The sequence below is a fragment of the Lysobacter stagni genome (assembly GCF_030053425.1).
Lineage (GTDB): Bacteria > Pseudomonadota > Gammaproteobacteria > Xanthomonadales > Xanthomonadaceae > Lysobacter_J > Lysobacter_J stagni.
The window spans coordinates 168127-277159 of sequence record NZ_JASGBI010000002.1; the positions used below are offsets into that span (position 1 = coordinate 168127).

Genomic DNA, 109033 nt, shown 5'->3' on the forward strand with positions numbered 1-109033 from the left:
TGGGATCAACCTTCAACAACTGATCTAGTAGCGCCCCGCAGAGGCGGGGCGCTTTTTACCTCAATGTTGGTGGGAGCCTATGGACCGACTGACGGAGGAAGCGCTTTGCGATTTGCAGGCTCAGGTTCTTGTCCTTCGCATGGCACTACGGGCTTTGATTCGTACGCATCCCGATCCGGACGCCTGCTTGGCTGCATGGCGCAGGACAGTTCCGGATATTGCGTCCGGTCCTGCGGTGTTGCCCGTGTACGCTCGTGGCAGCGAATACGTCACCGAGAGGTGCTTTGCGTTTGCTGAGGACTGGACAGCCGAGTTGGTCGAACACGCGGTTGCATGCAAGGGCAATTAGTGCATCTCCACGCGCCAGGAGAGACCGGATGACGGCGGGGATGACCGCTTCTGGCCGAAAGCGGTCGCCACGTTCGCGCGACGCGGGACTATAGTTCCCGCAGCCCATCAGGGACCGGCGCAATGTGCTACTCCGCCCAGATCTGGGCCGACTACAAGAAGTTCACCCGCCAGTTCGGTGCCATCCTGAGCGTCGGGGAGTTCACGCGGATCTACTGGGAGCGCCGGGAGGGCGGCAGCCCCAAGATTCCCAAGGCGATCGAGCTGGCGTTCACGGAGCCGCGGGACGAGTTGGAGGCCCAGGTGAAGCAGATGATCGACGAGGCCCGCGAGGCTGAGCTTGGGCGGATCGGGGCGCGCATCGCCATTCAGCAGGAAAAGATCGCCGAGGCTGAGGCAGCCCTCCAGAAGCGGGTCACCAAGAAGTCCCGGGAGATCATCCGAGTCGCGAACAACCGGATCGATGCCGAGCAGGCCAAGGCCGACAAACTCCAGCGCACCGAGCCCGCGGAAGACGACGATCGGATCTGGCCCGGCGACTACACGCTGGTCATGGTCAAGGAAGGCGACCGGAAGGTCGTTAAGCCCATGCGCTACCAATGCCGCCTGCCCGGCTGGACACTCGCGGACGAGAAGGCCAAGCCCGGCACGTACAACGCCCGCCGAGACAGCCTGCGCAGCGTGTGGAAGCGCCTCTACGGCTACAACCACGGAATCATGGCCGCGACGCATTTCTACGAGCGCGTGGCCCGCCACGACTACGAACAGCGCGCGCTGGCCGATGGGGAGCGTCCGAAGAGCATGGAGCTGGAGTTCACCCCGCAGACGGGCGAGCCCCTCTACATCCCCGTGCTCTGGTACGCCTGGACTGATGGCGTCGAGGAGCTACTGTCCTGCGCCGCGATCACGGACAACCCAGAGCCAGAGGTAGCCATGACTGGGCATGACCGGACAATCATCAACATCAAGCCTGAGCACGTGGATGCGTGGCTGAATCCGGACCCGAAGAACCTCGCCGCCATGGACGCGATTCTTGAGGACAAGCGGCACCCGTTCTACGAGCACCGCATCGCAGCTTAATGACGTTTTTTGCGGTTCCTCGACGTCGACTTAACGATCGTCGCGGCAAATTTTTGGCCCTAGCGAGGGGCTGGCCATGGCGACAACAAGCGAAGACCTAGAGGCCTTTGAGGCGATGATTCCTGTGATCGTGGAGGTAGTTCCACAGGAGGATGTTCTCACCGCGTTTAGCTGTTACATCGAGCCGGTGGTGGAGAGAGCAGCGAACCGCCTGATAGCGGAGGCGCAAGTCGAGAACATCCTCCATCGCCATGGCATCGCCACTCCGGGCCTTTGACCCGATTGCGCGGACAGACATAGCCATGACCGAACGCGACTGGACCGGTCCGACACGACCACCTTATTCGGCGCTGATTCGCACTATTGGCGAACAGACTCGGGAGCTCTACCCGGAGGCCGATTGGAACGACGTCTCCCGTAAGTTAGAGCGCTTGTGGGGAAGCTACGTAACAGGGCTGGCGTGGGGTGAGGTGTCCGAAAAGATTCGGGCGGCTTGGGAGGACGCCGGTCCTTTCACCGAGCGAGATTGAACCACTCGGGCTAATGCTGCCTATGCTCTTCGGGCACGTAGCCGAGACCGATCAGAATGTCCGTGATCCGAATGCTTGCATCCTCGATGCAGTCATCGTTCGCGACTTCCCGAACCTCGTCGGCTAGGTCTGCAAACCTAGGAAAGAAGTCACCTTCGTCCGGAAAGCGCTCCTTCAGGTCGTCCGCGAGCAGCCGCAGCTGCTTGAGGAGTGGTTCCAGTTCGGTCCAAGCGAGCTTCGGCGTCATCGGGCGATCCTCGTGGCGCGGCGCCCATGACGCCGGTGGATGTACGTGGTCGCAGGACGCTCGCCGCCAGGCAGGCTCAGATGCGCGAACGATCCAGAGCTGGCGCCGACGGCCTCGCGAATCTCGCGCTCCCACTTCCGTGCCCACTGCGCCAAGTACCGCTCGGCGCCAGTCTCGGTGCATGTGAAGACATAGCGCGGTAGCCCGGCGGGGCTCATGCACACCCGCCAGGGCGAGTCGGGATCGTGGTTCGCCGGGCACGCAGACGCAACGACGCGATCACCCAAGTACAAGCCCGGGCCGCCCACGTATCGCTCGAAGTGGAAGCCGTCAGGAAGCATGGCGCCATCCTACGAGCGCCTGTCTCACGGCCTGCGACCGTTAAGCGGACGACGGCCCAATGTCCGCCATCGGCCAGAAGCGGACGCTCGCAGGCGCCGGATAGTTGCTGCGCGTCCGAGCACGGGACTGCCCATCCACTAGGCATGCTCCTTGCCGTGCTACATGCGACGCCCCCTTCGCTGCGAGGAACGCAAGAGTTCGCGGCCGACTGGCAGGCGTTACGGGAGAAATACTGTGGCCACTACAAAGGCAGCGTCTGGTCGGGGCGCAGGCCCCGCTGCTTCACGACCGAACATCCTGGTGATCTGGGGCGACGACATCGGCATGTGGGATGTCGGAGCCTACACGCACGGCATGATGGGTCACACCCCCAACATCGACAGCATCGCTCGCGACGGCATGCTATTCACCGATCACTATGGGCAGCCGAGCTGCACTGCGGGTCGCGCGGCGTTCCTGATGGGGCAGTTGCCGATCCGAACGGGAATGACGACCGTCGGCATCCCCGGCTCCAAACGCGGTATCCAGGCGTCCGCCCCCCCATTCGACAACGGGCGTGGCGATCGATGCGTTTACCGGACCCAAGGGGCCGTCTAGTCAGTAGTTGGTCGCGCATGGCGTGCTCGGCGTTTGGCCAACAAGCCTCAGGTGCTTTGCAGCTCTAGCGCACGGTGGGATTGGACCTCGTCAAGCTCACTGGCATCTGACTCAATCGGCGATATAGCCGCACTTGCCCTTGGATAGGCCACCATTGGTAGAGGAATATCTCCAGTGGTCTCCATAGAGCCACCCACCCCCCGATGACGAAACTCTCCCTGACCAAGGTCGCATAGCTGTCTTTCAGGGCCCCTGCAACTAGCTCTCCTATGAATATGGCGGCGGTCAAGAACGCTAAACCGATCATCAAGCTAATTCGACCAGTTCGAAAGAGCGCTTTTAATTGCAGGCGAGAATGATCGGCGCGTCGAGAGAAGTATTCCTTGACCGCAGTTCTGAAGGCAGTCTCATCTCCACCTACTGCAACTTGGCTCCCTACCTGCACGTGCAGGGCCAATTCCTGCCTGGGCGGCAACTGGCTAGCCCACTCAACGATGTAGTTCACGGCAGCTGAGTCTAGATCACGTTCATTGAACGGAGCCGGATCCATCGAATTGAATAGTTGTCTGATGTCGGTGATGTGCAATGCCAGCGTCTGACTCTCTGGTCGTGACGGAGGTTTCGTAGAGCTCACCTCCCCGGATCCGGACAACCATTTCTTCATCGTGTTCCTCGCTCTGGCCAAGAGTGAAACCACACGCCCGGTACTAACGTGGCAAGCTGGGTCATCGCTCAGCCGACACGACTCGGGCTGTTAGGCGCTACAACCATCGCTCATCGGAGGTAACGCTCAGTGTAAGCCACAGGTGCGAGCCATCCTCGCCAATATCTGCGGCGATCTGGCTGCGCAATGCATCGAGTCGATCCACGGCGCCGCCTTCGTGGCCGCTCGGCGCCAGTAGATGGATCTCCACAAAGCGAGCCCGCCCCGACTTGGTCACGTAGCTGGTGACGTCGACGAAACCATGCGAGGCAATTGCATTTGCGATTGCTGCAGACACGCGCGTCTCCAGGGCCCGCGGAGCGATCTGACCGACCTCAGCCGCCGCATGCCATATCGAGCGGATCGGAATGGGCAGCAAGGCCAGGGATACAATGAGAAGGACAGTTCCGTCGGCGTATTTGACCGATGAGGAAAACTTGCCGTCGGCCATGGCCAAGGCTGCCAGGAAGCCGAGCAGCAGTCCAAGGCTCAAGCCTCCGCTGACCACCCAGCCCCTCGCGTCAAGCGCCACCAGTCCCGACCCCGTACGCTTTGCGGCCCGGTGCATCACGACGGCCATGGCGAAGGCCAGCACCGCCGTTAGCGCCGCCCAGATCGCACCTACTCCATATTCGACGTCCGTGGCGCCGCCGCTGCGCAAATCTGCGACTGCGGTCAGCGCTGCGTACACGCAGGACAAACTCAGCGCTACGCCCCCAAACAGTTCAATCAAGGGCTCAAGGTGCCAGAACCCAAACTGGAAGCGGCGCGTTCCATTTGTAGAGATCAAGCGGGCGACCATAAGCGACCCAATGGTGATTACAACGTCGACCAGGTTGTACATGCCATCGAAAAGAATGGCTCGCGAACGCGTAACCAAGCCGATAGTCATCCCAATAACACCCAGCACCACCGTGACGCCGATGGAACCGATCAAGTGTCGCTGTTCGGAGCGGTGATGCATGGGCAAGCTTCTCGACAAGTCTGCAGAGCACATGTACCCGGTCGGAGGGCATCGTTGAACTCAACTGGGCGGCTAGATTGCGCCCCGCCAGCAACGTGGCACGCCTTCAGGAGGCAACGGGATGGGGCCATTGCCTGGTGAGACAGACGCCGAATGCTAAACCCAGGTGGACCGGGGAACTGTTAAGGCCCGCCTGAGCTAGCTACAGTCGGCCATCTGACGACACGTGACGTGCATTGGAAGACCGGGCAGAGCTGTCGGATCGATGCTGGGACCATTGGCGTAGGGCGGAGGACACCTATGTTGGTTCCCATCGCCCCCCGTTCACGAGCGCTTGACTACTACGCAAGTCAAATTCCCTGTCTCCAGCGGGCTACCACCATGAATAGCGTGCATGGAAGTTGCGGCCAACATCGGTCGCGTCCGCGCGCGAGATGCTGTCTGACCTCAGGCGCAGCGCCCCTGCCCCGCGGCTCGCGCAGCAATCACCGACGCCCCAGAACCAGAGGTTGTCAAGGCCGGCCACGACCGCACGATCATCAACATCAAACCAGAACACGTTGAAGCCTGGCTCAATTCGGACCCGTCGAACGTGGCCGCGATGTATGCGAGCTTCGACGACAAGCGACCCCCTATTACGATGATCGCCCGACGTGAGGACTATAAATGTCAAAGCCAAAGATGATCAGCGTGGTGCTGCAAGACGGCGCCGAGACTGAGCTCAAGGGCATTCTCGGCCCTTGGCTCCGCAGCAACGAGTTCGCTTCTGCTTACGTGAACTGCTTGGCGATCGAGCCCAATGGCCCCTACTTCTTAATGAAGCTCCAAGTGCCAGACACAATGCTCGAGATGGAAGTACAAATTCCCCACCCCTACGTCAAGGGCACGCTCTGCGCAGCCGACTTGAGAAAGCTAGGCTTCGGTGAGTAGCCAAAGCTGCCGGTGTTCAGGCGGCACGCACCCGAGTTCAACCAGGATCGACGTGGCGCTTGCCCTGGGCAACGCTTCCGGCCACGCCGCGCTATTCCCGACCGGTCCAGTAGATGGCGACGCGGCATCGGGGCACCCCGTCCTTGCGGTCACAGACGCCGCGCAGATGTAGCGATCGCCCGGATAGCTGGCGCCGTCGGAGTCGACCCAGAAGAAGTTGGACGGGAGCATGCATTCATCTTAGTCCCGGCCATCTCAAGAGCCGAGGCCTTGATTCTGAACGGGCCACGATAACTGCAACTCCTTGTAGAGACGGAGATCAACTCGCGGTGGTCTGCTGTAGAGGACTTCCTGCATGGCGTCCACCTCATGCCCGTAGTGTTTCCGTTGAAGGGCCAGCGCGTCCTCACCTGCCTCGCCCTCGCGATTCTATTCACGCCGGCCGCCAAGGCGACCGTTACCTGCACAAGTGGACCTACGGCGGTCATCACGAAGGCGTGGGCACAAGAAGGCATTGACTGGACGGCCCCCAAGAACACCCCGGTCAACACGGCCACCGTCGAGTACACGTACACCCTCCAGAAGACGGGAAACACGTCGGAGGAAGTAGCGTTCGAGGCACACTGGGTCAACGGTACAGCGGGCAGTTGGTACGCAGAAGCGAATGCACGGGGCTTCTTCGGTGGGGCCCAGGGCTACGGTCTGTCGATGATGCTAGGCAACGGGAATTACGTTACCAACTCGGGGCCGGCGTACTCGACAATGACTTTGCCCACCGCGGGCACGTACACGTTAAAGACCACGGTGTACTACTCATTGAAGAAGGTATCGGACACAACGACCGACGGCCTGCTCCTCTCGTTCGCCTCCCCGCTATCCTGGTCGGCGCAAGTGAAGAGCAATGGCACCTGGACCAAACCCGCCAGCTGCCTGTCTGGTGGTGGGATCGACCTCCACACCCTTGCCCTTGGTATTGGCCTGCATCCTCCGGCGCCCAAGCCGTCCGCCGTCTGCACGGTCAACAGGGGCCAGCCGATCAACATCAAACTGCCGCCTGTCGAAGTTACCGAGTTGAATGGGCTCGGTACGCTGCCCCCCAATTATCAAAAGAACGAGTACCCGCTGCATTACGTGTGCACCGGCACGGGCGGCGTCGTTGATCCGAACTATCGGATCGGCCTCATAGGTACCAAGGCGGGCACCACCAAGGCGCTGCAGAGCACGAACCCGAACGTCGGCGTGATGGTCGAAGCGGTAGACAGTCGAGGGGGCGCGCCCCAGGCCCTCGTGCCAGGGACGGCCACCACCGCATCGCAGATTCGCCTGTATGACGCCGGCAAGAGCGGCGGCACCACGATGAAGCTCCTGAGTTATCCAGTGCGAAGCGGCGGAAAATCGGCAAGCGACGTGAAGCCTGGCGAGTTCAGTGCGAGCGGAACGTTGCGAGTGTTCACAGACTAGCGCGGGCTCAATTACCGGTGGGCTCCGCAGGCCAGAGGATCACTGCGGGAAAGCCCGATGTCGCTGGCAAATCTCGGAGCTGCTGTCGGTAACCCAGCCAGGCGGCACGCTGCGCTTCGCTCTGCGGATAATCCGGCATGGCCCGGTAGTCGCTCGCGGCCAGTAGCCGGTCACGCCGACGCCGCGCCAGCACCGTGACCTCCTCGACACCCGGTGCGGGTTCGTCTCCGAGTTTCGGGAAACCATCGTCGCCAGCGACGATGCGACGTCCCGCCGCCTGCCCTTCGAACAAGCTTGCGTGCCGCTCGGGCGTAATCTCAACGACGTCCTCTGGCATCTCGTCATGAAGGCCATTGAGGTAGAAGCCGCCGGTTGTCGCGCTGAAGAAGGTGTCCATCAAAAGCCTGTCGCCTCCCAGAAGAAGCCTTCGAAATAGTCCGCAACGCTGGCTGGGCTTTGCACATAGGTGCTGAAGCCAGTAAGGGAAGGATCACCCGTCACCTGGATGAAGCAGTCGATGTCCTCCCAATTGCCGTTTCCGCCGCCGCTTCGATTCCAATCGAACACGGCCACCGACAGGCAAGCATTGGGAAATGCCACCGGAAAGGTGATGGTCGGTCCCGTTCCTTCGCGTCGCACGCCGAGGTAGCGGCCCCACTGTGTGATCTTTCCGCTAGGATCACGATGCCACCCGTTCTGTGTGAACGAATGCGTGAAGCCGCCGAGCATCCCGGACTCTCCGAGGATCGCCGCAATCGCGGCGCGCACGAACGCGGTAGTGGCGACCAAAGTGCTGTTGTCGTTGGTGGCTTGGGTGGGCGCTCGCGGCGATCCGGTGAAGTCCGGACTCTCCCGCGGCGCAGCGCCCAACTGATCCAGCGTCACACCGTGCGGGTTCTCCCGGTCACGGATGTGCGCGAGCAAGGCGTCAGCCGACGCAAAGTGCTCCGCATGCTCAGAAACGGAGTGACTGATGTGCCACAAGATAGCGTCCAGAAGCAGGCCGTGATTCCCGCTTTCACCGCGCATCATCGCCGCCTCGATGACGCGCATCTGCGCTTCCTGAAAGTCGTTCATCCACGCCGCGCCGACCTCCGTGGCGGGCCTCCCCGTAAACACGTCGCCATCTTGAAAGCCATCCTTGCCGGGCCCGTGCAGGTCGCGGGCTCGGGCAGGCGTGCTAATTCTGTCCATCTTGGCAATCCACCATGGGTTGTTTCGTCGCGACCGCACAAACGTAAGCGCCGCGACCGAAGAGGCGCACCGCGCCGTATATGAGCCGACGGCGCCAGGTGGGCACGCGCAGCACCCCCATCGCCTCGAGGAAGATGCGATCCGCACCAGACTTCGTGCCGATCGCGTTCGCGTACAGGTAGTCGTGCACGATCGCGGCTTTCGCATAGCGACCATGGGGCGGAAATACCACCCACAGGAGCCGAGGCACGCTGGCCAAGTCGGTGACCGTGCCGGCGGGCACTCGGATCAACTCCTCGCTTGGGAAGCTGCCCACGTGGTACTCGAAGTCCGCGAGAAGCTCCCACCGGTATCGATCCAACAGGCGCAGATCCGCAGGCGTCGTGAATGAACTCAAAGCGGCACCTCCGGGTACAGCGGGCGCCACGCGTGCAGCGCCGCGGCGGCATCGCACTGCGCAATCCAGTCGCTGCACTCCCGGCGCCATGCGATCGCCCTGCCGCTGGCGACCTTGAAATCGTTGGCCAGGCTGACCACCGCTTCGCAGAACTGCTGCTTCCCCGCTTCGTCGAACGGACCGCCGATCTCATCGAGTAGGAGCGTCGGCACCGATCGGGATGGATCTGCCAGCCACGCTTGCGCTTCGGATAGTTGCGTCGGCCAGGTCATGGCCTCGGTTCCAGGGTAACGCGCGAGGATCGGCGCGAGTACCTGATCCACCATCGCGTGCAGGCGCTCCGTAGCCTCGATGCGCGCCATCTCAATCGCCTGCGTGCCTTCGTTGGGCGGGTTCTCCTCTGCCCATGCCTGGAAGCCGGGCCACCGTTCATCACCCGCGATGGTCACACCACTGCGGCCGGCGACGTCGAACCAAACCGCAGCGTCGTCGGTGCCTGAAATTCGTTCGTATCGCATCTCAACCTCAGAAGTGGGTGATGACGACGACGACGCCGGGCGCGCCGGCGCCGCCTTTGCCCGGGGTGTAGCCGGCGCGCGTACTGCCACCGCCGCCACCGCCCGCGCCGAACCCGCCCGCGCTGCCACCATCACCCCCATCGGTGTCCGCAGCGCCTGCGCCGCCGGCCCCGGCCAAGCCGGGCCGCAGGTACAACGAGAAGACCGGGTGCGTGCTCATGTCGATCGCGTCGCCACCCGGCGCGATGCCGTTCGACCCGGTTACGTAGGTGGTCATACGGTCTGTGTACTGCGGTGGATAGGGCGAGAGCCCACCGGAATAGGCGACATCCGTGGCGGAAACGCCGCCGCCTGCGCCGCCGCCCGGCGCGCCGCCACTGCCCTTGGCGCCTGCCGCACCTGCGGCGCCGGCCGCTCCGGAACCGCCTGCGCCTCCCGCCAGCACACCTGCGCCCGCGGGCCCGCCATTGGCATCGACCGTGCTGTCGCCGCCATTCGCGACGATGCGCGCGCTCCCATTGAAGTGGAAGGCCGAGGCTTTTCCGGCGGCGCCCTGGAGGTGATACGCCTGCCCAGGTGCTGCGAAGCCGCCGGTACTTGCGGCAGCCACGACCACCGCGCACGAGTCGGCCACCTCAGGCGCGAGCAGCTCAGCATGCGTAATTGCAGCCCCGCCGCCAGCTCCGCCTCCGGGCAGCGAACCGGTGCCGGTGCGGCCGCTGTTACCGCCGGAGCCGCTGCCGATGAGCAGCACCTCGATGCCCTTCGCGCCTGCGGGCTTGAAGTAGGTTGCCGACTGAAGGAACACTTCGACCGTGGACGGGCGAGCCGCGCCAACGTCCGCTGCTTCGAGTACCACCTTGCCAGTGTGTCCGTTGACGCTGCTGACCGGACTACGTTGCTGGGTGTCGACCCACGCGAGGGAGTTGCCATCCCACACCCAGACGGAGTCGGTGGTTCCGACGATCGCCCAGTACCCGTTGATTCCGAGCGGGTGCGCTTCCATTAGGTCCGCGGGTGTCGCGAACCATCCCTTGTCATTGGAGTTGATGACGCCTTCGGGAAGGAATTCCAATGGCACCCGTCTGTCATTAGCGAGCGGTGCGTATCCGCCGGCCACACCGCGCTCCGATCGCGATTGCTTACCGGCAAGCGTCTCCTCGATGGAGGCTAGCGACTCGGCCTGGTCGCCAATTGTTCCGCCGGCCGCGTCCACCGCCTCGCGCAGGCCCTCAAGGTGACGATCCTCCAGCTTCACCTTGTCCAGGTGATCGAAGTTGTCGTCCATCTCGTCATGCGAGAGCGGCGCCCCTTTTCCGCGACGTGTCGTTACCCCTGCCACCACTCACTCTCCCTCGATGTAGTTCGGATCGGTGTAATCCGGCAAGACAAACAACCGGACCGCATAGCGCACGATCAGGTGCGTGTGCGCTGGCTTGTAGCGGTTAAGCAGGCATTCCAATGTGCGGTCGCGGGCTTCGTTCCCCGGCGGCAACTTGGGCACCTCGATCAGCCACGCGAAGCGCCAAACGTGCGAATACAGCGGCTCGTTGCACCGACTGTTGCAGGTGAAGGGCTTGAACTCCTGCACGCGGGCGCCGGGGTAGCCCAGCGACTCGGCAAGCAGCAGGAAGTAGCCGGCGCTCTGTCCGCCTTGCGCGACCAGCTTGGCGAGCAGGGCCTTGCGTCGCGACTCAAGCGAGTCGTCGCGCGGCAAGCAACCATCGGGCAAGCCGAGCACGCGTTCCCAGTCGGGTAGCAGTTCCTCGGTCGTGTCGGGCATCGCCTCGACAATCAAGCGCATCGCTCTCGCATCGATTCGCGCGAACTCGGGTGCCAGGCCGTCGAGCAATGCATGTAGCTGGCTGTCGGACTCGGCCGGCAACGCACGCCCCGGCGGCAGCAGCGCCTTCAGGAGCTGCCGATAGTGATGGTGTGTGCGGATCACGGCAGGTCGTTGAACGTGAGCGTGCCCAGCACGCCGATATCGACCGGGCCGAAGGTGATGTTGTCGGCGGGCGCGTCGACCACGTGGTCCTGTTCGCCGGGGGCCGTGGCGATCGCCTCGCCGATCCGGCTGCGAAGCAGCGTTCCGCCCGGAGCGGCCTCGCGCGTGAGCAGGTCGCGCAGCTCGGCGGAGACGGCCTCTCTGACGGCCGCAGTGTTCGGCCGGATCCGGATCTCGATGTCGATCGGCACCGCGCGCGGCGCCAGTACGAACACCTCCGCCGTGACCGGGCGACGCTCCTCGATGTGTGCGGCGACCGCGGCGACCTCGATGGCGTCGGGAATATTCGACGGGTCGCCATCGCGTACGAAGATCACCCCGACCGTGCCCAGCCCCATCCATGCCGGCAGGACCCACGCGCGTGTGACGCCCGGAACTTCCAGCGCCCAGGCTTCGTAGTCGCCCTTGGCACCGCCGTGCGGCGGGTTGCGCAGGCGCGCGAGGAGGCGCTCGCGCAGCTGCGCATCGCTTTCCGGGTCGGACCCGTTGACGATGCCGCCGGCGGTGATCAGCGCGACGCTGGCGACGCCGCTGACGGGCCGCTGCAGGGTGAGCGAAATCCCAGCCGCCGTGTTGCTGTCCGCGCCGGCCTGAAGCGCTCGCACCGGAGCCAGCGCGACGCCTGCGACGATCAGCGCGTCGGCCAGCGTCTCGAACTCGGCGCCGTCCGGTCGCTGGAGCAGTGCCCCGGCGGGCACAACTGCGCCGTCGTTGCCGGTGAAGCGCACCTCGCCGCTCGCAAACTCTGCGCCGCGCCGTTGAATGCCCCAGATCTGCGTCCAGCGCAGCAGGTTCTCCGCGTCGGCGGTGTCGATGATGACCTGACGGGAGATCCAGTCCAGGTAGCCGTGAAGCTCGTGCGAGACGCCGGCCTCGGCCCGCGCCAGCACGCCCAGGACCGAGCGTCGCAAGACGGCCCCTTCGACGCCGATCATCCGGCCGGAGAGGTCGGCGGCAATGCGCTGGTCGATCTCCGTCAGGGTAGGACGCGTGAATGCCATTACCCTGCCCTCGCGGCTTGCCCCGCCCATTCGTAGTCAAAGCGGTATTGGATGCGAACGCCCTGCGGCCGCTCGATCTCGACGTCGATGCGCATCACGCCGCGCGCGACGTACTGAGTCGCCACGCTCACCTGTCCTGTCACCCGATCCTCCACCATCCAGGCGAGCGCCTGTTCCACGTAGCCCCTCGCCTTCGCGAGGGTCTCGGTCGTTTGCTTTTCGCGCGCGAGCGTCCACAGCAGCGAGCCGAACTGGTCGCCGGTCACCTCGGCGACGCTGTCGCCCCACCACCCGCGCAGATCGCGCAGGTCGAAGCCAGTCGGCAGTTGCTCAACCGTCGCCCGTCGATCCGTGAACAGCGAAAGCAGCGCGGCAGTTTCGAGCCCGTCGTCGCGCGCGAGGTCGCGGCCGTCCATTGCGAGATCGCCCGACCGCGCGCTCTCGAACCGCAATGCGATGTCAGCCACTTGCTGGAGTTCCGCTGATGCCGCTGCCGGGCTGGACCTGGCCGTGGCGGTGCGTGTCGTCGATCGCGACACCATTGGCGCTGACCTTGCCCTTGAATGCGGTGTCGCCTTCCACGGTTAGTTGCCCCTTGAGCGAGATCGCGTCGGCCTCCACGCGAACCTCCGGCGCGGCGACCTCGACGCCTTGCTGGCTCTCGATTCGGAGACCATCGCGGGTCAGGTGGACCAGGTTTCCGATGTCGTCATGAAGCGCCACCTCGCCCGGCTTAAGGCCGCTCAGCCGGTAGCGACGATCGTCGACCACCACCACCACGCTCTGCGCGCGGTGACCACCTACGGCCAGAACGATGGCGTCCGCGCCGACGTGTGGACAGGAGGTCAGGCCGTAGTTCTGCAGGCGCTCGACAGCGTCGAGAAGTTCGTCCCGCAGCACTTCCACCTGCAGGAGCTGGCGCGCGGATGTGTCGTCAACCATGCGTAGCACGGCCCGAGCCACGACCGCACCCAGGCGGCGTGCATTCCGGTCGAACGCGGCGCGCAGGCTCCGGTCTTGCGCACTACCCACGCCGCACCTCCTCCGGGATCACTGCGTGCCACGAGTTCGCCTTGCCCTTTCCCTTGACCTTGTCCTTCGTCTTCTCGCTCTTCGGCGGCTCGGGCGAGTAGGCCTGTGGACTGACCACTGCCAGTTCCGTCGTGGTGCCCTGCGGCCCCAGCTGGAATGTCACCTGCCGGATCAACATGTCACCGGCCAGGCGCAGCCACGGCGCGACAACCTGCACGAGCTGGTTCGGGGCCCACAACGCTCCGCCAGCGGACTGCCGCCAGCCCTGCACGACGATTCCAGCCTCGGCCGAGCGACCGATCCTCGAGTTCGCTTCCCATACCGCGCGATCGCGTGCGGCACCCGGCGTGACGTCCGCATCGGCCTGCAGGATGAGCGGGCGGTACCGGGTAACGAAACCGTCGCGCGCCTGCCCGCTGACATGGGCCTCGCGCTCGGCATCGCTGTCCTCTTCGCGGTATGTGCTCTGTCCCTTCACCAGGTATTCGCTGAAGCGCTCCGACCAGTCGAGCTTTCCGCTGGCCGACAGGATGTTCGTGCCCTGCACCAGCGCAACGGCCGCGCGGTGTTCGCCGGCGCGCGTCAGCAGCAGCCCGCCGCGCCCGTCGGGCATGACCAGCACTCCGCGCATGCGCGCGTGCCGCACGAGGGCCTCCATGGCCGTTTCGCCGTGGTCGAGCTTGACCTGCGCGAAGGCGGCGCCGACTGACACTTCGGCGCGCGCCGAGACACCGAAGGGCGCGCCGAGCACGGTCGCCAGCTGCAGTAGCGCGATGCCGCGCCACTGATCCGGCTTGTGCACGGCGCTGCAGTCGATCAGATCGGCGGAACGGTCGCGCCCTTGTACGTCGATGGCGCGCTGGCCCGCGTCGAACTGCAGATTGACGACATCCACGTAGCCGCTGATGACGGCCTCGCCACCGATCCGGACCTCGCACAGGTCGCCGGCATTGATCTCCCAGGCCTCTTCCTGGCCCACCCAGCGATCCGTCAAGTTCAGGCGAAAGGTTCCGGCCGCGGCGTCCATGGCGCGCGTGATCCCGACCTCCTTCCAGCCGCCGTACAGCAGCCCGCCGACGAGAAGCTCAACGGTGTCACCCATTGCCGAGGACCTGCAGCGCAACGCCGCCGGGTACGAACCCCGGGTGTGCGATGCGGTTGCGCGCGACGATCTCTATCGCTCGCTCGGCGGTGCCGTAGAGGCGGTGTGCCAGCACCAGCGTCGGCAGCGTCGACGGCGGAACGTACGCGACCAGCTGCGGAAGTCGCTGCCCCGGCGACGGGATGCCGCGTACCGCCTCCGCGCCCATCGTCGACAGGGCGACGAAGACCGGGTCGGCCAATCCAGGCGACTCCATTTCCTCGTCGATCGCGGCGGAGATCTCCGCGCGCTCGGTGACCGCATCCTCATGCGTCGCGAAACCGCCGCTGGCGGCCGTCACGACCGCATGGTGCGTTCGCTCGGCCAGTGCCGCGGCTCGTACCAGCGAGGCGAATGCCGCCGCGTTGCTCGCCTCCTGTTGCCGTGCCGCCGTGCTCGCACGCGAGTTTTGGAGTACCGGAAACGTGGCCTGCAGGTCGCGCAGGACCGTTCCCGCTTCCGCGCCGAAGATCGTGCGCGCCCGGGTGATCAGGGCGACCACCTTTGTGGCGAGCTCCAGCGGCTCATCGGCGAGCGAGAGTGCCTGGTCCGCAAGCTGCTGAACCTGGCGCGCGAAGCCCGCCACGTTCTGTACCGCGTCGAGCGGATTGGTGAGCACGCGCGCAAAGAAGGCCGAAAGCGACTGGGGATGTGCGGCGGCGGCGTTGGCCACGAACGACGGCATGCCCGCGGTCGACCAGCTGCGGCCGAACGCGCTCTGAGCCGCGTCGAGCACGCCTTGTGCCGCCGAGGAAACGCTGCTGACGCCGTCGACGCTGTCGGCGGGATACCGTGCCTCACCCGCTTCGACAAACGAGAACGACAGGTAGGCGATGCCGCCCTCGCTCTTGGACTCCTGCACCGAGAGGCCGGTGCACACCACATGGAGACTGCCGCGGTACGGATGGACCAGCTCGCCGGGGCCTCCCACTTCGCACGCGTCGATGATCCGATCGCGCTGCAGGTGGTAGTCGAGGCCAACGACGTACCCATCGACCGAGAACTCGCGTGGCTTGCGCCCGAGGTCCTCGGTGAAGGGCGTGTCGCGCTGCGCATACTCGTGGACTACCTGGCGCCGTCCGTAGCCTGCCTTGTGACCGTCCACGCGGAATTCCACACCGCGAAAGCTCGCGGTGCGGTAGTGGTCGCGCCAGCTCATCAGAAGCTCCGCGCGTAGCCTTGGTTCAGTTCGAACTCCATGGGCCCACGAGTTTCCGAACTCACGCGGGTGCCCGTCGGCATCCGCGTGAAGTCCACCTGGACTCGCGCCAAGCTATCGCGCACAGCAGCGGACCTTTCACCCACCGCCTCGGCGCCCACTGGCGGTCCCAGGCGCGCACCTGCACCCAGCCCCTTCGCGCCACCTCCCGCGCCGACCGTCTTGCCAGCCGACGACGGGATGCCGCCGATCAGGGCTTGCGCCCAATCGGGAAGCAGGCGGTCCAGTTTGTCGGTCACCCAGCGAATCGCGGGCTCGATCGCGCGCTTGAGGTTCGGCAGCAACTCAGTGAATGCCCGCGTGATCAGCGCAACCGGATTGAGCGTTTTCCAGAGCCCAATCAGCCCTTCAAGGAATCCGCCTTTGAATCCTGCCGTGATGTCGTCCCAGATTCCGCTGAGGAAGTCCCCCGCGACGCCGAAAATGCCTTTCACCGTTTCCCACCAGGCTTCGAATCCACTCGTGATCAGATCCCAGTTCTTGTAGAGCTTGTACGCAGCGACGCCGATCAGCAGCAGCGCTGCCAATATCCAACCCAACGGGGTGGTGAGAATGGCGACGCCGAGCGCATAGACCGACAGGGTCAACTGCGCAATGGCGGTGACGACGACGGTCGATATCACGGCCGCCGTGATGGCCAGAATGACGTTGGCGGTGCCGAACTCGGCGCAGAGCCCTTCCACGAAATCGGTCAGCGGCTTGACCTTCGCGCGCAGCTTGTCGAACTCCGCGCGGATCTCTTCAATCCGGTCTGGCAGCTTTTCCAGTTCGTCGCCCAAGCGCTCGAAGAACCCGCGAATCTCATCGCCATGCTTGCTGACGAAGTCCGTGAGCTGCTCAATCAGCTTCGTCATGACCGGCATCAGCGCCGAGCCGGCGACGTTGCGCAGCCCGGTGAACGCGCCTTTGAGGCTGTCCAGCTTGTCGCCGAAGTCGTCTGCTGCAGAGATGGAGTCGGTGCTGATGACCAGATTGAGCCGGCGCGCCTCCGCCGCGTAGCGGGCGAGGCCCTCGCTCCCTTCCATCATCAGCGGCAACAGGCGCACACCGGCCTTTCCGAACAGCTCAGCCGCCGCCGCCGCGCGCAAAGTCGGATCGCGAATCGCCTGCATCTTGTCCGCAAACTGCGGGAAGATCTGCTCGGCGGTCTTCAATCGACCACTCGTGGTCTTGAGTGAAATGCCCAAGGCTTTGAGCAGATCGGCCGGCCCCTTGCCTTTCGCGGCTTGACCGAGGTTCCGGGTGAGCGTCTGCAAAGCCTTGTCGAACGCTTCAGTCTCCACCCCGGTCTGCTTCGCGCCGAACCGCCACTCCTGCAGGGTTTCCGCATTGATGTCGATCGAGCGGGAGACGTCGTTGACCGCGCCCGCGGCATCGGCGAATGACTGCAGCAGGCTGTAGGCCGTTGCGCCTGCGGTGGTCGCAAGCGCTGCGATGGCGCCACCCACCATCGTGAGGCGGGCCACTAGGCCGCCGAGCGCGGTCTTCACTCCTCCGGCCGCGCGCGTCAGCTCCCCAAACCCCATCCGCTGGCCGAAACCGCGAAAGCGCGCCGTCACCTGGTTGTGGAAGCCGGCGATAGACCGCTGAATCCGCCCGACCGTGCCGGTGATGTTGTCGATCCCTCGGATGACTACCGAGAGGTCGAAGCGTTTGCCTGCCACTTTTGCAGCTCCCTCAAGCGATCCACCCAGAACCGCAGGGTGTCGTCCGTCATTTCATCGAACTCGCTGGGCGGCCACCCGAAGGTCGCCGCCAGCGCGGTTACGGCTTGCTGCCAGTCTCCGGGCCAGCCTGAAAGGACTCCCCCAACAGTTCGCACACGCCGGCGATGTCCTCCGCCTCCATCTCGTCCAGGAGAAGGCCCGACTCGCCCATGACCTTCGCGGCCAGGTCGAGCATGTCGCCCATGGTCGGGTTCGACGCAGGGAAGGCTCGCAGGTGCTTGCCCTTGACGCGGCCCAACGTCACCTTCGCGACTGTCTGGCCACCCAATTGGACAGGGTGCTTGAGGGTGTAGACCTTCTCGCTCGACATCACGCGATCTCCTCTGCGCTCATGCCTTCCAGGCGGAATCCGATGTTGCCCTCCTCGGTGTTGCCGGTGCCTTCGCTCGCGTACCAGGCGCCGCGCAGCACGATGGCCTTGCCGTTGGCCAGCCGCATGTACGCAGTGGCATCGGTCAAGTCGAGCAAGGCATCGAGGCTCATCTCACGGTGGTCGGTGATCTCGCCTTCGATGAAGCAGGCTTGCGGCACTTCCTTGTAGCCGTGGATGCCGTCAGCACCCAGAACGGCATCGCGCTTCCCGCGCCCGAGGTTGTAGGTGAAATTGCCTTTGGCCCGGTAGATCGTGCTGTCGACCTTCAGCTCGATCACGCCGCCGACGCGGTTGTTGCTCATGTGGTCCTTCCTTCGGCTTACAGCCGGAACTGAATCTGGGTGGCGAGGATGCGCAGGCCGTTGATCAGGTCAGGCGGCAGGAGCACGTCGATTCGGCTCGGGTCGGCGGCGTTGCGCTCGACAATCAGATCCGCGCGGAACTGGTCGAAGTTCTCGACGAGGCCGAGCTCCTCCCACTCGCGGAACTTCGACACCGCCTCGGCCTTGATCAGGCCCGGCGTCACGACGGCCTGCCCGGGCGCGAACCGCACGCCGTCGTTGCCGACCTTGTGCCGCGGGTACTTGGTGAGCAGGTAGTTTTTCCAGTCGTGCCGCAGCGTCGAGAGCGTGAACAGCGTCTCGACGTCCAGGTAGGCCGTGTCGACCGCGCCTGCGGCGTTCCGGCGGTACGTGGTGATCAGCCGTTCCGTCACCATCACCCCGCCCGCTTCCACAGTCGTCGTGGCGATGCCGTCGAACAGCAGCAGGTTGCGCTCCTGCAGCGTCTGGCGATCGATCTCCGCAGGAGGCAGGCAGTAGCGATAGGGCAGCGCCTTCAGCGGGCGCGCCGGATCGAGGCTGGCATACCGCGCGGCGATCGCCGCAGTTTCCGCCGCCTTCGCCCAGGGCGGCATCGGCTCACTGCCGGCCGCCACAATGGACACGTGCGGGCTGTTGCGGGAGGTGCCAAGTGCGCTCAGTTCGGCCAGGGTGCCGCGCGCCGCGGCGAACGCATGGCCTTCGATCTCGCGCATCGCGTCGAAGCGGTCCGCCAGTTCGTTTTCGACCTCCACCAGGTTCGCGGCGTTCGTGTACGGCAACGCCCAGACCTGGAACCAGTCATCACCCAGCGCCGCAATTGCAGGGCGCACGTCGGGGTTGCGCGCGCCACCGCTCATCGCGGTGATCGTGGTCGTGATGCCCGGCACGGCCGGCTCGCCATGAAGGTTCAGGCGAATGTCGATGTCGTCGCCGGCTTCGCCCCGGTGGCGCGCCTGCAGCTGCACGACGGTATCGCCCAGGGCATCCAAAGGCGCCGGCAAGCCGGTCACCACGACCGGAAGATCCGCAAGCTCGTCCAGCGCACCATGCAGCTTCGCGGCGAGCTCTTCGGCCGTGTCTCCGGCGGCCACGGCGACGTGGCAGGCCTTGCCGGCGATGTAGATCGAGAGTGTGCCTGCGGCGTTCGCCTGACCCGCGAGCGCGATCGCACCCTGCGACGCCACGGCCTCGTCCGCGTCCTGCAGCGGAAGCGCCCACAGCTCGTTCGTACCGCCCTGGGCGAGTGCGGCCTCGACCATCGTGGCGAGCATCGAGCCGGCACCGAACAGGCCGCGCGCGGTGTCCAGGTGCGTGACACGCACCGGCACCAGCGGCGACGCCGCGCCGTCCTGCAGCTTCTGGCCGATGAGCAGCACCCGGTACCGAAGCAGCTGCGCGCCACTGACTGCGCGGCTGCTGTTGATCTCGGTGTAGACGCCCGGCGTGCGCAGGTCGTTGGGGATCTGGTCGAACGAAATCATGGGGACTCCTTGCGTGCGCGAGGCTTGGGCGGGGCGGCGGGTGCGGGTTCCGGCACGATGTCGTGCGCGGATTCCGTGAGTTCGGGTGGGGCGACGTCGCGCACCTCCAAGATGGGCGGTGCGGCCGGCACTTCGACGACATCGCCGCATTCGAGTCGGCGCAGCCAGTACGGCGAGCGCGGCACGCGGTCACCGTCAGGCGCCAGTCGGCGCGTGTTCGGCCAGCGCACCAGGCGTCCCGGGGCGGGCTTCACGTGCAGGAGGTACGGGGTGCTCATGGCGTGGGTTCTTCCTCGGAGAATCGCAGCCGCGTGCGCGCACGATCGCGCGGGTCGGGCTGCTCGTTGGCAAGGCTGTAGTCGGTGGCGATCTCGGTCAGGTCGTCCGCTTCGAACACGTCCGGATCCGGCGCGTGGGTGAAGTATTCGACGGTGAACGTCAGGACGACGGCGCCGATCAGGCGGTCGCCGGCGTCCGATATCGTCAGCGTCGATCCGTTCATCTCGGTGTCGTTGGCGATCCCGCCCAATGTTTCGTCCAGCAGAACGCGCTGCTCGACGGAGAGCCCGAAGGCGTCGAGTTCATCGTCGAGCGAATTGAGGTCGCGGAGGTCCTGCGCCGCTTCGATCACCAGTTCGACGCGCCGGCGGTACCGGCGTGGCGACTCGTCGAAGATCTCCGAGCGCTCTGAGCGGGTGTAGATCAGAATCGCCGGCAGCTCCTGGTAGTCGTCGGCCAGCGCGGTCGGCTCTTGCGAGAGCGGGTTCGGGCGGTTCGCCCAGACGCGATTCATCGCTATCGTTCGATCGAGCAACGCTGCCCGCACGGCTTCGCGGATGCGCTGCCGCGGGTGAACGGAGGTCATGGTCAATCCAGGTGGAGGCGGAGGCTTGCGGTGCCCTGCCCGTCGAACTCGGGCTCGACGACGCGGTAGGTTCGCCCGCGGATCACGCATCGGTCACCGGACACCGGCACCTGCTGCAGTTCTGCGAGATCGACGTGCAGGTAGGGTCGATTGCTGAGGATGGCGGCGCCAGTCTCCGGGTCGACCTGCTCGGTCTGAGCTTCGAAGATGCCGTTGATGTCGTAGGCCAGGCCCGAGCGGTGCAAGTAGCGCACCCGCTTCGGGCCTTCGCCGAACACCGCGATGCACGAACGCATCGCGGTGCCGACCTGCGCTTCCCACGGCGTCTGTGGAATGGGCATACCCGCTTACTTCGCCGGGGCGCCCTTGCCGACCTGTTTGACCTGGACGCTCCCGGCCTGCGCCTTTTCCTTGGCAGCCTCTTGCGCCTTTGCAACTTCCACGCGCTTGGCATGGCCCTGCTTGATCAGCGACTTTGCGACGCTGTCGGGGAGGTCATGTTCGCCGGGCGCGAGAACTTCGACGTCCTTGTCGTCGGGCTTCTCGCGGTGGTGAAGCGTGACGGTGGTGACGACCTTCATGGTCAACCCTCCCCATCCGACACGGTGGCCGCGAACGTTGCATCCGGGCGGTACGGCACGACCAGCGGCGCACTCTGCATCATCAGGATGCGGCGACTGGGGTCCGGCTTCGTCCAGCTCTTGGAGAAGAACTCCAGCGGCTGCAGGCCTGCATCCAGATCCATGATGGCGCCATGGTGCTGCACGCCCTGCACGTCCGGGCTGGCCAGGATCACGGTGAACTCCGGAAGGATCGGCTTCTCATCGAGCTTGGGAATGCCGTTCTCGTCTTCCTCACCCGTCTCGTCGACGTACCAATCCTGGTAGATCCAGAAGCGCAGCCCGTTGAGTTCGCCCTTGAAGGTCAGTCCCAACTGGGCGAACTGCAGCGCGACGATCGCGTCGGTGGATGCGCTCAGGGGACGGGTATCGAGGTGCTTCTTGACCTCCTCGTCCTCACGGAACAGGCGCCATGCTTTGGTGTCCATGACAACATCGCGAATGGTCGCGCCGCTGTCCTGCAGGATGAGGGCGGTCCAGTCCTCGAGCATCTCGACCGGCTTCACGCCTTGCTGACCCCAACGGTTCGCACCGGTCAGCACCACGGTGTGCGATGCCTTGCGTCCGAAGTCGACCACGACGGTCGGGTAGCCGTCACCCTTCACGGTCACGCGGCCGGTAGCAAGCACTTCGCCCGCCATCACTTCCTTTCGACGAACCAGCATCTCGATCTGGTCTGCCGTGGAGATGGACAGGTTCGCCTGATGGCGATCCATCGGGGCGCTGTCGCCGCCGATGCGCTCACCCGCGCGACGCTTGAGCGCCTTGGCAGGGTCGTGGTAGCGCTTGTCCTTGGTGTACGCCGGGGTGAAGGAGTTGGTGACGTAACCCTCGTCCTCGACCAGGCGGCCTTCGCGCAACGGGTGCACGAACGGCGCGATCCGGCGGCGCTTGTTGGCAACATCGAACTTGATGTCTTCGGTATCGGAAGTTTCCAACTCCGGGAAGAACGCCGTGAGCAGGGCCGTCTGCGGTCGCTTCAGGCTCTGTACCAGGCGGTTCAGACGAGTGGTGCTGTAGATATCCATGGGGTCTCCTTCGCCTTACGCCTGGACCGGCGTGTGCAGGAAAATGCTCAGGTCGCGCAGCGGTTTCGCCACGGTCTTGGCCGTGTGGCCAGCGCCATAGATCAGACGTGCCGCGTTGAAGTCGCCCGTGAGGTACACGACCGCTTCGCGGATACCGGGAGTCGCGTCGACGCTTTCGGCGAGCACGACACTCGGCGCCTCGCTCCCGTCGCTGGCCTCAGCGGCGCTCAGGGCGTACTCGCCGTCCGCCTTCAGGCCAAGCACCTCACCGCGGTCGTACGCGCGCCCGGCAGCGAGGAGCACCTTGCGGGTGCGCAGCGGGAAGTCGCCGGCGATGAGTGCGTCCGGGGTGAAATCGCCGACCGTTTCGAAGCCGGCACGGCTACGGGTTTCGTTGTTCATGGCTGTCTCCTAGCTGGCCAGGCCCAGCGCCTTGGCCGTTTGAATGAGGCTGTCCTCGCCGCCCTCTTCGGCGTCCGCGTCCGCGCCCACTGTGGCGTTACCCACCCCTCGCATCGCCGCATCCAGCTTGTCGAAGCCATTGGACGTGCTGGCCTTCGGCGCCTTCTGGAGCAGCGCGGTTGCAGCATCCGCGCCGGCATCGCTCTCGAACGCCAGATGCCGCGCAAGGTCCTCGCGGCCCTGCGCGTGTTCGCTGGCGAGGATGGTCTGGATGCGCCTCCGTTCCTCCGAGCGGCCGACGGCGTGCGCCTCGGATCGGATGCCTTCGGCTGCCGCGGGATGCTGCTCGGTGACCTGGGCGGCAGTGAGTTGGGTCGGCTTATCGGCAGCCGGCGCGCCGTCGTGCTTGTCCATGAAGGACTCCTTTTCAGTGCTGCCGGCGGCAGCGAGGGCACCCGCCGATGCGCGCACACGCGCCTGCAGCTGCGAGATCACACCCTCGTAGCTGCCGATGCGGTCGGCCAGGCCGGCGGTGATGGCGGCCTGACCGACGAGAACGTCGCCTTGGCCGTATTGCTGCGTGACGGTCTCGACGTCGACGCCTCGGTTGCGCGCGACCTTGGCGAGGAAGACATCGCTCAGTGCATCCACGCGAGCCTGCAGGCGCGCGCGTCCATCGTCGGTCGCGTAGTCGACGCGCTTGTAGGGCGACTGCGAGCTGACGATTTCCGTCCTGCGCACGCCGTTCTTTGCGTCGCGATCACGACTGTCCTCGATCGCCAGCACGGTGCCCAGGCTGCCGAGGATGGCCGTCTCGTTGATGACGACCTCCTGCGCGGCAGAGGCGATCCAGTACGCAGCGCTCGCACCGTAACCGCCGACGTAGGCAACGACGGGCTTGACCTCGCGCGCGGCGTGGATCATGTCGGCAAACTCGGAGACGCCGTTCGCCTCACCGCCGGGGCTGTCGATGTCCAGCACGATTGCGTCGATGCGCTCATCGTTGACCACGCGCGCGAAGTCCCGCGCGAGCAGGTCGTAGCTCGTCGCGCCGCTGATCGCCGTGAACAGGTTGGCGTAGCGGAACATGGGGCCCGTGACGTGCAACACGGCCACGCCGTCCCGGTTTTCGACGTCGTAGGTGTGCTCGAGCGGGCGCCCGAGCTTGGCAGCCACTGCCTGCGGCGATTCGTTCTGCCGCTCGGCAATCTCGACGATCGTTTCCATCACCTCGCGGGTGATGGCCCACGGTTCACTTCTCAAACGGGACAGCACCCGGATCATGCGGACACCCTCTGAGCCATGTGGCGATCCACACAGCGGCTGACGATCTCTTCGATCTGTTCTTCGGCCTGTTCAATCGCGGCCGGCGGCGGGGTGGATTCCGCCCCGCGCAACCCGAGGCTCTCGGCGTAGCGCTGCTCGGTGGCGCGCTGCTGCAGCACCTCTTCCCAGTCCAGTCCCTGCTCGGCCGCCTCGCGTTCTAGCGTCGACACGCAATTCCGAATGCGCTCGCCGCTGGCCTGGGCCTCCTTCATCGGGTCTACCCAGCCGCGCCCCGGCCCGATCCATGCGCAGGCGCAGTACGCCGCGCGGTTCTCGTAGAAGTCCGGCGCGTCCACCTCGCCGCGGGCCACCGCTTCCTCCAGCCACAGCTCGTAGATGGGATTCGCCCAGTAGGTCGCAAACCACTGCCGGCGCGCATTGAAGTAGCGCCAGGCCTCCAGCAGTGCCGCACGGGCGCTGCTGTAGTTGGTCTTGCTGAAATCCTTCATCAGCAGCTCGTAGGGCATGTGCAGCCCCGTGCTGATGTAGCGCAGGATCGCCTCGACGAACTTCTCGTAAGCGCCGTTCGGGCGCGTCGGCGTGAATGCGTTGAGCTTGTCGCCCGGATGCAGCGGGATCACCCCGGCGCCTTCGAGCTTCACGTCCCACCCGTTGCGGGACTTCATGAACTCGTCGGTGCTACCGAACAGATCCGCGATCTCTTCCGCCTTGAGCGGAGTTTCGATGAACGCCGCGATCAGGCTGTTGACGATTACCGTCTGAAGCTCGGTGCGCTGGTAGTGATCCAGCATCTTGAACGCAGCCATGACCGGCGCGAGAAGCGCCTTGCCACGGGTCTGCCCGGACCGCAGTTGTTCGAACAGGTGGACGACTCGACGCCGGCCGTGCGGCGTGCGTGCCGGCACGCGCTCGAACACCTCGGCCGCACCGAGCTGATACAGATCGCCCGGATGAGCTTTGCGGATCTGGTAGGCGATGGCCTCCCCGAGTTCGTTGATCTCGACGCCGTCGCGCATCCGCGCGCCATTCGTCTGGCCTGGCGGCGTTCCCAGCCTCGCTGGGTCCACGAGCTGCGAGCACGTGGCCCATTTCGCTCCGGGGCGGTCAGGCAGCCAATGCGCAAGCGCCAGGCCGTCGCCCGCAAGGAACGCCGTGCGCAGCATCACCACCGACTGGCCGCCGAAGGTCAGATTCCGCGCCGCGTCGAATTCCTGGACGTTCGCGAATGTGCGCCACTTGGCCTCGGTTCCGCGCGACCACTCATCAGCCCATTCCTTGGGCTTGCCCAGTGCCCGGTAGTCGGGCTTGGCCGAAAGGCGCAGCCCGGTACCGATGATGTTATCGACATTGGTCCGGACCGCGCCGCCGGCGATGCCGTTGTTGCGCTCCAGGTCGTAGCTGCGCGTCGCCAGCGTGTCGCGCTCACCCTCCAACTCGCTGTCGGCAGACTCCAGCGCGGGCAGCCAGGTGCGCAGTTCACGCGACGTGCGCGACGCCCCCGTGTGCGCGGTGTCCTGGGCCCGGATGGGTTGTCCGTGCCGGTCGAGGATCTGGACTTCGCTCATGGCTGTCAGAACACGAATCGCACCGGGCCGCGCCCGCGAGCCGATCGCCCCTCGCACGCCGCGACCTTGTCCCGCAGCGTGTTCACGTACGCCTGAAGCTCGCGGATGTTGGTCTGCGTGTAGGTCACCGACTTGCCTGGTCCGAACGCCAGCGACTGCGCGCGACTTCCGGTCTGAAGCTGATGCAGCGCCAGCTCCGCCTCTGCCAGGCGCAGCCGGGCGGCGGCGCAGTCGTCTGGGAGGCTGGTCATAAGTACGGGTCGTCTACCTTCGTGATGCGGGGTTTTCGTGGAACCGCGGGCGCGGCCCCGCGCGCGGGTTTCTTCGTATCCAGTTCGTTGCGCAACGTGTCCCACTGGGCCGCCGTCCATCGGTCGATGCCGACGAGGGCCGCGGCGGCGCGCGCGTAAACGCGGCAGTCGAGCGCCTCGTTGCGTCCGTACACCTTCTCCCACTGGTAGCGGCGGAAGCCGCGGACCAGGCGGGGCACCACCTCCTCGGCGGTGAGCTGTTTGAAGTACTCGTCCGGGTACTCAGGGAAGCTGCAGTAGCCAAAAGGCAGGTCGTCGCCCGATTCGTCCGTGGGCTTCTCCTGCTTCAACCAGCCATACAACTCGGTCTTCGCCATCGAAGTGCCGATCGGCCACAGCTTTACCGCGCGACTCTTGCGCTTGCCGCGCTCGGTGACTTCAACCGCCTTCGGCTGGCCGATGATCATTGCGTAGCTGTCACGACCGTCGACCGCGATTACGCGGTTCGCGGCGTGCCGGCGTACCCACTGGTACACCGTGTTCGTGTTGTAGCCGGCATCGATCGCGAGCATCCGGATCTGCAACGCGCCGCCACCTTCACGCGGAAACCATTCGGCCAGAAGCGCATCAAGCGCGCGGTACGGGCTGTCCTTTCCGTCGAGCTGCGAGGTGTCACCGGGAAAGACCCGGTAGGCCACTGACCAGCTCCGCATGTCGGGACCGTATGCCACGATCTCGACTTCGATGCGGTCCTTCTGCACGTCGACGCCGGCGAACAGAATCAGTCCGTCGCCTGTCACCCAACCGATCTGGTACCGCTCGCGCCGGTCGTACAGGCGCTTCCAATCCGGCGCATCACCCTGCCCCTTGTAGGGCAGACCGAGCACCGTGTTCATGAAGGTCTTGCGCTCTTCGATGTTTCGGTGGCTGGACACCCACTCGCGCGCCAGCTGTCCCCACGTCGCGTTAGGCGCGTAGCTGTACGCCGCCCAGATGTGGAAGCTGGCGTGCCCGGGCTCCGCGTCCGGATTTGTGGCCACCCAGCCGATACCAGGCTCGCCAGCGCGCTGGCGACGATCTGCCTCCTCGATCATCCAGCGCTGATGCTCGTAGCCGATCTCGGCGCCACAGCCCTCGACGCAGACGAACGCGGCCTTTTCCGGCTCGCCCTTCGGCCACCGCAGGTTCTCCCACACCAGCTGCTGCTTGTGATCGCAGTGTGGGCACGGCACAAAGTAATGCCGCTGGTCGCCGGCCTCGAATCGACGCTTGATTCGGCTGGTCTGGTCCAGCGTCGGCGTGCTGCCGGCGAGGATCTTCCGGTTCCAGAAGTACTCGGTGCGTTTGATGCCTAGCTTCAGCTGGTCGCCTTCCTCGCCCGCGGTGGCGGAGTAGCCGTCGACCTCGTCGAACATCACTACGCGCACCGACACACGGCGGAATCCGCGCGGGCTGTCCGCGCCGATTAGCATCAGCACGCCGCCGGGGAATGCCTTGCGCAGGATCGTGTTGCCGGCGTCTCGTGTGCCCGGTAGCGGAAAGATCGCCTCGAGGACCGGGGTATCCCGGATCATCGGCGCGATCTCGTCCTTGCTGTAGCCCTCGGCGTCGCCGATGGTCGGCTGCACCAGCATCAGCGGGCATGGCTCGTGATGCGCGTGGTAGCCGATGGTGTGATTGAGAATCTTGCTCCACCCCACACGGGCCGACTTCATCACAGTCACCGACTCGATGTGGCGGTCGGTAATCGCGTCCATGATGCCGCGCTGGTACGGCAGGGTTCGCCACTTACCAACCTCGGCCGCCGACTCCGTAGACAGGACCGCGCAGTCGTCCGCCCACTCCGACAACGTGAGCCGCGCCGGAGGCTTCCAGGCCCTTCGGACCTGGGCCATCAACGCCCTAATCCTCATCGCCGGCCAGCTCCTCTAACGCCTGATTCACGAGCAGCTCGAGCTCCTCAATGTCACGCACGGTCAGCTTTGGAATCTTCCCCTTCGCTGCCGAGCCGAGTCCCTGCAGGCGACTACGCGCTCGCGTGACCATCGTTGTGAACTGCAAGGCGACCACACGCGCGTCGACCAGGTCACCAGCGTCGACAGCCATTTTTTGTTCGATGGCTGCCCGTTGGGCGCGGGCCAATAGCGCACGTTCTGTTACCAGGTCGGGAGCGCCTTCCTCGGCACTGGTTCTACCGGCCGCAATTTCTCGCAGCTGCCGACAGTAGGCAGCTGGCGCATCGGCGCTGTAGCGACCATTCGACAGCCGCGGGATCACTCCCTCGGTGGCGAGTTCGCGCAGCCGGCGCGTGCTGAGACCAAGCATCGCGGCCAGTTCGGTCGCGTTGTAGGACTCGCTCATGTGGTCACGTCACTTGGCGCGGCGAGGCGGAACCCCCCTCGATTCCGAGTTCGATGGCGTCCAGCCCGCTAAGCCGTTGAATGGGCGAGGGAATTCCGAAAATGAGGCGGAACCCCCCTCCCCCGAATTCGGTGCCTCCGTTTTCACGAAACCGCTTGTTTTCAAGGGTTTTCCTCAAAACGGCGGCGGAACCCCCCTATGGGTCCCTACTGAGTAGATATGCCCGGCGGTCGCCGTCCCCCGTATCGGTCGATTGCCAGGAGGGACCCGCGATCACCGGCCGCCGTCGATCCGCACGTCTCGGCTGCGAGATGCGCGTCGCTCGCCCTTGCTCTTGGCCGATGCGATCGCACGCGCAAGCGCCCGCGTATATGCGGCGTAATACCCGTCTTGCACTGCCGCCGCCGTGACGGTCTCCATGTTGAACTCAGGGCGGATGCTCACGCCGCGTTTGAACGCGTACACGATCAACAGCGGATAGCGCGCCGGGCCCGAGCGCCGCACCAGCACCTCATTGCCCCATTTCGAGGACTGGATGAGGAACGGGAGCGGCGTGCTCTGTTGCCCGTTCTGCGCACCCGGTGGGCGTCCAGGCTGGCGGCTCCGCCCGGCCCAGCGGAGCAGCGCACGGGGGCGATCCTTCTTCGCGACGCGACCGCGCGCATTGCGCAGGCGCTCGTCAGCGAGGATCGCGCGACCGTGGCGACCCCCCTCACGGGACGCACCCACAACGTGGTCGACCAGGTACGAGCGGCGCGGGTCTATTCCCACTTCGGCCTGCTGGTTCGGCCAGTTACCCTTCTCGGCGCGGTTGACCTGTATGCCTGCCTGGCTGAACCGGTTACGCAGGGTCAACGCCTGCGCAAGCTCCAACTTGCTGGCGCGCTGTCCGTCGAAGGCCAGCGACGTCAGCGCCTGCGCAGAAGCGAATGGAATCTGATCCGACGCGAGGACTCCGAACGAAGCGGCGATAACGTCGGCATTCGTCTCGACATCAACGCGCACGGGGCTACTCCCCTTCCCTGGTCGTCAGGGCTTCGTGCCGAGGCGATGCCTGTCGAGGCAGTCCGCGGTCTCTGCCCGCTTGTTCTCGCTGTCCTCGAATGAACCCAGCACGCCCACGTAGGCCTCGGCCCACACGACGTAGTTGTCGCTGTCAGGGGCAGTCGGAGGGCGGAGGGCAATCGCTCGTTCGCTGCACCCTGCAGGTGGCGCAAATCGCCCGGTGGTGGGCTTCACGGGCCAAGTGCAGGACGACAGGATCAGCGCCGCCGTCAAGGTCGCCAGGGACATCAGCGCTCGCAGGCCTGGCTGGACGCGGGACGTTCGCGATGCGGGCATGAATCTTCTCCTGGGCAGCAGCCGTCTGCTGCCGTGTTTCGGCGCCCTGCACTTCGACCTTTTCCGCCGTCGTGCGGCTGATTTCGACGCTGGCCGCGACCGCCTTGGCCTGCGTCTTGAGTTCCCTGACCTCTGCCCGCGGTTCGCTTCCACCGCTCCGATAAAGCGTGACGGCGGCCACCAGCAGCAACACGACCAGGGCGATCACCGCAATGGCCTTGGCCTTCATGCCTTCCTCTGCCGGCGGACTTCGATCACGGCCTGCGCAGCGAACAGGACTGCGAGGGACACCATCATCACCGCCTGCTCCAGCGTGGCCGTGCCTTCGTGCTGCAGCACGCGCGCGACGCTGATCGCCGCTGAGGCGAAGATGCCGAAGCGGGCAAGCGTCAGCAGATGTCCCAGCCAGCACCGCGGCCGCTGCGACAGCAGATTCGTCAGCAGCGCGCCGAACACCGTCACCAGCGCACCGACCAGGTACAGGGTCGTCAGCATCTTCAGCCTCCGCTCGGCTTCCAGTTGCGGCCGATTCGCTTCCCCTGTTCGATCAGGAAGCGGACCGACACGCCGAGGAGGCCGGCACGCACGGCGATGGGGACATTCTCCGTCCAGCCGAACAGTGGGACATGCGGAACTGCGATCGACAACAGCACCGCGCAGAACGCGATGGCGAGGATGCCTCCGAGCAGCTTCAACGCCTTGTCCGGCAGCTGTTCCGGCTCGAAGTAGAAGCTCGCTGCGGCTCCGATGAGGGCCGACGCGATCGCCCACCAGGTCAAACCATGGGCCGTCGCCGCGACGCCGAATGCGGCCATCGCCTGGCCGACTAGCCCGCCCGTCTCAGCCTTCATCACTTCCCCTTTGAATAACCGCCGGCCGCGAGGTACACCCGCAGCAGCGATTCCAACTTGTGTTCTCTCTGGCCGTAGCCGGCGCCGGGAAGGCTCGCCCATTCCGGCGCGCACTTCTCGATCGCCGATGCGAATCGGCCGGCGCGCAAGTCCTCCAGTGCCTTCCTGCCGCGGATCAGCTCAACCGCGCCGAGGTCCTGGGACTCGGGGCCGAAATCACTCAGCTTCAGTTGCTGGGCGAGGCCGCGCCACGTGCGGCGCAGGAACTGGTAGCGCCCCGCCGCGGTGCTGTGCACCTGATAGCGCGGAAGCCAGACGGAGCGCTCCGGGTGTGCGTGGTAGCTGCTGAAGAGCGAGCCACCGACCAGCACGTTGTATCCGTCCTCCCCGCGACCCGCGGTCCCTTCCGAGAACGCCAACATGTCGAGGAACGCACACACGTTCGCGCCGCCTGCGCCGATCTGCGCAGCTGTGATCCGTGGCATCGCTCGTCCGCTTGAAGTGGTCGGTCACCGTCGCTGGATAGGCGCCGTGTCCCTCTCGGGACTCGCCTCACCAAACCAATCACTCCAGTTGTCGGCGCCGGCCCCTGTCGTCATCACGACGAGAATCCTGGGCTTTTCGCGCGACGGTCGACCTAAGAAGAAAGCCCCGCCGTTAAGCAGGGCTCGTGGAATTCTCTCGATGTTGCGCATTCAACATGGAAAAGTGTGGGGGAATCTACCCCACACGCTTACGCGGCGCCGCTGACCTCGTATCGGGAGACCGCGCGGGCCAGTTCGTGCGCCGCTTGCTGCTCAGCGTCCCGGACCTGGTCATACAGCCATTCGTAGAGGCACTTCCACCGCTCGCGGTACGTCGAGACGTCTCGGCCAATGCGCGTCGCGCGTCCGCGATCACTCATGGGTAACACGCCAGCGGCGCGACAGGTCGGGCAGCTGATCTTCAGTTGCTCGAGGATCAGCGCCCCTCGGCCGCCGCAGGTGTCGCATAGGTTCCGGTGCGCGATTTCGTTTAGCACCGATTCGCGAACCGCCAGATGGGTTGCAGGGTCGTAAGGCCACACCTTGGCCTTTGCATCGTGGTACCGGCGCTCGAGCGACGCGATCTGGGCGCGATCCCGTGCCGTCGAGGCGTTCCGCCTCAGCACATCTTCCTGCGCAATGTGAAGCTCCGTGCGCGCCATATGCACCTTGGCGACGCGATGCCCCGCCTCCGCGTGGACGATGTTGCTGATCGTCCGATCTAACTCCGCGCGGCTGAGCCTGGCGCCATCTGGCCACCAGAGCCGGGTGAGCACCTCGCGCCCCATTCCCTTGGGAACGAATGCCAGTGCCGCAGCGATGTCCTGCGGCGTAAGTTGGGGCATGCCGCCTCGCCCGGTGTCGAACTTGATGTGTGCCGGATTCAGGCGGGCCAGTAGTTCTCGGACATCGGCCATCAGGCCACCTCCCGCGCTTGCTCGAGCACGAAGAAGACGTCTTCACGGAGTTCCGCGAGTGTCACGGTCCGCGTGTAGGTGCCGATCAGCGACGCCCGGCCCCTCAGGTCCCGCTGCAGCCACACCACGCGCCGACGCGGTGTGAGGTAAAGCGTCCGCTGTCGCCTGGCCGATAGCTTCGTCAGCCCTACCCACGCGCTCTCGATCTCCACTTCCAGGGCCATTCCGTCGTTCACGCAGGTCGTCTCCAGTTCTGAACCAATGCGATCACCTCGTCGCCCGTGCTGACCGCGTAAAGTGTCCCGCCGCGCCAGCGCTGGGCGAACTCACGCTGGTTCCGGTTGAGCCCAGCGCGGCCGTAGCGCGTCTCAGGGTTCTTGAACTCCACCAGGTGGTTCGCGCCCATGCACCCGACAACCACGTCGGGCCACCCCGAGACGCCGGCATGCGAGAGGTCCTGTACCGAGCAGCCCAGCTGCTCGAACAGATCCGTCAGCTCGACGTGGTTCGCATCCCGCTTAGTGGGGGCGCGCTTCATTTCGCCAGACTCCATGCAGGTGCGATGCAGGTGCCCAGGAATAGGCTGGTCCGAGAATCACTCTCGTTCGAAGGGGAATCGCGATGAAGTCGCCGGCGCACCGCCTGTATCCAATGCACCCGGGTGAACTTCTGCGCGAGCGGTACCTCGTGGCCCTGAACATCAGCGTCAGCGAACTGGCGACCCATCTGCATCTTCCAGCCAAAGAGCTGGAGGATGTTGTGAACCAACGTCGTCCCGTTTCCGCGGACATGGCTGCTCGCTTGGCGCGCTATTTCGGCGGCGATGCCCACACATGGCTGATGGTGCAGGCGGACTACGACCTCAAGACTCTGCCCAATCGAGATGCGATCGAGCGAGACATCGAGCCCCTCTTTCCACCGACTTGAGACCAGGACAACGGCAGCGCCTATCGCGGCCGCCGCAATATGGGCGCCGAAGGCCCCTCGCCTGAAGGTGTTTCGGTCCATGGCTCCCTTCGTGCTCAATTCGGTAGCGGACCGAAATAGCGGTCGACGGTGACGCAGCAATCGCCGGCCCTCCACTCCGACCACTCGTGGCGCCAGGAGAGGACGCGCGGGATTGACGATCCCAGCAGCCAGACGACGTAGAAACCGTCGACTGCCGGCGGCTCGTCACCGGTACGCACGCGGATCTCGCCCGTCGTCAGCGTCGGCTGGCGTTTGCCGCACCAATGGCACCGCGGCTCCTCATTGCGTTCTGGGGCATTCATGGCACGCTCCCCGAGAGCCATGCGCGAACGGCCGGCGCATTGCCGCTGCCGATGGCGAGTGCCACGACAAACATCGCGACGAGGACGAACCACAGCGCCCCCGGGAGACCTTCGCTGTCGGCACGCTCGACGACGAACAAGTAGCCGTCCTCTTCGTGGGGAGCCGCGGTCAATACACCGTCCGCCTCCAGGCCCCAGACGTCGTGTACGCGCGCTACTTCGCTGCCGATGGATGCCACCTGCCATGAGCCCGAGGCAGCGTGAAAGCGCGGGCATCTGTCGAAGGCATGGGCGAGTCCATCTCTGTCGACGGCCACCCACTGGGCCCACGCTGGGAGGCTCGATCCGAGTGAACGGGTCATGCGATGTCCCCGTCGTCGTCAGGATTTGCGGGCGTCACTATCCCGTGCGCTGAGGCAAGTACGTCACGCCAGCGATAGGCAGTGGCTCTACTGACACCAAAGGCGCATTCGATCTGGGCCACAGAGGGAAATCGGTGTAACTGGTAAGCCCAAGACGTGAATCGGATGATCAGTTCGATGTGCGAGACATCATCACGAGACTTCGTCCTTATGGGCTTGACGAAGATCGGAGGAACTTCCGGTTTCTCGACACGGAATGAGGGGCCAACGCCAATGCTCGGTGCAAGGTTCACGGCCGTTCCCCTGCGACGCTCCCGGTGTCGCGACTGAGGCCCGCTTCGCTGGCCAGTTCGTCGAGCGATCGGTTTGCCGCTTCCGGGTTGAAGACTTCACCGAGCAGCAACCGTAGCTTTGCTGCCCTGTCGGCTTGCGTGCCCGGAACCTGTAGTACCGGCTTGAACGGGTGGTAGTCGATCTCCCCAGCCGGCTGAGGTGGCAGGGCCAATCCCTTCAGGACGTTCTCGACCGCACGGTCGTAGGCCTCACGACGCATGCGCCTTGCCTCGGCTGCCCCGGCTTGCCGATGCAGGTGACCGTCGACGAACGTCCACACCAGGCGAGAGAACGGGCTTCGTTGAGCGCTGGTCCTCGTGAGGAGTTCGCTGTTCACTGCTTCGAAATCGGGCACACCCGCGGCAATCTTTCGCAGCTCCGGCAGGTTCGGCGGCCATTCGCGACCTTCCTTCGCCATCCGATCGAAGGCATCGAGCACCTGTCGCTCCGTGAGTCCCCGCAGCCCGTTCGCCCAGATGTTGCCGGCGACCGTGAGGCGTCCAGTGCCATCGATCGGCAGGTCACCTTGCATCGAGGTCCATTTGTGCCCCCAGACCGCCTGGGCTGCGAGCCAAAGGCGGGCCAGCATGCCCGGTGCATGAGGATTCACCGGCAGCGGCTCGTCCGAGGATTTCGGCGGCCCTGCGCGCGTTTCGGTCAACAAGGCTTTCACGGGGTTGATCTGTTTCACGGGGGACTCCAGGGAATTCGCTGGGACCAGCTGCGTGACGGCCGCGCGCGGTGGCGACGGCCCATGCGAAGGGCTTCGCGATTGGAGGGGATCTGGCCAGTGCTTCCCGAACCGTCTCGGCCAGGGCTTCCGGCGTCACGCCTTCGGCCAGCGCTGCAACCAGATCGACGTGGTGGGGGTTGGTGCTGACGCACCCTGCCTCCCGCATCAGGCGGCAAGCACGCCCGGCCACCGTCGGCTCGACGATCGCCCCACCGTCCATCGTGCTCGCGCGCGCCGAGAGGTGACTCTCGGTGTGCTTCAAGAACTCTGGAGTAATGCTTTTGCTTTTAAAGGTTTCCTTCCCTTCCCTTGGAGCGCATTTCCCGGGGGACACACCGGGGGTGTCCCGGGGGACGGGTTTGGTTTGTCCCGGGGGACGTAGGTCACTTGTCCCCGGGGACGTTTCTCCCTTGTCCCGGGGGACGTGCTCAATGTCCCCGGGGACGAGTCTGGGGACAGGATCGGCACACCACCGCTCCTGTCCCGAGGACAGGTAATGCGCTTCCCACTGCTCGAAGGTTGGATAAACCGGGGACACGTCAGCGCGCTGCGCAGCCTTCTTGATGCGGCTGCACTCGGTTCGGTAACGCTGATACAACTTCTGCGCCCAGGCTTCGAGAGCCTTCTCCGCGACCGTGGCGTGGTACCAGCGGCCGTCATCACAAAGCTCCCAGCCGTGCATTGCTTCGGCTTTGTGCCGCTTCCACTCACGAAGCGAGCGCCCGAATCCAGCGTATTGCGAGAGCAGCGCATCGTCGTTCGGAAGGGAGCCAGCAGGCAGCTGGTGCCAACTGGCACACCAGAGCAGGACAGCACAGCGAAACCCCTCACCGCTGGTTACTGCAGCCAACCGGCTATCACGCAGCCGGACAACGTCTAGCGGCATGTACGGGAAATCCCGGAGATCCACATTGACGGCAACGAGGGGCTTCATGTCGCCTAGGCCTCACCCTCAGACACTTCCTGCGCCTCGGCCTTTCGTAGCTCCTCAACGATTACGTTCGCTACGTGGCCGCCCTTGCCATCGCCCCAGCGGGAAATCCACTTCAAGAGGTCTGCGTTGCTCCTCACAAACGACCGCAGCAGCTCATTCGCTGCAGTCTCAGGATCGGCTGCCAGATCCTGATGGCGGGCGCGCTCAGACAGCAAAGCATTGATGAGCGCACTAAGGTGCATTGGAGGCACTATCACCAGCGCGTCGTCGTCCCTCTCGTCTGCGGTTTCTTGCCGGATAACGACATCGCCGTTGACGTTCGTATAGACCGCGATGGCTCGCGTGCTGTGAAACACAATGGAGCCATCCTCACGAGACCAATGGAACTCTTCTGACATCACACACTCCTAGCTGACCTAGGCAATGCAATCCCCCAACCCGCTAGGCTCGGGCTGTCCTTCCAGGCGCTACCTGGGAGTGAGGGGGTGCGAAAGGTGCCCAGACAGGGCTCGAAATAGTTCATAGCCGCACCCGTGCGCGTCGCTGGGGCGTGACTTGTTCCTGCGGAGCCACCGGGCCCTTCTCGAGTCGCCTGAGATCTACCGCGAGCGTGAACAGCTCGTGCGGCGACAATCGGGGGAAGAGCGCGCGCAGCTCCTTCACATCGCGCCTGAGGACGCGCTGCGCCCTCTTCGATCGAGCGCCAGGTGGAGGCGGGAATGGGATCACGCGCGCACTGGGGCGCGACTGCGGCTCGACCATGAGCGGATTCCTCGATTGATTGGAATCCGTCACCGCGCGACCAAACGAGGTGACGGACGGCGCGAGGTTGGTCGACCGGACCGAGGACCGGCAGGGCTTTCGCCCTCCCCGCGCCGCCCGCCATTGGCGTGCCGCGCTGCGCGCAAGACCCATCGTTGGCCCAGAAATGACAAAAGCGCCGGCATCGGACGATGGGCGCTTGCGCGCCTCGGTACTCGGGCGACCAAGCCCGGCCACCGGATTCACGGTGACGCAGTGAGGCTCGCCCGAGCCGAATCGAGAGTCTATGCGAATAGTTGTAAAGAACGCTTCGATCCCGCGATGGCTGAGATTGACCTCGATCAGAAGCCTGCGCCATTCGGGCGAACACACTTCGACACGGTACGCCATTGCGGCGCCGGACCCGGTCAGGAGAGTGCATTCATGCCTACGCTCGAAGAGGTGCAAGAACAGCTCAATGAGCTTCAGTTTTTCAACCGTACGGGCCTCGGCAACGAAGTCGCGTTCCTTCCGAAGGTGCTCTCGTCCGACGAAAGGATCTACGCGTGCACGCGCGGCTACATTGACAACGCAACCTGGGCAATCGTGTGCACCGGCACTCGTGTGATCCTGCTCTACAAAGGCATGTTCTTCGGCCTCAAGGTCAAAGAAGTGCCGCTTAAGAGCATTCGCTCGGTGACTCTGACAAATGGCCAGGTGCGTGCCGCAATCAGGCTGGCGGTTGACGGAGGCGACGTGGTCATCACGAACGTCCATCAGGACGCCGCAAAGTGGTTTGTCGATATGGTGCGCTGGAGCAGAGAGCACTTGGACACGCCGATCGCGCCGTTCGTCCAGGCCGATCCCGCGAACGATCTGGCCGGCAAGCTCGAGCGACTTGGAAGGCTCCGCAGCCGGGGCCTGATTACCGATGCCCAGCTCGAAGCGCAACGAGAGCGCTTGCTGGCGAATTACCGGCGCTGAGGCGGCGGACGGTGCAGGGGTGAGAGGTCGCATGTCGAAACGACCAGCTTTGCAGCTCCCCCGCACCGCCCACCATGGAGCAGCGCAAAAGACGGCGGGCGGTGTGTTCCTGGTCGCTCGGAATTGGGGAGCGAGCGCCAGGTGAAGCCTCCATCCCGCCCGCCGGAGAATTCCCACGCAGTGCGTGGTTGCGGCGGACGACGCTCGGCCCCCGAGGCCCGAGGAGTCAAGGCACTCTTTTCCTTGCATCGCCCGCCACAGGCGAATCGTGCACGCCCCAACTTTTAGACCGGTGGGCGACGCAGTGAGTCCATGATCCGGGCGTTCACTCCCAGAAAACACTGCGCCGCCCACCGAAGGGGCGCCGTTCGAACGCAGGCTTCCAGCGTGAAGCTTGGGGACCCCGATGCCATTTGCATGGCAGCGCCACGCCGCTCGCCGGAACCTGCAGGGGGACTTCAAAACTACGGTGGACGTCGCGCCCTCATTCCTACGGCCGCAGGATTTGGGGTGCGGCCCCAGGAGTCGCGACGTCCACCGCGCTCCCCTACGGTCCATCTTCGACACGCAGGTGCCGCCTCCGTTTGATTCGGCGCAATTTGCACCACCCTTCGTGCTTGAAGCTTCTACGAAAGTAAGCAGGCCTATTCTCTGGATGCCCGGGCGCGAACTGCTCATGCCCTACTCCGCACCCTGGTCGCGTTGCCACTGCCGTCTGGCGCTGCCTTCTTCGCCTCTTCCTCCGTCGCTACCTTGAGGAGGAGTCGGCGGATCTGAACGAACGCGCCAAGAACGTCAGCAACCTCGCGTAGTGCTGCAGGAATGAGAGGCGCGTCCGACGCGTCGACACCGTTCGCGAATACTGGCGCCAAAGCAATAGTTGCCTCACCGGCTTCGCGCAGTGCGACGCCGAGATCTGCCATTTGCATGTCTGGCGTGTCGGTCTCGAGGGTGTCTCGCACGACTGCGTAGCCGCGGCGCGCCGCCAAATCGCTCTCACAATGCTGTCGGTAAGGCTGCGGGAGCTCTTCGACCCACGGATCTTCCAGGTCGACAGGAAACGTCTTCACGACTCCGCGAATCAGCCGGTCGAAGTAGACACCGTTCTTCGTCTTGGCCGAAGAGGCGCTTTCGATCGTGGCGCCCTCTTCCTTCAGCGGCACCACTCGATCTTCAGGTGCGACGGTCGCCAGATAGCGATCCGACACGCGCTCAGAGAACGGAAGCGTCCTAAGTCGACCATCGCGAATGGCTTGGCGCGTGTGCCTCAGAATCGTGCGCGAACGCGGCTCGCGGTGTTTTGGATCCATCATGGCTTGAGCCTTCCTGATCTGGCCAAATCTGAGTTGAAAGAAGCGGACCGCCGGTGTCATGACCTGAATCAAATTCGGAGGTGACCTTCCGTGCTCATTTGCTAGGGACGATTCCAAAAGCTGAGCACGGAGACGGAAATGAGCTCGGAACACTCGCAAGAACTGTTCGTACCTATCGCGCTTCGCTTCCACATCGAAAGCGCCCTCTGGCGAACCTTGATACGTACCCACCCAGATCCGAAGGCATTTCATGACGCATGGCTAAGGCAACTTCCTTCTTTGCTTGAGCACGCTGACAAGTTCAGGGGACTGTCTTTGGGAACGACGGAAAGCGATGTGCGGAATGCGATCGCCGCAATGACGAGCGAGATCGCAGCTGCGGTTTCCAACCAGAAGGCTCTAGCCCTGTGCGACGAACCGACCGCTCCCGCGGACTGAGGCCCAGCCCGAATCTCACCAACCGGTTTGAGGAAAGATCCAAAAGAGCGCGGCGCATCACGCCTTCTCCCGTGGCTCGTTGCCAATAGCTGGAGTGCCCCGATGATTTCCCTCGAAGCAGGCCTCGAAGCCCTCACGATCACGCGGCAAGCGCTGTCCGCCGCCTTGAAAGCCCGCGACTTCGATCAGGCCACGCTTGAGCTTGCGAAGCTCGGCGACGCGCTCCTCGAGACTCAGAGCGCCGCTCTCAGGCAAACGAAGGTGCTCTTCGAGCTGCAGCAGCAGCACTTGGCAGATGCGAAGCAGATCAAGGAGCTTCAGGAGGCGGTCCTGGAGCGCGCCCGCTACTCGCTTTACGAGGTCTCCGAACGCGTGTTCGTGTACCGCAGCAAGGCCAGCAGTGAGGGGCAAGGTGGCGGCGAGCCAGGCACTCTGGAGCCGGAGCACTACGTCTGTCAGCCGTGCTTCGACAAGGGCCTTCGCGTGGTTCTCCAACGCTGGCCCTTCTACATGGGAGCCCGTGCGCTTCGATGTCCGGGGTGCGGAGCCGTCTTTCCGATCGTCTCCACCGCCCAGGATCCGCAGCTCCCCGCGACCATATGGAGACAGGAACCCTGGTGGTGGGACTGATGACGCAGGCAAACGAGCGCTCACGCCGCCTCCTCTTGCTGGTCCGGTAGGAAGCGGCCAGGCCAAAGCAGCGCGAGCTGGAGAGATCGTTTTTCGGGGATGGGCTTTCGGTCTTCCCACTGCGAGATCGCGGGACCTGTAATGCCCAGCGCGGTAGCCAGACCCTTGACGCTGCCGTACAGCGCAACGGCGTCTTCTTTAACGACCGTGATCTTCATGGCCCCGCATGATAAGTGTACTTATATCCAAATGCAAGCGCCCTTTTAAAGCGCTTGGGTAAGCTTGCTTACATGAGTGAACTCAAAGACCGCGCCATCGAAGCTCGGCTCGCTGCCGGGGTGGACACGCCAGCAGAGTGGGCCCGACGCCTGGGCGTGAAGCCGGCGGCGATCTATCAGATTGAGAGCGGGAAGACTCGGTCGCTAAAAGCGAACACGCTGGCGCAGATGGCCAGGCTCAGCGGACTAGATCCCGAGTACATCCGGACAGGCCGACCAGGCGCGCCCACCGCACCTGCGAAGGGAGCGCAGCTGGGCGGCTTAATCGATACGCAGCTTTTTCTCTATGCGGACGAAATCGTTCGCCATGAAGAAAGGATGCAGGGTGCTGACTTCCCTTCCGCCGACCGTATGATCCGCCTGATCGCCATGTACAACCTGGCGATCGAGCACGGCGGCGTGATCCCAAGAGGAAAGCTGATCGAGATCGCGCACGCTGCCTATCGGCGCAATCCCGAAGCCAATGAGAGCTCAGATGAGCCAGTCGACCCCAAGGCCGGGTCAACCTGACCTCGGCACCCCACAGGTAAGTCCTCCTCGAAGCGCGTAGGGAAGGCCGCCCTTGGCGGGCCTTCTTGCTGCCTGCCGCCACCCCAAGCTAAACGCGGCATAAATTACACTAAGATCACTTACATTCCATCTTGCACTTTTGTATAAGTGTACTTATCGTTTCGTCGTCAATGGTCGTACCAGACCGGCGGAGACAGAGATGGAAGCGAAAGCCTCCCAGCCGCCCACCGCGGCAGATCTACTCACCCACGCGCGCGAGGCGTGGCGCCTCAAGAAGTCGGCCGAGTCGCAGCTAAGTCGACTCCGGAAGTACAGCCGGCAAACCACGGCGATGCGCCGCGATCGGGATCGCTACGCGGAAACCATCGAAACCGCGAACCGCACGCTCGATCGCGTGCTGGGCGGTGCGCTGTGATCGCCCTCTCCATCCCTAATCCCGACAAGAGCCGCCTGCCCCGGCGCACTGCACGTGGCGAAGGAGCAGGCCTGATGGACGCACTCGGATGCTGGGCAGAGCGACTGCCGGCCTACCACTCCGGCGGGTCGTCCTCTAATCGCGCAAGCTTGATCACGGCGAGCATGCCCAGCGCCAGAAGCCATAGTCTCGATAGTTTGCCGAGCATTCCTCTAAACAACCTATCCCCCATTGCAAGCTGCCCCTACGTCCTACACCCCTCGCTGTGGCAGAGGCGCGAGCTAGAGAAGGGTGCAACTCCGCAGCATCGGTCCCTTCGCGGAGTCTCCACCGCCAGTGCAGGCAGCAACGATCGGGTGCCCCTTTCTCAAATCTGCCAAGGATCCGTGCGCGTCCTTGCCGAACTTCAATTGCGGATTAGAGAAGTACATCCCCGCATCAAGCGTGATGCACGGAACTCCGTTGAAGTCCGTGTCGATGCTCTCGACTTGGCCGTAAACGAAGAAGCGCTTGTCCTTGAACGACGCGTCGGCGGCAACAGCGTTCTCGTCGTAGGCCACGGCCAGGTCTCGGGCAGTGAAGACGTCCAGTGCTCCGGGAGCGACTTGCGGCTGGACGATCGGCGGCGGACCGACTTCGGTGGCCACCTGTCCCGCTCTGATCACTACCGGATTCGGAGCCAATGCGATCGCGCCATAGAAGCCCACGACGATAAGGCCCAGGAAGATGATCCCCAGCCACTTCGCTAGCGTTCCCATACCTCGATCTCCGCCGTCGCGCCTCGACGAAAGCGCGACCGCAGATATGTCACAGCCTCTTCAGGAGCTACTTGAGGAGACTCAAATAGACGAGACCCTAGTCCACAAGCGTGGCTGCCGAAAGCGCTCGACGGCGTGTAGCCAGGAACGGTGGCTATGAAGCTCATGACCGCCCATGCCTGGGTACAGAAGTACTTCGAGGAAGCCAGCCGGCCCTCGGAAATCACCCTTCAACGATGGCTGCGAGCAGACAAGGTGCCTGGCCGAAAGGTTGGAGGTACCTGGTACGTAGACGAACACGCATGGCTCCCTGACGGCGATGAGCTGGTCCGTCGGGTTCTCGATGAGGCAATCTGACCGTGATGGGACGCACCCGCTCACGCAGCCGGCTCGGCTGGCCGCCCAACCTCTACCCGAACAAGGCCGGCTTCAAGTACCGGCACCCCGTCACGCGCAAAGAGGTCTGGATGGGGAACGACAAGGCCAAGGCGTTCGCCGCGGCCAAGAAGCTCAACGCCATGCTGACCCCGTCGAACGACCTAGTTGCTCGCGTGATGGGCACCGAGAAGACGGTATCCGATGCCATCAAGGTGTTCCGCGAAGACGACGTCCCAGGTCGGAAATGGGCGCCGAAGACCGCGGAGGTATACGAGAGCGTCATCCGCCGAGTCGAGTCCACCCTCGGCGAGCGAGCCTTGGCCAGCCTCTCGGTGAACGACTGTGCGACCTTCATCCGGAGCATTACGCCCTCCGCTCGATCGCGCCAGCAATTCCGCCTAGTGCTGACTTGGATCCTCGCCTGCGCGCTGCAGGAGGGCTGGATCGACGACAACCCGGCGTTGTCGACGCGCAAGTTCTCGCACGAGCGGCAGCGCGAGCGCCTCACGATCGAGGCCTACCGCGCGATCTGGGAGAAGGCGCCGGCGTGGGTTCGAAACGCAATGGACCTGTCGCTGCTGACCTTGCTGCGACGCGAGGACGTGGTGTCGCTGCGATTCTCGGACGTACGTGAAGGCGCGCTGTGGGTCGTGCCTTCGAAGACCGAGGAGACCTCGGGCGTGCGCCTCAAGATCGCCGTCAGCGCTGAGCTGGACAGGCTTCTCGCTCGCTGCCGCGACGACGTCGTCTCGCCGTTCCTGGTGCACCGTCTGCCGGGCAAGGCGCGTCCGCAGAACCTACGCGCGAAGGAGCGCAAGCACCACACGCAAGTCCTACCGGAGCAGCTGTCTCGCGCTTTCGCCGCCGCTCGCGACGGAGCGAAGGTTACCAGCGAGAACCCGCCGACTTTCCACGAGATCCGAAGCTTAGGCGGTGCGCTCCTGCAGGAAGCTGGGTGGAACGTGTCGCAGGTTCAAACGCTGATGGGCCATAACAGTGAGGCTATGACAAAGGTCTACCTCGAAGGTCACGCATCACCGTGGCAGTCCGTTTCCACAGGAATCACTCTGTTCACGCAATAGCCCTGGGCGCTTTGGGGATTTCGAGAAGTAGCGCGTCGATCTCTGCGTCTAACGGCTCAATGCCAACTAACAGAGATTCCACTCGTCGAAGCTCGTCCGCGGGATTGAGCGCTTGCCTCACTCCAGTTCGAGACGATGAGTGCGCTGCCGCCCCTCGCAAGGCTCCGAACGAATCGAGATCAGCCAAAAGATTCGGATCTAACTTTCCATGGTCGATGCCAATAGGAAGAAGGAGTGCCAGCAAATTCTTCTCCTTAACGCCATTGTTGTCCGACCGCACGAAATGATGAAAAGCCGCCCAGATGGGCGTTAGCCTTACATTAATATCGATGAGCTCTGGCCACGTCTTTTTCTTGTTGTCACTGGGCGCCTGGAGGGTATCTGGGGGCGATCGCATCTCCTTCCCAGAGAAGCTCGTCAGGCACAATGCAACTCGCGAGGCGAATCGAGTCCGCTCCCATGCCTCGCGTGCCAAGTTCGCCACCTCCAGTGCGCGGTCCTCAAAGTAGGTTTCGATCTCAGCGTGCGCCAGAACCCGATAGCCTAATGCCCTCGTAGAAATGGCGTCCGGCTGTTCGTATAGCCCTGTGGGATCAAAGGCTTCAGGCAAGAGATGACTTCTGAGCGCAGCAAGCTGATCTCTTAGCTGCACGAATCGCTCGGACGGCACGACTAGACTCCAAGGCCCGCAAAGTCGATGCCAGCCTTTTCGGCTGTAGTTCTGGCAGGCCTAAGCGTCGGCAGGTTCAGAGCGGCTTCAATAGCTTCGCTTAGCGCTTTACCCCAAAGATGAAGGCGCGCGTATGTGTTAGGCACACCCGCGGTATCACTTTCCGCCGCATTCAGGAAATCGCCTTGCGCAATAACCATCTGGTATGCGGTTCGCACCCTGTCGCGATGGTCAAGCATTCGCTGACGCACGACTGGATTAGCCGCGTAGAACACAAGCGCATCAAATATTGCTCGATTGAATGATCTGGAACCTTCCTTCCGAGCGACCCCGTCCGCACCGAAGATGTCGATCAGCGCAGCTGTTGCTGCATCGAAAGCATGCATCGCCTCACAAATCTCGTCCCGTCGCGAACTCCATGCCGCATTGAGCCTCTCACAGGTCAGATCGAGGAAATCCTTCATTCTGCCCGCGTATTCGGGGAGGAACAGGTTGAAGCCAAGGTATCGAACCAGAAGCTCCACGTCCCTCATGCGCGGATCCGGGCTGTCACGACCGAGCAGCGTTTGCAGCGGCTGCGACTGTCCCGCCTGGTCGTCGACCTCATTGGAGAAGTCACCAGGAAACATAGCCTGTCGAAGTTCTTGCGGCGAGAGCTTTACGCTCCCGGTGTTCAACCTTAGAAACACAAGGTGCAAGAAGTCGTAGTTCGGCCAGTTTCTAATGACTACAGTTCGTACCGTGTAGTTATGGAAGGCATTGAGGTCGTTTTCGTATGCCGGGTCGTTGAGTTGCTCGTAGGTCTTACGAGCGAGATCCGACCTTGCTTCGAGCCCACGCAAACGAAACGCGTTATGTTCACCGGCAGCGTTACCAGTGAACTGCATCAGGGAGAGAAGGCGCTGCTTGCCATCAAGCACAATGTATTTACCGCGCTGTCCTTGCTTCTCCGCAAGAACGATTTGGGGCACCGGCAAACCCAGCACGAGAGATTCAATGAAGGCGCTCTTGCGCGTGACGGACCAAGCATCGCGGCGCTGAAAGCGTGGGCTCATTTCGATGTTTTGGCGCGTCAGCTGAGAGACTAGGGTCTCAACCGTCCAGTCGGCCGAGTGGAGTACCGCATCTGAGAAATGTCTAACTTCCGCGGACTCAATCTCGGTGTCATCTTCGTCTTCGAACTCGGTCAGTTCGGTCATGCGTCTCTCCTAGCCATACGCAGCCCATAGCTTACGGGCAGCGCCTCATGGGCGCCCGCGTCGCGAACTATAGGGTGGAAATAGGGTGGAAATAGGGTGTAGGGCCAACTCACCTACACGTAACCCTTTGAAAAGATGGTCGGGACGGCCGGATTTGAACCGACGACCCTCTGCCCCCCAGGCAGATGCGCTACCAGGCTGCGCTACGCCCCGACATGTTGCATGTGCCGCCCTTGCGAGCGGGCGGCAAGTATAACGGTTGAAACGCCGCTGCGGCCACCGCGTGGCGCGGTCCGGATTCAGCGCCGCAGCAGCTGCAGGACTTCTTCCAGCTCCATCCGCACCTGGCGGATGATCTGCGAGCTCAGCGCGGACTCGTCCTTCGCCGTCTCGCCTTCCAGGCGCAGGCGCGCGCCACCGATGGTGTAGCCCTGTTCGTACAGCAGGCCGCGGATCTGCCGCACCATCAGCACTTCGTGGCGCTGGTAGTAGCGACGGTTGCCGCGGCGCTTGACCGGGTTGAGCATCGGGAACTCCGTCTCCCAGTAGCGCAGCACGTGCGGCTTGACGTCGCACAGCTCGCTGACCTCACCGATGGTGAAGTAGCGCTTGGCCGGGATGGGCGGGAGTTCGCGATTGCTGCCGGGGTCAAGCATGCTCCGCTCCGGAATAGGCTTCGACGCGTTCCTTCAGCTTCTGGCCGGGACGGAAGGTCACGACCGTGCGGGCGGAGATGGGGATCTCCTCGCCCGTCTTGGGGTTACGGCCGGGGCGCTGGTTCTTGCGGCGCAGGTCGAAATTGCCGAAACCCGACAGCTTGACCTGGCGCCCCTGCTCCAGCGCCTCACGCAGCGCGTCGAAGAAGGAATCGACGAACTCCTTCGCCTCGCGCTTGTTCAGCCCGACTTCGTCGAACAGGCGTTCGGCCATCTCAGCCTTGGTCAATGCCATCGTTGTCCTCAACCTCAGCTGCGGATTGCCGCGCCGTATTCCTGCTGCAACGCCGTGGTGACCGAAGCCACCGCGGAGTCGACGTCACGGTCAGTCAGGGTGCGCGATTCATCCTGCAGAATCAAGCCCATAGCAAGACTTTTGAAACCCGCTTCCACCCCCTTTCCCTGGTACCGGTCGAACAGCACCAGATCGCGCAGGGACGGGCCCGCGGCACGCTTCACGGCGTCGGAAATGGCATTCCATTGCACCGCTTCCGGGACGACGAACGCGAGGTCCCGTCGGACGGACGGGAATCGCGACAACGAACCGGCGCGCGGCACGGCCCGACTGAACAGGGGGGCGAAATCGAGCTCGAAGGCGACCACATCGACGTCCAGCTCCAGCGCGCGTTGCAGTCGCGGGTGCAGCTGACCGATCCAGCCCAGCTTCACGCCGTCGCGGTAGACGTCGGCCGAGCGGCCGGGGTGCGCCCACACGGGCTGCGAGGGGCGGAATTCCAGCGCGGCCCCGGCCAGCGCGGCCAGGCTTTCCAGGTCGCCCTTGATGTCGTGGAAGCCCACCGGGCGCGCGGTCGCGGCCCACTGTTCGGCCGCGGCATCGCCGCAGGCCACGGCGGCGATGCGCGTGGTCTCGATGGGAGCGTCCGTGCCGTTGGCGCGGAAGACGTTGCCCACTTCGAACAGGCGCACGCGCGGTTGCTGGCGCGCGGCGTTGCGCGCCAGTGCAGCGACCAGACCCGGCAGCAGCGCGGTGCGCATGACGCCCAGTTCCGCGCTCAACGGATTGGCCAGAGGCACGCCACCGTCGGTGAGGCCCCACTTCGTGAGCAGATCGGCATCGACGAAGGCGTAGTTCACGGCTTCGAGGAAATCGCGCGATGCGAAATGTCGACGCGCCGTGCTTTCGTCCACGCGCGTCTCGCTGGGCGCGACCAGGCGTGCGGCGCCCGCAGGCAGCGTGGTCGGGATGACGTCGTAACCGTGGATGCGCGCGATCTCTTCGACGAGATCTTCCTCGATCGCCAGGTCGAAGCGGCGACTCGGCGGCGTGACGCGCCAGGCGTCGGCGAGGTTCTCAACGCCCAGGCCGAGCGCGCGCAGGATGCGTTCGACTTCGGCATCGGCCACGTGCAGGCCCAACACGCGCGCCAGTCGCGTGCGACGCAGCACGATGGGCTGCGGCGCCTGCAGGTGCTCGGGCAGCACGGCTTCGATCACCGGGCCGGTGGAACCGCCGGCGATGTCGAGGATCAGCTTCGTCGCGTATTCCACGGCGATGCGCGGCAGCTCCGGATCGACGCCGCGCTCGAAGCGGTGGCCGGCGTCGGTATGCATGCCCAGTTTGCGGCTGCGGCCGATGATGGCCGACGGCACCCAGTGCGCGGCTTCAAGGAAAACGTTGCGCGTGGCATCGGTCACGCGGGTGTCGAAACCGCCCATGATGCCGCCCAGCGCAACGGCGCGCGCACCGTCGCCGCCGCGGCTGTCGGCGACGACAAGGAATTCCTCATCGAGCGCGACCGTGCGGCCGTCGAGCAGTTTGAGTTCTTCGCCCGCGCGCGCCGGACGCACCACCACCGCGCCTTCCAGCGTGTCCTTGTCGAAGGCGTGCATGGGCTGGCCGAGTTCGAGCATCACGTACTGCGTGACGTCGACGAGGAAGCTGATGGGACGCACGCCACTGCGACGCAGGCGTTCGGCCATCCACGCGGGCGTGGACACGTTGGCGTCGACACCGTCGATGACGCGGCCCACGAAGCGCGGCACGCGCGCACCGGCCTGCAGTTGCACGGCCATCGTCGCGTCGCTCTGCGCGGCCACGGGCGTGGCTTCGAACGCGCGGACTTCGCTGCCCATCGCGGCAGCCACGTCGTACGCGATGCCGCGCACGCTGAAGCAGTCGGCACGGTTGGGCGTGAGCTTGATCTCGATGGTCGCGTCGGGCAGACCCAGGTACTGCGCCAGTGGTGCACCGATCGGCGCATCGGCGGCAAGTTCGAGCAGGCCCGAGGCATCCGGATCCACGCCCAGCTCCTTGGCCGAGCACAGCATGCCGAAGGACTCCACACCGCGCAGCTTCGCCGCCTTGATGGCGATGCCGCCCGGAAGATTCGCACCGACGGTGGCCAGCGGGGCCTTCAGGCCCGCGCGCGCATTCGGCGCACCGCAGACGATCTGCACGGTGCCGTTGCCGGTATCGACCTGGCAGACCTGGAGGCGGTCGGCTTCGGGATGTTTTTCCGCGCTCACGATCTGCGCGACGAAGACGCCGTCCAGCGATTCGCCCAGCGCGGTGACTTCCTCGACCTCCAGGCCGATGGCGGTCAGCGTCGCGGCGAGTTCATCGCGCGATGCGGTGGTCGGGACGTGATGGCGCAGCCAGTTTTCGGAGAATTTCATTCGGTTCTATCCCGCAACGCGACAGGTCAGGCGAACTGCTTGAGGAAACGCACGTCGTTGTCGAAGAAGCTGCGCAGGTCGTCCACGCCGTAGCGCAACATCGCGAAGCGTTCCACGCCCAGGCCAAAGGCATAGCCGGTGTACTTCTCCGGATCGATGCCGACGTTGCGCAGCACGTTCGGGTGGACCATGCCGCACCCGAGCACTTCCAGCCAGCGCGTGGAACCGTCCGGCTGCTGCCAGGCGATGTCCACTTCCGCCGACGGCTCGGTGAAGGGGAAGTAGCTGGGACGGAAGCGCATCTCGAAATCGCGCTCGAAGAACGCGCGCACGAACTCGGCCAGCGTGCCCTTGAGGTCGGCGAAGCTGGCGTGCTCGTCCACGAGCAGGCCTTCGCACTGGTGGAACATCGGCGTGTGCGTCTGGTCGCTGTCGCTGCGGTACACCTTGCCCAGCGCGATCATGCGCAGCGGCGGCTGGTGTTCCTGCATGTAGCGCACCTGCACGCCGGAGGTGTGCGTGCGCAGCAGGCGGCCGTCGCCGAAGTAGAACGTGTCGTGCATGGCGCGCGCCGGATGGTGCGGCGGGAAGTTCAGCGCCTCGAAGTTGTGCCAGTCGTCCTCGATTTCCGGCCCGTTGCTCAGTTCGAAACCGAGGCGACCGAAGATGTCGGCGATGCGTTCCATCGTGCGGCTGACCGGGTGCAGGCCACCGCGACCGGCGTCGACACCGGGCAGCGTGACATCGATGCTTTCCGAGGCCAGGCGTGCATTCAGCGCCGCATCGTCCAGCACGGTGCGACGTTGCGAAAGCGCGGCAGTGAGTTCGTCGCGTGCCTTGTTGATGGCTTCGCCGGCGACCTTGCGCTGATCCGGCGGCAGCGTTCCCAGCTGCTTGAGCTGTGCGGTGACGCTGCCGTTCTTGCCCAGCAGCGCGACGCGCAGGGCTTCGATCGCATCAGGCGATTCGGCCGCGGCGATCTCGCCCAGTGCCTGCTGCGTCAGTGATTCGATTCCACTCATCCACGAACCTCCGGCCTTTGCGTCGCGCCCGCGCATCGGGAGCGACGAACCAGAAAACCAAGCCCCAAAACGAAACATGGGGAAGGACTTGCGCCCTTCCCCATGCGTCTATTGCGTTGTGCCTGTGCCCGCGCCACCGATGGACCGGGGCAGCCTGGCCAGGCGAGCAACTTACGCCGCGAGCGCGCTCTTCGCCTTCTCTGCCAGCGCCGCAAAACCCTGCGCATCGTGCACGGCGATGTCCGCCAGCACCTTGCGGTCGAGGGTGATGCCGGCCTTCATCAGGCCGTTGATGAAACGGCTGTAGCTCAGGCCGTTGATGCGGGCAGCCGCGTTGATGCGGGTGATCCACAGCGAACGGAACTGACGCTTCTTCTGCTTACGACCGATGTAGGCGTACTGCAGGGCCTTCGTGACCGCCTGCTTGGCGACGCGGAAGACCTTGCGGCGGGCGTGATAGTAGCCCTTGGCCTGCTTCAGGATTTTCTTGTGACGGCGACGCGCCGTAACACCACGCTTAACTCGTGCCATTTTTCAGTCTCCTCACAAATACGGAAGCATGCGGTCCAGACGGCCTGCGTCCTCGGCACGAACATGGTTCGTCTGCCGCAGGTTGCGCTTCCGCTTGGTCGCCTTCTTGGTGAGGATGTGGCTCTTGTTGGCGTGGCCGCACTTGTACTTGCCGGAAGCGGTCTTCCGGAAGCGCTTGGCCGCCGCCCGATTGGTCTTGATCTTGGGCATTGCGATGTCCTTTCGGATGGTTGGTCACTGGCCTGGGCGGTGGCATAGCCACTCTTTCCGTCCTGCCCTGCCGGCTTGTAAGTCGTTGATCCTCAAGGGACAACAACAGGTCCGTAGTACTGCAAACAACAAACCCGGCGAACCGGGCCGCACATTATGCGGGCTCGGAGCCGGGCTTGCAAATCTTTTCTTTGAAAATCAGGAGGTTCGGCCACGGGCCTGCCCCCTGACGGCGAAAGGCGCCTCGCGGCGCCTTTCCTGGCCCGGACCCGCGCTACGGCGGGTCGCGGCGCTTACTTCTTCTTCGGCGCGATCATCATGACCATCTGACGGCCTTCCAGGCGCGGCCGGGACTCGATGACGATGTCCTCGCCCAGGTCGGCCTCGATGCGGGCCGCCATCTCGCGGCCCAGCTCCTGGTGGCTCATCTCGCGGCCACGGAAGCGGATGTTCACCTTGACCTTGTCGCCTTCCTCCAGGAAGCGGCGCATGTTGCGCAGCTTGATCTGGTAGTCGCCTTCGTCGGTCACGGGACGGAACTTGAGTTCCTTGATCTCGACCTGCTTCTGCTTCTTCTTGGCCTCGTTGGCCTTCTTCTGCATCTCGAAGCGGAACTTGCCGAAATCCATGATCTTGCAGACCGGCGGGTCCGCATTGGGCTGGATTTCGACGAGGTCGAGGTCCTCGTCCTCGGCCATGCGCAGGGCTTCGTCGCGCGTAAGCACGCCGATCATTTCGCCATCGCTGCCGATCACGCGCACGCGGGGGACGCGGATTTCCTGATTCTTCCGATTGGGCTTCTCGGGGGTACTGATGTTGCAATCTCCGGTGTGGAACGTGCCGGCCGCCGGGGCGGCCGGGGTCAAGTCTGGCTGCAGGCGCTACTGTACGCCCTCACTGCGCAAACGCGAGGCGAAATCGGCGACGGACATCGTCCCCAGATCCTCTCCTCCCCGCGTGCGCACGGCGACCATGCCGTTTTCCTTCTCGCGATCACCGATCACCAGCAGGTAGGGCACGCGCTGCAGCGTGTGCTCGCGGATCTTATAGCCGATCTTCTCGTTTCGCAAATCCGAATGGACCCGGAAGCCTTGATTTGCAAGGGATTTCCGGACTTCATCCACATAGTCGGCCTGGGCGTCGGTGATGTTCATGACGACGGCCTGGATCGGCGCCAGCCACGCCGGGAACTGGCCGGCATGGTGCTCGATCAGGATGCCGATGAAGCGCTCCATCGAGCCGACGATGGCCCGATGCAGCATCACCGGGTGGCGGCGCTGGCTGTGCTCGTCCACGTACTCGGCGCCGAGGCGGCCGGGCATCATGAAGTCGACCTGCATCGTGCCCAGCTGCCAGGTACGGCCGATGGCGTCCTGCAGGTGGTACTCGATCTTCGGGCCGTAGAAGGCGCCCTCGCCCGGCAGCTCCTGCCATTCCACGCCGGCCGCGCTCAGGGCCGAGCGCAGGGCGTTCTCGGCCTTGTCCCACGTGGCGTCGTCGCCCAGGCGCGAATCCGGGCGCAGGGCGATCTTGATCTGGATGTCGGAGAAGCCGAAGTCGGCGTACACCTTCAGCGCCTGCTCGTGGAAGGCGCGGACCTCGGACTCGATCTGGTCCTCGGTGCAGAAGATGTGGCCGTCGTCCTGCGTGAAGCCGCGCACGCGCAGGATGCCGTGCAGCGCGCCGGAGGGCTCGTTGCGGTGGCAGGCGCCGAACTCGCCGTAGCGGATCGGCAGGTCGCGGTAGCTGTGCAGGCCCTGGTTGAACACCTGCACGTGGCCCGGGCAGTTCATGGGCTTGAGCGCGTAGGTCCGCTTCTCGGACTCGGTGAAGAACATGTTGTCCTTGTAGTTGTCCCAGTGGCCGGATTTCTGCCACAGCGACACGTCCAGGATCTGCGGGCAACGCACTTCGCCGTAGCCCGTTTCGCGGTACACGCGGCGCATGTACTGCTCGACGACCTGCCAGATCGACCAGCCCTTGGGATGCCAGAAGATCAGGCCCGGGCCTTCCTCCTGGAGGTGGAACAGGTCCTGGGCCTTGGCGATCTTGCGATGGTCGCGCTTCTCGGCCTCCTCCAGCTGCGTCAGGTAGGCCTTGAGGTCCTTGTCGTTGAGCCAGGCCGTGCCATAGATGCGGCTGAGCATCTGGTTGTTGGAGTCGCCGCGCCAGTAGGCGCCGGCCACCTTCATCAACTTGAACGCGCGCAGCTTGTCCGTGGACGGCACGTGCGGGCCGCGGCACAGGTCGGTGAACTCGCCCTGGCTGTAGAGCGAGAGGTCTTCGCTGGCCGGGATCGATTCGATGATCTCGGCCTTGTAGGCCTCACCCATGCCACGGAAGAAAGCCACCGCGTCGTCGCGCGACTTCACGCTGCGCGCCACCGGCAGGGCTTCCTTCACGATCTTCTGCATCTCGGCCTCGATCGCCGGAAGATCTTCCGGCGTGAACGGGCGCTCGTAGGCGAAGTCGTAATAGAAGCCGTTGTCGATGACCGGGCCGATGGTGACCTGCGCGCCGGGGTACAGGCGCTGCACGGCCTGCGCCAGCAAGTGCGCGGTGGAGTGGCGCAGCACGTCGAGCGCGTCGGGGTGTTTCTCGGTGACGATCTCGAGCGAGGCGTCGTGGTCGATGCGGAAGCCCGTGTCGACGAGCTTGCCGTCAACCTTGCCGGCCAGTGCGGCCTTGGCCAGGCCAGCGCCGATGGAGGCGGCGACGTCGCCGACGGACACGGGTTGTTCGAATTCACGGCGGCTGCCGTCGGGGAGCGTGATGGCGATCATGTGCGGATGCGGGCGCGCAGTGCGCGGCTGGCGGAATGTGAGGGATCGGAAATGAAAAACGGCGCCGCGGCGCCGTCAGTCGAGGGGCGGCGTCGGCGTTCAGCGATGGGAAGTGGTAGTGCTCATGTCGCACGCTCGGCCGGCGGGTTCGCCGCGGGCCACCTCGATCCTGTCCCCGGACGGACGCCGGAACACGAACAGAAGTGTTGGGGCTGGCGGCAACCAAGTCAACGCCAGCAGGCGCCGCCGTGAAATCCGTACTCCGGAAAGCAGAACGGCGCGATCCGGGGATCGCGCCGTTCCGACCACTGTAGTGGTGGGCGGTACAGGGTTCGAACCTGTGACCCCTACCATGTCAAGGTAGTGCTCTACCGCTGAGCTAACCGCCCGGAAATCCGGGAATCCGTCGTCGCAAACCACTCGACGAGGGGCGCGCAGTGTAGCCCGTCGCCGCGGCGGCGGCAACAGGTCCGCGCGCTTCCGGACGCCGGCGCGCGGGCTCAGGCGGCGAAGCCGGCATCCTTGAGCTGTCGCAGCTGGTCGCGCACGGCGGCGGCCTCCTCGAACTCGAGATCGCGCGCGTGCTGGTACATCTGCTGCTCCAGCGCCTTGATGCGCGCGGCGAACTGGGAGGGGCTGAGCTTGGCGTATTCGGCCAGGTTGTCGGCCACCTTGCGCGCCTTGCCCCGCCCCTTGGCGGTCTCGCCGGGCTCGGCACGCGCGCCTTCCATGATGTCCACCACGGCTTTGGCGACCGATCGCGGAACGATCCCGTGCTCGGTGTTGTGTTCGACCTGCCGCTGGCGACGACGATCGGTCTCGTCGATGGCCTTCTGCATCGAGTTCGTGATGCGGTCCGCATACAGGATCGCCTTGCCGCGCACGTTGCGCGCCGCGCGGCCGATGGTCTGGATCAGCGAGCCGGCCGAACGCAGGAAGCCTTCCTTGTCCGCGTCCAGGATCGCCACCAGCGATACCTCCGGCATGTCCAGGCCTTCGCGCAGCAGGTTGATGCCCACCAGCACGTCGAACTTGCCCAGGCGCAGGTCGCGGATGATCTCCACGCGCTCGACCGTGTCCACGTCCGAATGCAGGTAGCGCACGCGCACGCCATGCTCGCCGAGGTATTCGGTGAGGTTCTCCGCCATGCGCTTGGTGAGCGTGGTGATGAGCACGCGATCGCCCATCGCGACGCGTTTGGTGATCTCGCCCAGCACGTCGTCGACCTGGGTGCCGACGGGGCGGATCTCGACCTCCGGATCGATCAGGCCGGTCGGACGCACGACCAGTTCGACGATGTTGTCTTCCGACTTGCGCAGCTCGTACGGGCCCGGTGTCGCGGAGACGTAGATCGCGCGCGGCGAACGCCCCTCCCATTCCTCGAAGCGCAGCGGACGGTTGTCGAGCGCGGACGGCAGGCGGAAGCCGAACTCCACCAGCGTTTCCTTGCGCGAGCGGTCGCCCTTGTACATCGCACCGATCTGCGGAACGGTGACGTGCGATTCGTCGACGACCAGCAGCGCGTCCGGCGGCAGGTAGTCGAACAGGCACGGCGGCGGCTCGCCCGGCATGTGACCGGTGAGGTGGCGCGAGTAATTTTCGATGCCGTTGCAGTAGCCGACCTCGGCCAGCATCTCCAGGTCGAACTGGGTGCGCTGCGCCAGGCGCTGCGCCTCCACCAGCTTGTTCTGCGCGTACAGCTGTTCCAGTCGTTCGCGCAGCTCTTCCTTGATGGTTTCGATGGCGTCCAGCACCGTGCGGCGGGTGGTGACGTAATGCGAGCCCGGGTAGATCGTGTAGCGCGGCACCTGACGCAGGGTTTCACCGGTCAGCGGGTCGAAGATCGTGAGCCGCTCGATCTCGCCATCGAACAGCTCGATGCGCAGCGCCTCGGCGTCGCTTTCGGCCGGGTGCACGTCCACCACCTCGCCGCGAACACGGTAGGTGGCGCGGCGCAGTTCGGTGTCGTTGCGGTCGTACTGCATTTCGGTGAGGCGGCGGATCAGTTCGCGCTGGTCGATGCGTTCGCCGCGCACCATGTGCAGCACCATGCGGAAGTATTCGTTCGGATCGCCCAGGCCGTAGATGGCCGACACCGTGCAGACGATCAGCGCGTCGCGACGCTCCAGCAGCGCCTTGGTCGCCGACAGCCGCATCTGCTCGATGTGCTCGTTCACCGAGCTGTCCTTCTCGATGAAGGTATCGGACGACGGAACGTAGGCTTCCGGCTGGTAGTAGTCGTAGTAGCTGACGAAGTACTCCACCGCGTTGTGCGGGAAGAACGCCTTGAACTCGCCGTACAGCTGCGCGGCCAGCGTCTTGTTCGGCGCCATGACGATCGTCGGCTTCTGCACCTGCTGGACGACGTTGGCGACGGTGAAGGTCTTGCCCGAACCGGTCACGCCCAGCACCGTCTGCGATGCGAGCCCGCTCTCGAAGCCGTCTACCAGGCGCACGATGGCCTGCGGCTGATCGCCGGCGGGTTCGTAGGGGGCGACGAGCTGGAATCCAGCGGGATGGACGCTGTCGTTCATCGGCACGGCTCCGGGTAAACCTTCAGTGTAGACCGCCCAGAAGATGGGGGCGCGGACGGCATTTCCCTACCCTGCCTCGCCGCCTCATGCCGATGGGACGGTGCGATGCATCGGTCGAGACTCGCCGCTCCCTTTCGCGGATGCGGCCCCATGCGAACGCCCGGCAGCGGATTCACCCTGGTCGAACTGTGCGTCGGGCTGGCGATCATCGCCGTGCTTGCGCTGATGGCGATGCCCTCATTCAGCCGGCTGTTGGAATCGGCGCGATTGGACACCGTGTTCCATGCCACCACCGCATCGCTGGCGACCGCCCGGCTGACGTCGGTGATCCGCCAGGTCCCCGTGGCGGTCTGCCCCAGCCGGGACGGCCGCCAGTGCCGGCGGGATCTGGCGTGGGAGGATGGCTGGATCGTCTTTCTGGACCGCGCCCGCAAGGGCGCGCCACAGGCGCCAGGCGACGTCCTGGACGTATTTTCGCCGGACCTGCACGGGCTGGCCGCCCGCAGCACCGTGGGGCGCCATTACGTGCGCTTCCGCCCCGACGGATTCAGCTACGGCACGAACTTCACGCTGCGCGTGTGCTCGCGCGATCCGGCGCTGCTGCTGGGCGAAGTCGTCGTGAACAACGGCGGCCGCGCGCGCTCGCGGCGCACGGCGCGCACCGAGCCATGCCCCTACACGCCCTGAGCGCGCCGGCACGCTTGACCCTGTCGCCGGAGGCATTACAATGCCGGTCCCCGCCCGAATAGCTCAGCCGGTTAGAGCACTTGACTGTTAATCAGGGGGTCGTTGGTTCGAGTCCAACTTCGGGCGCCAGAATTTGAAAGGGCTGCGAGCGATCGCAGCCCTTTTTCTTTTGCGATCGCGCACCGGGCAAACGGGGCTCATCATCGCCGGCGAGCACCATCTCATCCTTGCGATTTCCTGAAAGACAAAGGCCGCGGATAACCGCGGCCTTTGTCGATACCTCACCCGCGGGACGCGCGGGGGTTTACCAGCATTCCGCCACGCTGGTGCCGGTGTTGCTGCTCTTCTTCACGCCCGCCTGGTCGATCGAGATCGTCGCGCACTTGGTGTCGCGTGCGGCCTGCTGGCCCTGCGGCACCGCCTGCACGGTGTAGGCGGTGGCCGTCGTGCCCGAAAGCTGGAACGTATAGAACTGCGCGACGTCCGTCCTGCACTGCAGGCTGGGCAGCGCCGGCGCATTGCCGGAGCCGTCCACGTAACGCAGGTTCGTCGTGTAGAACCGCTCCATGAACTGCGACACCTCCAGCGCGCAGGCGGCCGCCGCCGCGCGCCGGGTCTTGATCACGTGTCCCTGGTAACTGGGATAGGCGATCGCTGCCAGCACACCGATGATCATGATCACGATCAGCAGTTCGATCAGGGTGAAGCCGCGCGTCTTTGCCACGTACATGTGTCTGGTCCTCAATCCCGGTTGAAGAGTTCACGCCAGTTCAGGCGTTTGGCCGCGCCTGGCGTCGGTACCTCGGCTTCCTTGCCGCAGGTGGCGTTGGAGCCGCATGCGTAGACGTTGCTGCCCACGCCATCGCCCTGGCCGACCATGCCGACACCGATGTCGACGCCGCCCACGAACTGGTTATTGCCGCCGGTGTGCGTGTTGGTGTTGTCGGTCTGGGTCGGATTGCCCAGCTTGTCGTCGCCCTGGCCGTTGGCATTGACGTCGATGAAGCCGGTCGTCGTTCCGTTGGCCTGCGGATTGGTGCCGGTGAACATGTCGATGGCGTTGAGGAAACCCTTGCCGCCCATGTCGCAGGCTTCGCCCGCCGTCGGAATGATGGTGGAGAACCACAGCGCGCGCGAGCGCAGGAACGGCGCGCTCACCACGCGTTCGCCCTTCGCGTAAGGCGTCGGCAGGCCCAGGTCGAGGTACCAGCCCTTCTTGCCCGTCGACAGCTCCGAGAACTCCTCCCACGAACGCGCCGTGCGGCCCTTCGAATCCGTGCCGGTGTACGGGATCGTGCGCTTCTCCAAGTCCGAACGACCGGACACGACCGTGCTGTTGTCGATGATCGAGTACATCGTCTGGGTCTGCGGCGTCGCGTTGGTCACGTCGTCGTTGGTGATGTACTTGCCCGTGCCGAAGGACACGTAGATCTGCGTGGTCTGCGGGTTACGGGCCAGTGCCACCGCCGAGGTGATCGGCTGGCGCACGTCTGACGCGTCCTTCGCCACGAACATTGGGACGCCGCTGTTGGCGACCGCCCAGTTGCTGGCGACCGTGCTGCTCAGATCGAACTTCCACAGGTTGCCCTGCAGGTCGCCGGCATACACGTAGTCGGCCTTGCCATCGTTGTTCACGTCGGCCGCGCGGGCTTCGGCCATGCCGTTGCTGCCCGTGGCCCCGGTGTTGATCTTGATGGTGCTGTTCAGCGTGCCGTTGTCGTTGAGCACGTAGATGAAGAGCACCGAGCTGGCGTTGTCGCTGTCGACGCCGTTACCGACGATGACCAGCGTCTTGTTGTTGTTGCCCTGGCGCACCAGCGGCGCACCCAGCACGTAGCCCATGTCCGCGTCCGCCACCGTGGCGGTGGAGCTGGAGAAGGTCTTGTCCCACAGCACGTCGGTCGCGCTGAAGGAGCCCGGGGTGGTGACGTCGAGGGCGAACACGCCGCGTCCACCGCGACCCAGCGAAGCGGCCAGGATGTTCTTGTTCTTGCCCTGCTCCGGCGTGGTGACGTCGATGCCGCCGTCCACGAAGAACTTGTGGGAGTAGTCCGGATCGCTCAGGCTCGCCAGGGCCGCGAAGTCGATGCCCGCCGGAACGTACGAGAACCGCACCGCGCCGGTGCCGGCGTTGATGCTGTGGAGCATGCCGTCGTTGGCGCCGATGAACAGCGTATCGGTGGCCTTCACGTAGAACGGCGAGGAGTTGACGATGTCACCGATGCGCGAGGCGCGGTTGCGCAGCTTGCCGCCGTTGCTCTTCTCGAGTGCCGCGCTGCCCTTGATGTAACTGGCGTTGTTGGCAGCCGATACCTGTGCGAGACCGGTCGAGCGTCCCAGCAGCGACACCTGCGTCTGCGGCAACGATGCGTCGGACGTCGGGAAGGTCGCGCCGGCGGTACCGTCAAAGGTGTAGACGCCGCGGTTGGTGAACGCCGTCGCATTGGCGGCCGCGTAGGTCTTGACGCTCCAGGATTCGGTCGATGCGATCGTGCCGCCGACCAGGCTGAAGGCCTGCACGTCGCCCGACCACTCACCGGAGAAGTACGTCGCCTGGAACAGCTTGGAACCGGCGTTGAGCGTGGCACCGTTGGTGGACACGTTCGAACCCGAAGACTGGCGGCGCTGGATCGAGGCCAGCGTGGCCGTCAGCGCGTCGGAGAACGCCTTCGGGTTCGTTGCCGCAACGAAGCTGCCGTGGCCGTTGACCGCTGCGTGCCACAGGTCGTCGATGCGGCGGTTGGACTCGTTATCCCAGGAATTGTTGGTGTTGGTAGCGGTTTTCCAGGGATTCGGCCAGGCCTTGGAGCCCGCCTCGATCAACGGCAGGTCGCTGGCCGGGTTCAAGGTGCCCTGCAGGCCGATGGAAATGCCGAAGGTGGACATGTGCTGCCAGAAGCCCGGGTTCTGGTCGGACGTGGGCACGTTGTTGGCCAGGTCCGTACGCAGATCGCGCTTCCAGTAATTCATCGCGACGTCGGCGAGCGTGTCGGTCGCGGAGTCCTTGAAACGGGTGGTCGCGGCGTAGGTGTACGAGTCCGTGCCGTTGGCTGCCACGATCCTCGTTCCCGCCGTGTTGTCGGTGTTGCCGATCACGGTCGAGCCCGGCGCGTTGCTGAAGCCGCCGTCGTCGTCGTTCCAGTAGCCGTCGGTGGTCAGGATGGCGTAGCTCTGGCGGCAGCTGAGCTGGCTGGCGGCGGTGCTTTCCGGACCCCACGGACCGGACGCACCGGTCTGGGTCTCGTAGTAGTCGCCCGCGCGCTTGAGCGCGCCGTGCAGCGGCGTGCCGCTATTGGCGTTGGCGCGCTGCAGGTAGCCGAACCAGTCGGACTTGTTGGCGCCCTTGAACAGGCCGTTATCCGTGCCGACCGGGATCTGATAGGCCGGCAGGTCGCCGGACACCGAGGTGCTGCCATTGCGGTTCCAGATGGAGTCGAAACCCACGCGGAACTTCGTACCCAGCGAAGCGAAGGCCTCGCTCGCGCCGGCCTTGGCCGTCTTGGAGCGGGTGCGGTGGTACGAATACCAGATCGCGTAGTTGGTGAGTTCGTCGGCCTGGCTGCGCCCCGTCGGCGTGGCGTCCTCGCCGGTCACCGTGTAGGCCACCGTGTCGACTCTGCCGACGTCGTTGTTCCTGCCGCTGGGCGCGGTCAGGCGCGCGGTGTAATTGCCCTGGGCCGGATCCAGGATCGTGCAGGACTCGGTGTTGCCGTTGGAGCTGTTGCTTGTGCACAGCGTGACGCCGCTGCTGTTGAGGATGGACAGCGTGACGTTGCCGCTGCCGCCCGACGTGTTGACCTGCAGCTGGCGCACGCCGGAGCCGAGGCTGAGGGAGAAATCGCGGTTATTGCCGGCGCTGATGTCGCGGTTGTTGTCGTTGAGGATGCGCGTGCTGGCACCCTTGTACACGTGCAGGACGCCGTTGATTTTGCCGATCGTGTAACGGTCGAAGTTGGCCGAGTTGGTGTAATCGGTGACGTTCGCCTTGGGCACGTAGAACTCGTGCACGTCGTTGCTGACGTCGCTGAGGGCGTCGATCAGCGAGGTGCTGGCGTACGCGCTGGTCAGGCTGGTACCGGCGGTGAAGCGCGTGCCATCGGCCTGCATCCACGGCTTGTACTCCGTGCGCGGGTCGTAATACAGCGAGTTGTGGATGTAGGTCTTCAGACCGATCTGGTCGGGACTGGTCTTGGCGGCGATCGTGTTCGCATCGGCAGCGACCGCGCCGGGCATGAAGTCCCATGCCATCGAGCCGGAGTCGTCGAGGATGAACAGGATGTTCGGTGGCGCCGAGCCGCTGCCGGTCTGCAGCGGGAAGTCGGGGAAGCTGGTCGTGGCGTGGACCGGAAGGGCCAGCGTCGTCGCCAGGCATGCCAGCAGCGCCGCGCGCAGCGGGGCCATCCGGTTCGGAATGGATTTGTGGAGGGTCATCTGCGCGTTCCTTATTGAACTTCGTACAGTGACTGCAACAGCACTTCGGCGCCGTTGGACGCGCGGCTGTGCACGGTGATCCGGTAGACCTGCATCTGCGAGGTGCACTCGTCAGCGGACATGTCCAGGTTGTTGGTGCAGGAACTCGACACGCCGCGGCCGAAGTCTTCGACGACGAACTGCGGGCGGATGTCGTTGGTGGCCGCCGCGGCCAGACGCCAGCCGCCGGCGGTGTCCCAGAAATCGTCGGCTTCCCAGGCCGCGGCCTGGCCCGAGGCCGCGCGTGCGCAGGCGCCATTGGAGCAGCCCGATGACGGCAACCCCGGCTTGCCCGACGCGACGCCCTCGGCTTCGCGCAGGCCGGCTTCGGCGGCCTGGAAGGCCATTGCGCGCGTAACGGTGTTGGCCGCCATGCGTTCCTGCAGGATCGTGCCGCGCATCGACGCCAGGCCCAGCAGGGTGACGATCAGCAGGAGCAGCAGCACCACCACCAGGGCGGCGCCGCGCTGCTGCGCGGGACGGGGCGGCTGGATGTTCCTCATGACTGCGTTCCTCACAGCACGCCCTCCCGGTTGCGCACGGCCACGACATGGGTCAACTGGCGCGTCAGCACGTTGCCGTCGGTGCCCTGGATGTTGCGGCCGGTCATTCCGCCGGCGGTGCCGTCGACGGTCAGGGTGAGCCGGACCGCATTGACCTGACGCCAGTTGGCCACGCCGGTGCCGGCGTCGACGTAGGCTGTCGAACCATTGGAGCGGTACTGCAGCTGCATGTTGTTGACGCCTTCGGCGACTTCGACCGGCTGTTCGAGCTGCGAGGGAGTACCGGTTGCGTCGGTGCTGGTGAGCCGCACGCGGTACAGCGAGCGACCACCGCGGGCGTTGTTGCCGACGTACCAGCGCACCGTCACCACCTTCGCCACCAGTGCGGGCGCGTCGCTGGACGGCACGCACTTCACGTCGGGCGCCGTGCCGGTGGGCACCAGCAGGCAGCTGCCGGTGGTGGGCGTGGTCGTGCAGCCAGCCGGTTCGTCCGGCACCAGCCAGCTCACGCAGTTGCCGGGCGCGCTTCCGCCGGTCGCGTGCTGCAGGTCGTTACCGCTGATGCCGCTGATCTGGAAGATGTAGGCGCGCGAGGTGTTGCACGCCACGACGATGTCGTTGGCGGCGAAGCCCGTGACGCTGCCCATCGTGATGGCATTGACCGGCAACAGCTGCTGCGTGACCGAGGCCTGGTTCTCGTTGGCCAGCTGGACGTCGACGGCATCGGTGCCTGTCACGCGCTGCGCGGCGGCGGTGCCCGTCGTCGTGCCGGGTGCGGCCACGTTGCCTTCGTAGCCCAGCATGCCGTTGTCGAACTGCGTCCACCACGCGGTGTTGCGGCTGGTGAGCAGGTTGACGATGGTGGCGCTGGCGCCGCACGGAATGCCGCCGGCCTCACGCAGGTCGCGGCTCATGATCTCGAACGAGACGCGGCTGTTTTCCTGGATGCGGTTGAGCGTTTCGGTGGAGGCGTAGATGCGCTGGTTGGACAGGAACAGTCCACCCGCGGCCGCCACCACCAGCAGACCGAGGATCAGCGAGATCATCAGTTCGATGAGCGAGAAACCGCGCGCGCCACGTGCGCCCACGACTCCCCGGATGGCCTTGTTGCGTCGCATGGAGGTCATGTCTCAGAGCCTGCTGTTGATTTCGAACTTCTCTTCGGCCGAACCGCCGGCCGCGCGGCTGTCGTTCCACTGGACGCCCACCACGCACGAGCTGGTGGACTGGTCGCAGTCGATGCGGCCGCAGGCGTCGCCGCCCATCGCGCCCTGCAGGCCGGCCAGCCAGCCGTTGAAGACGGAGTAGTCGTTGGTGTCGCCTTCCGCCGCGGTCTGTGCGGCGCAGACGAAGCCCGGCACGTCGTACCTGCCGGCAAGCGCGTTGGCGCGGTCCAGGCGGAGCGTGTCGTAGGCGCTGTAGATGTGGATCACCGCCTGCGAGCGGCCGGCGGAGCTGTTGCTGTTCTTCAGCGTGATCGCCTGCAGGGCCGCGATGCCCAGCATGCCGATGGCCATGACCAGCACCGCGATCAGGACCTCGAGCAGGCTCGAGCCTTTCTGGCGGGCGGGGGAACGCGGAACGCGCTGGATGTGCATGGGCTTCCTCATGTCAGTTCGCCGGCGCGGTGCACGAAGCGGTGCCGTTGCGCGACGCCACGCCGATACGGCCCACGGACACCGATACGTCGCGGGTGTTCTCGGCAGCCGGCACCTTGGTCGAGCACAGACCGATCGCGCCCGTGCGCGCGCCGGCATTGCCCACCCGGGCGAAGCCGTCGGCGCTGAACGCGATGCGGTTGTTGGTGGCGACGTTGGTGCTGCTGGTGACCGTGAGCTCGCCGGTCGTGACCTGGATGGCGCGGATCAGCTCCTCGCCACTGTCCACCGAGCCGTCGGCGTCGTTGTCGGCGAAGATGATCAGGTTCGCCCAGTTGCTACCGGAGCACGAAGCGTTGTCCGTACTCGGGCAGACGACCACGCGACCGTTCCGGCGCACGGCCTCGGATTTCGCGATCTGCATGCCCGCCACCAGCTCGTTGGCGGAAGCGCTCAGCTTGTTGCGGTTGATCATGCTGGTGAAGCTGGGCACCGCGATGGCCATGACAATGCCCAGCACGACCAGCACGACCAGCAGCTCGACCAGTGAAAAGCCGCGATTGGCGGCCTGTTTGTTGCATTCATGCAGGCGCAGCATGCGTCCCCGCCCCAGAGTGTCCCCAGCGATACGGTAGGGGTTGGTCCGGGTCGACGCCACCCGGGACCGATGGGTGGGCGGGATCAATGCATGAACGGTCCCGCCCCTACCCGTTCTGGGACAGGCATCATTACGCACATGACGACACCTTCCGCCTTGCGCGCGATCGACGCACCTCAGCCGCTGGATACGCTCTGGCAGGCCCCCACGATCGTGTGGGTGGTGCTGGCCGGCGAATGCCTCGCGGTGGTGCTGGCGCTGGCACCCGGCGCGAGCGGCAGTCGACTGATCTACTTCGGCCTGGCCTCGCTGGTGATCCAGTGGGTGTCACTGCTTTCGCTGGGTTTGCTGTTCGCCCTGCGACGCTGGCTGTCGAACCTTCGCCCGCAGCAGCTGGCCTGGGTCGCGCTCGTGCTGCTGCTGCTCAATACGTGGCTGGTGACAGGCATGGCGTGGTGGGTCTTCGGCCCGGACTGGGCGTTGGCGCGGGATGGTTGGCCGGCGCTGATCCTGCAACTGACAGGCATCGTCCTGTCGGTGGGCCTGCTGGGGCTGGCGGCATTCGAGAACGCCTGGCGTGGTCGCCTGCACGCGGTGCGTGCCAAGCAGTCCGAACTGCTGGCGCTGCAGGCACGCATCCGGCCGCATTTCCTGTTCAACACACTCAACACCGGTGCGGCGCTGGTGCATCGCCGGCCGGAAGAAGTCGAACGCCTGCTGCTCGATCTGGCGGACCTGTTCCGCGCCGCACTGGCCGGACCGCGCGACATCTCGCTGGAAGACGAGCTCGCCCTCGCCCGCCGCTATCTGGAAATCGAATCGCTGCGCTTCGGCGACCGCCTGACGGTGGACTGGAAGCTGCCACGACAACTGCCCGCGGTCACCGTGCCCGCGCTGTCCATCCAGCCACTGGTGGAGAACGCGATCCGCCACGGCATCGAACGTCGGCCGGAAGGCGGCGATGTCGAGATCGCCGTGACGACCACGGCCGACACGGTGATCGTGCGCATCACCAATCCGCTGCCCTCCGGCGGCGAGAACCGGCCGGGGCATCAGGTCGGACTGAACGCTTCGCAGGTGCGCATCGAAGCGCTGACGGGTGGGCGCGGCAGCGTGCTGACGCAGCAGGAAGGCAAGCGTTTCATCGCCACGGTGCGCCTGCCCGTCGGGTGAGGCGGGCCGCTTTCGCGGCACCGCCAGGACGGCAGCGACCTGCCGCCGTCACCGCACGCAACCGGACGCGTTACGCCACGACGCGATAGCAGGGCTTGTACTCGCCCGCGATCTTCATGCGGCGCTGCCGCACGAACGCCCGCAACAGCGCATCGAGCGACTGCATCATGTCCGGATCGCCGTGGATCTCGAACGGGCCGTGCGCCTCGATGCGACGCATGCCGTCCTCCTTCACGTTGCCGGCGACGATGCCCGAGAACGCACGGCGCAGGTCCGCGGCCAGCTCATGCGGCTTGCGGCCGTGGTGCAGGTCCAGCGCGGCCATCGCTTCGTGCGTGGGCACGAACGGACGCTGGAACGCCAGCGGGATGTCCACCGACCAGTTGAAGAAGAACGAATCCTTCTGCGCGATGCGGTGCTCGCGCACCTTGCGGATGCCCACGGACATGCGCTTGGCCACCTGGTCCGGGTCGCCGATGATGATCTCGTAACGCTGCGTCGCCGCTTCGCCGAGCGTGAGGCGGATGAACTTGTCGATCTGCTCGAAGTACGGCGCCGCACCGGTCGGGCCGGTGAGGATCAGCGGGAACGGCAGATGCGCGTTCTCCTCGCGCAGCAGGATGCCCAGCAGATAGAGGATCTCCTCCGCCGTACCCACGCCGCCCGGGAACACGATGATGCCGTGACCCAGACGCACGAAGGCCTCCAGGCGCTTTTCGATGTCCGGCATGATCACCAGGTGGTTGACGATCGGGTTCGGCGATTCGGCCGCGATGATGCCCGGCTCGGTGATGCCGATGTAGCGCGTCTTGAAGCGGCGCTGCTTGGCATGCGCGATCGTCGCGCCCTTCATCGGTCCCTTCATCGCGCCCGGGCCGCAGCCGGTGCAGATGTCGAGCCCGCGCAGGCCCAGTTCGTATCCGACCTGCTTGGTGTAGACGTATTCGTCGCGCGAGATGGAGTGGCCACCCCAGCACACGACCAGGTTGGGCTCGGCCGGGTGCAGGATGCGCGCGTTGCGCAGCAGACCGAACACCGCGTCGGTGATGCCGTCGGTGCTTTGCAGGTCGCGGCCTGTATCGGGACCCAGGTCCATCGCGGTGTACGCAAGGTCGCGCACCACGGCGAACAGCAGTTCGGCGACGCCGCGGATGATTTCGCCATCGACGAACGCCATCGCCGGCGCGTTCTGCAGGTCGATGCGCATGCCGCGATCCTGCTGGTGCACTTCGATGTCGAAGTCGGGGTACAGCTCGCGCGCGGCGCGCGGGTCGTCCGACGCGCTGCCACTGGTCAGCACCGCCAGAGCGCAGCGCCGCAGCAGGTCGTGCATGCCGGTGGAGACGTCGCGCAGGCGCGCGACCTCGTTGTGCGACAACACGTCCAGTCCGCCCTTGGGATAGATGCGGGCGTTGACGGTGGGAAGGGTGGTTTCGTTGCTCATCCAGCTCTCTTTCTGTCTTCGTCGTTGTTTGGCAATGCGACTCTAGCCCCCTCCCCCACAAAAAGAAAACGGCCGGGTTTCCCCGGCCGTTCTCCTGTATCGCGTGGATCGATGGATCAGAACTCGTAACGCAGACCCACCGAGAGCGACCACTGCGAGATGCCGTTGGTCTGGCCGTCGGCATTGGTCGGCAGGCCCAGCGCGGTGGCCTGGCCGAACTCGGTGCCACTGCGGTACGTGTACACGTACTTGCCGGTGGCGCGATCGATACCGACCACCTGGGCGACCGCGTTGTTGGCGTTGAAGCCGTAGTCGATCACGTGGCCCCAGTCCTTGTTCAGCAGGTTGCCGATGTTCTGGATGTCGAACCAGATCTGCGACTTGTGGCCTTCGAAGAAGCCCGGCAGTTCCTGGCTGATGCGCACGTCGAACGTGTTGACCCAGCCGGCGCGGAAGCCGTTCTCCGGAGCGACCTGACCACGGTAGGCCTGCAGGTCAGTCTGCGTGCCCATCCACTTCCAGAAGTCCTGCTCCATCTGCGCGTTGGCGGTGAACGCACCCGTCGTGGCGTTGAGCGTGCCGAACAGCACGTCGCCCGGGCCCGCCGGCACGTAGAACAGGTCGTTGAAGGTACGACCGTCGCCGTTGGAATCGCCGCTGAAGATGTAGCTGTACGGACGGCCGCTGCGGCCTTCGTAGAACAGGCCCACGTGCGTGGCGTAGTCACCGAAGAACTTGTGGTCCCAGTTCAGCGCACCGGTGATGCGGTCGCGGATCTCGTAGCGGGCCGTCGAGCTGGTCGGCTCGTTGATGTTGAAGCCCAGCTGCGAGCCGTAGCCCGAACCCGCCGTCGAGCTGGTCAGCGCGGACACTTCCTCGGCGTTGGTGTAGGTGTACGCCAGGCTCCACGACCAGTCGCTGCCTTCCACGAACGGCTGGGTCAGCGACACCGTGAACTGCTGGCCCTTGCCCTTGCCGGTGTTCTCCAGCGCGTAGACGTCGCCGAAGTAGCTGTTGTTGCCGAAGCGCGCGGTCGCGTTGCGGTTGACCGAGTTCGGGTTCCAGTACAGCACGCGGCCGTCCGGACCCAGGAAGCCCGGGCCGACGTTGAGGCTGCGGTAGAACAGGCCGTTCTTGACGTCGGTCAGCAGCAGTTCGGCCGACGCGACGATGCCGTTCCACGGGGTCTCGACGTCGAGGGCAACGTTGGCCTTCCACACCGACGGCAGCTCGAAGTCTTCGGAGATCAGGTTGACGTTGCGCACGCCCGCGCCCGTTGCCGGGATCGGCTGGTTGAAGCCGTCGCCGCTGAACTGCACGCCGTTGTTGCACAGCCCGGTGGCCGGGTTGAAGCCGGTGGTCGGGTTGGTGGCGGGGCCCGTGCAGTTGATGACCTGCGTGTTGGTGGCCGACCAGGTGCCCGGCGTACCGTAGGCGATGTAGTTCATGCCGGTGCTGCTGTAGGCGTTGCCCACCCACACGTTCGGCGCGTCACCCTGGAACAGACCGATGCCACCGCGCAGCTGGGCCGGACGCTCCCAGTCGAAGCTGTAGTTGAAGCCGAAGCGCGGCTGGATCAGGAAGTCGTCGGTGTAGGTGGTGGTGTTGTCCAGACCGAAACCACCGTTCGGGCAGCTGGTCGGGCCGGTGTTGTTACCCACGCGCGGCGAGGCGAAGCAGGCGTTGAACGGCGGGGTCGGCGTGGCTTCCGCGCGGTCGGCACGGATGCCGAAGTTCAGCGTCAGGTTCTGCGTGGCGTACCAGGTGTCCTGCACGAACAGGCCCAGGCGCTTGTCCTTGTAGCGGGCCGCGATCGCGTCCGGATCGGTCGGGTTGGTCTGCAGATCGTAGTCGAAGTACTGCTTGCGGATCAGGTTGCCGTAGTCCGAGACACCGCCGACCTTCGGAACGTAGAAGCTGTAGTTGCCCCACGAATCCTGCAGGAAGAAGTTGTAGATCTCGTTCTCGCTGTACTCGCCACCGGCCTTGATGTCGTGGTCGCCCAGCGACCAGGTGCCGGCCAGGAAGTAGTTCCAGGTCTCGGTCAGCAGCGTGTTGCCCGGCGAGCTGCGCTCGGTGCCCAGGCGGATGGCGTCGCCGGTGTTGATGGCGGTGGAGGCGTTGCCGTCGTCGAAGAACACCGAGATGCTCGGCGCGGTGGTCGGGCTGACGCGGATCGCCGAGTAGTCGCGGTACGACACCTTGAACTCGGTCGAGAAGGTGTCGGTCCAGTCGCTGAAGAGCTGGCCGACGTAGCTTTCGACGGTCTTGACGTGGTTGTACCAGTTGGAGCTCAGGGCCAGCACGCTGGCGGTCGAGGCTTCCGGACGGACGCGGTTCTGCTCCAGCTTGCTGTAGCGGAAGTTGGCGCGGTGGGCGTCGTTGATGTTCCAGTCGAACTTGACTGCGTACTCTTCCAGCTCGGTGTCGCCGGTGCCGGTCGTCGAACCCGGGTCGAAGCCCCACACGTCGCGCGCGATGTCCTGCACGGCGGCCACGTCGGCGGCGTTGAAGTCGGAGCCCACGGTGGCCAGCGGGTTGGTGCCCTGGCTCTTGCCGGCCGGGCCGATGTCGGTCTGCTTGAACTTCTCGTAGTTGGCGAAGAAGAACAGCTTGTCCTTGATCACCGGGCCACCGAAGGTCATGCCGTAGGTGGTCTCGTCGGTGAACTCGTCGAACGGCAGGCCGGTGACGTCCAGCGTGCTGCCCGCCACGCGGGCCGGGTAGTCGCCGAACCAGTCGCCGTCGCGGTAGCTGCCGTAGATCGAGCCGTGGAACTCGTTGGTACCGGACTTGGTGACGGCGTTGACGTTGGCGCCGGCGGCACCGGAGAACGACACGTCGTAGTTGGCCACGTTGACGTCGATGGCTTCGATCGCGTCCATCGACACCGGCTGGCGCTGGGTCGGCATGTTGTTGCCTTCCAGGCCGAAGGTGTCGCTGGCCGAGACGCCGTCGATGGTGATCTTGTTGAAGCGCGGGTTCTGGCCGCCGGCCGAGATCGAGCCCGACGCACGGTCGGTGACCGTCAGGCGCGGGTCGAGGCGCATGTAGTCCTGGATGTTGCCGTTGACCGAGGGCAGCGCCTCGATGACCTGGCGGCTGATGCTCGTGCCCGCGCCCATCTTGGTCGCGCTGAAGACATCCGAGCCGCCGGCGGCGACCGCCGTGACGGTCTCCAGCGTGGTCAGGTCGCCGGTCAGGGCGGCATTGATGGTGTTGACCTTGTTCAGGTCGAGGAAGACGTTGTCTTCGGTCTTGGTGCCTTCGCCCGGCTTGTTGATGGTCACCGTGTAGGGACCGCCGACGCGCAGACCGCGCGCGGCGTAACGGCCGCTGGCGTCGGTGGTGGCGCGGCTGACCGTGCCCGACTCGACGTGGGTGATCGTCACTTCGGCGCCGACGACGGGCTGGCCGTCGGTGCGGGTCACCAGGCCGCCGACGCCGGCGGACGTGGCCTGCGCGAATACCGGCGCGGTGGCAAGGGCGGCAAGCAGACCAAGCGTGAGCTTGGACATCCGGACGCGATTGTGATGGGTCATTGAATGGCCTCGATGCATGGGTTCAAAAGTCGGATGCGAGGCGCGACCCCGGTCGCACCTTCCGCGAGAAGTTCTGAATACCGCCCCCTGGGGCGCCGGGCCGGAGCCCGCCGGTTAACAGCAGTTTAACAGGCTAGGTGCGCGGTGTGACAGAGACGTGACGACCGTCAAAAACCGCCACACCCTGTCAAACCGGGGGTCGCAGGGTGCCGGGGCCGAAATATTTGTCGGGGCCGTTACGGCGGCGAGATCTGGAGGTAGGTCCCCAGGCCGTCCAGGAGCATCTGCACCGAGATGGCGACCAGCAGCATGCCCATCAGGCGCTCGATGGCGGTCAGGGCCCGCGAGCCCAACAGCTTGTAGAGAAGCGTGGCCGAGAACAGGATCGCGGAGGTGGCACCCCAGGCGATCAGCAGGGCCAGACTCCAGTCGCCCAGCCGCGCGGGCTCGTTGCTGCCCATCAGCATCACCGCGGCCATACCGGACGGGCCGGCCACCAGCGGGATGGCCATCGGCACGATGAAGGGCTCGCCATCGGGGATTTCGCCCATCAGGCCTTCCGGCGGCGGGAAGATCATGCGGATGCCGATCAGGAACAGCACGATGCCGCCGGCGATCGCGACCGACTCCTGGCGCAGGTGCATCAGTTCCAGCGCGTACTTGCCGCCCCACAGGAACAGCATCAGCACGCCCAGGGCGATCAGCAGTTCGCGCGCGAGCACGATGCGCTGCCGCTGCGGCGGCAGGCCGCGCAGCAGGCTGAGGAATACCGGCACGTTGCCGAGGGGGTCGAGGATCAGGAACAGCAGCAGGGCCGCCGAGGCGATGGTCATGGCGTGGCGGTCACTGCAGCTGGGTCAGCGTCAGATTAAGGGCGGCGGGCGCCGGCGCCCAGACCTGGCCGCGGTGCGCGGCACCGGCCGCAGACAGCAGGGTCACGCACGCGCCGGCGTAGGCGATGGGATCGACCGCGGCGATATCGCTTTCCTCGACATAGGCCTTGGCACGCACCGGCGTGCGCATCGGTCCGGCCTGCAGGCCGGCGACACGCACCGTCGAGTTGGCCAGCTCCGCGTGCAGCATGTGGACCAGTCCGGCCAGCCCCTGCTTCGCCAGTCCGTAGCCGCCCCAGTACGCACCGGACACGCGCGTCAGGTCGTCGGTCACGAACACGACGGCGGCATCTTCCGACTTCGCCAGCAACGGCAGGCACGCCTGCGTGAGCCACCACGGCGCGGTGAGGTTGACATGCAGCGCGCGCGCAAATGCGGCCGGATCGGTCTGCAGCAGCGGCGTCAGGCCGGGGAAATCGGCGGCGCAGTGCAGCACGCCATCGAGGCGACCGATTTCCGATTCGATGCGTTGTGCCATCTCGGCGTAGTCGTCGGGCGCGGCGCCTTCCAGGTCGAGCGGATACAGCAGCGGCTCGGGCCCCACCTGGGTCACGGCGTCGTACACGCGATTCAACTTGGCCACCTTGCGGCCCAGCAGCACGACCGTGGCGCCCGCACGTGCGCAGGCCAGCGCGGCCGCACTGCCCAGCCCGCCGTACGCGCCGGTCACCAGTACGACACGGCCGTCGAGCGAGCCCTTGCCTTCGTTCGGAATCACTGGTGCTGCGTCTCGCTGATCATGCGCGCCAGCTCGCCCGACTCGAACAGTTCCAGCGTGATGTCGCAACCGCCGATCAGTTCACCGTGGATGAAAAGCTGCGGGAACGTGGGCCAGTTGGAATAGCGCGGCAGGTTGGCGCGGATTTCCGGATCCTCCAGCACGTTGACGGTGTGCAGCTCCGAGGCGCCGGCCGCCTTGAGGGCCTGCACCGCGCGACTGGAGAAACCGCACATCGGGAACTGCGCGGTGCCCTTCATGAAGAGCACGACGGGATGGCTTTCGACTTCGGCCTGGATCCGTTCGATCACGGACATGGCTGCAACTCCTGCAATGGTGCGTTGCCCCGCGATTGACGGCACGGCAACGAATCGTGGGGATAGAATGGCAATTGTAAGCCTTCCCGAGCCGCGGACGCGCCGATCCGTCCCGCCCCCGGCATCCCCTTAGCCAGCCCTCAGGAGCCCGCAATGGCCATCGAACTGCCTCCCCTGCCCTACGACCGCACCGCGCTGGAACCGCACATCTCCGGCGAAACGCTGGACTTCCACTACGGCAAGCACCACAAGACCTACGTGGACAACCTCAACAAGATGATCGAGGGCACCGAGTTCGCCTCGCTGTCGCTGGAAGAGATCATCCGCAAGTCGCAGGGCGGCATGTTCAACAACGCCGCGCAGATCTGGAACCACACCTTCTACTGGAACTGCCTGTCGCCCAACGGCGGCGGTGAGCCGACCGGCAAGCTGGCCGAGCTGATCAACAAGGCCTTCGGCGACTTCGCCAAGTTCAAGGAAGAGTTCACCAAGGTCACCGTCGGCACCTTCGGTTCGGGCTGGGGCTGGCTGGTCCAGCGTCCGGACGGTTCGCTGGGCCTGGTGAGCACCTCCAACGCCGCCACGCCGCTCACCGGCGAGGACACCGCGCTGCTGACCTGCGACGTGTGGGAACACGCCTACTACATCGACTACCGCAACGCCCGTCCGAAGTACGTCGAGGCGTTCTGGAACCTGGTCAACTGGGATTTCGTTGCTTCGAACCTGAAGTAAGCCGCGACGAAGCCACACAGCGAAACGGCCGGGGCAACCCGGCCGTTTTTCGTTGCATGCCCGTCAGGACTTCCTGCCGAACATGCGCGCCCCGGCCCACACCACCCATTCCAGCGCGACGCGTGGAAAGTGCAGGACCATGAACACCGCACCGGCCGCGAAGAAGGCCACGTAGAAGATCGCGGCGTTGAGCACCAGGCCCAGCGCCATGAGGGGCTCGAACTTGCGCTCCGCGATCATCCGGTACGCCGCGAACAGCCAGAACGACATGACCATGACGTGCAGGAACATGAAGCGTCGTGGTTTGCGGCCGCGGTTGGCCAGCATGAGGTTCAATCCATCGGCGGCCGAAAGCGCGAACGCGATGTAGGCCACGCAGGCCAGTATTCCGGCTACCGCGGCAACGCCTTCGCTGCTGGTGCGGTCGGCCACGACTCCACCGCCTACCAGCAGCACGCCCGAAACGGCCAACTGCAAAGGCGAGAAGTCCGGGCCGTAAGCGGCGAAATCCTGTTCCGGACGAGGTTCGTCGGGCTCCATGCGTTCCATCGCGGGCATCCGGTACGGTGTGTCCGGCCAGTTGAGCCGACGGAGCCCGTGCTGACAAGCCGCAACGCGACGGGTGGCGCGCTCCTATCCGCGCAAGCGCGCGACCACCGGCGTCACCTGCGCCTGGCGCCCGAGCGCTTCGCCGACACGCGCAAGCGCGGCGGCCAGTGCGTCCGCATTGTCGGCGCGCAGCGTGGCATGGCCGACCTTGCGGCCGTCGCGCGGCAGCTTGCCGTAGTCGTGCCAGTGGCCACCGGGCTCGCGCAGCATCGGCAGCGCGTCGGGCATTTCGCCGATCCAGTTGAGCATGCATGCCAGTCCGACCATGCGCGTGTCGCCGAGCGGAAGACCGAGCACGGCGCGCAGGTGGTTCTGGAACTGGCTGGTCTCGCTGCCTTCGATGGTCCAGTGGCCGGAGTTGTGCACGCGCGGCGCCAACTCGTTGGCGAGCAGTTCGCCGTCGCGGCAGAACAACTCCAGCGCGAACACGCCGACGTAGTCCATCGCCTCGCCCAGTCGGCGCGCGTAGTCATAGGCGATTTCCTGCAGCGCGCTGTCCACGCGCGCCGGCGCGAGGCTGGCCGAAAGCACGCCGTCGACATGCCAGTTCTCGGTGAGCGGCCAGGCGCGGAACTCGCCATCGCGGCCGCGCACGGCGACCACCGAGAGCTCACGCTGGAAATGCACGAACCCTTCGAGGATGAGCCCGACCTTCGAAGCCTGCGCGCCAAGTGCATCCCACGCGGCATCGGCATCGGCCGGCGTCTTGATGCGGAACTGGCCCTTGCCGTCGTACCCCAGGCGGCGCGTCTTCAGGATGCTCGGCGTGCCGATCTGCGCCAGCGCGGCGTCGAGGTCGGCGCGCGTTTCGATGGCGGCGAACGGCGGCACGGGAATGCCCAGTTCGCGGAACAAGGTCTTCTCGGCCAGGCGGTCCTGCGCGGTCGCCAACGCGCCCGGATTCGGAAACACGGGAACGCGGTCGCTCAGCCATTGCGCCGACTCGGCCGGCACGTTCTCGAAATCGAACGTCGCCACGTCCACGCGCGAGGCGAACTCCGCCAGCGCCGACTCGTCGCGGTAATCGCCCACCACCATCGGCGCGAACTGGCCCGCGCAGGCATCGGCGACGTTGTCCATCACCAGGAAGCGCAGACCCAGCGGTGCGCCCGAAAGCGCGAGCATGCGGGCCAGCTGCCCGCCACCGAGAATGCCAACAGTCGTCATTTGCGTGGGTCGTCGTTCGCCAGCACGTCGTCGGTCTGGCGCGTGCGGAAGGCTTCGAGAGCCTGGCCGATGGCGGGGTGGTCGTGGGCGAGCATCGCCGCGGCGAACAGCGCGGCATTGGCGGCACCGGCGTTGCCGATGGCGAACGTGCCCACCGGAATGCCGGCCGGCATCTGCACGATCGAGAGCAGCGAATCCATGCCGTTCAGGGCTTTGCTCTGCACGGGCACACCCAGCACCGGCACCGCCGTCTTGGCGGCCAGCATGCCCGGAAGATGCGCGGCGCCACCGGCGCCGGCAATGATCGCGCGCAGGCCGCGCGCATTCGCGGTGGCGGCGTACTCGAACAGCACGTCCGGCGTGCGATGGGCCGACACCACGCGCACTTCGTGCGGGACTCCGAGAGCCTCCAGGCGGGCGGCGGCGTGCTGCATCGTCTCCCAGTCGGAGCGCGAGCCCATCACGATGCCGACCAGCGGCGCGGCGGTTTCCTGAGCTGACATTGGTCCTGCCCTTGGGCAAAGACGTATTCTAACGCCCTGTCCCGTTCCCCCGGCACCACATCCCATGGACCGCAAATTGCTCGATCTGCTCGTCTGCCCGTCTTCGCGCCAGCCGCTGCAACTCCTGGACGGCCAGGGCCTGCAGGCCCTCAATGCCGCGATCCAGGCCGGCAGCGTGATCCGCGGCGACGGCACGGCCCAGGGTGAGGCGTTGCGCGAGGCGCTCGTCACGCGCGACCGCAGGACTATCTACCGCATCGACGACGGCATTCCGGTGCTGCTGGCCGAAGAGGCGATCGCCACCGCGCAGGTTCCGTCCTTCCCGGGCGCATGAGCGCCGCACTCGTCCCACCGCCCGCGGCGATCGTCGCCGAGGACGTGGCGCGCGCGCTCGCCGAGGACCTGGGGTCCGGCGACGTCACTGCAGCGCTGCTCCCCGACGTCGCCGACAGCGCCTACCTGCTGTGCAAGGAAGACGCCGTGGTGTGCGGACGGCCGTGGTTCGACGCCTGCCATCGCGCGCTCGATCCGCACGTGCGCATCGACTGGCGCGTGCGGGAAGGCGAACGCGTCGCCGCGGGCACGGTGCTGGCCACGCTGCAGGGCCGCGCACGCGCACTCGTCAGCGCCGAACGCGCATCGCTGAACTTCCTGCAGACGCTGTCCGGTACTGCGACCACGACCGCGGCGTATGTCGATGCCGTGCGCGGTACCGGCGCGAAGATCCTGGACACGCGCAAGACCATCCCCGGCCTGCGCCTGGCGCAGAAGTACGCCGTGCGCTGCGGCGGCGGCGTGAACCATCGCATCGGCCTGTACGACACGGTGATGCTCAAGGAGAACCACGTTCGCGCGGCCGGCTCGCTCACGGCCGCCATCCAGGCCGCGCGCGCCATGCACCCGGCGCTGCCGCTGATCGTGGAGGTGGAAACGATCGCGCAGCTGGAAGAAGCGCTGCACGAAGGATGCGACCGCATCCTCATCGACGACTTCGACGCTGCGATGCGGCGCGAGGCGGTACGCATCGCTCACGCGGTGCCGGCCGATCGGCGCATTCCGCTGGAAGTGTCCGGCGGCGTGGACATGACCACGCTGCGCGCCATCGCGCAGGACGGCGTGGATTGCATCTCGATCGGCGGACTGACCAAGCACGTCCGCGCGATCGATCTTTCGCTGAAGCTCGGGCCACCGCCCGCGGCCTGAGCCGCGGACGTTCGTCAGACCTGGAGCAGCATCGCGGCCGCCGCGCCGCCGCCGAGCAGCAGCATCGCCACGATCAGCCAGGGAACGATCGATCCGCCCTTGGCCTGCTTCGTCTTGCGACGCGACGTGGCCACGACCTGCACCGGCGGCTCCTGCACGCTGGATGCGGCCAGGCGGAAGCGCACCGTGTCGAACATCAGCTCGTCGCCGACGTGGGCCTCGCCGCGCAGCACCCGCTTGCCGTTGATGTAGCTGCCGTTACTGGACCCCAGGTCCTCGACCTGCACACCATTCTCGGTGGGCATCAGCCGCGCGTGCGTGCGCGACAGGCCGGGAGAATCGAAACGCAGGTTGCATTCGCTGGCGCGGCCGACGGTCACCACGCCGACCATCGCCTCGCTGCGACCAATCACTTCCGGCGACACGCCGCGCAGGAAGAACCGGGGCAGTACCGGCCGGACGGCGGTCACGCCGGGGTCGTCGTTGGCCGAGGGCAGCTCCGGCCCGGCGTTCGGCTGGCGCGCAACGACCGGTGGCGGCCCCAGCGCGGCCAGCTTGGCCTGCACCTGGTCGAAGGCGACCGTATCGCCGGGGCGCAGCGCGATCAGCCCCTGTACCTGCCGGCCGTTGACGCTGACCGTAGTGCCGCTGGGCACGTCGAGCATCACGCCCTGCGCGGTGACGTGCAGTTGGCAGTGCTGTGGCAGCACGCCGGGCCGATCGATGACGATGGTGGATTGCGGATCCGAGCCCACGCGATTGACGCCGTGGCCGAGCAGAACCTGAGGGTGCTCGCCACCCGGGAAGACGAGTTTCATGATTGGACCGGCCCCCTGCCGAAGTCCTGACACCACTTGCAGCGGACACGATGCGCCGCCACATTAACTGGATGCCGACTTTACTGATCCTGATGATTGTAGCTGCGATGGCGTTCGCATTCTGGAGCGCCGGACGCGCGGCGGCCGAGCGCGCCGAGGAAGTCGGGCGCAATGCCTGCCAGGCCGCAGGGGTGCAATGGCTGGACCAGAGCGTGCACGCGATCGGTATCCGCCTGTGCCGCAACGACAACGGCAGGCTTGGCTGGGAACGCACGTTCCGCTTCGACTATTCCGTCAACGGACACGACCGTCAGGTCGGCCGGCTGGTCCTGCGCGGCGAGCGGCTGGTGTCCTTCAGCGGACCGGTGGCACCGGCGCCGACAACGCTGCACTGAAGCCGCGCCGTTACACCTGCGAGCCGACGTTCCGGCGAACCCTACTTCACGATGCGCAGATGCGCCCCGCGTCGCGGTGTCGGCGTCTGCGGGCCCTGGTCGTCCCCGTCGGGCGAAGGCTCGTCCGGCACCGCGCTGAGCGGAGTGACCGAACTTTCGTCGGCCAGCTCGACCTCGACGTCACCTTCTTCACCGGCGGTGTGGATGTCGTCGGGGAGCGCCATGCCCTGCCCGGTTTCGCGCGCATAGATGGCCAGCACGGCGTGCACCGGCACGGCGACTGGATAGCTCACGCCGCCGAAGCGGGCGCTGAAGCGGATGGCGTCGTTGCCCATCTCCAGGCGCGACACCGCGCGCTCGGCGATGTTGAGCACGATCTTGCCGTCCTTGACCGCATGCACGGGCACCTGCACGCCGGGGCGCGCTGCATCGACCAGCAGGTGCGGGGTCATGCCGTTGTCGGCGATCCACTCGTACAGCGCCCGCAGCAGATACGGCCGATGGCTGGTCATCGAAGAATTGCTTTCCTGACTCATGGCCCGAGTTTAGCGCCGCACGGTCGCTGACACATACACACGGCCGAAGCGTGTGCAGCCGGACAGGTCGCCGCACGCGTTCCCGGAAACGAAAACGGGCCCACAGGCCCGTTCGTCGCATCCGCAGGTGCGGCCGTCAGGACGGCAGATCGCGCAGCTTGCGCTCCTGCTCCGTCAGGCTGCGGGTGAAGCCAGGGTTGCGGAAGATGCGGTTGCCATAGTCCTCGATGGCCTTGCCATCCTTGGGCAGCGGAACGCCCAGGGCGTCCAGGCGCCAGATGATCGGCGCCATCGCGCAGTCGGCCAGGCTCATTTCCGGGTTGAGGAAGAACTTGCTCGCCTTGAACAGCGGTACGGACGCGGTAAGCAGTTCCTTCAGGCGCTTGCGGCCTGCTTCGGCCTGGGCCTTGTTGCCCAGCTGGATGGCCTGCACCTGCGGCACCCAATCGTGTTCCAGGCGCAGCATCGCCAGGCGCAGCCGCGCCCGGGACAGCGGGTCCACAGGCATCAGCGGCGGATGCGGGTAGCGTTCGTCGAGGTATTCGCTGACGACACTGGCCGCATAGAGGACCAGGTCGCGCTCGACCAGGGTCGGGACCGAATGGTACGGGTTGAGGTCGACGAGATCTTCGGGGGGATTCTGCGGATCGACCGGCACCAGATCGTAGGTCACGCCTTTGGCCGCCAGCACCAGGCGCACGCGGTGACACAGCACGCAATCGGTGGAAGAGAACAGCGTCAGGGCATTACGCATACGTGGACTCGCCGCCATCATCGACCTCTCCAGCCACCGGAATCCGCCGATGGGAAGACGCCATCCACCCCGTGTGGACGGTCGTCACGGCCTCGATTGGCAGCCCGCCTGCCCAAACCAAGGAGCCCGCACATCTCTGTACGGGCTCCAAGGGATACAGCAAGCGGTCAGTGCTTGTCCACGTCCCGCCAGTACTCGTGCTTGAGCAGGTAGGCCAGCAGGGTGAACATCGCCAGGAACAGGATGGCCCACACGCCGATGTTCTGGCGCTTGAGGGCAGCCGGCTCGCCGGCGTACTCGAGGAATGTAGTGATGTCGCGCACGGCCTGACTGAACTCGTCGGCGTTGAGCTCGCCCGGCTGGGTCACCTTCAGACCGAGGACCGGGCGATCGCCCGTCTTCTTGTCTGCCTCGCCGAACTCGGCGTGCTGCAGGCCCTGCAGCTCCCACAGGACGTTCGGCATGGAGGCGTTCGGGAAGAGCTGGTTGTTCCAGCCCAGCGGACGCGCCTCGTCCAGGTAGAAGGACTTCAGGTAGGTGTAGACCCAGTCCGTGCCGCGCACGCGCGCGATCAGGCTGAGGTCCGGCGGCATCTTGCCGAACCACTGGTTGGCATGTTCCGGGGTCAGGTTGACCTGGATCTGCTCGCCGAACTTGGCACCGGTGAAGTTGAGGTTGTTCATCACCTCGTCTTCGGTCAGGCCCAGGTCCTCGGCCATGCGCGAGTAGCGCAGGTACTTGAGCGAATGGCAGCCCGAGCAGTAGTTCATGTACAGCTTGGCACCACGCTGCAGCGACGCGCGGTCGCCCAGGTCGGTGCCCGACTGCTGCAGGTGCCCGCCTTCGGACGCGAATGCGCCGAAGGAGATCAGGAGGCCTGCGGCGAAGGTGGCGAGCTTCTTCACGATGCGCTTCTTCTGGACGGGTCGTTGGCTGGCGTGAGCGATCAGGTCAGTCATGCATCGTCACCCGTTCCGGCACCGGCTTGGTTTTGTCGAACTTGGTCCAAAGCGGCATGGTGATGAAGAAGACGAAGTACAGGAAGGTCAGCACGCGACCGATGATGGTCTCGACCGGGTCGGTACCCGGACCGGCGCCGATCTTGCCCAGCCACAGGAAGCAGATCGCCAGCACGCCCAGCATGACCTTGGTCATCCAGCCGCGGTAGCGGTGCGACTTCACCGGCGAGCGGTCGAGCCACGGCACCAGGAACAGCACCGCGATCGCCGCGAACATCACGATCACGCCGCTGAGCTTGTGCGGGATGACGCGCAGCATCGCGTAGTACGGGGTGTAGTACCACACCGGCTTGATGTGTTCCGGCGTCACCAGGCGGTTGGCCTCGGTGAAGTTGTCATGCTCCAGGAACCAGCCACCGAAGGCCGGCGCGAAGAAGATGACGAACGCGCACAGGATCAGGAAGAAGCCGACGCCGAACAGGTCCTTCACCGTGTAGTACGGGTGGAACGGAATGCCGTCGGCCGGCTTGTTCGGATCCCAGCGGTTGCCCTTCGGGCCCTTCTTGATGTCGACGCCGTCCGGGTTGTTCGAACCCACTTCGTGCAGCGCGCCCAGGTGCAGCACGACCAGCAGCAGCAGCACCAGCGGCAGCGCGATGACGTGCAGCGCGAAGAAGCGGTTCAGCGTGGCGTCGCCCGGCAGGTAGTCGCCCATGATCCATTCGGTCAGGCCGTTGCCGATGACCGGGATCGCGCCGAACAGCGAGATGATCACCTTGGCGCCCCAGAACGACATCTGGCCCCACGGCAGCACGTAGCCCATGAAGGCTTCGGCCATCAGGACCAGGTAGATCAGCATGCCCAGGATCCACACCAGTTCGCGCGGCTTCTGGTACGAGCCGTACATCAGGCCGCGGAACATGTGCAGGTACACGACGATGAAGAACATCGACGCGCCGGTGGAGTGCATGTAGCGGATCAGCCAGCCCCACTCCACGTCACGCATGATGTACTCGACCGACGAGAACGCTTCGGCCGCGGACGGCTTGAAGTGCATCGTCAGGAAGATGCCGGTGACGATCTGGTTGACCAGCACCAGCATCGCCAGCGAGCCGAAGTAGTACCAGAGGTTGAAGTTCTTCGGCGCGTAGTACTCGGTCATGTGCTTGCGGTACGCCGGCATCATGCCGGGCGCGCGCGCGTTGACCCAATCCATCACGCCATCGGCGGCACGGGTGAAGATGTTCGCCATGGCTTACGCCGCTCCCTTGCTGCTGGACGACGGATCGACACCGATGATGATCGTGTTGTCGTTCTCGTAGTGGTGCGGCGGCACGACCAGGTTGGTCGGCGCCGGGACGCCCTGGAACACGCGGCCGGCCATGTCGAAGCGCGACTTGTGGCAGGGGCAGAAATAACCGCCCTTCCACTCGGGATCGAACGGTTCCGGACGGATCTCGGCCTTCATTTCCGGCGAGCAGCCCAGGTGGGTGCACAGGCCGACCAGCACGGAGATCTCCGGCTTGATCGAGCGCCCCTCACCGGTGATGTACGCCGGCTGCTGGTCCTTGTTCTCGGACTTGGGATCGCGCAGGTGCCCGTCGAGGGTCGGCAGCGCGTCCAGGATCGCCTTGGAACGCTTGACGATCCAGATCGGCTGACCGCGCCACTCCATGATCAGACGCTGCCCTTCCGCCAGGGCGCTGATGTCCGCGGTCACCGGCGCGCCGGCGAGCTTGGCCCGTGCGCTCGGGTTCCAGGACTTGATGAACGGTACCGCCACAAAACCGGCACCGACCGCACCGACCACTGCAGTGGTCGCGGTCAGGAACCGACGGCGGCCCTGGTTGACAGGATCGTTGACCCCTTGGTTGGCCATCCGGCACTCCGCAAAGCTGGATCGAAGTAACACCGCACCGCCAACGCCACTGGCGACGGCTCGCGGCACAAAAGACGGGGAAGTGTAACGGAACGGTGAATGGCCCATCAATCCGCCGATGTTGCGCATCGGGGCCGGAGCGGCCCCGGCGGCGCCCCCCGGGGCCGGTCAGCGCATCACGCCCGCCGTTCCCCGGTAGCGGTCGGCCAGGACGGCCACCCGCTGCACGTATCGCTGGGTCTCGCTGTAGGGCGGCACGCCCTTGTACTTGTCTACCGCGCCTTCACCGGCGTTGTAGCCGGCCGCGGCGAGGGTCAGGTTGTTGTTGAAGCGCTTGAGCAGCCACGCCAGGTACTGCACGCCGCCCTGGATGTTCTGGCCGGCATCGAAGGGATTGCTCACGCCGAACCGTCGCGCCGTCGCCGGCATCAGCTGCATCAGCCCCTGGGCGCCGGCACGCGAGAGCGCGTTGGGGTTGTAGGCCGACTCGGCATGGATGATCGCGCGCACGATCGCCTCGTCCACGCCGTGCTGTCGCGAGGCGATGGAGATTTCGTCGCGGTAGGCATTGGTGTTGAGGCGCACCGTGCCGAAATTGACGCCGGGACGCGCCGCACAGGCGTAGCACGTCTCGATGTAGCTGTAGCGGATGGTGCGCACCGCCGAGGCATTGGCCACCTGCGGCTTGCGGCTGGTGTAGTGGCGGACGCCGTCCTGGATGTACGAGTACACCTGCCCCTGCACCACGCGCGGCGCATTCGCGCTGTAGCTGGCGGGCGCTGGAGACGGGACGGCCGGCACGGCCGCGGCCCTGGGTGCATCGGCGTGCGCGACGGCGGGTGACCCGCTCACGGCGCTGGTGGATGTCACGCCGCCCATCGCCACCTTCGGGGGCGTGGACGACACCGTAGTCGACGGGCGGGAAGCCGACGCCCCCCCGCTGATGACCGTGCAGCGGGCGCCGGGCGTGCGCTTGTTGACGTAGCTGCGGCTGCCATCGGGCGCGTCGCAACGGTACAGGGTGCCGGCCACGGTCGGCGCCGCAGCCAGCAGGCATGCCATCCCCAACAGCAGCGCGCCCCCCCTCATGTCCGCGAGTGTGTCCTGTCTCCCCGGCCTTCACAAGTCCTTGATTGCGCTGGGCCACAGGAAACGTGACCGCCCCCGCATCCCGTCCCGTCGCTGGGCGAAGCCGGCGTACCGGCTTCGCCCGCGCCGTGCCCCTGTCCTGTCCTCAGCGCACCACCGCCGTGCGGTAGCGCTCGGCGAGCACCGCGACCCGTTGCACGTAGCGCTGGGTCTCGCTGTAGGGCGGCACGCCCTGGTACCGGTCGACCGCGCCCTCGCCTGCGTTGTAGCCGGCGGCGGCGAGGGTGAGATTGCCGTTGAAGCGGTGCAGCAGCCACGCCAGGTACTGCACGCCGCCGCGGATGTTCTGGCGGATGTCGAACACATTGGCCACGCCAAACCGCCGCGCCGTGGCGGGCATCAGCTGCATCAGTCCCTGCGCGCCCACGCGCGATATCGCGTTGGGGTCGTAGGCCGACTCGGCGTGGATGATCGCCCGCACCACCGCCTCGTCCACGCCGAAATCGCGCGCTGCGGCGGCGATCTCCTTGCGGTAGGCGTCGGTGTTCAGGCGGATGGTGGCGAAGTCCAGTCCCGGCTGCAGCGCGCAGGCGAAGCAGCTTTCCATGTAGGTGTAGGTCTCCCGGCTCACCCGGCCCAACCCTGCCCGCGGTGCCGGACGGACGCTGCTGTAGAGGACCTCGCCGTTGTCGAGGTAGCGGTAGACCTCGCCCTGGGTCACCCGCATGGCGGCGGGCAGTTCGATGGTCCCCGCCTCCGCGGGCGGCAACGAATCGTCCGCTGCGGTCGGCGCGTGGGTGAAACCCAGTACGCGCGCGGGCGCGGTCGGTCGACTGGGCTGTCCCAGCGTCGCGGTGGTCGGATTCTGCTGGGCGAACGTAGGCGCGGCCGCCAACAGCCCCGCCAGCCCCAGCAATGCCAAGCGTGCCTTCACGGACATCCGGGCCCCTGCCGGCGCGACCCCGCGCCCTCCAACTGCCCTCGTATCAGGTAAACGCGATCCTGGCCCGTTCCCGGCCTGCCGGTCCCAGCCTGTAGAATGGCGCCCCCTCCGGCGCGGAATAACCGCCGCCCCTCCCGGATCGAGCCAGATGAGCCAGACCAGCCCCTCCAACGCGCCCACGGCCGCCGCCGAGCACGACACCGCCGCGCCCGCGACGAAGAAGCTCTACATCCAGACCCACGGTTGCCAGATGAACGAGTACGACTCGGCCAAGATGGCCGACGTGCTCGCCGCCAGCGACGGTCTGGAGCTGACGCAGAACGTCGAGGAAGCCGACGTCATCCTGATCAACACCTGCTCGATCCGCGAGAAGGCCCAGGAGAAGGTCTTCAGCCAGCTCGGCCGCTGGAAGTCGCTCAAGCAGGGCGACAAGCCGGTCGTCATCGGCGTCGGTGGCTGCGTGGCCTCGCAGGAAGGCGAGGCGATCGTGAAGCGCGCGCCGTTCGTGGACCTGGTCTTCGGCCCGCAGACGCTGCACCGCCTGCCCGAACTCATCCAGGCGCGGCGCGAGACCGGCCTGCCGCAGGTCGACATCTCCTTCCCGGAGATCGAGAAGTTCGACCGCCTGCCCGAACCGCGCGCCGAAGGCCCCAGCGCGTTCGTCTCGATCATGGAAGGCTGCAGCAAGTACTGCTCGTTCTGCGTGGTGCCATACACGCGCGGCGAGGAGATCAGCCGTCCCTTCGAGGACGTGCTGGTGGAAGTGGCCGACCTTGCCTCGCAGGGCGTGCGCGAGATCAACCTGCTCGGCCAGAACGTCAACGCGTATCGCGGCCCGATCGCGCCAGCCGAAGACGGCGGTGATGGCGAAGTCGCCGACCTCGGCCTGCTCATCCGCGCCATCGCCGAAATCGAAGGCGTCGGCCGCATCCGCTTCACCACCTCGCACCCGCTGGAGTTCTCGGACTCGCTGGTCGAGGCCTATCGCGACGTGCCCAAGCTGGCCAACTACCTGCACCTGCCCGTGCAGGCCGGCAGCGACCGCATCCTGGCGGCGATGAAGCGCGGCTACACGGCGCTGGAGTTCAAGCAGAAGATCCGCAAGCTGCGCGCGGTACGCCCGGACATCTCGATCAGCTCCGACTTCATCGTCGGCTTCCCGGGCGAGACCGATGCGGATTTCGAGAAGACCATGAAGCTGATCGAGGACGTCGGCTTCGACCAGTCGTTCTCGTTCATCTACTCGCGCCGACCCGGTACGCCAGCCGCCGACCTGGAAGACAACGTCTCCAGCGAGGAGAAGCATGCGCGCCTGTCGCGCCTGCAGGCGCACATCAACGCGCACGCGCGTTCGATCTCGGACGCGATGGTGGGCAGCACGCAGACCGTGCTGGTCGAAGGCCCGTCGAAGAAGAACCCGAACGAGCTGACCGGCAAGACCGAGAACATGCGCTCGGTGAACTTCCCCGGCCACGCGCGCCTGATCGGCCAGTTCGTCGATGTCGTCATCACCGAGGCGATGAGCAACTCGTTGCGCGGACGCGTCGCGGTGGCGGACGTCGCGTAAGCGGCCGCTTCAGTAGTCGTCGAGCCACACCGGCGGCAGGCCGCGCGCTTCGGCCATCCACTCCTCCACCGCCGGCCGCGCCATCAGTCGCTGCGCCCACGCGGCACCTTCGGGTGCCGCTTCGAGGTCCGGCGAATGCGCCATCAGGCGAGCCACTGTCGGAACCAGCGCGAGGTCCGCCAGCGACAGTTCGCCGGCCAGCCACGGACCGCCGCTGCGCAGCAGCGTCTGTTCGCAGATCTCGAAGAACCGTGACGCCTCTTCCCGCTCGCTCGCTGTCATCACGCGACGGTCCGCGTAGAACGCACTTTCGAACGACAACCGCGCGCAGAGGCCGGACAGACCCGCATGCTGCCAGGCGAACAGCGAGCGCGCAGTGGCGCGCGCCATCGGATCGGCCGGCCACAGGCGGCCGCCGGCCAGGTCGCTGGCGTATTCCATGATGGCGAGTGAGTCGAAGATCACCGTCTCGCCTTCCACCAGCACCGGAACCGAGCCGGGCGGCGAGAAACGCCGGATGCGCGCGAGGTTGTCGAGGCGTTGCGGCATGCGGATATCGACGATGCGTTCCTCGAAATCCACCTCCGCCTCGCGCAGCGCCAGCCAGGCGCGGAAGGCCCAGCTGGAGGCGTTGCGAGTGCCTGAATACAGGATTCGCTGCACGATCGTCTCTCCGTTCCGGAGCGTCATCCGCGAGACGATAGCGTTCCATCGCGAGGACGGCGCAGGTGCACGTGTTGTGACATTGTCGCCCAATCGACCTTCAGGAGCGACCGGGATGCGGATCGAGCATCTGTTCGTGTACGGCAGCCTCGCGCCGGGACAGTCCAACGCGCACGTACTGGCGGAGGTTCCGGGCGACTGGACACCGGGGACGGTCACCGGAACGCTACGCCAGGAAGGCTGGGGCGCGGCGCTGGGTTATCCGGGCCTGGTGCTGGACGAGTGCGGTGCGGACGTGCGCGGCCTCGTCTTCTCGTCCACGCAGTTGCGCGAACACTGGGATCGTCTGGACGCGTTCGAAGGCAGCGGCTACGAACGCGTCATCACGCGCGCGCGTCTGGACGACGGCACGACGGTGCAGGCGCATGTCTACGCATTGCGCCCGCACCACACGCCGGGATGACGCTCGCGCTTACTTCGCGCGATACACCGCCTCGCCGTCCACGTAGGTCGCCTGCACGCTGAGATTGCGCAGACCCGACGGCGCGATCGCCAGCGGGTCTTCGGTCAGCACGACGAAGTCCGCTCGCTTGCCGACCTCCAGGCTGCCCACTTCGTTCTCGGCGAAGCCGGCGTAGGCCGCGTCCAGCGTGAAGCCGCGCAGCGCCTCGAAGGCAGTGAGCTTCTCCTGCGGGAACCAGCCGCCCGCCGGCAGGCCCTGTGCATCGGCGCGCGTGGCCGCGGCATACAGGCCGAAACGCGGATCGACCGATTCCACCGGGAAATCCGATCCCAACGCCAGACGGGCCCCACTGTCGCGCAACTGGCGCCACGCATACGCGCCGATGATGCGTTCGGCGCCCACGCGATCCTGGGCCCACGGCATGTCGCTGGTCGCGTGCGTGGGCTGCATCGAGGCGATCACGTGCAGCTGCGCCAGGCGCGGCAGGTCCTGCTTCGACAGCACCTGCGCATGTTCGATGCGCCAGCGGTGGTCGGTGGTGGTGGCGTCGTTGCCCAGTGCCTTCGCGTACGCCTCCAGCACGACATGGTTGCCACGGTCGCCGATGGCGTGCGTGGCCACCTGCACGCCACAGCGCTTGGCCTTCTCGACGGCAACGGCGATCTGCTCCGGCGACGTCACCATCAGGCCGAGGTTGCCGTGGTCGTCGCTGTACTCCTGCAGCATCGCCGCGCCGCGGCTGCCAAGCGCACCATCGGCGTACAGCTTCAACGTGCGCATCTTCAACCGGCCCGATGGGTGCGCATACAGACCGTTCGCGCACAGCGATTCGAGGGCTTCGTTGTTGCCGTCGGCCATCGCGGTGATGCGCAACGGCATCGCACCGCGGTCGGCCAGGCGCTGGTAACGCTTGAGTTCGGCAAGGCTGACGCCCGCGTCGTGCACGCCGGTCAGGCCGTGCTCGACCGCCGACTGCATGCCCAGCGACAGCGCGCGCTCGGCGGTGGCTTCGTCCAGCGGCGGCCGCGCCTGATCAACCAGCGACATCGCACCGTCGACGAAGATGCCCGTGGCCTTGCCACCGGCGCGTTCGATCCGGCCGCCGTCGGGCTGCCAGTCGCCGGAGAGATCGCGCTTCACCGCACGCATCGCCGCGGTGTTGGCCCAGCCCGCGTGGCCGTCGATGCGCTCCAGCCAGACCGGACGGTCCGGGAACGCGGCATCCAGGTCGGCCGCCGTGGGGAAGCGCTTCTCCGGCCAGTCGTTCTGGTCCCAGCCGCGACCGATCAGCCAGGCGCCGGCCGGCAGTTGCTTCGCGAAGGCCTGCAGGCGCTGCAGCACGTCCTGCTTGTCGTCCGCACCCACCAGATCCGCGCTGAGCATGGTCATGCCCAGGCCGGACACGTGCGCGTGCGCATCGATGAGACCGGGGATGACCGTCGCGTTGCCGACATCCAGGCGCGTCGCCTTCGGGTAACGCTTGCCCAGCGTCGCCGCGTCGCCCAGCGCAAGGATGCGACCGGTGTCGTCGAAGGCCATCGCCTGCGCCGTGGGATGCGCGGTCTCCAGCGTGTGGATCTTCGCCGCGGTGAGCACTGTCACCTTGGCCCCCAACGCCGTTCCCGACATCACCGCCAGCGCCGCCGACACGGCCCAAACGAGCTTGCGCATCCCCATTCCCCAATGTCCGAAAGTGTCCGGACTGTGCGCAAACCGGACGCCCGTGGCAAGTGCGACGGGCGCGAAGGCGCCCTCAGTCCAGCCGCTTCCGGAAGCGCGCGATGGCCGCGGTCATCATCACGGCGGTGAAGGCCAGCAGGGCCAGCACGTCGTGCCACAGCTCCCACAGGCTCGCGCCGCGCAGCACGATGCCGCGGATCAGGCGCAGGAAATGTGTCAGCGGCAGCGCCTCGGCCAGCCACTGCACCACGCGCGGCATGCCGGCAAAGGGAAACATGAAACCCGACAGCAGGATCGACGGCAGGAACACGAAGAACGTCATCTGCATCGCCTGGAACTGCGAGCGCGCCTTGGTCGAGATCAACAGGCCCAGCGTCAGGTTGGCGAAGATCAGCAGCACCGCGGCGAGGTAGACATCGAGCAGGCTGCCGCGGATGGGCACCTGGAACAACCACACGCCCAGCACCAGGATCACGGAGGTCTGTATCAGCCCGATCGCCGCGTACGGCAGCACCTTGCCGATCATCAACTCCGAACGCGAGAGCGGCGTGGCGATCAGCAGTTCCATGTTGCCGCGCTCGCGCTCGCGCACGATGGCCACACCGGTGAACAGCACCATGGTCATGGTGAGGATGACGCCGATCAGCCCGGGCACGATGTTGACGGCCGATCGCCGCTCCGGGTTGTAGAAAGCCACCACGCTGATCTGTCCGCGCGCCACCTGCCCCGCGCCTTCGCGCAGCGGCCGCGTGTTGTCGACCGGCGCCGTGGCCAACGGCAGCTGCGCCAGCTGCACCGCCGCGCTCTGCACCACGGTGTCGCTGCCATCCACCATCACCTGCACGGCTTCGCGGCCTTCGAAGCGGCGGCGCTCGAAATCGGGCGGGACCACCACGCCCACGCTGATCTCGCCGCGGCGCAGCCGCTCCATCAGCTCCTGTGGTGCGGTCGCACTGACGGTCGGCGTGATGACGCCGGTGGCCACCATGTCCATCACCAGCGCGCGCGAGCCTGCTGTGTTGGCCTGGTCGGCGATGCCCGTGGACAAGCCGCGCAGGTTGAGGTTGATCGCATAGCCGAACAGAACCAGCTGCATGACCGGGATGCCGACGATCATCGCCAGCGTGATGCGGTCGCGGCGCATCTGTCGCAGTTCCTTCTGCACGATCGCGAACAGGCGGCGCAGGCTCATGCGGCACGCTCCTGCGCTTCGGTGTTGCGACCACGCGTGGCCGAGACGAACACGTCCTCCAGATTGGGCTGCGACGGAACGACGTCGGCGTCCAGGCCCGCATCGGACAACGCCCTGCGCACGCGCTCCGCAGCATCGCCATCGGGCGCATTGAGCACGCGCAGCGAATTGCCTATCTGGGCCACGCTCAGCACGCCCGGCACGGCGACCAGCACCTGCTGCGCGCGACGCGGCTGCGCGGCCTTCACCTCGAGCGTGCGGCCGGCGAGTTCGCGCGTGAGATCGTCCGGCGTGCCGTCCGCGACGAGCGCGCCGCGGTCGAGGATGGCGATGCGATGGCAACGCTCGGCCTCGTCCATGTAGTGCGTGGACACCAGGATCGTGGTGCCCGCGTCGGCCAGGTCGAACAGCTTTTCCCAGAAATCCCGCCGCGATTCGGGATCGACCGCGCTGGTGGGTTCGTCGAGGAACAACAGTTCGGGCTTCTGTATCACCGCGCCGGCCAGCGCCAGGCGCTGCTTCTGGCCGCCGCTCAGGGTGCCGGCGAGTTGTTTCTGACGGTCGGCGAAGTGGTAGTGCTCGACGAGTTCGTCGATGCGCTGCGCTGCCTGCGCACGCGGGATGTCCTGCACCGCGGCGAGGAATTCCAGGTTCTCGCGCACGCTCAGGTCCTCGAACAACGAGAACTTCTGCGTCATGTAACCGATGCGTCGACGCAGTTCCTCGGCCTGCTCGGGAATACGCAGGCCCAGCACTTCCACTTCGCCTTCGGTAGGGGTGAGCAGGCCGCACAGCATGCGGATGGTGGTCGTCTTGCCCGAGCCATTGGGTCCGAGGAACCCGTACACATGCGCGCGCGGTACGCTCAGGTCTACGTGGTCGACCGCGACCAGTTGGCCGAAGCGCTTGGTCAATCCGCGCGCGCGGATCGCGAGGTCGTCGCGGGACGTCGCCTCACTCATGGCCACCGGTCGCGAACTCCACACGCACCGGCACGCCGGCTGGCAGCGTTGCGCGGTTACCGCCGGTGATCTCCACTTCGGCCAGATAGCTCAGGCGCGAGGCGTCGTCGCCGATCAGTGCGTAGTACGGCGTGAACGTGGGCTCGCTGCGGATCATGCGCACGCGGCCCGGCAGGGCCTCGTCGCGACCACCCACGAACACACGCGCCGATTGCCCGACCTGCACATCCGGGCGGATCGGCTCGGGCACGTAGACGCGAGCATGCGGTGCGTCGCCGACCAGCAGGATGGCCAGCGGCGCCCCCACGGGCGCCTGGTCGCCCAGCCGGTACGGCAGGCTGTCGACGACGCCGGCACGCGGCGCGACCAGGTCGAGTTTCTCCAGTGTCACCGCCTGCGTGGCAGCCTGCGCCTGCGCGGCGGCAACGGCGGAACGGCCCTGTGCGATCTGCTCGATGCGCGTGCCGCGTTCCAGTTCCAGCAGTTCCTGCTGCGCGGCTCGCACCGCGGCCTCGGCGGAGTCGGCGGACGCGCGTGCGCGGTCGACATCGGACGCCGCGACCAGTTGCTGCCGGCCCAGCGGCAGCAACCGATTGGAGAATGCCCGCGCATCAGCCGCCTGCGCACGCGCCGCGGCAAGACGGGCCTTTGCCTGGGAGATCTCCTCGGCACGCGGCCCGGCTTCGAGTTCCGTGAGCACTTCGCCGGCCTGTTGCGCCTGCGCCTGCAGCGCGGCCAGTTGCGACTGCGTGCGCGCCAGTTCCAGTTGCACCAGCCGCGCGCCGGCGTTCACGCGCTGCCCCTCGCGCACATCGATTCGCACGATCTTCTCCGCCGCCGGTGCGGGCAGCGCGATGCGGTCCCACTCCAGCGTGCCCAGCGCCTGGGGCGCGTCGCGGCCGCACGCCGCCAGCAGCATCGTTGCGGCGATGGCCAGCAGCATCCCGGGTTCGCGCAGTCGGATGGCGTTGTTCTTCATGGTTCAGTCCATGCCCAGGCCGCGATCCAGCAGGGCAAGCGTGTGCCGTCGCAGCGCTTCGAAATCGAGATCGTCCGCCTGCAGCATGCGACGCCAGATCGGCGCGCCCGCTGCGGGGAACAACGTGAGGCCGACCAGCGACACCATCAGCAGGCGGGGGTCGAGGTCTTCGTTGAGCTCGCCGCGCGACTGCGCCTGCGCGAACCGCTCGGCCATCATCCGCGGCAGCTGCGGACCGATGCGATCGAACAGAACATCGCGCAGCGCACCACCCTCGCACAGCACTTCGCGCACCCACAACGGCGGCAACCACGGGTGCTCGGTCACCACGCGACCGATGCCCTGCACGAAGGCGGCGATCAGCGCCGCCACGTCGTCGCCGGCATTCATCACCGCCTCCCGCAACCGATCGAATGCCGGCAGCACCCGTTCGGCGATCACCGCTTCCTGCAGTTGCGCCTTGTCGCCGAAGTAGTAGTGGAGCAGCGCCGGCGTGACGCCGGCCTCAGCGGCGATCGCGCGCACGGGCGTGGCCGCGATGCCCTGGCGGACGAAACAGGCGACGGCGGCGTCGAGCAGTCGTTCGCGCAGATCGGGGCCATCGGCGCCGGGACGCCCGGGGGAACGTCGTCCCGAATCGACCCGACCCCGCTTACGGGACGCGGAAGGCGCCTCGGAGAGTGGTTTGTCGCGCATGGACGTTATTTAATTGGTTGATTAATTAGATCGCAAGCCCGTTCCGACGAGCGGTCGCATCGCCCGCGAATGTTCAACCCCGGCACGGCCCTGCTCTATCGTTGGTTTCCGCCCGCGATGCCTTCCTCCGCCATGCCACCTGCCCCACCCACCCTGCTCCAGCGCTGCGCCCTTGGGCTCTGGTTCCTGGGATTGGGCGCGCTGGGCCTGCTGCGCTGGTGGATGCGCCATGCGCGTGATGCGGAGGCCGCGACCGACGTCGTCATGCAGGTGTGGTGGTGGGGTTCGCTGACACTGATCGCGGTCGGGATCGGGTGGACGGCACGCGCGTTCGCAACACACAGAAGGCAGCAACCGTAGCGGCACGATACGCCGCGCACGGCACGCGGGAATTGCGGGCCACACGGACGCATCCGGCAATGCCTCTTCCTTTCCACCGCTCGTCACACCACTGTCGACCATCAACGCGATTGCCCACGTTATCGACCGGCATGCGCGGACGATCGCGATCGCATCGATGCGCTCAGCGTCATCGCCGGCGGACGCAGCACGAATGCATGCCTGACGCGTCGCCTCGGGTTTTGCGAAAACGCCGGCATGGGCGCAAGCTTCCCAGCCTGCACCCTCCCCCAGACCCTAACGATGGCTTCACGAACCACGTCCGAATTCGTCCTGGAACCGGCCGAAACCGAGCGCCTGGCGAACCTCAGCGGTCCCTTCGACGGCCACCTGCGCATGATCGAACTGCGCCTGGGCGTGGAGATCGCCAATCGCGGCAACATCTTCCGCATCGTCGGCCCGCAGGACGCGGTGAACAAGGCCGAGCGACTGCTGCGCGACCTCTGGCGCGACGCCGCCGAAGAGGCGCTGACCGAACCGGCCATCCACCTGCGCCTGACCGAGATCGACGCGGACCAGGTCGCCAACGACGATGTCGAACCGCAGGAGGTCGCCATCCGCGTCAAGCGCGGCACCATCCGCGGTCGCGGCCTCAACCAGGCCAAGTACCTGCATGCCATCGCCACGCACGACATCAACTTCGGCATTGGTCCGGCGGGCACCGGCAAGACCTTCCTCGCCGTCGCCAGTGCGGTGGAAGCGTTGAACGAAGCGCGCGTGCAACGCCTGGTGCTGGTGCGCCCGGCGGTGGAAGCCGGCGAGAAACTCGGCTTCCTTCCGGGCGATCTCACCCAGAAGGTCGACCCTTACCTGCGCCCGCTGTACGACGCGCTGTACGAAATGCTCGGCGTGGAGAAGGTGGTCAAGCTGCTGGAGAAGAACGTCATCGAGATCGCACCGCTGGCGTACATGCGCGGACGCACGCTTAACGATGCGTATGTGATCCTCGACGAGGCGCAGAACACCACGATCGAGCAGATGAAGATGTTCCTGACCCGCATCGGCTACGGCTCCACCGCCGTCGTCACCGGCGACCTGACCCAGATCGACCTGCCCAAGCACCAGAAGTCCGGCCTGAAGGACGCACTGGACGTACTGCGCAACGTCAACGGCATCAGCTTCACTTTCTTCGAATCGCGCGACGTCGTGCGTCATCCACTGGTGGCCCGCATCGTCAATGCCTACGACGCGCGCGACGCGCAGGACGCGGCCACCGGCCCGTCCGCCTGATCCCTGCGAGCAACCCACTCCATGACCCGCGGCCCCATCCGACTCGACGTCGCCATCAACTACGCGGTGCCCCGCACCGGCATCCCTTCGGCAGTCAGCTTCCGCAAATGGGTGGCTGCAGCGCTGGAGGCCCGCATCCGCGAGGCCGACCTGGCCATCCGCATCGTCGGCACCAAGGAAGGCCGCGCGCTCAACAGCCACTACCGCGGCAAGGACTACGCGACCAACGTGCTCAGCTTCCCGGCCGAATTGCCGGAAGGCCTGCCCAAGGGCGTGAAGATGCCGCTGCTGGGCGATCTGGTGATCTGCGCACCGGTCGTCGCGCGTGAGGCGAAGGAACAGAAGAAACCGCTGGCTGCCCACTACGCCCACCTCACCGTGCACGGCGTGCTCCATCTGCTGGGCTGGGACCACGAGGACGAAAAGGAGGCCATCTGCATGGAACAGCTGGAGCGCGAGATCCTGGCCGCGCTGGGCATCGCCGACCCCTACCAGGACTGACGGACGGGCCCAGGCCGCCGAGCGGGCCCCGCCTAACCGCGCTAGACTGGAATGCACGCCCCCTTCCCCCCGGGCGCCTTCAAGAACCCAATGTCCGAGGACGACAGTAGTAGCTTCCAGCATTCGCCCGAGCTTCACGAGAAGCGCAACGAGCGGCGGCACCACGAGAAACCGCGCTCCTGGCTCGAACGCATCAGTTCGGTCCTGTCCGGCGAACCTTCCACCCGCGAGGACCTGGTCGAGCTGCTGCGCGACGCGCAGGCCGACGGGCTGATCGCTGCCGACACGCTGCGCATGATGGAAGGCGCGATCGCCGTGTCCGACCTCACTGTCGGCGACGTGATGATCCCGCGCTCGCAGATGGTCTCGTTGCCGGCCGACGCCAAGTTCCTGGAGCTCATGCGCCAGGTGGTCGAATCCGGCCATTCCCGCTTCCCCGTGCACGGCGAACACCGCGACGAGATCCTCGGCGTACTGCTGGCCAAGGACCTGCTGCGCGGCGTGGTGGCCGACAACGGCCCCGGCACCATCCACGAGCTGCTGCGCCCGGCGGTGCTGATTCCCGAATCCAAGCGTCTGAACGTGCTGCTGCGTGAATTCCGCCAGTCGCGCAACCACATGGCCATCGTGATCGACGAGCACGGCGGCGTCGCCGGCCTGGTCACCATCGAGGACGTGCTGGAGCAGATCGTCGGCGAGATCGACGACGAGCACGACGACGCCGAAGACCCCAATGCGCTGATCGCCGCACAGGCCGACGGCCAGTTCGTGGTGGACGCGCTCACGCCCATCGCGGATTTCAACGAGCGCTTCGGTGCCGATTTCGATGACGACGAATACGACACCATCGGCGGTCTGGTCACCGCCGCGATCGGCCACCTGCCCGAAGCCGGCGAGGAACTCACGCTGGGCCGCTTCGTCTTCCGCGTCTCCGGCGCCGACGCACGCCGCGTCCACGCCTTCCATGTCGGGGTGCTGGGTGACGCGTGACGTGACGGGACAGGGAAACCGGGAAATAGGGACTGTGAAAGGAAAGGCCGTCGGCGTGCGTTCCCGCTTCATCCTTCCCGCACTCCTGGCCCTGCTCGCGCTGTTCGCCGCACTGCCGGCATTCGCCGCCACCACACCGCGCGTCGGTGTGGTGACGATGCAGCCCGGCGAGATCTTCTTCGAACGCTTCGGCCACAACGCCATCGTCGTCGTCGAGCCCGACACCGGCGAGGCGACCTCGTACAACTTCGGCTACTTCGATCCGACCGAGCCGGACTTCATCTCGCGTTTCGTCCGCAACGACATGCGCTACCGCCTGGCGGCGCTGCCGTTCGAGCAGGACCTGCTGCAATACCGCGAGGAAGGCCGCGGTGTCAGCGTGCAATGGCTCGACATCACCCCGGAACAGGCGCGGGAACTGGCCGATGCACTGGCCGAGAACGCCAAGCCCGAGAACGCGTACTACCGCTACCAGTATTTCGACGACAACTGCTCCACGCGCGTGCGCGACGCACTCGACCGCGTGCTCGGTGGCGGCCTGCGCCGGCAGATCGAAGGCCGATCGCACGGCAACACCGCGCGCAGCGAAGCGGTGCGCCTGGCGTCGCCGGCCTGGTGGATGTGGCTGGGTTTCGACATCGGCCTGGGGCCGTCATCGGATCAGCCACTGCCGGTATGGGGCGAGTCGTATGTGCCGATGCGCCTGGCGGCGGCACTGCGCGAGGTGAAGAACAGCGAAGGCCGCCCGCTGGTCCTGGAGGAGCAGGAAGTGCTGCCGCATCGCCTGCCGCCCGAACCGCAAGGCGGGCCGTCGCGCTGGTGGCCGTGGGCGCTGGTCGGCATCGCGCTGGGTATCGCCGCGGCGTGGGCGGGACGCAGGTATCCGCGCGTGGTCGCCGCGGCCGCACTGCCGTTCTGGGTGCTGTCCGGCGTACTGGCCGTGGTGATGCTGTTCATCTGGTTCGGCACCGGCCACACCTACGGCTGGGCCAACGCCAACCTGCTGTTGATGAGCCCACTGTGCTGGCTGCTGCTGCCGGGTGCGTGGCGTGTACTGCGCGGGCGTGATGCCGGCACGTGGTTCCGCGGCACGCTCGCCCTGATCGCTGCCGGCGCCGTGCTGGCGCTGTTCGCGTACTGGCTGCCCGTGCAGCCGCAACGCAACGCGCACTGGATCGCGCTGCTGCTGCCGATCCACCTGGGCCTGCTGCAGGCCTTCCGCGCGCGACGCTGAGTCTTGCCGCGTAGGCATCGCGGGCGCAGGATTCGCGCATGAGCACGCCTGCCGAATCCCTGCCCGCCGCCGAGGCCCACCGCCACAACCTGCCCTCCTGCGTGGTCAATTGCGCCGTCTACGAGCGCGGCGGCCAGCGGCGCGAAATCGGGCTGGACGAGATCAGCGAAGTCCTGGCCAAGGACGACGACAACTTCATCTGGGTCGGCCTGTACGAACCGGCCGAGGAGATCCTCGACAAGCTGCAGGAAGAATTCTGCCTGCACGACCTCGCCGTCGAGGACGCCCGCAACGCACACCAGCGACCGAAGATCGAGACCTACGGCAACTCGCTCTTCATCGTCGTGCACACCGCGCAGAGCATAGACACCCACATCCGCTTCGGCGAGACGCATATCTTCGTCGGCCCGCGCTACCTCGTGACGGTGCGCCATGGTGCGTCCGCCAGCTATGCGCCGGCCCGCGCGCGCTACGAGCGCGATGCCGACGACCTCGCCCGCGGCCCGGGCGCGGCGTTGTACACGGTGCTGGACCTGATCGTCGACAACTTCGAGCCGATCGTGCAGGAGTTCAGCCAGGACCTGAACGAACTGGAGCAGGACATCTTCGCCGAGGAATTCCGCAGCGACACGGTGAAGCACCTTTACGACCTCAAACGCGAGCTCACACGCCTACGCATGGCGGTGTCGCCGTTGCAGGACATCCTCGGCCAGCTCGCTCGCGCACGCACGAACCTCATTTCCGAGGAAAGCCAGCTCTACTTCCGCGATGTGCTCGATCACGCCGTGCGCCTGAACGAGACGACTGACACCCTGCGCGAGATGCTGACGGCCGCGATGAGCGTCAACCTGTCGCTGGTGACGATCCACCAGGGCGAGATCGTCAAGCGACTGGCCGGCTGGGCGGCTCTGCTGGCCGCACCCACCCTCATCACCAGCTGGTACGGCATGAACTTCACGCACATGCCGGAACTGGAGGGACGCTACAGCTACTGGATCCTGATCGGGGTCGTGGTGGTGGCGTGCCTGGGGCTGTACGCCTTGCTGCGCCGGGCCAAGTGGCTGTGATGCCGTTCGCGGATCGGCGCAAGTCGCTGTAATCCCTGGGGATCGGGAGCCCGTTTAGACCAAAGTCTCAGGTGAGTTGACGCATTGCGCATTGACCCGGCGACCGCGCCGGCGCGACCCTTCGGTGATCCTTCCGGAGGGGATGTCATGAAAGGTCTGTCCTGGCTCGGCTGGGCCGCCCTGGCGGTACTGGCGGCGTTCTGTATCGGCACCATCGCCCTGCACCGCGGCGAGACCATCAGCGCGATGTGGCTGGTCGTTGCCGCGGTGTCCACGTTCACCATCGCATTCCGGTTCTACGGTCTGTACATCGCGCGCAACGCGCTGGGCATCGACCCGACGCGCGCAACGCCTGCCTGGCGCCGCAACGACGGCCTGGACTACGTGCCGACCGCCAAGAGCATCGTCTTCGGTCACCACTTCGCGGCGATCGCCGGCGCCGGTCCGTTGGTCGGGCCCGTGCTGGCCGCACAGATGGGCTACCTGCCCGGCACGTTGTGGATCCTGTTCGGCGTGGTCATCGCCGGCGCGGTGCAGGACATGCTGGTGCTGTTCTTCTCCACGCGTCGCGACGGACGCTCGCTGGGCGAGATGATCCGTGCCGAGATGGGGCCCGCCGCGGGCGTGATCTCGATGGTCGGCATCCTGATGATCATGGTGATCCTGCTGGCGGTGCTGGCGCTGGTGGTGGTCAAGGCGCTGGCCGAAAGCCCGTGGGGCACCTTCACGGTGGCCATGACCATTCCCATCGCGATCCTGATGGGCCTGTACCTGCGCTATTTCCGCCCGGGCCGCATCCTGGAAGTGTCGATCATCGGCTTCGTGCTGCTGATGCTGGCGATCTGGGGCGGCGGCCTGGTCGCCGCGCACCCGAGCTGGGGCTCGGTGTTCCACCTCAAGGGCACCACGCTGGCGTGGCTGATGATCGGCTACGGCTTCATCGCCTCGGTGCTGCCGGTGTGGTTCCTGCTGGCACCGCGCGATTACCTCTCCACGTTCCTGAAGATCGGCACCGTGCTCGTGCTGGCCATCGCCATCGTCTTCGCGATGCCCGACCTGCAGATGCCTTCGATGACCAAGTTCGTCGACGGCACCGGCCCGGTGTTCTCGGGCAAGTTGTTCCCGTTCCTGTTCATCACCATCGCCTGCGGCGCGGTGTCGGGCTTCCACTCGCTGATCAGCTCCGGCACCACGCCGAAGATGATCTCCAACGAACGCGACATCCCGATGGTCGGCTACGGCGGCATGCTCATGGAGGCCTTCGTGGCCATCATGGCGCTGATCGCCGCGTGCGTGCTGCAGCCGGGCGTGTACTTCGCGATGAACTCGCCCGCCGCGCTCATCGGCACCACGCCGGAATCCGCCGCCGCGGCCATCTCCAGCTGGGGCTTTGTGCTCACGCCCGACGTGCTGACCGCCACCGCGAAGGAGATCGGCGAGCAGACCATCCTCTCGCGCACCGGCGGCGCGCCCACGCTTGCGGTGGGCATGGCGCAGATCCTGCACGGGTTGATCCCGGGCGAAGGGATGATGGCCTTCTGGTACCACTACGCCATCCTGTTCGAAGCGCTCTTCATCCTGACCACGGTCGATGCCGGCACGCGCGTGGCGCGTTTCATGATCCAGGAGCTGGTCGGCCTGGTGTACGAGCCGATGAAACACACCGAAAGCTGGGTGAGCAACGTGGCCTGCACGCTGATCGCCGTCTCGCTGTGGGGCTATTTCCTCTACCAGGGCGTGGTCGATCCGCTGGGCGGCATCAACACGCTGTGGCCGCTGTTCGGCATCGCCAACCAGATGCTGGCAGGCATCGCGCTGGTGTTCTGCAGCGTGGTGATGGTGAAGATGAAGCGCGAGAAGTTCCTGTGGATTCCGCTGGTCCCGACCGCGTGGCTGCTGATCTGCACGCTGACCGCGGGCTGGCAGAAGCTGTTCCACCCGGATCCGAAGATCGGCTTCATCGCCAACGCCCGCAAGTTCGCCGACGCCGCCGCGCGTGGCGAGGTGCTGGCGCCGGCCAAGTCGATGGACGACATGTCGCGCGTGATCTTCAACAACTACCTCGACGCAGGCCTGTGCGCGCTGTTCGTCGCGGTGGTGGTGGCGACGGTGATCTTTGGCGTGAGCGCTGCGCTCAAGGCGCGTCGCACCAACGTGCCGACCGCGAAGGAGTCCGACTATGTCGCGCTCGATGCCATCGCCCGCTGACGCCGGCCGCGTGGCCCTGGACCTGCTCGCACGCTGGTGGCGTGCGAGCTGCCAGACCGCGCGGCTCGCGATCGGCATTCCCGACTACGACGTGTACGCCGCCCATGTGCGGCGCAACCACCCCGACCGCGAACCGATGACCCGCGACGAGTTCTTCCGTGAGCGGATGGATGCGCGGTACGGGAAGGGGCGCAGTCGCTGTTGTTGAGCGATATCGACAATAAAAGCATGGGCGCCGCGAGGCGCCCTCTTTTTTTGCCGCGAGTTGCGGTCTCGCCCAACTTCCTTCTCCCCTTGCGGAGAAGGTGGCGCGAAGCGCCGGATGAGGGGGGGCGCGAAGCGGGATGCCGGCGCATCATCGGAACACGCTGCGCGTGCCCCCTCTTCCGCCCTTCGGGCACCTTCTCCCGCAAGGGGAGAAGGAAAACCCAGCACCGGGACCCTCAATCCGCCAGCGACCGCAGAATCAACCCCAGCACGTACGCCAACCCCGTACCCGTCGCGTAACCCAGCGTGCCGAGCAATGCGCCCACCGGCGCGAGCGCGGGATGGAACGCGGAGGCAACGACCGGCGCCGACGCCGGCCCGCCGATGTTGCTCTGCGAGCCGATCGCGAAATAGAAGAACGGCACCTTCAGCAGGCGGCCGACCAGCCACAGCAGCAGGATGTGGATCGCCAGCCACACCAGGCCCAGCAGGTACAGCCACGGGCGGTCGAACAGCGCGATGATGTCCATCTGCATGCCGATGCTGGCAATGAGGAAGTAGAGCAGCAGCGTGCCGATGTTGGACGCGCCCGCACCTTCCAGCGTGCGCGCGCGGGTGAAGCTCAGGCCCAGGCCGACGAAGGTGGAGATCAGCACCACCCACACGAACGGCTCGTGCAGGCTCACGGCACGCGCCCAGCTCACGTTCGCGCCGAACCACGCCGACAACGGCGAGGCCAATGCATGCGCCAGACCGACCGTGCCGAATGCGATGCCGACGATGACCATGAAGTCCGTCAGCGTCGGCACGCGGCTGTGCTGCGCCTTGAACGCGGCCAGCCGCTCCTTCAGGTCGTCGATGGCGCGCGTGTCCGCACCGCTGCGCGCGTCGATGGACGCGGCGCGACCGGCGAGGAAGATCAGCACGGCCATCCACACGTAGCCCACGCCCACGTCGACCACGGCGAATTGGCCGAACGTGGTGGCGTCGACCTGGAAGATCTCCTTCATCGCCAGCATGTTCGCGCCGCCGCCGGTCCAGCTGCCGGCCAGCGCCGTCATGCCCGCCCAGGTGTCGCCGGCCACCGTTTCCGGATGCACGGCCTTGAACAGCAGGAACGCGAGGATGCCGCCCACCACCACGCTGATCGACGCGGTGGCGTACATCGCCACCAGTTTCGGGCCCAGGCGCAGCACGGCCTTCAGGTCGATCGACAACGTCAACAGCACCAGCGCCGCCGGCAGCAGCACGCGGCTGGCGACGGGGTTGTAGAGCTTGCTGTTCTCGCCGTCGATGATCCCGAAGGTGTTGAACAACCCCGGGATCAGGTAGCACAGCAGCAGGGCCGGCACGATCGCGTAGAACTTGCGGAACGCATGCAGCGACGAGGTCCAGAACACCGCACCCAGCGTCGCGGCGATCAGCCCCAGTACCACGATGTCGTTGGTGATCAGCGCGGTACCGGGTGCGTCGGGCATGGGCTCGTTCCGTAAGGTGGCGGGCGTGTCGTGCGTCGCTTACTGGCCGATGTGCTTCTTCAGCCAGGCGTTGACCGTGTCGTGCCACTGCACGCTGTTGGCCGGCTTGAGCACCCAGTGGTTCTCGTCGGGGAAGTACAGGAACTGCGACTCGATGCCCTGGCGCTGCAGCGCGGTGAACGCGCCGATGCCCTGCTCCACCGGAATGCGGAAGTCCTGCTGGCCGTGCACGACCAGCATCGGCACGCGCCAGTCGGCGACGTGATTGACCGGGTTGAACTTCTCGTAGTTCGACGCCTTGTCGATCGCCGTGCCGCCCTGCTCCCACTCGGTGAACCACAGTTCCTCGGTGGCGAAGCCCATCATGCGCTGGTCGAACACGCCGTCGTGGCTGACCAGGCACTTCCACGGCTCGTTCCAGTTGCCGGCGATCCAGTTGACCATGAAGCCGCCGTAGCTGGCGCCCAGTGCGCAGGCACGGTCGCCGTCCAGGAAGGAGAACTTCTGCAGCGCCGCGGCCCAGCCCTTCTGCAGGTCTTCCAGCGGGCGGTCGCCCCAATGCTGGCTGATGGCGTCAGTGAAGGCCTGGCCGTAACCGGTGGAACCGTGGAAGTCGATCATCACCACCGCGTAGCCCTGGCCCGCGTAGGTCTGCGGATTCCAGCGGTAGCTCCAGCCGTTGCCGAAGCTGCCCTGCGGGCCGCCGTGGATCAGGAACGCAACCGGGTACGTCTGGCCTTCGACGAAATTCCACGGCTTCACGACGAAGCCATGCACGGTGTCGCCGTTCCAGCCCTTGAAGCTGAACTGCTCGAAGTTGCCGAAGCTGACGTCGGGCAGTCGCTCGCTGGTGGTCTGCGTGATCGCGCGCAGCGGTGCGGTGGCATCGGCGCTGGTGGTGTAGAGCACGTCGCCGGTCTTGAGCGAGTTGCGCGTCAGCGCCAGCGTCGGGCCGGCGAGATCGATGGCGGAAATGCTGCCGTCGCCGACCAGCCGCTTCGCTTCGCCCGTGGCGATGTCCACCGCGAACAGCGGGTGCTCGCCCATGTCGGTCGCGGTGGTGTAGATGGTCTTGCCTTCATTGGCCAGCGTGATGTCGTCGGCCGAGCGGTCCCACTTCGGTGCGATCTCGCGCAGCTTGCCGCTGGCCAGGTCCAGTTCCATCAGGCCGAAGCGGTCGGCTTCGAAACCCGGGCGCTTCATCGCGCGGTAGTACAGCGTCTTGCCGTCGGCGCTGAAGGTGGCGCCCGTGTCCCACGCCGGATTGGCGGCGGTGAGGTTCTTCGCCGCGCCGGTGCCGTCGGCATTCACGCGGTACAGGTCGAAGTTGGTCGAGGTGGGTTCCTTCGCATCGGCGATGCGAGCGCTGAAGACCAGCGACTGGCCATCGGGCGCCCAGGTGTACTCGCTGCTGTCGCCGAACGGACGCGAGGGCACGTCGCCGTGCACGTCGCCGCTGACCAGCGTGGCCGTCGTCGCCGGCTTGTCGCCGAGCGTGGTCACGAACAGACGGTTCAGGCGGCCGTCGTTCCATGCGTCCCAATGACGGATGAAGATGCGGTCGAACACCATGCCGCTGTTCTTCTGCTTGCCACGCTCGTCCAGCTTCTTCTGCGAGCAGGCCAGGTCGGCCTTGCACTCGGCGAAGGTTTCCAGGTTGATCGCCACGCGCTTGCCATCGGGCGAAAGGCGGAAGCCACCCACGTCCGCACTGAACGCGGTGAGCTGCTTCGGCGTACCGCCGCCGGCGGGAATCGAATACAGCTGCGAGCTGCCCGACTTCGCGCTGAGGAAGTACACGGCCTTGCCATCGGGCGAGAACGCCGGCGAGTTGACGTTCCAGCCTTCCGGCGTGAGGCGCTTCGGCGGCGCGGCATCGCGCGCCATCAGGTCTTCGATCCACAGCGCGGTGGCCGCCTTGTTGGCGGCAACGTCGAGCACTCGCTTGGCGAACACCACGCGGCGGCCGTCCGGCGACAGCGTCGGCGAGGACACACGATCGAGGGCGACCATGTCGCGCACGTCGAATCCGCGCTGTGAGGCAAGTGCGGAGGTGGAACCGCAGGCCAGCATCAGGGCGAGCGGGAGTATGGCGTGGCGAGGTGTCATGGTTTCTCTCGGTATTCGACAACGTTGTGTGTGCCCGTCATCCCCGCGAAGACGGGGATCCATGGACGTTGCTTCGGAAAGAGGCACAACGTCCATGGGTTCCCGCCTTCGCGGGAACGACGACTTCATGAATGCATCAGGCGCCCGGCTTCGCGGTTTCCGCACCGCCGTTGCGCACACTCGTGCGGTACAGCAGCCACCCCACGAACGCGAGGATGGCCAGGCCCACCCACGGGCCCAGGTGCACGCCCAGCGACAGCACGTCGGCGCGACCGGAAACGACGATCGGGATCGCGATGAAGATGCCGGTCAGCGCTTCACCGGTAATCAGGCCCGCGGCGAACAGCGTGCCCGGACGATGCGCGCGGTCGCGATCGGCTTCGGGGCTGTCGATGGACAGTCCATGGCGACGCTCGACGATGTAGGCCAGCAGACCGCCGAGGAAAATCGGCACCATCAACTCCAGCGGCAGGTAGATACCGATGGCCGCGGCCAGCACCGGCACGCGGAAATGCGAGCGGCGCGACTTCAGCCATTCGTCGAAGGCGATGGTGAGCGCACCGATCACCGCGCCAATGCCGATCATCCCCCACGGCAGGTGGCCGCCGAACAGACCCTTGGCGACGGAAGCCATCAGCGTGGCCTGCGGTGCCGCCAGCGAGTTCGGATGCTGCGCCGTCGGCGGACCGATGCCGTAAGCCTGTGCCAGCAGGTTCAGCACCGGCGCCATGATCAGCGCACACGAGAAGGCGCCGATGCCCAGCATCAGCTGCTGCTTCCACGGCGTCGCGCCGACGATGTAACCGGCCTTGAGATCCTGCAGGTTGTCGCCGCCCACGGCCGCCGCGCAGCAGACCACCGCGCCGATCATGATCGCGGCCACCGGGCCAATGGGCGAATCGCGGCCCAGCAGCACCATCAGCACCAGCGAGGCGAACAGGATGGTGGCGATGGTGATGCCCGAGACCGGGTTGTTGGACGAACCGACCAGACCGGCCAGGTAGGCCGAGACCGACACGAACAGGAAGCCCGCGACGATCATGATGACGGTCATCGTGAGGCTGACGCCCCAGGTGCCGACGATGGCGTGGTAGAGCGCCCACAGCGGGATCACGAAGATCACCAGCGCGATCAGCATCCACTTCATCGGCAGGTCGCGTTCGGTTTCGGCCACCGCCAGGCCACCGCCCTTGCGCGCCGCAGCCAGGCCGGACTTGATGCCCGAGGCCAGCGAGTTGCGCAGCGAGAACAGCGTCCACATGCCGCCGATCAGCATCGCGCCCACACCGAGGTAACGCACCTTGGCGGACCAGATCGCGCCACCGATGTCGGCGGCCGACGCACCGGCGATCTGCGCGGCCAGCGCCGGGTCGGAATCGAGGAAGAACGCGTGGTAGATCGGAATGGCGAACTGCCACGACAGGATCGAACCCGACACCACCACGATGCCGATGTTCAGGCCGACGATATAGCCCACGCCCAGCAACGCCGGCGACAGGTTGGTGCCCATGTAGCCCAGGTACTTGCCGATCCAGCCCGAAGCGACCGCGTTGTCGGGGATCAGGCGCAGGCCGCTTTCGGCGGCCAGCTTCACCAGCGCGCCGAGCGAGGCGGCGACGCCGAGGATCTTGAGGCCCGGGCCCGGGTTCTCACCGGCCTTGAGGACTTCGGCCGCGGCCTTGCCCTCGGGGAACGGCAACGGCTCCTCGACGATCATCGAGCGGCGCAGCGGCACGGAGAACAGCACGCCCAGCAGGCCGCCCAGGCCCGCGATGCCCAGCACCCACCAGTATTTGAAATCGGGCCAGAAGCCCATGATCACCAGCGCCGGAATCGTGAAGATCACGCCCGCGGCGATGGACGAGCCCGCCGATGCGCCGGTCTGGACGATGTTGTTTTCCAGGATGGTGCCGCCGCCCAGCAGGCGCAGCACGCCCATGGAAACGACGGCTGCCGGGATGGCGGTGGCGATGGTCAGGCCCGCGAACAGACCCAGGTAGGCATTGGCGGCGGAGAGGATGACCGCCAGCACGACGGCCAGCAGGACAGCACGGAGGGTCAATTGTGGCGCTGCGGGTGAGGCCATCGGCGGCTCCAGGAGAACTCGGTCGGTCGAGCGGTCCCGGATCATCGCATCCGCCGGGCGCAACTGTAAAAACCTCGGCAAAACTGGCCAGAACGCGCAATTGTTGCGGCGGTGCAGCGATACGTGGGGGTATCGATGCGTCCATGGCGGCTACGCCGCGCCCCCTCTTCCGCCCTTCGGGCACCTTCTCCCGCGAGGGGAGAAGGAAAGTGCGACCAATGCTTTCACCTCTCCCCTTGTGGGAGAGGTCGACGCGCGAAGCGCGTCGGGAGAGGGGAGCGCGCGACAGCGCGAAGGCCGTCGGCTACGCCGCCACCCCTTCCGACCTTCGGGCACCTTCTCCCACGAGGGGAGGAGGAAAGTCTTCGTGTCGCAGGCAGCGTGTCGGAACGGGGCGCCACCGCGGAGAGAGTGAAGCCCACGGCGACCCTCCTATACTCGCCCGTCACCCTGCGGAGCCCGATGTGGCCACCACCGACCTACCTCTCGTCCGCGACCCGCGCGACGAACTATTCGGCCACCCCAAGGGCGTCTACGTCTGCTTCTTCACCGAGATGTGGGAGCGCTTCTCCTTCTATGGAATGAAGGCGCTGCTGCTGCTCTACCTGCTGCAGCACCACCGCTTCGGCGACCGCTCCGGCCTGGACGTGCTGGGCGCGTACGGCGGGCTGGTCTATTGCCTGCCCGTCATCGGCGGCCTGCTGGCCGATCGTTACCTGGGCATGCGCAAGGCGGTGGTGTTCGGCGGGCTGCTGCTGGTAGCCGGGCACCTGGGCATGGCGGTGGAAGGCCATGCGGCCTCCGTCACCGGTGGCACCGTGGTGCGCGATGAAGGTGCGCTGCGTGTGTTCTATCTGTCGCTGGCGCTGATCATCCTCGGCGTGGGCTTCCTGAAGCCCAACATCTCCACCATCGTCGGCCGCCTGTATCCGCAGAACGACCCGCGTCGCGATTCGGGTTTCTCGCTGTTCTATGCGGGCATCAACCTGGGCGCGCTGTTCGCCTCGCTGGTGTGCGGCTATCTGGGCGAGACGCTGGGCTGGCGATGGGGCTTCGGCGCGGCGGGCATCGGCATGCTGCTGGGGTTGGCGCAGTTCCTGTGGGGGCAGAAATACCTGCACGGCCACGCCGAGCCGCCGGATCCAGCGCGCCTGCGCGAACGGGTGTTCGGCCTGCCGCGCGAATGGGCGATCTACCTGGGCGCATTGATGGGACTGGCGCCGGTGGCCGGCCTGATGTGGGCGGTGGCCAACGGCCGCTTCGCGCTCGGTGGCGAAGTCTCGCTCGCGCTGGCGCTGATGATCCTCGTGATGCTGGTGGTGCTGGGCTGGTTCGGCTGGTTCGTGACGACGCACTGCACGCCGGTGCAGCGGCACCAGATGATCTCGCTGCTGGCACTGATCTTCATGGCGCTGGTGTTCTTCACGCTGTACGAGCAGACCTACGGTTCCTGGGTCACCTTCACCGACCGCATGCTGACCAAGGACGTGTTCCCCTCGCTGGTGATCCGCGAGGGCACGCCGTGGCCGTGGTCGACGATCTCGCTGCTGCTGGCGCCGCTGGCGTTCGTCGTCTCTGCGGCGTTGTCGGACCGACGTCCGGACTCACCGATGCCGAAGGTGCTGTTCGCCGGCGCGATCGTGACGATGCTGGTGTTCCTGCTGCGCGACTGCGTGGTGCTGCCGCAGACGGCGGGCTCGCTGACCTACCTGGGCGCGCTGTTCCTGGTGCTGCTGGCGCCGATGTTCGCGCGGCTGTGGGACACGCTGGACCGTCGCAATCTGGACCCGTCCAAGCCGGCGAAATCCGCACTGGGCCTTCTGTTCGCCGGCTTGAGTTTCGTGCCGTTGGCGTGGGCCGCGCAGCATGCGGGCGAGACAGGAACCCTGGCGAGCGTGTGGTGGCTGGTGCTGGCCTACCTGGTGCTGGAGATAGGTGAGATGTGCCTGGCGCCGGTCGGCCTGGCAGCGGTGACACAGCTGTCGGTGCGCAACGTGGTCAGCCTGATGATGGGCACGTGGTTCCTGGCCACGGCGTTCTCCGAAACGCTGGCGGCGCTGTTCGGCAAGCTGGCGGCGCTGGACACGCCCGAGGGCGCGGCACTCGATTTCGCGGTCGCCGGCGCCAAGTACGCCGACCTGTTCTGGCTGATGATGTGGATCGGCATCGGTTGGGCGGTGCTGGCCTTCATCGCCTCGCCGCTGCTGCGACGGATGATGCACGGCGTGAAATAGACGCTGGTGCCGTTTGATCGATGCCATACAGAAACGGCGCCCGAAGGCGCCGTTTCTTCTGTTGCATGACAGCCTGATCTACTTCGCGCCCTTCTCCGCCGTGCCGCCGCCCGTCGCGGCAACGCCGCCACCGAGGTTCTTCGACAGGAACGCAAGCAGGCGCGTGTAGAACTCGCGGCGATGCTCCTCGATGAAGAAGCCGTGGCCTTCGTTGGGGTAGTAGAGCGTTTCCACCGGCACATTGGCGCTGCGCAGCGCGCGTTCCATCATGCGGCTGTGCTCGATCGGCGCGCGCTCGTCCTCGCCACCCGCGGCCAGGAACACCGGCACCTTGATGCGTTGCGCCAGGCGATTGGGCGACACCGCGCCCAGGTCCTCGGACCGGCCTACCCATTCCTGCGACCAGTTGCCCCAGCGCACCAGCGTGCGCTTGTCGTCGGCCTGCATCTTCGGCAGGTCGTACACACCGACATAGCCCACGGCGCAGCGGTACAGGTCCGGCTCCTTCGCCACGCCCATCAGCGACGCGTAACCGCCGTAGCTGCCGCCGTACAGGCAGACGCGCTTGGCATCGGCGATGCCTTCGGCGATGGCCCAATGCGTGGCGTCGGTCAGGTCGTCCTGCATCTTGCCGCCCCACTCGCGGCCACCGGCCTGCTGGAACGGCTGGCCGTAACCACCGGAGCCGCGGTAGTTGAGCTGCAGCACTGCGTAGCCGGCGGCGGCCAACATCTGCGCTTCCGTATCGAAGCCCCACGCGTCCTGCACGCCGAACGGCCCGCCGTGCGGCAGCACCACCATCGGCAGGGTCTTGCCGTCGCTGCCCTTGGGCGTGGTCACGTAGCCGTGCAGCATCAGGCCGTCGCGCGCGCGCACCGTCACCGGCTTCATCGTCGCCTGCTGCTCGGGATCGAACCATTGGCGACGCGACAGCACGTGCGCGGCCTTCAGGCTCTTCACGTCGAACAGGTAGAAATCGCCGGGATTGCGGTCGCTGTAGACCTGCACCAGTGCCTTGCTGCCGTCGCTGGTCTGCGAGGTGATCTCCACCGCGTCGCCCTGGAACGCGCCTTCCAGGCTGCGCTGCAGGCGCGCTTCCTGCGAGGCGGGGTCGAAGAAGGCGGTGCGCGGGCGACCGTCGATGAAGCGCACGCCCACGGGAATGCGCGTGCCGTTGCGGTAGAGGATATCGGCCGGGTCCACGTCGTCGTCGCGCAACACTTCGGTGCGCTTGCGGGTCGCCAGGTCCATCGTAACGATGGCATCCGGTCCGTTGGGCTGCTCGACACGCAGGTACACGGTCGCATCGTCGGCGGAGAAGCCGACGGGATACTCGAACAGGCCGTCCTTCTGCTCCACGCGCAGGGTTTCCCACGCGGCATCGTCGTCCGCGCGGTAGAACAGGTGACGCACGTTGTCCGTGCCCGACCCCCAGGCGAAACGCACCCGCCCCTGGTTGTCGGTGGCGAAGCGGGCATTGCGGATGGGCGCGCTGGCGATGCGCAGCATGCGACCGCTGTAGAGATCCAGGCGTTCGACGGACGAATACGGATCGTCAGACGCGTACTTCTGCGCCGAGATCAACGTCGTCCGGTCGCCCACGCCGGGCACGTCGACCGGGAAACCCCAGATCTTCTCGTTGTCCTTCTTCGGCTTGATGTGCGTGCCCAGGCCGCCGTCATCGATGCGCTGGCCGAGCAGCAGTTCCTTGGCGCTGCCGTCGGCGTTCATCGCGAACAGCTCACCGGTCGGCATCGGGTTCTCGAGCGAGCCGTACTTGCGCGCCAGGCCGATCAGCAGACGCTGGGGGTTGACCCAGCGGAAGTCGTCGACGTGATTGTTCTGCGGCGGCGCGAAGTTGCCGATGATCTTGTCCGTGGCCTTGTCGATCACGACCAGGACCGTGCGGTCCTCCATCGGCACCGTCGCCGCGAGGTAATCCCCGTTCGGCGAGATCTTGAGGTCGGTGAACTGGTCCCGCTTCGTGTACGCGGCGACGTTCACATCGCCCGCCACGACATTCCCCGCCGGCGCGAACGCGAGTAGCGTCGCCAGCACTGCAATTGCTTTCATGTTTCCCCCCGAAAGACGTCCTTGGCATCCCGTCGGCACCCCGCGATGAGCGCGGCCCGAGGTTCGCCAAGCCTAGCCGATCAGGGACCGGCGTCGCCTGATTTCAGTTGGCGCGATCGGACAAGGTGCGATGCAGGGCGTCGCGCCAGTCGGGTAACGCCAGCCCGTATTCTCCGCGCAGGCGCGCGGTGTCCAGCACCGAATAGGCCGGGCGCGTGGCGCGCGTGGGGTACTCGGACGTGGCGATGGCGACCACCTTCGGGCGCCGGGCCAGAAGCCCCTGCGCGACCGCCTCGTCGAAGATGGCCTCGGCGAAACCGTGCCACGTCGTCTCGCCCGCAGCGACCAGGTGGCGCACACCGGATGCGGCGATGCCCTGGCGCAGGATCCGGGCC

119 protein-coding genes, 3 tRNA genes and 2 pseudogenes (2 of these 124 running past the window's edge) are annotated in these 109033 nt (G+C 65.9%); 34 read left to right on the forward strand and 90 right to left on the reverse strand.

The window, feature by feature from the left end:
- The 4 genes from QLQ15_RS17570 to QLQ15_RS17585 all read left to right on the forward strand — a co-directional run.
- On the forward strand, positions 1-23 hold the final stretch of the coding sequence (locus QLQ15_RS17570; RefSeq protein ID WP_283214196.1) for an Hsp20/alpha crystallin family protein. The gene continues 448 nt to the left of window position 1, outside the view; 23 of the gene's 471 nt are visible here — the last part of the coding sequence; its start codon lies beyond the left edge, outside the window; its stop codon occupies positions 21-23.
- A gap of 448 nt (positions 24-471) precedes the next feature.
- Positions 472-1428, forward strand: a complete 957-nt coding sequence (locus QLQ15_RS17575; RefSeq protein ID WP_283214197.1) for an SOS response-associated peptidase family protein — start codon at positions 472-474, stop codon at positions 1426-1428.
- A 76-nt stretch (positions 1429-1504) separates the two neighbouring features.
- A complete protein-coding gene (locus QLQ15_RS17580) occupies positions 1505-1705 on the forward strand; it encodes a hypothetical protein (protein WP_283214198.1) in 201 nt (66 codons plus the stop codon).
- Between the two features lie 25 nt (positions 1706-1730).
- Positions 1731-1958, forward strand: coding sequence for a hypothetical protein (locus QLQ15_RS17585; protein WP_283214199.1), 228 nt, complete (start codon positions 1731-1733; stop codon positions 1956-1958).
- 10 nt (positions 1959-1968) lie between these two features.
- Here QLQ15_RS17585 and QLQ15_RS17590 read toward each other — a convergent pair whose 3' ends face one another.
- Positions 1969-2205: a hypothetical protein gene (locus tag QLQ15_RS17590; RefSeq protein WP_283214200.1), complete on the reverse strand. Its 237-nt coding sequence runs from the start codon at positions 2203-2205 to the stop codon at positions 1969-1971.
- Between the two features lie 642 nt (positions 2206-2847).
- Here QLQ15_RS17590 and QLQ15_RS17595 point away from each other — a divergent pair.
- A complete protein-coding gene (locus QLQ15_RS17595) occupies positions 2848-3144 on the forward strand; it encodes a sulfatase-like hydrolase/transferase (RefSeq protein ID WP_283214201.1) in 297 nt (98 codons plus the stop codon).
- 761 nt (positions 3145-3905) lie between these two features.
- On the opposite strand, the gene QLQ15_RS17600 is transcribed toward QLQ15_RS17595, so the two are convergent.
- Entirely contained in the window at positions 3906-4811 is a 906-nt protein-coding gene (locus tag QLQ15_RS17600) for a cation diffusion facilitator family transporter (protein WP_283214202.1), read from the reverse strand.
- A gap of 475 nt (positions 4812-5286) precedes the next feature.
- On the opposite strand from QLQ15_RS17600, the pseudogene QLQ15_RS18390 reads away from it, so the two are divergent.
- The 3 genes and pseudogenes from QLQ15_RS18390 to QLQ15_RS17610 all read left to right on the forward strand — a co-directional run.
- Positions 5287-5496: pseudogene (locus tag QLQ15_RS18390) on the forward strand (hypothetical protein); the annotation flags it as partial.
- Positions 5478-5741, forward strand: a complete 264-nt coding sequence (locus QLQ15_RS17605) for a hypothetical protein (protein ID WP_283214203.1) — start codon at positions 5478-5480, stop codon at positions 5739-5741. The pseudogene QLQ15_RS18390 and the gene QLQ15_RS17605, both read left to right, overlap by 19 nt.
- Before the next feature lie 369 nt (positions 5742-6110).
- The gene (locus QLQ15_RS17610; protein WP_283214204.1) at positions 6111-7202 is read left to right on the forward strand and encodes a fimbrial protein; all 1092 of its coding nucleotides are present in this window, start codon (positions 6111-6113) and stop codon (positions 7200-7202) included.
- A 7-nt stretch (positions 7203-7209) separates the two neighbouring features.
- Here QLQ15_RS17610 and QLQ15_RS17615 read toward each other — a convergent pair whose 3' ends face one another.
- The 34 genes from QLQ15_RS17615 to QLQ15_RS17780 all read right to left on the reverse strand — a co-directional run bounded on the left by QLQ15_RS17615 (position 7210) and on the right by QLQ15_RS17780 (position 32166).
- Positions 7210-7599 (reverse strand): tail fiber assembly protein, encoded by a 390-nt coding sequence (locus tag QLQ15_RS17615; RefSeq protein ID WP_283214205.1) that lies wholly within the window; start codon positions 7597-7599, stop codon positions 7210-7212.
- Positions 7599-8396, reverse strand: coding sequence for a gp53-like domain-containing protein (locus QLQ15_RS17620; RefSeq protein WP_283214206.1), 798 nt, complete (start codon positions 8394-8396; stop codon positions 7599-7601). Before QLQ15_RS17620 ends, QLQ15_RS17615 begins: the two co-directional genes overlap by 1 nt.
- On the reverse strand, positions 8383-8793 hold the full coding sequence (locus QLQ15_RS17625; protein WP_283214207.1) for a DUF1353 domain-containing protein: 411 nt from the start codon (positions 8791-8793) through the stop codon (positions 8383-8385). The genes QLQ15_RS17620 and QLQ15_RS17625 overlap by 14 nt, the downstream gene beginning before the upstream one ends.
- Positions 8790-9311: a hypothetical protein gene (locus tag QLQ15_RS17630; protein WP_283214208.1), complete on the reverse strand. Its 522-nt coding sequence runs from the start codon at positions 9309-9311 to the stop codon at positions 8790-8792. The genes QLQ15_RS17625 and QLQ15_RS17630 overlap by 4 nt, the downstream gene beginning before the upstream one ends.
- Positions 9312-9318: 7 nt before the next feature.
- Positions 9319-10599, reverse strand: a complete 1281-nt coding sequence (locus QLQ15_RS17635; RefSeq protein WP_283214209.1) for a glycine-rich domain-containing protein — start codon at positions 10597-10599, stop codon at positions 9319-9321.
- A 57-nt stretch (positions 10600-10656) separates the two neighbouring features.
- On the reverse strand, positions 10657-11259 hold the full coding sequence (locus QLQ15_RS17640) for a YmfQ family protein (RefSeq protein ID WP_283214210.1): 603 nt from the start codon (positions 11257-11259) through the stop codon (positions 10657-10659).
- A complete protein-coding gene (locus tag QLQ15_RS17645; RefSeq protein ID WP_283214211.1) occupies positions 11256-12320 on the reverse strand; it encodes a baseplate J/gp47 family protein in 1065 nt (354 codons plus the stop codon). The genes QLQ15_RS17640 and QLQ15_RS17645 overlap by 4 nt, the downstream gene beginning before the upstream one ends.
- Positions 12320-12787 carry a phage GP46 family protein gene (locus tag QLQ15_RS17650; protein WP_283214212.1) on the reverse strand — a complete coding sequence of 156 codons (468 nt, stop codon included), beginning with the start codon at positions 12785-12787 and terminating at the stop codon, positions 12320-12322. The genes QLQ15_RS17645 and QLQ15_RS17650 overlap by 1 nt, the downstream gene beginning before the upstream one ends.
- Entirely contained in the window at positions 12780-13352 is a 573-nt protein-coding gene (locus QLQ15_RS17655) for a phage baseplate assembly protein V (protein WP_283214213.1), read from the reverse strand. The genes QLQ15_RS17650 and QLQ15_RS17655 overlap by 8 nt, the downstream gene beginning before the upstream one ends.
- Entirely contained in the window at positions 13345-14454 is a 1110-nt protein-coding gene (locus QLQ15_RS17660) for a phage baseplate assembly protein (RefSeq protein ID WP_283214214.1), read from the reverse strand. The genes QLQ15_RS17655 and QLQ15_RS17660 overlap by 8 nt, the downstream gene beginning before the upstream one ends.
- The gene (locus QLQ15_RS17665; RefSeq protein WP_283214215.1) at positions 14447-15652 is read right to left on the reverse strand and encodes a DNA circularization protein; all 1206 of its coding nucleotides are present in this window, start codon (positions 15650-15652) and stop codon (positions 14447-14449) included. Before QLQ15_RS17665 ends, QLQ15_RS17660 begins: the two co-directional genes overlap by 8 nt.
- The gene (locus QLQ15_RS17670) at positions 15652-17376 is read right to left on the reverse strand and encodes a phage tail tape measure protein (protein WP_283214216.1); all 1725 of its coding nucleotides are present in this window, start codon (positions 17374-17376) and stop codon (positions 15652-15654) included. Before QLQ15_RS17670 ends, QLQ15_RS17665 begins: the two co-directional genes overlap by 1 nt.
- Positions 17377-17476: 100 nt before the next feature.
- Positions 17477-17749 (reverse strand): phage tail assembly protein, encoded by a 273-nt coding sequence (locus QLQ15_RS17675; RefSeq protein WP_283214217.1) that lies wholly within the window; start codon positions 17747-17749, stop codon positions 17477-17479.
- Positions 17749-18114, reverse strand: a complete 366-nt coding sequence (locus QLQ15_RS17680; protein WP_283214218.1) for a phage tail tube protein — start codon at positions 18112-18114, stop codon at positions 17749-17751. Before QLQ15_RS17680 ends, QLQ15_RS17675 begins: the two co-directional genes overlap by 1 nt.
- Before the next feature lie 17 nt (positions 18115-18131).
- Positions 18132-19616, reverse strand: a complete 1485-nt coding sequence (locus tag QLQ15_RS17685) for a phage tail sheath C-terminal domain-containing protein (protein ID WP_283214219.1) — start codon at positions 19614-19616, stop codon at positions 18132-18134.
- On the reverse strand, positions 19613-19894 hold the full coding sequence (locus QLQ15_RS17690) for a DUF2635 domain-containing protein (protein ID WP_283214220.1): 282 nt from the start codon (positions 19892-19894) through the stop codon (positions 19613-19615). Before QLQ15_RS17690 ends, QLQ15_RS17685 begins: the two co-directional genes overlap by 4 nt.
- Positions 19891-20409 (reverse strand): hypothetical protein, encoded by a 519-nt coding sequence (locus QLQ15_RS17695; protein ID WP_283214221.1) that lies wholly within the window; start codon positions 20407-20409, stop codon positions 19891-19893. Before QLQ15_RS17695 ends, QLQ15_RS17690 begins: the two co-directional genes overlap by 4 nt.
- Before the next feature lie 74 nt (positions 20410-20483).
- Entirely contained in the window at positions 20484-20822 is a 339-nt protein-coding gene (locus QLQ15_RS17700) for a head-tail joining protein (protein WP_283214222.1), read from the reverse strand.
- A 6-nt stretch (positions 20823-20828) separates the two neighbouring features.
- Positions 20829-21062 carry a hypothetical protein gene (locus QLQ15_RS17705; RefSeq protein ID WP_283214223.1) on the reverse strand — a complete coding sequence of 78 codons (234 nt, stop codon included), beginning with the start codon at positions 21060-21062 and terminating at the stop codon, positions 20829-20831.
- A gap of 2 nt (positions 21063-21064) precedes the next feature.
- A complete protein-coding gene (locus QLQ15_RS17710) occupies positions 21065-22129 on the reverse strand; it encodes a major capsid protein (protein ID WP_283214224.1) in 1065 nt (354 codons plus the stop codon).
- A gap of 15 nt (positions 22130-22144) precedes the next feature.
- The gene (locus QLQ15_RS17715; protein ID WP_283214225.1) at positions 22145-22531 is read right to left on the reverse strand and encodes a head decoration protein; all 387 of its coding nucleotides are present in this window, start codon (positions 22529-22531) and stop codon (positions 22145-22147) included.
- Positions 22532-22540: 9 nt separating this feature from the next.
- Complete coding sequence (locus QLQ15_RS17720; protein WP_283214226.1) at positions 22541-23815, reverse strand: S49 family peptidase; 1275 nt, start codon at positions 23813-23815, stop codon at positions 22541-22543.
- Positions 23812-25383 carry a phage portal protein gene (locus tag QLQ15_RS17725; protein WP_283214227.1) on the reverse strand — a complete coding sequence of 524 codons (1572 nt, stop codon included), beginning with the start codon at positions 25381-25383 and terminating at the stop codon, positions 23812-23814. The genes QLQ15_RS17720 and QLQ15_RS17725 overlap by 4 nt, the downstream gene beginning before the upstream one ends.
- 5 nt (positions 25384-25388) lie before the next feature.
- Positions 25389-25634 (reverse strand): gpW family head-tail joining protein, encoded by a 246-nt coding sequence (gene gpW, locus QLQ15_RS17730; protein ID WP_283214228.1) that lies wholly within the window; start codon positions 25632-25634, stop codon positions 25389-25391.
- The gene (locus tag QLQ15_RS17735) at positions 25631-27529 is read right to left on the reverse strand and encodes a phage terminase large subunit family protein (RefSeq protein WP_283214229.1); all 1899 of its coding nucleotides are present in this window, start codon (positions 27527-27529) and stop codon (positions 25631-25633) included. Before QLQ15_RS17735 ends, gpW begins: the two co-directional genes overlap by 4 nt.
- 7 nt (positions 27530-27536) lie before the next feature.
- Complete coding sequence (locus tag QLQ15_RS17740; protein WP_283214230.1) at positions 27537-27995, reverse strand: hypothetical protein; 459 nt, start codon at positions 27993-27995, stop codon at positions 27537-27539.
- Between the two features lie 273 nt (positions 27996-28268).
- Positions 28269-29000, reverse strand: a complete 732-nt coding sequence (locus QLQ15_RS17745; RefSeq protein ID WP_283214231.1) for a hypothetical protein — start codon at positions 28998-29000, stop codon at positions 28269-28271.
- 151 nt (positions 29001-29151) lie between these two features.
- Positions 29152-29565 carry a hypothetical protein gene (locus tag QLQ15_RS17750; protein ID WP_283214232.1) on the reverse strand — a complete coding sequence of 138 codons (414 nt, stop codon included), beginning with the start codon at positions 29563-29565 and terminating at the stop codon, positions 29152-29154.
- The gene (locus QLQ15_RS17755; RefSeq protein ID WP_283214233.1) at positions 29562-29831 is read right to left on the reverse strand and encodes a hypothetical protein; all 270 of its coding nucleotides are present in this window, start codon (positions 29829-29831) and stop codon (positions 29562-29564) included. The genes QLQ15_RS17750 and QLQ15_RS17755 overlap by 4 nt, the downstream gene beginning before the upstream one ends.
- A gap of 2 nt (positions 29832-29833) precedes the next feature.
- A complete protein-coding gene (locus QLQ15_RS17760; RefSeq protein WP_283214234.1) occupies positions 29834-30187 on the reverse strand; it encodes a hypothetical protein in 354 nt (117 codons plus the stop codon).
- Positions 30187-30672: a glycoside hydrolase family 24 protein gene (locus tag QLQ15_RS17765; protein ID WP_283214235.1), complete on the reverse strand. Its 486-nt coding sequence runs from the start codon at positions 30670-30672 to the stop codon at positions 30187-30189. Before QLQ15_RS17765 ends, QLQ15_RS17760 begins: the two co-directional genes overlap by 1 nt.
- Positions 30673-30920: 248 nt before the next feature.
- Entirely contained in the window at positions 30921-31628 is a 708-nt protein-coding gene (locus tag QLQ15_RS17770; protein ID WP_283214236.1) for a hypothetical protein, read from the reverse strand.
- The gene (locus QLQ15_RS17775; protein WP_283214237.1) at positions 31628-31864 is read right to left on the reverse strand and encodes a hypothetical protein; all 237 of its coding nucleotides are present in this window, start codon (positions 31862-31864) and stop codon (positions 31628-31630) included. The genes QLQ15_RS17770 and QLQ15_RS17775 overlap by 1 nt, the downstream gene beginning before the upstream one ends.
- Positions 31861-32166 carry a PDDEXK family nuclease gene (locus QLQ15_RS17780; RefSeq protein ID WP_283214238.1) on the reverse strand — a complete coding sequence of 102 codons (306 nt, stop codon included), beginning with the start codon at positions 32164-32166 and terminating at the stop codon, positions 31861-31863. The genes QLQ15_RS17775 and QLQ15_RS17780 overlap by 4 nt, the downstream gene beginning before the upstream one ends.
- Positions 32167-32249: 83 nt before the next feature.
- Here QLQ15_RS17780 and QLQ15_RS17785 point away from each other — a divergent pair, with 83 nt between their 5' ends.
- Positions 32250-32555 carry a HigA family addiction module antitoxin gene (locus tag QLQ15_RS17785; protein ID WP_283214239.1) on the forward strand — a complete coding sequence of 102 codons (306 nt, stop codon included), beginning with the start codon at positions 32250-32252 and terminating at the stop codon, positions 32553-32555.
- Between the two features lie 95 nt (positions 32556-32650).
- Here the strand turns inward: QLQ15_RS17785 and QLQ15_RS17790 are convergent, their stop codons facing one another.
- From QLQ15_RS17790 to QLQ15_RS17805, 5 genes and pseudogenes are all read right to left on the reverse strand, one after another.
- Positions 32651-32899 carry a hypothetical protein gene (locus QLQ15_RS17790; RefSeq protein WP_283214240.1) on the reverse strand — a complete coding sequence of 83 codons (249 nt, stop codon included), beginning with the start codon at positions 32897-32899 and terminating at the stop codon, positions 32651-32653.
- Positions 32896-33261 carry a hypothetical protein gene (locus QLQ15_RS17795; protein ID WP_283214241.1) on the reverse strand — a complete coding sequence of 122 codons (366 nt, stop codon included), beginning with the start codon at positions 33259-33261 and terminating at the stop codon, positions 32896-32898. The genes QLQ15_RS17790 and QLQ15_RS17795 overlap by 4 nt, the downstream gene beginning before the upstream one ends.
- Before the next feature lie 289 nt (positions 33262-33550).
- Positions 33551-34285 (reverse strand): hypothetical protein, encoded by a 735-nt coding sequence (locus QLQ15_RS17800; RefSeq protein ID WP_283214242.1) that lies wholly within the window; start codon positions 34283-34285, stop codon positions 33551-33553.
- A gap of 676 nt (positions 34286-34961) precedes the next feature.
- A pseudogene (locus tag QLQ15_RS18395) lies at positions 34962-35261 on the reverse strand (DUF1376 domain-containing protein); the annotation flags it as partial.
- 5 nt (positions 35262-35266) lie between these two features.
- The gene (locus tag QLQ15_RS17805) at positions 35267-35659 is read right to left on the reverse strand and encodes a hypothetical protein (RefSeq protein ID WP_283214243.1); all 393 of its coding nucleotides are present in this window, start codon (positions 35657-35659) and stop codon (positions 35267-35269) included.
- Between the two features lie 685 nt (positions 35660-36344).
- Here QLQ15_RS17805 and QLQ15_RS17810 point away from each other — a divergent pair.
- The gene (locus tag QLQ15_RS17810) at positions 36345-36986 is read left to right on the forward strand and encodes a PH domain-containing protein (RefSeq protein WP_283214244.1); all 642 of its coding nucleotides are present in this window, start codon (positions 36345-36347) and stop codon (positions 36984-36986) included.
- A 674-nt stretch (positions 36987-37660) separates the two neighbouring features.
- Here QLQ15_RS17810 and QLQ15_RS17815 read toward each other — a convergent pair.
- Positions 37661-38359 (reverse strand): DUF8585 domain-containing protein, encoded by a 699-nt coding sequence (locus QLQ15_RS17815; RefSeq protein WP_283214245.1) that lies wholly within the window; start codon positions 38357-38359, stop codon positions 37661-37663.
- A gap of 78 nt (positions 38360-38437) precedes the next feature.
- On the opposite strand from QLQ15_RS17815, the gene QLQ15_RS17820 reads away from it, so the two are divergent.
- Positions 38438-38737: a hypothetical protein gene (locus tag QLQ15_RS17820; protein ID WP_283214246.1), complete on the forward strand. Its 300-nt coding sequence runs from the start codon at positions 38438-38440 to the stop codon at positions 38735-38737.
- Between the two features lie 102 nt (positions 38738-38839).
- Positions 38840-39367: a hypothetical protein gene (locus QLQ15_RS17825; RefSeq protein WP_283214247.1), complete on the forward strand. Its 528-nt coding sequence runs from the start codon at positions 38840-38842 to the stop codon at positions 39365-39367.
- 20 nt (positions 39368-39387) lie between these two features.
- On the opposite strand, the gene QLQ15_RS17830 is transcribed toward QLQ15_RS17825, so the two are convergent.
- A complete protein-coding gene (locus QLQ15_RS17830) occupies positions 39388-39585 on the reverse strand; it encodes a Cro/CI family transcriptional regulator (RefSeq protein WP_283214248.1) in 198 nt (65 codons plus the stop codon).
- Between the two features lie 72 nt (positions 39586-39657).
- On the opposite strand from QLQ15_RS17830, the gene QLQ15_RS17835 reads away from it, so the two are divergent.
- Complete coding sequence (locus QLQ15_RS17835; RefSeq protein ID WP_283214249.1) at positions 39658-40155, forward strand: helix-turn-helix domain-containing protein; 498 nt, start codon at positions 39658-39660, stop codon at positions 40153-40155.
- 199 nt (positions 40156-40354) lie between these two features.
- The gene (locus tag QLQ15_RS17840; RefSeq protein ID WP_283214250.1) at positions 40355-40570 is read left to right on the forward strand and encodes a hypothetical protein; all 216 of its coding nucleotides are present in this window, start codon (positions 40355-40357) and stop codon (positions 40568-40570) included.
- Positions 40571-40851: 281 nt separating this feature from the next.
- Here the strand turns inward: QLQ15_RS17840 and QLQ15_RS17845 are convergent, their stop codons facing one another.
- Positions 40852-41328, reverse strand: coding sequence for an OB-fold protein (locus QLQ15_RS17845; RefSeq protein ID WP_283214251.1), 477 nt, complete (start codon positions 41326-41328; stop codon positions 40852-40854).
- A gap of 156 nt (positions 41329-41484) precedes the next feature.
- On the opposite strand from QLQ15_RS17845, the gene QLQ15_RS17850 reads away from it, so the two are divergent.
- Together QLQ15_RS17850 and QLQ15_RS17855 are read left to right on the forward strand one after the other, a co-directional pair.
- The gene (locus QLQ15_RS17850; protein ID WP_283214252.1) at positions 41485-41685 is read left to right on the forward strand and encodes a hypothetical protein; all 201 of its coding nucleotides are present in this window, start codon (positions 41485-41487) and stop codon (positions 41683-41685) included.
- 5 nt (positions 41686-41690) lie between these two features.
- A complete protein-coding gene (locus tag QLQ15_RS17855; protein WP_283214327.1) occupies positions 41691-42788 on the forward strand; it encodes a tyrosine-type recombinase/integrase in 1098 nt (365 codons plus the stop codon).
- Here QLQ15_RS17855 and QLQ15_RS17860 read toward each other — a convergent pair.
- From QLQ15_RS17860 to uvrB, 13 genes are all read right to left on the reverse strand, one after another.
- Positions 42778-43458, reverse strand: a complete 681-nt coding sequence (locus QLQ15_RS17860) for a hypothetical protein (RefSeq protein WP_283214253.1) — start codon at positions 43456-43458, stop codon at positions 42778-42780. The genes QLQ15_RS17855 and QLQ15_RS17860 overlap by 11 nt on opposite strands.
- 2 nt (positions 43459-43460) lie before the next feature.
- Positions 43461-44657, reverse strand: coding sequence for a DUF262 domain-containing protein (locus QLQ15_RS17865; protein WP_283214254.1), 1197 nt, complete (start codon positions 44655-44657; stop codon positions 43461-43463).
- A 136-nt stretch (positions 44658-44793) separates the two neighbouring features.
- Positions 44794-44870: transfer RNA gene (locus tag QLQ15_RS17870), tRNA-Pro, on the reverse strand.
- Positions 44871-44956: 86 nt separating this feature from the next.
- Positions 44957-45313 carry a MerR family transcriptional regulator gene (locus QLQ15_RS17875; protein WP_115842430.1) on the reverse strand — a complete coding sequence of 119 codons (357 nt, stop codon included), beginning with the start codon at positions 45311-45313 and terminating at the stop codon, positions 44957-44959.
- A complete protein-coding gene (locus QLQ15_RS17880; protein ID WP_345782438.1) occupies positions 45306-45608 on the reverse strand; it encodes an integration host factor subunit alpha in 303 nt (100 codons plus the stop codon). The genes QLQ15_RS17875 and QLQ15_RS17880 overlap by 8 nt, the downstream gene beginning before the upstream one ends.
- Positions 45609-45622: 14 nt before the next feature.
- Complete coding sequence (gene pheT, locus QLQ15_RS17885) at positions 45623-48010, reverse strand: phenylalanine--tRNA ligase subunit beta (RefSeq protein WP_283214256.1); 2388 nt, start codon at positions 48008-48010, stop codon at positions 45623-45625.
- Positions 48011-48036: 26 nt separating this feature from the next.
- Positions 48037-49032, reverse strand: a complete 996-nt coding sequence (pheS, locus tag QLQ15_RS17890; RefSeq protein WP_283214257.1) for a phenylalanine--tRNA ligase subunit alpha — start codon at positions 49030-49032, stop codon at positions 48037-48039.
- A gap of 171 nt (positions 49033-49203) precedes the next feature.
- Complete coding sequence (gene rplT, locus QLQ15_RS17895; RefSeq protein ID WP_283214258.1) at positions 49204-49563, reverse strand: 50S ribosomal protein L20; 360 nt, start codon at positions 49561-49563, stop codon at positions 49204-49206.
- Positions 49564-49575: 12 nt separating this feature from the next.
- Positions 49576-49773, reverse strand: a complete 198-nt coding sequence (rpmI, locus tag QLQ15_RS17900; protein ID WP_027083463.1) for a 50S ribosomal protein L35 — start codon at positions 49771-49773, stop codon at positions 49576-49578.
- A 293-nt stretch (positions 49774-50066) separates the two neighbouring features.
- Positions 50067-50588, reverse strand: coding sequence for a translation initiation factor IF-3 (gene infC, locus QLQ15_RS17905; protein WP_283214328.1), 522 nt, complete (start codon positions 50586-50588; stop codon positions 50067-50069).
- Positions 50589-50654: 66 nt separating this feature from the next.
- Positions 50655-52556 (reverse strand): threonine--tRNA ligase, encoded by a 1902-nt coding sequence (thrS, locus tag QLQ15_RS17910; protein WP_283214259.1) that lies wholly within the window; start codon positions 52554-52556, stop codon positions 50655-50657.
- Positions 52557-52870: 314 nt separating this feature from the next.
- Positions 52871-52945: transfer RNA gene (locus QLQ15_RS17915), tRNA-Val, on the reverse strand.
- A 111-nt stretch (positions 52946-53056) separates the two neighbouring features.
- Entirely contained in the window at positions 53057-55090 is a 2034-nt protein-coding gene (uvrB, locus tag QLQ15_RS17920) for an excinuclease ABC subunit UvrB (RefSeq protein WP_283214260.1), read from the reverse strand.
- 150 nt (positions 55091-55240) lie between these two features.
- Here uvrB and QLQ15_RS17925 point away from each other — a divergent pair, with 150 nt between their 5' ends.
- Together QLQ15_RS17925 and QLQ15_RS17930 are read left to right on the forward strand one after the other, a co-directional pair.
- Positions 55241-55777 (forward strand): GspH/FimT family pseudopilin, encoded by a 537-nt coding sequence (locus QLQ15_RS17925; RefSeq protein WP_283214261.1) that lies wholly within the window; start codon positions 55241-55243, stop codon positions 55775-55777.
- Between the two features lie 52 nt (positions 55778-55829).
- Positions 55830-55906: transfer RNA gene (locus tag QLQ15_RS17930), tRNA-Asn, on the forward strand.
- Between the two features lie 175 nt (positions 55907-56081).
- Here the strand turns inward: QLQ15_RS17930 and QLQ15_RS17935 are convergent.
- The 6 genes from QLQ15_RS17935 to QLQ15_RS17960 are packed head-to-tail and all read right to left on the reverse strand — an operon-like array spanning position 56082 to position 62946.
- Positions 56082-56507, reverse strand: coding sequence for a type IV pilin protein (locus tag QLQ15_RS17935; protein WP_283214262.1), 426 nt, complete (start codon positions 56505-56507; stop codon positions 56082-56084).
- Positions 56508-56518: 11 nt separating this feature from the next.
- Positions 56519-60208, reverse strand: a complete 3690-nt coding sequence (locus QLQ15_RS17940) for a pilus assembly protein (protein ID WP_283214263.1) — start codon at positions 60206-60208, stop codon at positions 56519-56521.
- An 11-nt stretch (positions 60209-60219) separates the two neighbouring features.
- Complete coding sequence (locus QLQ15_RS17945; RefSeq protein ID WP_283214264.1) at positions 60220-60750, reverse strand: pilus assembly PilX family protein; 531 nt, start codon at positions 60748-60750, stop codon at positions 60220-60222.
- An 11-nt stretch (positions 60751-60761) separates the two neighbouring features.
- Positions 60762-61877, reverse strand: coding sequence for a PilW family protein (locus QLQ15_RS17950; RefSeq protein ID WP_283214265.1), 1116 nt, complete (start codon positions 61875-61877; stop codon positions 60762-60764).
- 3 nt (positions 61878-61880) lie between these two features.
- Complete coding sequence (locus QLQ15_RS17955; RefSeq protein WP_283214266.1) at positions 61881-62360, reverse strand: prepilin-type N-terminal cleavage/methylation domain-containing protein; 480 nt, start codon at positions 62358-62360, stop codon at positions 61881-61883.
- Position 62361: 1 nt separating this feature from the next.
- Positions 62362-62946: a GspH/FimT family pseudopilin gene (locus QLQ15_RS17960; protein ID WP_283214267.1), complete on the reverse strand. Its 585-nt coding sequence runs from the start codon at positions 62944-62946 to the stop codon at positions 62362-62364.
- A 138-nt stretch (positions 62947-63084) separates the two neighbouring features.
- On the opposite strand from QLQ15_RS17960, the gene QLQ15_RS17965 reads away from it, so the two are divergent.
- Positions 63085-64119, forward strand: coding sequence for a sensor histidine kinase (locus QLQ15_RS17965; protein WP_283214268.1), 1035 nt, complete (start codon positions 63085-63087; stop codon positions 64117-64119).
- 70 nt (positions 64120-64189) lie between these two features.
- Here the strand turns inward: QLQ15_RS17965 and ppnN are convergent, their stop codons facing one another.
- From ppnN to grxD, 5 genes are all read right to left on the reverse strand, one after another.
- Positions 64190-65563 carry a nucleotide 5'-monophosphate nucleosidase PpnN gene (ppnN, locus tag QLQ15_RS17970; protein ID WP_283214269.1) on the reverse strand — a complete coding sequence of 458 codons (1374 nt, stop codon included), beginning with the start codon at positions 65561-65563 and terminating at the stop codon, positions 64190-64192.
- A 116-nt stretch (positions 65564-65679) separates the two neighbouring features.
- On the reverse strand, positions 65680-69081 hold the full coding sequence (locus tag QLQ15_RS17975) for a TonB-dependent receptor (protein WP_283214270.1): 3402 nt from the start codon (positions 69079-69081) through the stop codon (positions 65680-65682).
- Between the two features lie 260 nt (positions 69082-69341).
- The gene (locus QLQ15_RS17980) at positions 69342-69938 is read right to left on the reverse strand and encodes a YhgN family NAAT transporter (protein WP_283214271.1); all 597 of its coding nucleotides are present in this window, start codon (positions 69936-69938) and stop codon (positions 69342-69344) included.
- Positions 69939-69948: 10 nt separating this feature from the next.
- Entirely contained in the window at positions 69949-70716 is a 768-nt protein-coding gene (locus QLQ15_RS17985) for an SDR family NAD(P)-dependent oxidoreductase (protein ID WP_283214272.1), read from the reverse strand.
- Complete coding sequence (gene grxD / locus QLQ15_RS17990) at positions 70713-71033, reverse strand: Grx4 family monothiol glutaredoxin (protein ID WP_283214273.1); 321 nt, start codon at positions 71031-71033, stop codon at positions 70713-70715. Before grxD ends, QLQ15_RS17985 begins: the two co-directional genes overlap by 4 nt.
- 153 nt (positions 71034-71186) lie before the next feature.
- Between grxD and QLQ15_RS17995 the strand changes: the two genes are divergently transcribed.
- Entirely contained in the window at positions 71187-71765 is a 579-nt protein-coding gene (locus tag QLQ15_RS17995) for a superoxide dismutase (RefSeq protein WP_283214274.1), read from the forward strand.
- A 63-nt stretch (positions 71766-71828) separates the two neighbouring features.
- Here the strand turns inward: QLQ15_RS17995 and QLQ15_RS18000 are convergent, their stop codons facing one another.
- From QLQ15_RS18000 to purE, 3 genes are all read right to left on the reverse strand, one after another.
- Positions 71829-72314 carry a hypothetical protein gene (locus tag QLQ15_RS18000; RefSeq protein WP_283214275.1) on the reverse strand — a complete coding sequence of 162 codons (486 nt, stop codon included), beginning with the start codon at positions 72312-72314 and terminating at the stop codon, positions 71829-71831.
- A gap of 84 nt (positions 72315-72398) precedes the next feature.
- Positions 72399-73541, reverse strand: a complete 1143-nt coding sequence (locus QLQ15_RS18005) for a 5-(carboxyamino)imidazole ribonucleotide synthase (RefSeq protein WP_283214276.1) — start codon at positions 73539-73541, stop codon at positions 72399-72401.
- Positions 73538-74044 (reverse strand): 5-(carboxyamino)imidazole ribonucleotide mutase, encoded by a 507-nt coding sequence (gene purE / locus QLQ15_RS18010; protein ID WP_283214277.1) that lies wholly within the window; start codon positions 74042-74044, stop codon positions 73538-73540. Before purE ends, QLQ15_RS18005 begins: the two co-directional genes overlap by 4 nt.
- Positions 74045-74108: 64 nt before the next feature.
- Here purE and QLQ15_RS18015 point away from each other — a divergent pair, with 64 nt between their 5' ends.
- Positions 74109-74378: a Trm112 family protein gene (locus QLQ15_RS18015; protein WP_283214278.1), complete on the forward strand. Its 270-nt coding sequence runs from the start codon at positions 74109-74111 to the stop codon at positions 74376-74378.
- Positions 74375-75247 carry a carboxylating nicotinate-nucleotide diphosphorylase gene (gene nadC / locus QLQ15_RS18020; RefSeq protein ID WP_283214279.1) on the forward strand — a complete coding sequence of 291 codons (873 nt, stop codon included), beginning with the start codon at positions 74375-74377 and terminating at the stop codon, positions 75245-75247. Before QLQ15_RS18015 ends, nadC begins: the two co-directional genes overlap by 4 nt.
- A 14-nt stretch (positions 75248-75261) precedes the next feature.
- Here nadC and QLQ15_RS18025 read toward each other — a convergent pair whose 3' ends face one another.
- On the reverse strand, positions 75262-76065 hold the full coding sequence (locus tag QLQ15_RS18025) for an FHA domain-containing protein (protein ID WP_283214280.1): 804 nt from the start codon (positions 76063-76065) through the stop codon (positions 75262-75264).
- 71 nt (positions 76066-76136) lie between these two features.
- Here QLQ15_RS18025 and QLQ15_RS18030 point away from each other — a divergent pair, with 71 nt between their 5' ends.
- On the forward strand, positions 76137-76460 hold the full coding sequence (locus tag QLQ15_RS18030; protein ID WP_283214281.1) for a DUF3301 domain-containing protein: 324 nt from the start codon (positions 76137-76139) through the stop codon (positions 76458-76460).
- A gap of 41 nt (positions 76461-76501) precedes the next feature.
- Here QLQ15_RS18030 and QLQ15_RS18035 read toward each other — a convergent pair whose 3' ends face one another.
- From QLQ15_RS18035 to QLQ15_RS18065, 7 genes are all read right to left on the reverse strand, one after another.
- On the reverse strand, positions 76502-76972 hold the full coding sequence (locus tag QLQ15_RS18035) for a ClpXP protease specificity-enhancing factor (protein WP_283214282.1): 471 nt from the start codon (positions 76970-76972) through the stop codon (positions 76502-76504).
- A 160-nt stretch (positions 76973-77132) separates the two neighbouring features.
- A complete protein-coding gene (locus tag QLQ15_RS18040; RefSeq protein ID WP_283214329.1) occupies positions 77133-77768 on the reverse strand; it encodes a glutathione S-transferase N-terminal domain-containing protein in 636 nt (211 codons plus the stop codon).
- Positions 77769-77917: 149 nt separating this feature from the next.
- Complete coding sequence (locus tag QLQ15_RS18045) at positions 77918-78709, reverse strand: cytochrome c1 (RefSeq protein ID WP_283214283.1); 792 nt, start codon at positions 78707-78709, stop codon at positions 77918-77920.
- On the reverse strand, positions 78702-79961 hold the full coding sequence (locus QLQ15_RS18050; RefSeq protein ID WP_283214284.1) for a cytochrome b: 1260 nt from the start codon (positions 79959-79961) through the stop codon (positions 78702-78704). The genes QLQ15_RS18045 and QLQ15_RS18050 overlap by 8 nt, the downstream gene beginning before the upstream one ends.
- A gap of 3 nt (positions 79962-79964) precedes the next feature.
- Positions 79965-80588, reverse strand: a complete 624-nt coding sequence (gene petA / locus QLQ15_RS18055) for a ubiquinol-cytochrome c reductase iron-sulfur subunit (protein WP_283214285.1) — start codon at positions 80586-80588, stop codon at positions 79965-79967.
- Between the two features lie 168 nt (positions 80589-80756).
- Positions 80757-81677: a lytic transglycosylase domain-containing protein gene (locus tag QLQ15_RS18060; protein WP_283214286.1), complete on the reverse strand. Its 921-nt coding sequence runs from the start codon at positions 81675-81677 to the stop codon at positions 80757-80759.
- A gap of 145 nt (positions 81678-81822) precedes the next feature.
- Positions 81823-82617 (reverse strand): lytic transglycosylase domain-containing protein, encoded by a 795-nt coding sequence (locus QLQ15_RS18065; RefSeq protein WP_283214287.1) that lies wholly within the window; start codon positions 82615-82617, stop codon positions 81823-81825.
- Between the two features lie 151 nt (positions 82618-82768).
- On the opposite strand from QLQ15_RS18065, the gene miaB reads away from it, so the two are divergent.
- Positions 82769-84187, forward strand: coding sequence for a tRNA (N6-isopentenyl adenosine(37)-C2)-methylthiotransferase MiaB (gene miaB / locus QLQ15_RS18070; RefSeq protein WP_283214288.1), 1419 nt, complete (start codon positions 82769-82771; stop codon positions 84185-84187).
- 9 nt (positions 84188-84196) lie between these two features.
- Here the strand turns inward: miaB and QLQ15_RS18075 are convergent, their stop codons facing one another.
- On the reverse strand, positions 84197-84850 hold the full coding sequence (locus QLQ15_RS18075) for a glutathione S-transferase family protein (protein ID WP_283214289.1): 654 nt from the start codon (positions 84848-84850) through the stop codon (positions 84197-84199).
- Positions 84851-84965: 115 nt separating this feature from the next.
- Here QLQ15_RS18075 and QLQ15_RS18080 point away from each other — a divergent pair, with 115 nt between their 5' ends.
- The gene (locus tag QLQ15_RS18080) at positions 84966-85313 is read left to right on the forward strand and encodes a gamma-glutamylcyclotransferase family protein (RefSeq protein WP_283214290.1); all 348 of its coding nucleotides are present in this window, start codon (positions 84966-84968) and stop codon (positions 85311-85313) included.
- A 9-nt stretch (positions 85314-85322) separates the two neighbouring features.
- On the opposite strand, the gene QLQ15_RS18085 is transcribed toward QLQ15_RS18080, so the two are convergent.
- The 5 genes from QLQ15_RS18085 to QLQ15_RS18105 all read right to left on the reverse strand — a co-directional run bounded on the left by QLQ15_RS18085 (position 85323) and on the right by QLQ15_RS18105 (position 90822).
- On the reverse strand, positions 85323-86984 hold the full coding sequence (locus QLQ15_RS18085) for an amidohydrolase (RefSeq protein WP_283214291.1): 1662 nt from the start codon (positions 86982-86984) through the stop codon (positions 85323-85325).
- A gap of 82 nt (positions 86985-87066) precedes the next feature.
- Positions 87067-88185: an ABC transporter permease gene (locus QLQ15_RS18090; RefSeq protein WP_283214292.1), complete on the reverse strand. Its 1119-nt coding sequence runs from the start codon at positions 88183-88185 to the stop codon at positions 87067-87069.
- The gene (locus QLQ15_RS18095) at positions 88182-89114 is read right to left on the reverse strand and encodes an ABC transporter ATP-binding protein (protein WP_283214330.1); all 933 of its coding nucleotides are present in this window, start codon (positions 89112-89114) and stop codon (positions 88182-88184) included. The genes QLQ15_RS18090 and QLQ15_RS18095 overlap by 4 nt, the downstream gene beginning before the upstream one ends.
- 25 nt (positions 89115-89139) lie before the next feature.
- A complete protein-coding gene (locus QLQ15_RS18100) occupies positions 89140-90126 on the reverse strand; it encodes an HlyD family secretion protein (RefSeq protein ID WP_432277866.1) in 987 nt (328 codons plus the stop codon).
- Between the two features lie 3 nt (positions 90127-90129).
- A complete protein-coding gene (locus tag QLQ15_RS18105) occupies positions 90130-90822 on the reverse strand; it encodes a TetR/AcrR family transcriptional regulator (RefSeq protein ID WP_283214293.1) in 693 nt (230 codons plus the stop codon).
- Between the two features lie 69 nt (positions 90823-90891).
- Between QLQ15_RS18105 and QLQ15_RS18110 the strand changes: the two genes are divergently transcribed.
- From QLQ15_RS18110 to QLQ15_RS18145, 8 genes are all read left to right on the forward strand, one after another.
- Positions 90892-91182, forward strand: coding sequence for a hypothetical protein (locus tag QLQ15_RS18110; protein ID WP_283214294.1), 291 nt, complete (start codon positions 90892-90894; stop codon positions 91180-91182).
- Between the two features lie 282 nt (positions 91183-91464).
- On the forward strand, positions 91465-92451 hold the full coding sequence (locus QLQ15_RS18115) for a PhoH family protein (RefSeq protein ID WP_283214295.1): 987 nt from the start codon (positions 91465-91467) through the stop codon (positions 92449-92451).
- Between the two features lie 21 nt (positions 92452-92472).
- Positions 92473-92952, forward strand: a complete 480-nt coding sequence (ybeY, locus tag QLQ15_RS18120; RefSeq protein WP_283214296.1) for an rRNA maturation RNase YbeY — start codon at positions 92473-92475, stop codon at positions 92950-92952.
- Positions 92953-93042: 90 nt separating this feature from the next.
- Positions 93043-93942, forward strand: a complete 900-nt coding sequence (locus QLQ15_RS18125) for a CorC family transporter (RefSeq protein ID WP_283214297.1) — start codon at positions 93043-93045, stop codon at positions 93940-93942.
- Between the two features lie 55 nt (positions 93943-93997).
- Positions 93998-95176: a lipoprotein N-acyltransferase Lnb domain-containing protein gene (locus tag QLQ15_RS18130; protein WP_283214298.1), complete on the forward strand. Its 1179-nt coding sequence runs from the start codon at positions 93998-94000 to the stop codon at positions 95174-95176.
- Positions 95177-95214: 38 nt separating this feature from the next.
- Positions 95215-96243: a magnesium/cobalt transporter CorA gene (corA, locus tag QLQ15_RS18135; protein WP_283214299.1), complete on the forward strand. Its 1029-nt coding sequence runs from the start codon at positions 95215-95217 to the stop codon at positions 96241-96243.
- Between the two features lie 147 nt (positions 96244-96390).
- Complete coding sequence (locus QLQ15_RS18140; protein ID WP_283214300.1) at positions 96391-98451, forward strand: carbon starvation CstA family protein; 2061 nt, start codon at positions 96391-96393, stop codon at positions 98449-98451.
- Positions 98435-98659 (forward strand): YbdD/YjiX family protein, encoded by a 225-nt coding sequence (locus tag QLQ15_RS18145; protein ID WP_283214301.1) that lies wholly within the window; start codon positions 98435-98437, stop codon positions 98657-98659. Before QLQ15_RS18140 ends, QLQ15_RS18145 begins: the two co-directional genes overlap by 17 nt.
- A gap of 235 nt (positions 98660-98894) precedes the next feature.
- Here the strand turns inward: QLQ15_RS18145 and QLQ15_RS18150 are convergent, their stop codons facing one another.
- The 3 genes from QLQ15_RS18150 to QLQ15_RS18160 form a co-directional block, all read right to left on the reverse strand.
- Positions 98895-100136: a DUF819 family protein gene (locus QLQ15_RS18150; protein ID WP_283214302.1), complete on the reverse strand. Its 1242-nt coding sequence runs from the start codon at positions 100134-100136 to the stop codon at positions 98895-98897.
- Positions 100137-100175: 39 nt separating this feature from the next.
- Positions 100176-102245 carry an alpha/beta hydrolase family protein gene (locus QLQ15_RS18155; protein WP_283214303.1) on the reverse strand — a complete coding sequence of 690 codons (2070 nt, stop codon included), beginning with the start codon at positions 102243-102245 and terminating at the stop codon, positions 100176-100178.
- A 136-nt stretch (positions 102246-102381) separates the two neighbouring features.
- Entirely contained in the window at positions 102382-104331 is a 1950-nt protein-coding gene (locus QLQ15_RS18160; protein WP_283214304.1) for an OPT family oligopeptide transporter, read from the reverse strand.
- Between the two features lie 464 nt (positions 104332-104795).
- On the opposite strand from QLQ15_RS18160, the gene QLQ15_RS18165 reads away from it, so the two are divergent.
- Complete coding sequence (locus tag QLQ15_RS18165) at positions 104796-106565, forward strand: peptide MFS transporter (RefSeq protein ID WP_283214305.1); 1770 nt, start codon at positions 104796-104798, stop codon at positions 106563-106565.
- Between the two features lie 78 nt (positions 106566-106643).
- On the opposite strand, the gene QLQ15_RS18170 is transcribed toward QLQ15_RS18165, so the two are convergent.
- Complete coding sequence (locus tag QLQ15_RS18170) at positions 106644-108638, reverse strand: alpha/beta hydrolase family protein (protein WP_283214306.1); 1995 nt, start codon at positions 108636-108638, stop codon at positions 106644-106646.
- A 103-nt stretch (positions 108639-108741) separates the two neighbouring features.
- Positions 108742-109033, reverse strand: the 3' end of a protein-coding gene (rfbD, locus tag QLQ15_RS18175) for a dTDP-4-dehydrorhamnose reductase (protein ID WP_283214307.1). It continues 605 nt past the right edge of the window; only the last 292 of its 897 coding nucleotides appear in the window; its start codon lies beyond the right edge, outside the window; it ends in the stop codon at positions 108742-108744.

What these genes read in the sequence shown, in the direction of transcription:
- QLQ15_RS17850 (WP_283214252.1), top strand. Translation starts at nt 41,485, where the DNA reads ATGAAGCTCATGACCGCCCATGCCTGGGTACAGAAGTACTTCGAGGAA.
- QLQ15_RS17725 (WP_283214227.1), bottom strand. Translation starts at nt 25,383, where the DNA reads ATGAGCGAAGTCCAGATCCTCGACCGGCACGGACAACCCATCCGGGCC.
- pheS (WP_283214257.1), bottom strand. Translation starts at nt 49,032, where the DNA reads ATGAGTGGAATCGAATCACTGACGCAGCAGGCACTGGGCGAGATCGCC.
- QLQ15_RS18050 (WP_283214284.1), bottom strand. Translation starts at nt 79,961, where the DNA reads ATGGCGAACATCTTCACCCGTGCCGCCGATGGCGTGATGGATTGGGTC.
- QLQ15_RS17755 (WP_283214233.1), bottom strand. Translation starts at nt 29,831, where the DNA reads ATGCTGACGACCCTGTACCTGGTCGGTGCGCTGGTGACGGTGTTCGGC.
- QLQ15_RS17840 (WP_283214250.1), top strand. Translation starts at nt 40,355, where the DNA reads ATGGAAGCGAAAGCCTCCCAGCCGCCCACCGCGGCAGATCTACTCACC.
- QLQ15_RS18170 (WP_283214306.1), bottom strand. Translation starts at nt 108,638, where the DNA reads ATGAAAGCAATTGCAGTGCTGGCGACGCTACTCGCGTTCGCGCCGGCG.
- QLQ15_RS17720 (WP_283214226.1), bottom strand. Translation starts at nt 23,815, where the DNA reads ATGATCCGGGTGCTGTCCCGTTTGAGAAGTGAACCGTGGGCCATCACC.
- corA (WP_283214299.1), top strand. Translation starts at nt 95,215, where the DNA reads ATGAGCACGCCTGCCGAATCCCTGCCCGCCGCCGAGGCCCACCGCCAC.
- QLQ15_RS18100 (WP_432277866.1), bottom strand. Translation starts at nt 90,126, where the DNA reads ATGAAGAACAACGCCATCCGACTGCGCGAACCCGGGATGCTGCTGGCC.
- QLQ15_RS17805 (WP_283214243.1), bottom strand. Translation starts at nt 35,659, where the DNA reads ATGTCAGAAGAGTTCCATTGGTCTCGTGAGGATGGCTCCATTGTGTTT.
- QLQ15_RS17690 (WP_283214220.1), bottom strand. Translation starts at nt 19,894, where the DNA reads ATGAGCACCCCGTACCTCCTGCACGTGAAGCCCGCCCCGGGACGCCTG.
- QLQ15_RS17995 (WP_283214274.1), top strand. Translation starts at nt 71,187, where the DNA reads ATGGCCATCGAACTGCCTCCCCTGCCCTACGACCGCACCGCGCTGGAA.
- QLQ15_RS17825 (WP_283214247.1), top strand. Translation starts at nt 38,840, where the DNA reads ATGATTTCCCTCGAAGCAGGCCTCGAAGCCCTCACGATCACGCGGCAA.
- QLQ15_RS18155 (WP_283214303.1), bottom strand. Translation starts at nt 102,245, where the DNA reads ATGACACCTCGCCACGCCATACTCCCGCTCGCCCTGATGCTGGCCTGC.
- QLQ15_RS18080 (WP_283214290.1), top strand. Translation starts at nt 84,966, where the DNA reads ATGCGGATCGAGCATCTGTTCGTGTACGGCAGCCTCGCGCCGGGACAG.
- QLQ15_RS17665 (WP_283214215.1), bottom strand. Translation starts at nt 15,652, where the DNA reads ATGAGCTGGCGCGACCACTACCGCACCGCGAGCTTTCGCGGTGTGGAA.
- miaB (WP_283214288.1), top strand. Translation starts at nt 82,769, where the DNA reads ATGAGCCAGACCAGCCCCTCCAACGCGCCCACGGCCGCCGCCGAGCAC.
- QLQ15_RS17575 (WP_283214197.1), top strand. Translation starts at nt 472, where the DNA reads ATGTGCTACTCCGCCCAGATCTGGGCCGACTACAAGAAGTTCACCCGC.
- QLQ15_RS17820 (WP_283214246.1), top strand. Translation starts at nt 38,438, where the DNA reads ATGAGCTCGGAACACTCGCAAGAACTGTTCGTACCTATCGCGCTTCGC.
- QLQ15_RS17630 (WP_283214208.1), bottom strand. Translation starts at nt 9,311, where the DNA reads ATGCGATACGAACGAATTTCAGGCACCGACGACGCTGCGGTTTGGTTC.
- QLQ15_RS17810 (WP_283214244.1), top strand. Translation starts at nt 36,345, where the DNA reads ATGGCTGAGATTGACCTCGATCAGAAGCCTGCGCCATTCGGGCGAACA.
- QLQ15_RS18125 (WP_283214297.1), top strand. Translation starts at nt 93,043, where the DNA reads ATGTCCGAGGACGACAGTAGTAGCTTCCAGCATTCGCCCGAGCTTCAC.
- QLQ15_RS17705 (WP_283214223.1), bottom strand. Translation starts at nt 21,062, where the DNA reads ATGAAGGTCGTCACCACCGTCACGCTTCACCACCGCGAGAAGCCCGAC.
- QLQ15_RS17590 (WP_283214200.1), bottom strand. Translation starts at nt 2,205, where the DNA reads ATGACGCCGAAGCTCGCTTGGACCGAACTGGAACCACTCCTCAAGCAG.
- QLQ15_RS17955 (WP_283214266.1), bottom strand. Translation starts at nt 62,360, where the DNA reads ATGAGGAAGCCCATGCACATCCAGCGCGTTCCGCGTTCCCCCGCCCGC.
- QLQ15_RS17620 (WP_283214206.1), bottom strand. Translation starts at nt 8,396, where the DNA reads ATGGACAGAATTAGCACGCCTGCCCGAGCCCGCGACCTGCACGGGCCC.
- petA (WP_283214285.1), bottom strand. Translation starts at nt 80,588, where the DNA reads ATGGCCAACCAAGGGGTCAACGATCCTGTCAACCAGGGCCGCCGTCGG.
- QLQ15_RS18035 (WP_283214282.1), bottom strand. Translation starts at nt 76,972, where the DNA reads ATGACCAGCCATCGGCCGTATCTGCTGCGGGCGCTGTACGAGTGGATC.
- QLQ15_RS18025 (WP_283214280.1), bottom strand. Translation starts at nt 76,065, where the DNA reads ATGAAACTCGTCTTCCCGGGTGGCGAGCACCCTCAGGTTCTGCTCGGC.
- QLQ15_RS18110 (WP_283214294.1), top strand. Translation starts at nt 90,892, where the DNA reads ATGTTCAACCCCGGCACGGCCCTGCTCTATCGTTGGTTTCCGCCCGCG.
- QLQ15_RS17715 (WP_283214225.1), bottom strand. Translation starts at nt 22,531, where the DNA reads ATGAACAACGAAACCCGTAGCCGTGCCGGCTTCGAAACGGTCGGCGAT.
- QLQ15_RS17770 (WP_283214236.1), bottom strand. Translation starts at nt 31,628, where the DNA reads ATGGCCGATGTCCGAGAACTACTGGCCCGCCTGAATCCGGCACACATC.
- QLQ15_RS17685 (WP_283214219.1), bottom strand. Translation starts at nt 19,616, where the DNA reads ATGATTTCGTTCGACCAGATCCCCAACGACCTGCGCACGCCGGGCGTC.
- purE (WP_283214277.1), bottom strand. Translation starts at nt 74,044, where the DNA reads ATGTCAGCTCAGGAAACCGCCGCGCCGCTGGTCGGCATCGTGATGGGC.
- QLQ15_RS17750 (WP_283214232.1), bottom strand. Translation starts at nt 29,565, where the DNA reads ATGAAGGCCAAGGCCATTGCGGTGATCGCCCTGGTCGTGTTGCTGCTG.
- QLQ15_RS17760 (WP_283214234.1), bottom strand. Translation starts at nt 30,187, where the DNA reads ATGAAGGCTGAGACGGGCGGGCTAGTCGGCCAGGCGATGGCCGCATTC.
- QLQ15_RS17580 (WP_283214198.1), top strand. Translation starts at nt 1,505, where the DNA reads ATGGCGACAACAAGCGAAGACCTAGAGGCCTTTGAGGCGATGATTCCT.
- QLQ15_RS17975 (WP_283214270.1), bottom strand. Translation starts at nt 69,081, where the DNA reads ATGTCCAAGCTCACGCTTGGTCTGCTTGCCGCCCTTGCCACCGCGCCG.
- QLQ15_RS18015 (WP_283214278.1), top strand. Translation starts at nt 74,109, where the DNA reads ATGGACCGCAAATTGCTCGATCTGCTCGTCTGCCCGTCTTCGCGCCAG.
- QLQ15_RS17940 (WP_283214263.1), bottom strand. Translation starts at nt 60,208, where the DNA reads ATGACCCTCCACAAATCCATTCCGAACCGGATGGCCCCGCTGCGCGCG.
- QLQ15_RS17605 (WP_283214203.1), top strand. Translation starts at nt 5,478, where the DNA reads ATGTCAAAGCCAAAGATGATCAGCGTGGTGCTGCAAGACGGCGCCGAG.
- QLQ15_RS17785 (WP_283214239.1), top strand. Translation starts at nt 32,250, where the DNA reads ATGAAGTCGCCGGCGCACCGCCTGTATCCAATGCACCCGGGTGAACTT.
- thrS (WP_283214259.1), bottom strand. Translation starts at nt 52,556, where the DNA reads ATGATCGCCATCACGCTCCCCGACGGCAGCCGCCGTGAATTCGAACAA.
- QLQ15_RS17815 (WP_283214245.1), bottom strand. Translation starts at nt 38,359, where the DNA reads ATGACACCGGCGGTCCGCTTCTTTCAACTCAGATTTGGCCAGATCAGG.
- QLQ15_RS17695 (WP_283214221.1), bottom strand. Translation starts at nt 20,409, where the DNA reads ATGAATCGCGTCTGGGCGAACCGCCCGAACCCGCTCTCGCAAGAGCCG.
- QLQ15_RS17680 (WP_283214218.1), bottom strand. Translation starts at nt 18,114, where the DNA reads ATGAGCAACAACCGCGTCGGCGGCGTGATCGAGCTGAAGGTCGACAGC.
- QLQ15_RS17960 (WP_283214267.1), bottom strand. Translation starts at nt 62,946, where the DNA reads ATGCTGCGCCTGCATGAATGCAACAAACAGGCCGCCAATCGCGGCTTT.
- QLQ15_RS17935 (WP_283214262.1), bottom strand. Translation starts at nt 56,507, where the DNA reads ATGTACGTGGCAAAGACGCGCGGCTTCACCCTGATCGAACTGCTGATC.
- gpW (WP_283214228.1), bottom strand. Translation starts at nt 25,634, where the DNA reads ATGACCAGCCTCCCAGACGACTGCGCCGCCGCCCGGCTGCGCCTGGCA.
- QLQ15_RS18150 (WP_283214302.1), bottom strand. Translation starts at nt 100,136, where the DNA reads ATGCCCGACGCACCCGGTACCGCGCTGATCACCAACGACATCGTGGTA.
- QLQ15_RS17790 (WP_283214240.1), bottom strand. Translation starts at nt 32,899, where the DNA reads ATGAATGCCCCAGAACGCAATGAGGAGCCGCGGTGCCATTGGTGCGGC.
- ybeY (WP_283214296.1), top strand. Translation starts at nt 92,473, where the DNA reads ATGACCCGCGGCCCCATCCGACTCGACGTCGCCATCAACTACGCGGTG.
- QLQ15_RS17645 (WP_283214211.1), bottom strand. Translation starts at nt 12,320, where the DNA reads ATGGCATTCACGCGTCCTACCCTGACGGAGATCGACCAGCGCATTGCC.
- QLQ15_RS18145 (WP_283214301.1), top strand. Translation starts at nt 98,435, where the DNA reads ATGCCATCGCCCGCTGACGCCGGCCGCGTGGCCCTGGACCTGCTCGCA.
- QLQ15_RS18105 (WP_283214293.1), bottom strand. Translation starts at nt 90,822, where the DNA reads ATGCGCGACAAACCACTCTCCGAGGCGCCTTCCGCGTCCCGTAAGCGG.
- QLQ15_RS17735 (WP_283214229.1), bottom strand. Translation starts at nt 27,529, where the DNA reads ATGGCCCAGGTCCGAAGGGCCTGGAAGCCTCCGGCGCGGCTCACGTTG.
- QLQ15_RS18045 (WP_283214283.1), bottom strand. Translation starts at nt 78,709, where the DNA reads ATGACTGACCTGATCGCTCACGCCAGCCAACGACCCGTCCAGAAGAAG.
- QLQ15_RS18085 (WP_283214291.1), bottom strand. Translation starts at nt 86,984, where the DNA reads ATGCGCAAGCTCGTTTGGGCCGTGTCGGCGGCGCTGGCGGTGATGTCG.
- uvrB (WP_283214260.1), bottom strand. Translation starts at nt 55,090, where the DNA reads ATGAACGACAGCGTCCATCCCGCTGGATTCCAGCTCGTCGCCCCCTAC.
- QLQ15_RS17855 (WP_283214327.1), top strand. Translation starts at nt 41,691, where the DNA reads ATGGGACGCACCCGCTCACGCAGCCGGCTCGGCTGGCCGCCCAACCTC.
- QLQ15_RS17865 (WP_283214254.1), bottom strand. Translation starts at nt 44,657, where the DNA reads ATGACCGAACTGACCGAGTTCGAAGACGAAGATGACACCGAGATTGAG.
- QLQ15_RS17635 (WP_283214209.1), bottom strand. Translation starts at nt 10,599, where the DNA reads ATGGACGACAACTTCGATCACCTGGACAAGGTGAAGCTGGAGGATCGT.
- QLQ15_RS17780 (WP_283214238.1), bottom strand. Translation starts at nt 32,166, where the DNA reads ATGAAGCGCGCCCCCACTAAGCGGGATGCGAACCACGTCGAGCTGACG.
- QLQ15_RS17980 (WP_283214271.1), bottom strand. Translation starts at nt 69,938, where the DNA reads ATGACCATCGCCTCGGCGGCCCTGCTGCTGTTCCTGATCCTCGACCCC.
- QLQ15_RS18040 (WP_283214329.1), bottom strand. Translation starts at nt 77,768, where the DNA reads ATGGCGGCGAGTCCACGTATGCGTAATGCCCTGACGCTGTTCTCTTCC.
- QLQ15_RS18090 (WP_283214292.1), bottom strand. Translation starts at nt 88,185, where the DNA reads ATGAGCCTGCGCCGCCTGTTCGCGATCGTGCAGAAGGAACTGCGACAG.
- QLQ15_RS17700 (WP_283214222.1), bottom strand. Translation starts at nt 20,822, where the DNA reads ATGCCCATTCCACAGACGCCGTGGGAAGCGCAGGTCGGCACCGCGATG.
- QLQ15_RS18060 (WP_283214286.1), bottom strand. Translation starts at nt 81,677, where the DNA reads ATGAGGGGGGGCGCGCTGCTGTTGGGGATGGCATGCCTGCTGGCTGCG.
- nadC (WP_283214279.1), top strand. Translation starts at nt 74,375, where the DNA reads ATGAGCGCCGCACTCGTCCCACCGCCCGCGGCGATCGTCGCCGAGGAC.
- QLQ15_RS17660 (WP_283214214.1), bottom strand. Translation starts at nt 14,454, where the DNA reads ATGGGTGACACCGTTGAGCTTCTCGTCGGCGGGCTGCTGTACGGCGGC.
- QLQ15_RS17875 (WP_115842430.1), bottom strand. Translation starts at nt 45,313, where the DNA reads ATGCTTGACCCCGGCAGCAATCGCGAACTCCCGCCCATCCCGGCCAAG.
- rplT (WP_283214258.1), bottom strand. Translation starts at nt 49,563, where the DNA reads ATGGCACGAGTTAAGCGTGGTGTTACGGCGCGTCGCCGTCACAAGAAA.
- QLQ15_RS17845 (WP_283214251.1), bottom strand. Translation starts at nt 41,328, where the DNA reads ATGGGAACGCTAGCGAAGTGGCTGGGGATCATCTTCCTGGGCCTTATC.
- grxD (WP_283214273.1), bottom strand. Translation starts at nt 71,033, where the DNA reads ATGTCCGTGATCGAACGGATCCAGGCCGAAGTCGAAAGCCATCCCGTC.
- QLQ15_RS17945 (WP_283214264.1), bottom strand. Translation starts at nt 60,750, where the DNA reads ATGAGGAACATCCAGCCGCCCCGTCCCGCGCAGCAGCGCGGCGCCGCC.
- QLQ15_RS17615 (WP_283214205.1), bottom strand. Translation starts at nt 7,599, where the DNA reads ATGGACACCTTCTTCAGCGCGACAACCGGCGGCTTCTACCTCAATGGC.
- QLQ15_RS17675 (WP_283214217.1), bottom strand. Translation starts at nt 17,749, where the DNA reads ATGTCGAGCGAGAAGGTCTACACCCTCAAGCACCCTGTCCAATTGGGT.
- QLQ15_RS17585 (WP_283214199.1), top strand. Translation starts at nt 1,731, where the DNA reads ATGACCGAACGCGACTGGACCGGTCCGACACGACCACCTTATTCGGCG.
- QLQ15_RS17740 (WP_283214230.1), bottom strand. Translation starts at nt 27,995, where the DNA reads ATGAGCGAGTCCTACAACGCGACCGAACTGGCCGCGATGCTTGGTCTC.
- QLQ15_RS17710 (WP_283214224.1), bottom strand. Translation starts at nt 22,129, where the DNA reads ATGGATATCTACAGCACCACTCGTCTGAACCGCCTGGTACAGAGCCTG.
- QLQ15_RS18000 (WP_283214275.1), bottom strand. Translation starts at nt 72,314, where the DNA reads ATGGAACGCATGGAGCCCGACGAACCTCGTCCGGAACAGGATTTCGCC.
- rpmI (WP_027083463.1), bottom strand. Translation starts at nt 49,773, where the DNA reads ATGCCCAAGATCAAGACCAATCGGGCGGCGGCCAAGCGCTTCCGGAAG.
- QLQ15_RS17600 (WP_283214202.1), bottom strand. Translation starts at nt 4,811, where the DNA reads ATGCATCACCGCTCCGAACAGCGACACTTGATCGGTTCCATCGGCGTC.
- QLQ15_RS18030 (WP_283214281.1), top strand. Translation starts at nt 76,137, where the DNA reads ATGCCGACTTTACTGATCCTGATGATTGTAGCTGCGATGGCGTTCGCA.
- QLQ15_RS17925 (WP_283214261.1), top strand. Translation starts at nt 55,241, where the DNA reads ATGCGAACGCCCGGCAGCGGATTCACCCTGGTCGAACTGTGCGTCGGG.
- QLQ15_RS18065 (WP_283214287.1), bottom strand. Translation starts at nt 82,617, where the DNA reads ATGTCCGTGAAGGCACGCTTGGCATTGCTGGGGCTGGCGGGGCTGTTG.
- QLQ15_RS17835 (WP_283214249.1), top strand. Translation starts at nt 39,658, where the DNA reads ATGAGTGAACTCAAAGACCGCGCCATCGAAGCTCGGCTCGCTGCCGGG.
- ppnN (WP_283214269.1), bottom strand. Translation starts at nt 65,563, where the DNA reads ATGAGCAACGAAACCACCCTTCCCACCGTCAACGCCCGCATCTATCCC.
- QLQ15_RS17950 (WP_283214265.1), bottom strand. Translation starts at nt 61,877, where the DNA reads ATGACCTCCATGCGACGCAACAAGGCCATCCGGGGAGTCGTGGGCGCA.
- QLQ15_RS17965 (WP_283214268.1), top strand. Translation starts at nt 63,085, where the DNA reads ATGACGACACCTTCCGCCTTGCGCGCGATCGACGCACCTCAGCCGCTG.
- QLQ15_RS17795 (WP_283214241.1), bottom strand. Translation starts at nt 33,261, where the DNA reads ATGACCCGTTCACTCGGATCGAGCCTCCCAGCGTGGGCCCAGTGGGTG.
- QLQ15_RS17765 (WP_283214235.1), bottom strand. Translation starts at nt 30,672, where the DNA reads ATGCCACGGATCACAGCTGCGCAGATCGGCGCAGGCGGCGCGAACGTG.
- QLQ15_RS18160 (WP_283214304.1), bottom strand. Translation starts at nt 104,331, where the DNA reads ATGGCCTCACCCGCAGCGCCACAATTGACCCTCCGTGCTGTCCTGCTG.
- pheT (WP_283214256.1), bottom strand. Translation starts at nt 48,010, where the DNA reads ATGAAATTCTCCGAAAACTGGCTGCGCCATCACGTCCCGACCACCGCA.
- QLQ15_RS18115 (WP_283214295.1), top strand. Translation starts at nt 91,465, where the DNA reads ATGGCTTCACGAACCACGTCCGAATTCGTCCTGGAACCGGCCGAAACC.
- QLQ15_RS17830 (WP_283214248.1), bottom strand. Translation starts at nt 39,585, where the DNA reads ATGAAGATCACGGTCGTTAAAGAAGACGCCGTTGCGCTGTACGGCAGC.
- QLQ15_RS17880 (WP_345782438.1), bottom strand. Translation starts at nt 45,608, where the DNA reads ATGGCATTGACCAAGGCTGAGATGGCCGAACGCCTGTTCGACGAAGTC.
- QLQ15_RS17610 (WP_283214204.1), top strand. Translation starts at nt 6,111, where the DNA reads ATGCCCGTAGTGTTTCCGTTGAAGGGCCAGCGCGTCCTCACCTGCCTC.
- QLQ15_RS18005 (WP_283214276.1), bottom strand. Translation starts at nt 73,541, where the DNA reads ATGACGACTGTTGGCATTCTCGGTGGCGGGCAGCTGGCCCGCATGCTC.
- QLQ15_RS18140 (WP_283214300.1), top strand. Translation starts at nt 96,391, where the DNA reads ATGAAAGGTCTGTCCTGGCTCGGCTGGGCCGCCCTGGCGGTACTGGCG.